Annotated in this window: 107 protein-coding genes and 10 pseudogenes (1 of these 117 cut by a window edge); 62 read left to right on the forward strand and 55 right to left on the reverse strand. The window is 60.8% G+C overall.

The window, feature by feature from the left end; all coding sequences use genetic code 11:
- Positions 1-403 precede the first annotated feature (403 nt).
- Entirely contained in the window at positions 404-2,644 is a 2,241-nt protein-coding gene (locus NKI68_RS00005; RefSeq protein ID WP_254544621.1) for a CDC48 family AAA ATPase, read from the forward strand.
- 32 nt (positions 2,645-2,676) lie between these two features.
- Positions 2,677-3,849 carry a site-2 protease family protein gene (locus NKI68_RS00010; RefSeq protein WP_254544622.1) on the forward strand — a complete coding sequence of 391 codons (1,173 nt, stop codon included), beginning with the start codon at positions 2,677-2,679 and terminating at the stop codon, positions 3,847-3,849.
- Between the two features lie 410 nt (positions 3,850-4,259).
- Here NKI68_RS00010 and NKI68_RS00015 read toward each other — a convergent pair whose 3' ends face one another.
- The 4 genes and pseudogenes from NKI68_RS00015 to NKI68_RS00030 all read right to left on the reverse strand — a co-directional run bounded on the left by NKI68_RS00015 (position 4,260) and on the right by NKI68_RS00030 (position 6,684).
- Entirely contained in the window at positions 4,260-5,243 is a 984-nt protein-coding gene (locus NKI68_RS00015) for a formate/nitrite transporter family protein (RefSeq protein WP_254544623.1), read from the reverse strand.
- 482 nt (positions 5,244-5,725) lie between these two features.
- Positions 5,726-5,916, reverse strand: a pseudogene (locus NKI68_RS23690) (DUF8129 domain-containing protein); the annotation flags it as partial.
- Between the two features lie 70 nt (positions 5,917-5,986).
- On the reverse strand, positions 5,987-6,262 hold the full coding sequence (locus NKI68_RS00025; RefSeq protein ID WP_254544624.1) for a DUF7389 domain-containing protein: 276 nt from the start codon (positions 6,260-6,262) through the stop codon (positions 5,987-5,989).
- Positions 6,263-6,279: 17 nt separating this feature from the next.
- Positions 6,280-6,684, reverse strand: coding sequence for a DUF6166 domain-containing protein (locus NKI68_RS00030; RefSeq protein WP_254544626.1), 405 nt, complete (start codon positions 6,682-6,684; stop codon positions 6,280-6,282).
- Positions 6,685-6,939: 255 nt separating this feature from the next.
- Between NKI68_RS00030 and NKI68_RS00035 the strand changes: the two genes are divergently transcribed.
- Positions 6,940-7,341: a hypothetical protein gene (locus tag NKI68_RS00035; RefSeq protein WP_254544627.1), complete on the forward strand. Its 402-nt coding sequence runs from the start codon at positions 6,940-6,942 to the stop codon at positions 7,339-7,341.
- Here NKI68_RS00035 and NKI68_RS00040 read toward each other — a convergent pair.
- The 3 genes from NKI68_RS00040 to NKI68_RS00050 form a co-directional block, all read right to left on the reverse strand.
- Positions 7,325-8,149 (reverse strand): CPBP family intramembrane glutamic endopeptidase, encoded by an 825-nt coding sequence (locus NKI68_RS00040; RefSeq protein WP_254544628.1) that lies wholly within the window; start codon positions 8,147-8,149, stop codon positions 7,325-7,327. The genes NKI68_RS00035 and NKI68_RS00040 overlap by 17 nt on opposite strands.
- A gap of 129 nt (positions 8,150-8,278) precedes the next feature.
- Positions 8,279-9,913 (reverse strand): potassium channel family protein, encoded by a 1,635-nt coding sequence (locus NKI68_RS00045; protein WP_254544630.1) that lies wholly within the window; start codon positions 9,911-9,913, stop codon positions 8,279-8,281.
- A gap of 61 nt (positions 9,914-9,974) precedes the next feature.
- Positions 9,975-10,208 carry a hypothetical protein gene (locus NKI68_RS00050; RefSeq protein WP_254544631.1) on the reverse strand — a complete coding sequence of 78 codons (234 nt, stop codon included), beginning with the start codon at positions 10,206-10,208 and terminating at the stop codon, positions 9,975-9,977.
- Positions 10,209-10,667: 459 nt separating this feature from the next.
- Between NKI68_RS00050 and NKI68_RS00055 the strand changes: the two genes are divergently transcribed.
- Positions 10,668-11,168 carry a cation:proton antiporter regulatory subunit gene (locus NKI68_RS00055; RefSeq protein WP_254544632.1) on the forward strand — a complete coding sequence of 167 codons (501 nt, stop codon included), beginning with the start codon at positions 10,668-10,670 and terminating at the stop codon, positions 11,166-11,168.
- A gap of 8 nt (positions 11,169-11,176) precedes the next feature.
- Positions 11,177-12,367, forward strand: a complete 1,191-nt coding sequence (locus tag NKI68_RS00060) for a cation:proton antiporter (RefSeq protein WP_254544633.1) — start codon at positions 11,177-11,179, stop codon at positions 12,365-12,367.
- Between the two features lie 115 nt (positions 12,368-12,482).
- Here NKI68_RS00060 and NKI68_RS00065 read toward each other — a convergent pair whose 3' ends face one another.
- The 3 genes from NKI68_RS00065 to NKI68_RS00075 form a co-directional block, all read right to left on the reverse strand.
- Complete coding sequence (locus NKI68_RS00065; protein WP_254544634.1) at positions 12,483-12,878, reverse strand: DUF7567 family protein; 396 nt, start codon at positions 12,876-12,878, stop codon at positions 12,483-12,485.
- A gap of 77 nt (positions 12,879-12,955) precedes the next feature.
- Positions 12,956-13,321 carry a DUF7568 family protein gene (locus tag NKI68_RS00070; protein ID WP_254544635.1) on the reverse strand — a complete coding sequence of 122 codons (366 nt, stop codon included), beginning with the start codon at positions 13,319-13,321 and terminating at the stop codon, positions 12,956-12,958.
- Positions 13,322-13,324: 3 nt separating this feature from the next.
- Complete coding sequence (locus tag NKI68_RS00075) at positions 13,325-13,816, reverse strand: DUF7995 family protein (protein ID WP_254544637.1); 492 nt, start codon at positions 13,814-13,816, stop codon at positions 13,325-13,327.
- A gap of 143 nt (positions 13,817-13,959) precedes the next feature.
- Here NKI68_RS00075 and NKI68_RS00080 point away from each other — a divergent pair, with 143 nt between their 5' ends.
- Positions 13,960-14,403, forward strand: a complete 444-nt coding sequence (locus NKI68_RS00080; protein ID WP_256562653.1) for an arsenate-mycothiol transferase ArsC — start codon at positions 13,960-13,962, stop codon at positions 14,401-14,403.
- A 56-nt stretch (positions 14,404-14,459) separates the two neighbouring features.
- Here the strand turns inward: NKI68_RS00080 and NKI68_RS00085 are convergent, their stop codons facing one another.
- Together NKI68_RS00085 and chrA are read right to left on the reverse strand one after the other, a co-directional pair.
- Positions 14,460-15,836, reverse strand: coding sequence for an MFS transporter (locus NKI68_RS00085; RefSeq protein ID WP_254544639.1), 1,377 nt, complete (start codon positions 15,834-15,836; stop codon positions 14,460-14,462).
- A 6-nt stretch (positions 15,837-15,842) separates the two neighbouring features.
- A complete protein-coding gene (gene chrA, locus NKI68_RS00090; protein ID WP_254544641.1) occupies positions 15,843-17,234 on the reverse strand; it encodes a chromate efflux transporter in 1,392 nt (463 codons plus the stop codon).
- A 180-nt stretch (positions 17,235-17,414) separates the two neighbouring features.
- Here chrA and NKI68_RS00095 point away from each other — a divergent pair, with 180 nt between their 5' ends.
- Both NKI68_RS00095 and NKI68_RS00100 read left to right on the forward strand, forming a co-directional pair.
- Complete coding sequence (locus NKI68_RS00095; RefSeq protein ID WP_254544642.1) at positions 17,415-18,008, forward strand: DUF8102 family protein; 594 nt, start codon at positions 17,415-17,417, stop codon at positions 18,006-18,008.
- A gap of 93 nt (positions 18,009-18,101) precedes the next feature.
- A complete protein-coding gene (locus tag NKI68_RS00100) occupies positions 18,102-18,587 on the forward strand; it encodes a DUF892 family protein (protein ID WP_254544644.1) in 486 nt (161 codons plus the stop codon).
- Between the two features lie 3 nt (positions 18,588-18,590).
- Here NKI68_RS00100 and NKI68_RS00105 read toward each other — a convergent pair whose 3' ends face one another.
- The 4 genes and pseudogenes from NKI68_RS00105 to NKI68_RS00120 form a co-directional block, all read right to left on the reverse strand.
- Complete coding sequence (locus NKI68_RS00105) at positions 18,591-19,019, reverse strand: DUF8025 family protein (protein WP_254544646.1); 429 nt, start codon at positions 19,017-19,019, stop codon at positions 18,591-18,593.
- 93 nt (positions 19,020-19,112) lie between these two features.
- Complete coding sequence (locus NKI68_RS00110) at positions 19,113-19,493, reverse strand: hypothetical protein (protein WP_254544647.1); 381 nt, start codon at positions 19,491-19,493, stop codon at positions 19,113-19,115.
- A gap of 103 nt (positions 19,494-19,596) precedes the next feature.
- Positions 19,597-19,785 (reverse strand): DUF8012 family protein, encoded by a 189-nt coding sequence (locus tag NKI68_RS23695; protein ID WP_254544648.1) that lies wholly within the window; start codon positions 19,783-19,785, stop codon positions 19,597-19,599.
- A gap of 252 nt (positions 19,786-20,037) precedes the next feature.
- Positions 20,038-20,933, reverse strand: a pseudogene (locus tag NKI68_RS00120) (biosurfactant protein 1).
- A 172-nt stretch (positions 20,934-21,105) separates the two neighbouring features.
- Between NKI68_RS00120 and NKI68_RS00125 the strand changes: the two are divergent.
- Positions 21,106-21,708 (forward strand): hypothetical protein, encoded by a 603-nt coding sequence (locus NKI68_RS00125; protein ID WP_254544650.1) that lies wholly within the window; start codon positions 21,106-21,108, stop codon positions 21,706-21,708.
- Positions 21,701-22,528, forward strand: coding sequence for a nucleotidyl transferase AbiEii/AbiGii toxin family protein (locus NKI68_RS00130; RefSeq protein WP_254544651.1), 828 nt, complete (start codon positions 21,701-21,703; stop codon positions 22,526-22,528). Before NKI68_RS00125 ends, NKI68_RS00130 begins: the two co-directional genes overlap by 8 nt.
- A gap of 295 nt (positions 22,529-22,823) precedes the next feature.
- Here the strand turns inward: NKI68_RS00130 and NKI68_RS00135 are convergent, their stop codons facing one another.
- Positions 22,824-23,723 (reverse strand): DNA-binding protein, encoded by a 900-nt coding sequence (locus NKI68_RS00135; RefSeq protein WP_254544653.1) that lies wholly within the window; start codon positions 23,721-23,723, stop codon positions 22,824-22,826.
- Between the two features lie 831 nt (positions 23,724-24,554).
- Here NKI68_RS00135 and NKI68_RS00140 point away from each other — a divergent pair.
- Complete coding sequence (locus NKI68_RS00140) at positions 24,555-25,478, forward strand: ArsR family transcriptional regulator (RefSeq protein ID WP_254544654.1); 924 nt, start codon at positions 24,555-24,557, stop codon at positions 25,476-25,478.
- A 254-nt stretch (positions 25,479-25,732) separates the two neighbouring features.
- Here NKI68_RS00140 and NKI68_RS00145 read toward each other — a convergent pair whose 3' ends face one another.
- From NKI68_RS00145 to NKI68_RS00155, 4 genes and pseudogenes are all read right to left on the reverse strand, one after another.
- Positions 25,733-26,230, reverse strand: coding sequence for a DUF8154 family protein (locus NKI68_RS00145; RefSeq protein ID WP_254544656.1), 498 nt, complete (start codon positions 26,228-26,230; stop codon positions 25,733-25,735).
- A complete protein-coding gene (locus NKI68_RS00150; protein ID WP_254544657.1) occupies positions 26,220-26,897 on the reverse strand; it encodes a nucleotidyltransferase domain-containing protein in 678 nt (225 codons plus the stop codon). The genes NKI68_RS00145 and NKI68_RS00150 overlap by 11 nt, the downstream gene beginning before the upstream one ends.
- A 31-nt stretch (positions 26,898-26,928) precedes the next feature.
- Positions 26,929-27,030 (reverse strand): annotated as a pseudogene (locus tag NKI68_RS23875) (hypothetical protein); the annotation flags it as partial.
- 88 nt (positions 27,031-27,118) lie between these two features.
- A complete protein-coding gene (locus tag NKI68_RS00155; protein WP_254544659.1) occupies positions 27,119-27,409 on the reverse strand; it encodes a DUF8069 family protein in 291 nt (96 codons plus the stop codon).
- Positions 27,410-28,037: 628 nt separating this feature from the next.
- Here NKI68_RS00155 and NKI68_RS00160 point away from each other — a divergent pair.
- The 7 genes and pseudogenes from NKI68_RS00160 (at position 28,038) to NKI68_RS00190 (ending at position 35,607) form a co-directional block, all read left to right on the forward strand.
- Complete coding sequence (locus tag NKI68_RS00160) at positions 28,038-28,529, forward strand: helix-turn-helix domain-containing protein (protein WP_254544660.1); 492 nt, start codon at positions 28,038-28,040, stop codon at positions 28,527-28,529.
- 165 nt (positions 28,530-28,694) lie between these two features.
- A complete protein-coding gene (locus NKI68_RS00165; RefSeq protein WP_438267789.1) occupies positions 28,695-32,324 on the forward strand; it encodes a glycoside hydrolase family 97 N-terminal domain-containing protein in 3,630 nt (1,209 codons plus the stop codon).
- A 273-nt stretch (positions 32,325-32,597) separates the two neighbouring features.
- The gene (locus NKI68_RS00170) at positions 32,598-32,765 is read left to right on the forward strand and encodes a hypothetical protein (protein ID WP_254544662.1); all 168 of its coding nucleotides are present in this window, start codon (positions 32,598-32,600) and stop codon (positions 32,763-32,765) included.
- Positions 32,766-32,823: 58 nt separating this feature from the next.
- Complete coding sequence (locus NKI68_RS00175; RefSeq protein ID WP_254544664.1) at positions 32,824-32,922, forward strand: TRAM domain-containing protein; 99 nt, start codon at positions 32,824-32,826, stop codon at positions 32,920-32,922.
- A 20-nt stretch (positions 32,923-32,942) separates the two neighbouring features.
- Positions 32,943-33,131, forward strand: a pseudogene (locus NKI68_RS00180) (hypothetical protein); the annotation flags it as partial.
- Positions 33,132-33,778: 647 nt separating this feature from the next.
- On the forward strand, positions 33,779-34,309 hold the full coding sequence (locus tag NKI68_RS00185) for a site-specific integrase (RefSeq protein ID WP_254544665.1): 531 nt from the start codon (positions 33,779-33,781) through the stop codon (positions 34,307-34,309).
- Positions 34,310-35,349: 1,040 nt separating this feature from the next.
- Positions 35,350-35,607, forward strand: a complete 258-nt coding sequence (locus NKI68_RS00190; RefSeq protein WP_254544666.1) for a hypothetical protein — start codon at positions 35,350-35,352, stop codon at positions 35,605-35,607.
- Positions 35,608-35,717: 110 nt separating this feature from the next.
- Here the strand turns inward: NKI68_RS00190 and NKI68_RS00195 are convergent, their stop codons facing one another.
- Positions 35,718-36,374: a hypothetical protein gene (locus tag NKI68_RS00195; protein WP_254544668.1), complete on the reverse strand. Its 657-nt coding sequence runs from the start codon at positions 36,372-36,374 to the stop codon at positions 35,718-35,720.
- Positions 36,375-37,235: 861 nt separating this feature from the next.
- Between NKI68_RS00195 and ddfA the strand changes: the two genes are divergently transcribed.
- Complete coding sequence (ddfA, locus tag NKI68_RS00200) at positions 37,236-37,565, forward strand: DdfA family disk-determining factor (protein ID WP_254544670.1); 330 nt, start codon at positions 37,236-37,238, stop codon at positions 37,563-37,565.
- A 26-nt stretch (positions 37,566-37,591) separates the two neighbouring features.
- Here ddfA and NKI68_RS00205 read toward each other — a convergent pair whose 3' ends face one another.
- Positions 37,592-37,963, reverse strand: a complete 372-nt coding sequence (locus NKI68_RS00205; RefSeq protein ID WP_254544671.1) for a DUF7344 domain-containing protein — start codon at positions 37,961-37,963, stop codon at positions 37,592-37,594.
- Between the two features lie 327 nt (positions 37,964-38,290).
- Between NKI68_RS00205 and NKI68_RS00210 the strand changes: the two genes are divergently transcribed.
- Positions 38,291-38,575 carry a HalOD1 output domain-containing protein gene (locus tag NKI68_RS00210; protein WP_254544672.1) on the forward strand — a complete coding sequence of 95 codons (285 nt, stop codon included), beginning with the start codon at positions 38,291-38,293 and terminating at the stop codon, positions 38,573-38,575.
- Positions 38,576-38,580: 5 nt separating this feature from the next.
- Here the strand turns inward: NKI68_RS00210 and NKI68_RS23880 are convergent, their stop codons facing one another.
- Positions 38,581-38,877, reverse strand: a complete 297-nt coding sequence (locus NKI68_RS23880) for a DUF7344 domain-containing protein (protein ID WP_438267804.1) — start codon at positions 38,875-38,877, stop codon at positions 38,581-38,583.
- On the opposite strand from NKI68_RS23880, the gene NKI68_RS00215 reads away from it, so the two are divergent.
- Positions 38,865-39,878, forward strand: coding sequence for an alcohol dehydrogenase catalytic domain-containing protein (locus tag NKI68_RS00215; RefSeq protein WP_254544673.1), 1,014 nt, complete (start codon positions 38,865-38,867; stop codon positions 39,876-39,878). The genes NKI68_RS23880 and NKI68_RS00215 overlap by 13 nt on opposite strands.
- Before the next feature lie 293 nt (positions 39,879-40,171).
- Here the strand turns inward: NKI68_RS00215 and NKI68_RS00220 are convergent, their stop codons facing one another.
- A complete protein-coding gene (locus NKI68_RS00220) occupies positions 40,172-40,627 on the reverse strand; it encodes a peroxiredoxin (protein WP_254544675.1) in 456 nt (151 codons plus the stop codon).
- Between the two features lie 743 nt (positions 40,628-41,370).
- On the opposite strand from NKI68_RS00220, the gene NKI68_RS00225 reads away from it, so the two are divergent.
- Positions 41,371-42,273: a DMT family transporter gene (locus NKI68_RS00225; protein WP_254544676.1), complete on the forward strand. Its 903-nt coding sequence runs from the start codon at positions 41,371-41,373 to the stop codon at positions 42,271-42,273.
- A 34-nt stretch (positions 42,274-42,307) separates the two neighbouring features.
- Here NKI68_RS00225 and NKI68_RS00230 read toward each other — a convergent pair whose 3' ends face one another.
- Positions 42,308-42,610 carry a hypothetical protein gene (locus tag NKI68_RS00230; protein WP_254544677.1) on the reverse strand — a complete coding sequence of 101 codons (303 nt, stop codon included), beginning with the start codon at positions 42,608-42,610 and terminating at the stop codon, positions 42,308-42,310.
- Positions 42,611-42,762: 152 nt separating this feature from the next.
- Between NKI68_RS00230 and NKI68_RS00235 the strand changes: the two genes are divergently transcribed.
- Positions 42,763-42,969: a homing endonuclease associated repeat-containing protein gene (locus NKI68_RS00235; RefSeq protein WP_254544678.1), complete on the forward strand. Its 207-nt coding sequence runs from the start codon at positions 42,763-42,765 to the stop codon at positions 42,967-42,969.
- Between the two features lie 118 nt (positions 42,970-43,087).
- On the opposite strand, the gene NKI68_RS00240 is transcribed toward NKI68_RS00235, so the two are convergent.
- Both NKI68_RS00240 and NKI68_RS00245 read right to left on the reverse strand, forming a co-directional pair.
- Positions 43,088-43,381, reverse strand: coding sequence for a PadR family transcriptional regulator (locus tag NKI68_RS00240; RefSeq protein ID WP_254544680.1), 294 nt, complete (start codon positions 43,379-43,381; stop codon positions 43,088-43,090).
- Between the two features lie 582 nt (positions 43,382-43,963).
- Complete coding sequence (locus NKI68_RS00245; protein ID WP_254546453.1) at positions 43,964-44,257, reverse strand: PadR family transcriptional regulator; 294 nt, start codon at positions 44,255-44,257, stop codon at positions 43,964-43,966.
- Between the two features lie 1,833 nt (positions 44,258-46,090).
- Here NKI68_RS00245 and NKI68_RS00250 point away from each other — a divergent pair.
- Positions 46,091-47,134: a zinc-dependent alcohol dehydrogenase gene (locus NKI68_RS00250; protein ID WP_368410891.1), complete on the forward strand. Its 1,044-nt coding sequence runs from the start codon at positions 46,091-46,093 to the stop codon at positions 47,132-47,134.
- A 71-nt stretch (positions 47,135-47,205) separates the two neighbouring features.
- On the opposite strand, the pseudogene NKI68_RS00255 reads toward NKI68_RS00250, so the two are convergent.
- Positions 47,206-47,839 (reverse strand): annotated as a pseudogene (locus tag NKI68_RS00255) (IS6 family transposase); the annotation flags it as partial.
- A gap of 139 nt (positions 47,840-47,978) precedes the next feature.
- On the opposite strand from NKI68_RS00255, the gene NKI68_RS00260 reads away from it, so the two are divergent.
- On the forward strand, positions 47,979-48,770 hold the full coding sequence (locus NKI68_RS00260) for an SDR family oxidoreductase (protein ID WP_254544683.1): 792 nt from the start codon (positions 47,979-47,981) through the stop codon (positions 48,768-48,770).
- Positions 48,771-48,859: 89 nt separating this feature from the next.
- Here the strand turns inward: NKI68_RS00260 and NKI68_RS00265 are convergent, their stop codons facing one another.
- Positions 48,860-50,233, reverse strand: coding sequence for an ABC transporter substrate-binding protein (locus tag NKI68_RS00265; protein ID WP_254544684.1), 1,374 nt, complete (start codon positions 50,231-50,233; stop codon positions 48,860-48,862).
- A gap of 3 nt (positions 50,234-50,236) precedes the next feature.
- A pseudogene (locus tag NKI68_RS23885) lies at positions 50,237-50,311 on the reverse strand (twin-arginine translocation signal domain-containing protein); the annotation flags it as partial.
- A 117-nt stretch (positions 50,312-50,428) separates the two neighbouring features.
- Between NKI68_RS23885 and NKI68_RS00270 the strand changes: the two are divergent.
- Complete coding sequence (locus NKI68_RS00270; RefSeq protein ID WP_254544686.1) at positions 50,429-50,845, forward strand: isocitrate lyase/phosphoenolpyruvate mutase family protein; 417 nt, start codon at positions 50,429-50,431, stop codon at positions 50,843-50,845.
- Here NKI68_RS00270 and NKI68_RS00275 read toward each other — a convergent pair.
- Complete coding sequence (locus NKI68_RS00275) at positions 50,809-52,155, reverse strand: NAD(P)H-dependent oxidoreductase (RefSeq protein WP_254544687.1); 1,347 nt, start codon at positions 52,153-52,155, stop codon at positions 50,809-50,811. The two genes, NKI68_RS00270 and NKI68_RS00275, sit on opposite strands and share 37 nt — an antisense overlap.
- Before the next feature lie 67 nt (positions 52,156-52,222).
- On the opposite strand from NKI68_RS00275, the gene NKI68_RS00280 reads away from it, so the two are divergent.
- Entirely contained in the window at positions 52,223-52,669 is a 447-nt protein-coding gene (locus tag NKI68_RS00280; RefSeq protein WP_254544689.1) for a VOC family protein, read from the forward strand.
- 175 nt (positions 52,670-52,844) lie between these two features.
- Positions 52,845-53,747 (forward strand): isocitrate lyase/PEP mutase family protein, encoded by a 903-nt coding sequence (locus NKI68_RS00285; RefSeq protein ID WP_254544691.1) that lies wholly within the window; start codon positions 52,845-52,847, stop codon positions 53,745-53,747.
- Between the two features lie 66 nt (positions 53,748-53,813).
- On the opposite strand, the gene NKI68_RS00290 is transcribed toward NKI68_RS00285, so the two are convergent.
- Together NKI68_RS00290 and NKI68_RS00295 are read right to left on the reverse strand one after the other, a co-directional pair.
- Complete coding sequence (locus NKI68_RS00290) at positions 53,814-54,818, reverse strand: alpha-ketoacid dehydrogenase subunit beta (protein ID WP_254544692.1); 1,005 nt, start codon at positions 54,816-54,818, stop codon at positions 53,814-53,816.
- A 2-nt stretch (positions 54,819-54,820) separates the two neighbouring features.
- Positions 54,821-55,789: a thiamine pyrophosphate-dependent dehydrogenase E1 component subunit alpha gene (locus tag NKI68_RS00295; RefSeq protein ID WP_254544694.1), complete on the reverse strand. Its 969-nt coding sequence runs from the start codon at positions 55,787-55,789 to the stop codon at positions 54,821-54,823.
- A gap of 482 nt (positions 55,790-56,271) precedes the next feature.
- Between NKI68_RS00295 and NKI68_RS00300 the strand changes: the two genes are divergently transcribed.
- The gene (locus NKI68_RS00300) at positions 56,272-57,045 is read left to right on the forward strand and encodes an IclR family transcriptional regulator (RefSeq protein ID WP_254544696.1); all 774 of its coding nucleotides are present in this window, start codon (positions 56,272-56,274) and stop codon (positions 57,043-57,045) included.
- Between the two features lie 1,297 nt (positions 57,046-58,342).
- Complete coding sequence (locus tag NKI68_RS00305) at positions 58,343-59,158, forward strand: IclR family transcriptional regulator (RefSeq protein ID WP_254544698.1); 816 nt, start codon at positions 58,343-58,345, stop codon at positions 59,156-59,158.
- Between the two features lie 33 nt (positions 59,159-59,191).
- On the opposite strand, the gene NKI68_RS00310 is transcribed toward NKI68_RS00305, so the two are convergent.
- From NKI68_RS00310 to NKI68_RS00335, 6 genes and pseudogenes are all read right to left on the reverse strand, one after another.
- Complete coding sequence (locus tag NKI68_RS00310; protein ID WP_254544700.1) at positions 59,192-59,434, reverse strand: hypothetical protein; 243 nt, start codon at positions 59,432-59,434, stop codon at positions 59,192-59,194.
- Positions 59,435-60,065: 631 nt separating this feature from the next.
- Positions 60,066-61,031 carry a VOC family protein gene (locus NKI68_RS00315; protein WP_254544702.1) on the reverse strand — a complete coding sequence of 322 codons (966 nt, stop codon included), beginning with the start codon at positions 61,029-61,031 and terminating at the stop codon, positions 60,066-60,068.
- A gap of 131 nt (positions 61,032-61,162) precedes the next feature.
- Complete coding sequence (locus NKI68_RS00320) at positions 61,163-61,897, reverse strand: CoA-transferase subunit beta (RefSeq protein WP_368410962.1); 735 nt, start codon at positions 61,895-61,897, stop codon at positions 61,163-61,165.
- 112 nt (positions 61,898-62,009) lie between these two features.
- The gene (locus tag NKI68_RS00325) at positions 62,010-62,927 is read right to left on the reverse strand and encodes a CoA transferase subunit A (RefSeq protein ID WP_254544704.1); all 918 of its coding nucleotides are present in this window, start codon (positions 62,925-62,927) and stop codon (positions 62,010-62,012) included.
- A gap of 1 nt (position 62,928) precedes the next feature.
- Positions 62,929-63,351 carry an SDR family oxidoreductase gene (locus NKI68_RS00330; protein ID WP_368410963.1) on the reverse strand — a complete coding sequence of 141 codons (423 nt, stop codon included), beginning with the start codon at positions 63,349-63,351 and terminating at the stop codon, positions 62,929-62,931.
- Positions 63,320-63,667: pseudogene (locus tag NKI68_RS00335) on the reverse strand (SDR family NAD(P)-dependent oxidoreductase); the annotation flags it as partial. The gene NKI68_RS00330 and the pseudogene NKI68_RS00335, both read right to left, overlap by 32 nt.
- Before the next feature lie 276 nt (positions 63,668-63,943).
- Between NKI68_RS00335 and NKI68_RS00340 the strand changes: the two are divergent.
- The 5 genes from NKI68_RS00340 to NKI68_RS00360 all read left to right on the forward strand — a co-directional run bounded on the left by NKI68_RS00340 (position 63,944) and on the right by NKI68_RS00360 (position 68,595).
- Positions 63,944-64,570 (forward strand): FAD-dependent oxidoreductase, encoded by a 627-nt coding sequence (locus NKI68_RS00340; protein WP_254544708.1) that lies wholly within the window; start codon positions 63,944-63,946, stop codon positions 64,568-64,570.
- A gap of 704 nt (positions 64,571-65,274) precedes the next feature.
- A complete protein-coding gene (locus NKI68_RS00345) occupies positions 65,275-66,441 on the forward strand; it encodes an LLM class flavin-dependent oxidoreductase (protein ID WP_254544709.1) in 1,167 nt (388 codons plus the stop codon).
- 174 nt (positions 66,442-66,615) lie between these two features.
- Complete coding sequence (locus NKI68_RS00350; RefSeq protein WP_256562693.1) at positions 66,616-66,978, forward strand: VOC family protein; 363 nt, start codon at positions 66,616-66,618, stop codon at positions 66,976-66,978.
- Positions 66,979-67,025: 47 nt separating this feature from the next.
- The gene (gene lipP1, locus NKI68_RS00355) at positions 67,026-67,967 is read left to right on the forward strand and encodes a LipP1 family hormone-sensitive lipase (protein WP_254544711.1); all 942 of its coding nucleotides are present in this window, start codon (positions 67,026-67,028) and stop codon (positions 67,965-67,967) included.
- A gap of 202 nt (positions 67,968-68,169) precedes the next feature.
- Entirely contained in the window at positions 68,170-68,595 is a 426-nt protein-coding gene (locus NKI68_RS00360; protein ID WP_254544712.1) for a DUF120 domain-containing protein, read from the forward strand.
- 76 nt (positions 68,596-68,671) lie between these two features.
- Here the strand turns inward: NKI68_RS00360 and NKI68_RS00365 are convergent, their stop codons facing one another.
- A complete protein-coding gene (locus tag NKI68_RS00365; RefSeq protein ID WP_254544713.1) occupies positions 68,672-69,193 on the reverse strand; it encodes an HIT family protein in 522 nt (173 codons plus the stop codon).
- A 196-nt stretch (positions 69,194-69,389) separates the two neighbouring features.
- Here NKI68_RS00365 and ribB point away from each other — a divergent pair, with 196 nt between their 5' ends.
- Complete coding sequence (gene ribB / locus NKI68_RS00370; protein WP_254544714.1) at positions 69,390-70,091, forward strand: 3,4-dihydroxy-2-butanone-4-phosphate synthase; 702 nt, start codon at positions 69,390-69,392, stop codon at positions 70,089-70,091.
- A gap of 115 nt (positions 70,092-70,206) precedes the next feature.
- On the forward strand, positions 70,207-71,217 hold the full coding sequence (locus NKI68_RS00375) for a TatD family hydrolase (protein WP_254544715.1): 1,011 nt from the start codon (positions 70,207-70,209) through the stop codon (positions 71,215-71,217).
- Positions 71,218-71,266: 49 nt separating this feature from the next.
- Here NKI68_RS00375 and NKI68_RS00380 read toward each other — a convergent pair whose 3' ends face one another.
- Both NKI68_RS00380 and NKI68_RS00385 read right to left on the reverse strand, forming a co-directional pair.
- A complete protein-coding gene (locus tag NKI68_RS00380; RefSeq protein ID WP_254544716.1) occupies positions 71,267-72,154 on the reverse strand; it encodes a fumarylacetoacetate hydrolase family protein in 888 nt (295 codons plus the stop codon).
- Between the two features lie 242 nt (positions 72,155-72,396).
- On the reverse strand, positions 72,397-72,675 hold the full coding sequence (locus NKI68_RS00385) for a hypothetical protein (RefSeq protein WP_254544717.1): 279 nt from the start codon (positions 72,673-72,675) through the stop codon (positions 72,397-72,399).
- Positions 72,676-72,965: 290 nt separating this feature from the next.
- On the opposite strand from NKI68_RS00385, the gene NKI68_RS00390 reads away from it, so the two are divergent.
- Positions 72,966-73,151, forward strand: coding sequence for a hypothetical protein (locus NKI68_RS00390; protein ID WP_254544718.1), 186 nt, complete (start codon positions 72,966-72,968; stop codon positions 73,149-73,151).
- A gap of 248 nt (positions 73,152-73,399) precedes the next feature.
- On the forward strand, positions 73,400-74,209 hold the full coding sequence (locus NKI68_RS00395) for an alpha/beta fold hydrolase (protein ID WP_254544719.1): 810 nt from the start codon (positions 73,400-73,402) through the stop codon (positions 74,207-74,209).
- A 487-nt stretch (positions 74,210-74,696) separates the two neighbouring features.
- Here the strand turns inward: NKI68_RS00395 and NKI68_RS00400 are convergent, their stop codons facing one another.
- Complete coding sequence (locus NKI68_RS00400) at positions 74,697-75,128, reverse strand: DoxX family protein (RefSeq protein ID WP_254544720.1); 432 nt, start codon at positions 75,126-75,128, stop codon at positions 74,697-74,699.
- A gap of 379 nt (positions 75,129-75,507) precedes the next feature.
- Here NKI68_RS00400 and NKI68_RS00405 point away from each other — a divergent pair, with 379 nt between their 5' ends.
- The 3 genes and pseudogenes from NKI68_RS00405 (at position 75,508) to NKI68_RS00415 (ending at position 77,115) form a co-directional block, all read left to right on the forward strand.
- Complete coding sequence (locus tag NKI68_RS00405; RefSeq protein ID WP_254544721.1) at positions 75,508-75,798, forward strand: hypothetical protein; 291 nt, start codon at positions 75,508-75,510, stop codon at positions 75,796-75,798.
- Complete coding sequence (locus NKI68_RS00410; RefSeq protein ID WP_254544722.1) at positions 75,786-76,094, forward strand: hypothetical protein; 309 nt, start codon at positions 75,786-75,788, stop codon at positions 76,092-76,094. The genes NKI68_RS00405 and NKI68_RS00410 overlap by 13 nt, the downstream gene beginning before the upstream one ends.
- Before the next feature lie 39 nt (positions 76,095-76,133).
- A pseudogene (locus NKI68_RS00415) lies at positions 76,134-77,115 on the forward strand (IS630 family transposase).
- Between the two features lie 98 nt (positions 77,116-77,213).
- Here the strand turns inward: NKI68_RS00415 and NKI68_RS00420 are convergent.
- Positions 77,214-78,581 carry a uracil-xanthine permease family protein gene (locus tag NKI68_RS00420; RefSeq protein ID WP_254544723.1) on the reverse strand — a complete coding sequence of 456 codons (1,368 nt, stop codon included), beginning with the start codon at positions 78,579-78,581 and terminating at the stop codon, positions 77,214-77,216.
- Between the two features lie 292 nt (positions 78,582-78,873).
- Here NKI68_RS00420 and NKI68_RS00425 point away from each other — a divergent pair.
- From NKI68_RS00425 to NKI68_RS00470, 10 genes and pseudogenes are all read left to right on the forward strand, one after another.
- Positions 78,874-79,696, forward strand: a pseudogene (locus tag NKI68_RS00425) (IS5 family transposase).
- A 950-nt stretch (positions 79,697-80,646) separates the two neighbouring features.
- Positions 80,647-81,195: a (2Fe-2S)-binding protein gene (locus NKI68_RS00430; RefSeq protein WP_254544724.1), complete on the forward strand. Its 549-nt coding sequence runs from the start codon at positions 80,647-80,649 to the stop codon at positions 81,193-81,195.
- Positions 81,192-83,633: a xanthine dehydrogenase family protein molybdopterin-binding subunit gene (locus tag NKI68_RS00435; RefSeq protein ID WP_254544725.1), complete on the forward strand. Its 2,442-nt coding sequence runs from the start codon at positions 81,192-81,194 to the stop codon at positions 83,631-83,633. Before NKI68_RS00430 ends, NKI68_RS00435 begins: the two co-directional genes overlap by 4 nt.
- A 524-nt stretch (positions 83,634-84,157) precedes the next feature.
- Positions 84,158-85,464: pseudogene (locus NKI68_RS00440) on the forward strand (solute carrier family 23 protein).
- 315 nt (positions 85,465-85,779) lie between these two features.
- Entirely contained in the window at positions 85,780-87,123 is a 1,344-nt protein-coding gene (locus tag NKI68_RS00445) for a 5'-deoxyadenosine deaminase (RefSeq protein ID WP_254546454.1), read from the forward strand.
- Between the two features lie 281 nt (positions 87,124-87,404).
- Positions 87,405-88,796, forward strand: coding sequence for an NCS2 family permease (locus tag NKI68_RS00450; protein WP_254544727.1), 1,392 nt, complete (start codon positions 87,405-87,407; stop codon positions 88,794-88,796).
- A gap of 333 nt (positions 88,797-89,129) precedes the next feature.
- Positions 89,130-90,794, forward strand: a complete 1,665-nt coding sequence (ade, locus tag NKI68_RS00455) for an adenine deaminase (RefSeq protein WP_254544728.1) — start codon at positions 89,130-89,132, stop codon at positions 90,792-90,794.
- Between the two features lie 75 nt (positions 90,795-90,869).
- Positions 90,870-92,246, forward strand: a complete 1,377-nt coding sequence (locus NKI68_RS00460) for a dihydroorotase (RefSeq protein ID WP_254546455.1) — start codon at positions 90,870-90,872, stop codon at positions 92,244-92,246.
- Positions 92,247-92,504: 258 nt separating this feature from the next.
- On the forward strand, positions 92,505-92,921 hold the full coding sequence (locus NKI68_RS00465) for a DUF3830 family protein (RefSeq protein ID WP_254544729.1): 417 nt from the start codon (positions 92,505-92,507) through the stop codon (positions 92,919-92,921).
- 94 nt (positions 92,922-93,015) lie between these two features.
- Entirely contained in the window at positions 93,016-94,290 is a 1,275-nt protein-coding gene (locus tag NKI68_RS00470; protein WP_254544730.1) for a Zn-dependent hydrolase, read from the forward strand.
- 32 nt (positions 94,291-94,322) lie between these two features.
- Here NKI68_RS00470 and uraH read toward each other — a convergent pair whose 3' ends face one another.
- The 3 genes from uraH to uraD form a co-directional block, all read right to left on the reverse strand.
- A complete protein-coding gene (gene uraH / locus NKI68_RS00475; RefSeq protein WP_254544731.1) occupies positions 94,323-94,670 on the reverse strand; it encodes a hydroxyisourate hydrolase in 348 nt (115 codons plus the stop codon).
- Complete coding sequence (gene pucL, locus NKI68_RS00480) at positions 94,667-95,632, reverse strand: factor-independent urate hydroxylase (RefSeq protein ID WP_254544732.1); 966 nt, start codon at positions 95,630-95,632, stop codon at positions 94,667-94,669. The genes uraH and pucL overlap by 4 nt, the downstream gene beginning before the upstream one ends.
- 313 nt (positions 95,633-95,945) lie before the next feature.
- Positions 95,946-96,461, reverse strand: coding sequence for a 2-oxo-4-hydroxy-4-carboxy-5-ureidoimidazoline decarboxylase (gene uraD, locus NKI68_RS00485; protein ID WP_254544733.1), 516 nt, complete (start codon positions 96,459-96,461; stop codon positions 95,946-95,948).
- A 65-nt stretch (positions 96,462-96,526) separates the two neighbouring features.
- On the opposite strand from uraD, the gene NKI68_RS23495 reads away from it, so the two are divergent.
- The gene (locus NKI68_RS23495) at positions 96,527-96,655 is read left to right on the forward strand and encodes a hypothetical protein (protein WP_256562656.1); all 129 of its coding nucleotides are present in this window, start codon (positions 96,527-96,529) and stop codon (positions 96,653-96,655) included.
- A 60-nt stretch (positions 96,656-96,715) separates the two neighbouring features.
- Here NKI68_RS23495 and NKI68_RS00490 read toward each other — a convergent pair whose 3' ends face one another.
- Positions 96,716-97,525, reverse strand: coding sequence for an IclR family transcriptional regulator (locus tag NKI68_RS00490; RefSeq protein WP_254544734.1), 810 nt, complete (start codon positions 97,523-97,525; stop codon positions 96,716-96,718).
- A 237-nt stretch (positions 97,526-97,762) separates the two neighbouring features.
- On the opposite strand from NKI68_RS00490, the gene NKI68_RS00495 reads away from it, so the two are divergent.
- The 5 genes from NKI68_RS00495 (at position 97,763) to NKI68_RS00520 (ending at position 104,034) form a co-directional block, all read left to right on the forward strand.
- Complete coding sequence (locus tag NKI68_RS00495) at positions 97,763-98,872, forward strand: XdhC family protein (RefSeq protein ID WP_256562694.1); 1,110 nt, start codon at positions 97,763-97,765, stop codon at positions 98,870-98,872.
- Complete coding sequence (locus NKI68_RS00500; protein ID WP_254544736.1) at positions 98,869-99,537, forward strand: nucleotidyltransferase family protein; 669 nt, start codon at positions 98,869-98,871, stop codon at positions 99,535-99,537. Before NKI68_RS00495 ends, NKI68_RS00500 begins: the two co-directional genes overlap by 4 nt.
- Positions 99,538-100,551: 1,014 nt before the next feature.
- Positions 100,552-100,734 carry a hypothetical protein gene (locus tag NKI68_RS23890; protein ID WP_438267790.1) on the forward strand — a complete coding sequence of 61 codons (183 nt, stop codon included), beginning with the start codon at positions 100,552-100,554 and terminating at the stop codon, positions 100,732-100,734.
- Positions 100,735-102,175: 1,441 nt separating this feature from the next.
- Positions 102,176-103,579 carry a dihydropyrimidinase gene (gene hydA / locus NKI68_RS00515; protein WP_254544737.1) on the forward strand — a complete coding sequence of 468 codons (1,404 nt, stop codon included), beginning with the start codon at positions 102,176-102,178 and terminating at the stop codon, positions 103,577-103,579.
- Positions 103,580-103,662: 83 nt separating this feature from the next.
- A complete protein-coding gene (locus NKI68_RS00520) occupies positions 103,663-104,034 on the forward strand; it encodes a cupin domain-containing protein (RefSeq protein WP_254544738.1) in 372 nt (123 codons plus the stop codon).
- Here the strand turns inward: NKI68_RS00520 and NKI68_RS00525 are convergent.
- Positions 104,031-105,275: an MFS transporter gene (locus tag NKI68_RS00525; protein WP_254544739.1), complete on the reverse strand. Its 1,245-nt coding sequence runs from the start codon at positions 105,273-105,275 to the stop codon at positions 104,031-104,033. The two genes, NKI68_RS00520 and NKI68_RS00525, sit on opposite strands and share 4 nt — an antisense overlap.
- A 138-nt stretch (positions 105,276-105,413) precedes the next feature.
- Here NKI68_RS00525 and NKI68_RS00530 point away from each other — a divergent pair, with 138 nt between their 5' ends.
- Entirely contained in the window at positions 105,414-106,169 is a 756-nt protein-coding gene (locus NKI68_RS00530; protein WP_254544740.1) for an aspartate/glutamate racemase family protein, read from the forward strand.
- A 142-nt stretch (positions 106,170-106,311) separates the two neighbouring features.
- Here NKI68_RS00530 and NKI68_RS00535 read toward each other — a convergent pair whose 3' ends face one another.
- The 4 genes from NKI68_RS00535 to NKI68_RS00550 all read right to left on the reverse strand — a co-directional run bounded on the left by NKI68_RS00535 (position 106,312) and on the right by NKI68_RS00550 (position 112,388).
- Positions 106,312-108,144 carry a hydantoinase B/oxoprolinase family protein gene (locus tag NKI68_RS00535; protein WP_254544741.1) on the reverse strand — a complete coding sequence of 611 codons (1,833 nt, stop codon included), beginning with the start codon at positions 108,142-108,144 and terminating at the stop codon, positions 106,312-106,314.
- 18 nt (positions 108,145-108,162) lie between these two features.
- On the reverse strand, positions 108,163-110,247 hold the full coding sequence (locus NKI68_RS00540; RefSeq protein ID WP_254544742.1) for a hydantoinase/oxoprolinase family protein: 2,085 nt from the start codon (positions 110,245-110,247) through the stop codon (positions 108,163-108,165).
- A gap of 154 nt (positions 110,248-110,401) precedes the next feature.
- Positions 110,402-110,950: an LLM class flavin-dependent oxidoreductase gene (locus tag NKI68_RS00545; RefSeq protein WP_254544743.1), complete on the reverse strand. Its 549-nt coding sequence runs from the start codon at positions 110,948-110,950 to the stop codon at positions 110,402-110,404.
- Positions 110,951-111,056: 106 nt separating this feature from the next.
- Entirely contained in the window at positions 111,057-112,388 is a 1,332-nt protein-coding gene (locus NKI68_RS00550; protein ID WP_254544744.1) for an RNA-guided endonuclease InsQ/TnpB family protein, read from the reverse strand.
- Positions 112,389-112,441: 53 nt separating this feature from the next.
- Between NKI68_RS00550 and NKI68_RS23500 the strand changes: the two genes are divergently transcribed.
- Positions 112,442-112,573: a hypothetical protein gene (locus NKI68_RS23500; protein WP_256562657.1), complete on the forward strand. Its 132-nt coding sequence runs from the start codon at positions 112,442-112,444 to the stop codon at positions 112,571-112,573.
- Positions 112,574-112,637: 64 nt separating this feature from the next.
- On the opposite strand, the gene NKI68_RS00555 is transcribed toward NKI68_RS23500, so the two are convergent.
- Positions 112,638-112,973: an LLM class flavin-dependent oxidoreductase gene (locus NKI68_RS00555; protein ID WP_254544745.1), complete on the reverse strand. Its 336-nt coding sequence runs from the start codon at positions 112,971-112,973 to the stop codon at positions 112,638-112,640.
- Between the two features lie 144 nt (positions 112,974-113,117).
- Here NKI68_RS00555 and NKI68_RS00560 point away from each other — a divergent pair, with 144 nt between their 5' ends.
- Positions 113,118-113,318, forward strand: coding sequence for a hypothetical protein (locus NKI68_RS00560; RefSeq protein ID WP_254544746.1), 201 nt, complete (start codon positions 113,118-113,120; stop codon positions 113,316-113,318).
- Between the two features lie 52 nt (positions 113,319-113,370).
- Positions 113,371-114,031, forward strand: partial view of an energy-coupling factor ABC transporter ATP-binding protein gene (locus tag NKI68_RS00565; RefSeq protein WP_254544747.1) — the 5' portion only. It continues 194 nt past the right edge of the window; 661 of the gene's 855 nt are visible here — the first part of the coding sequence; it begins with the start codon at positions 113,371-113,373; its stop codon lies beyond the right edge, outside the window.

Consider the following 114,031-nt stretch of genomic DNA (forward strand, 5'->3'; position numbering starts at 1 on the left):
CTCGCTCTACTTTCATACATTCTTTCGGGCTTATCGTACCATTGACCCAGAATGTCGCCTCAAATCACCGGATCTCACCTCCGAAAGCCGACACTGTCCGGTGATTCACCAGATCCAAAGCAGGGAACTCGAACTCGAGTGACTATCTGTATCCACGAATCGAAGGACCACAAGGGCACTCCCGAAGGTGTATCCTCAGTCAATTTTCCCGACTCCCGACAATCGGGAGGCCATGCCTGTGGCTACTAAATTCCGAGTGTTGAACGTCTCTGTCAACGCTTCGAGGCGTTCACCATCCTCTTGATAGCTGGGTAGCCACAGCAACCTCTACCGCTATCTACACCCGTGTCAAATACTAACATGGGATTCTGGTCGCAGAACTGTACAGACCCCGAAACCGATCATGCCTATCGAACTCCGAGTCCAGGGATTAGCGCCGGAAGATACCGGCCGTGGAATTGCCCGTCTCGGCCAACAGAGCCGTGACGAATTAGGCGTCCAACCGGGTGATGTCGTCCAGATAACGGGTCGTCGTCGCACCGTTGCGACGGTCCGACCAGCCTACGAAACCGATCCCGAGGACGTTCTCCGAATCGACGGGATCACTCGGGCAAACGCGGACGTGGAAATCGACGACTACGTCGAAGTGACAGAGGTAGATTCGGAAGAAGCTACTTCGATCACGGTTGCGCTCCCGGAGCGCATCATTCTGCGTGGGGCAGAGCCGTATCTGAAGCGTCATCTCCTCAACCGACCTGTCGTTCGTGGCGACACAATCCACCTTCGATTGCTCGGCCAACCGTTCGTCTTTATCGTCACGAAGACGACTCCGACGGGTCCCGTTCTGGTGACTGAGCAAACGACCCTAGAAGTTCGCGACCAGCCAATTACCGAGGAGGATCTCGAGGGCGAGCGTTCCGAACTCCCGGATGTCACCTACGAGGACGTGGGTGGACTCAAGCGGGAGCTCGGACTCATCCGGGAGATGATCGAACTACCGATGCGGCATCCGGAACTGTTCCGTCGCCTCGGCATCGCCCCACCCAAGGGTGTATTACTCCATGGGCCACCCGGAACTGGCAAGACGCTGATTGCGAAGGCCGTCGCGAATGAGATCGACGCCAGCTTCTTTTCGTTGTCGGGGCCGGAGATCATGTCGCGGTACTACGGCGAATCCGAAGAGCAGCTCCGCGAGATTTTCGACGAAGCCCAGGAGGACGCGCCCGCGATCGTCTTTATCGACGAACTCGACTCGATTGCGCCGTCGAGGGACGAAGTCACCGGAGAGACGGAGCGACGCGTCGTGGCGCAACTACTCTCGTTAATGGATGGACTCGAAGCCCGCGGTGACGTTATCGTCATCGGCGCCACCAACCGTATCAATGCAATTGACCCCGCACTCAGACGCGGCGGCAGGTTCGATCGCGAGATCGAAATCGGGGCTCCCGATCGGGATGGACGCCTCGAAATCCTCCAGATTCACACGCGGGATATGCCGACTGCGGACGATGTCGACTTAGAGGGGTATGCCGACCGGACGTACGGATTTGTGGGTGCCGATATCGAATCATTCGCAAAGGAAGCCGCGATGCACGCGTTGCGGCGTGTCCAGGAGGAAATCGACATCGAAACCGACCACATTGAACCGGACGTTCTCGAGGAGATTGAGGTCACGAGGGACGACTTCGAGGCGGCCTTACAGAACGTCGAACCGAGCGCGATGCGCGAGGTGTTCGTCGAAGTCCCGGACGTCACCTACGAGGATGTCGGGGGGCTCAAGTCGGTGCAACACGAACTCGTCCGGTCGGTCGAGTGGCCGCTCTCGTACCCGCAGATGTTCGAGAAAATTCGCACCGAGGCACCGAGGGGGATTCTCCTATATGGGCCTCCCGGGACGGGAAAGACACTTCTCGCACGGGCGGTCGCGAACGCGAGTAACGTGAATTTCATCTCGGTCAAGGGGCCTGAACTTCTCAACAAGTATGTCGGCGAGTCGGAACGGGGTGTCAGAGAAGTCTTCCAGCGGGCCCGACAGAACGCCCCGACGATCATCTTCTTCGACGAGGTCGATGCAATCGCTCCCGAGCGCGGCGAGTCGTTCGACTCGCAGGTGACCGAACGCGTCGTCTCACAGCTGCTGACCGAACTTGACGGGATCGAGGAATTACGCGGCGTCTTCGTCCTAGGCGCGACCAACCGACCAGACATTATCGACAGAGCACTCCTTCGGCCCGGTCGGTTGGAGAAAAACGTCTACGTCCCCATTCCCGACATCGAGGCCAGACGCGAGATCTTCGGTGTGCACACTCGGGAGATGCCACTCGGTGACGACGTCGATCTCGATGCTCTCGCGGAGGATACTGAGGGGTACACGGGTGGCGATATCGAAGGAATCGTTCGAGAGGCAAGTATGCTCGCGCTGGATGAGGTGGTGTCGAGGGTCGAACGTGACGGGATCGAGTCGTCCGAGGAACTAGACGAGGCTGCTGACGCCGTCGTAATCGAAGCAGCACACTTCGAAGAAGCAGTTCGGAAAGTCAAACCGTCAGTCACGGAGGAGATGCACGAATTCTACGAGGGGCTGGTGGACGATCTGGGTGGCGAGTCGTCGGACGAACAGGCTTCTCCGGCGGGATTCCAGTAGTTATGCGGAGTAAGTTCAGGATTGGGACGGTGATGGGCATCCCGATTGAGATTCACGTCTCGCTGCTTGTGATCCTTCCATTCCTCGCATGGCAACTCGCCAGTCCCCAGTACATCGCAACGTGGACAGGGATCATTAACGCAATTTCGCCACTGTCGATCACGACGGACACGTTGCTCTCGGGTTCGACGCCTTGGATTATCGGGATTGCCGGAGCGCTGAGCCTGTTCGTCGGCGTGGCGATTCACGAACTCGGCCACTCCTGGGTGGCACTCAGATATGATCTCACGATCCGCTCGATCACGTTGTGGCTGTTCGGTGGTGTCGCTCATATCGAGGACTTGCCGACTGAGTGGCGCAAGGAGTTCTGGATCGCTATTGCTGGTCCAATCACGAGCCTCCTGCTCGGTGTTATTGGATACGTGCTGCTCCAGGTTACGCCACCGTCGGCTCCCGTGGCTGGATTTGTCTTCGGTTGGTTCGGACTAACGAACGTGGGGCTGGCTCTGTTCAATCTGCTCCCTGCGTTCCCGATGGACGGCGGGCGCATTCTGCGGGCCCTGCTCGCTCGCTCGCGGCCGTTCGTCGAGGCGACCCAGCGTGCCGTGCAAGTCGCGACAGTCGTTGCGATCCTCCTCGCCCTCGTCGGTCTTTTCACCTTTGATATTCTACTGTTGCTCATCGCCGGATTCGTCTTCCTCGCCGGCCGCTCCGAGGCGACGATCGTAATGACACAGGAACTGTTGAGTGGTGTCCGAGTACGCGATCTGATGCGTCCGGAACTGCCAACCGTGCGTACCGGGACACCGGTCCAAGCACTGATCGATCGGATGTTACACGAACGCCGAACCGAATACGTGGTCGTCGATCAGTCGAGGACGGTCCAGGGTGTCGTCACCCTCGCGAACGTCCAGACCCTTCCGGAGACGATTGACCCAGATACAACGGTTGATGAAGTGATGACTGAAGACCCGCCGACGATCTCCAGCGACGATGATGCGTTCGAACTCTTCCGGAAGATAGGTGACACCGACGCTCATTGCGTTTTGATCGAGGAACAAGGACGAGTTCTCGGACTCGTCTCCGGAGACGACTTCATGCAGATTCTCGCATTACTACAGAGATCGGCCAAGTTGGATAACGCCCTCCTGCAGCCTCTTCCCAGTGAACAATCACATGAGTTCCGACGAAGTCGGGTTGATTGAGACGATCTCCTTCGCCGTCAAGGGAATGGTTGGCGGGGTATCTTTGCTGTCCTCGGCGTCGTTGCGACTGTCACCGGTACATTTGCCTAGACTGTGTTCATCGTCGCACAACCTCTGAACTTGAATTTTATGCGTGACTTTCTTTCGGCGTCATTCAAGAGAACTTCAGTCACCTACTCACAGCATGGATTCAACAAAGAACGGTTCGTATTCGTCCAATCACTCTGACGTTCAAGCAGTTCCGCGAACTCGTCATCAAGTGCGTTGTTTACAACGTGGAGCGAAGCTTCGCTGGTTCACACGATGAGTGTGAACGTCCGTAATTCTGAGAGGAATGGACTGCTGAATACAGAGGGATATTCAGCACCACCTCACAAAATGGAGAGTTGCAGGTTGTCTACAGTACAACGTCACCTAGTTGTGTCGGATTCCTCCTCGGGTCCACCACCGTTTTCCGGTAACTGGATGCCCGGTCTCGGCGTTTCGAACGGGCGACCGCCTTTCAAACTGAACAGCATCTCCCGGGTCGACAGAACCCGAATCTCCGGATACCGGCGTCTCACGGCTTGCGCGTAGCTCGCGAGCGCGACCAATACGACGCCACCAGTCGTGTTGCCAAGCAAGATCGGAAGCCAGAACTCATAAATCAGGGTGAATACCCCCGGACTCGGCGTCTTGAGAAACACGACGAAGAGTGCTTCAGCGCCCGAACTCACGACGTGGTACAGGCCGAGGACGGGAATCGTGTAGAAGACGAGATAGGTGATTACGACACGCGAGATCGTGTCTCGCGCAGCCGTATGGAGCCACACCACGCCAGCAACAAGCCACCCCGCGAATAAGGCCTTGAAGAATAGGTCCCACCAGCCCAGTTCGAGACCGTGCTGGAGGAATTCGGCTCCGACCTCCATCTCTGCCGGCGTAAGTACGTGCGTGTTTGCGAGGATGAACGCGCCGAACGCGGCACCGATGACATTCGCCAGCAGGACGACGCTCCACATGCGTAACAGCAAGGGGAGACTGGCCAACCGGGTCAGCACCAGCTTGACCGGTGGGAGAGTGGTCTCGGTGTACAGTTCGTACCGTCCGAGAATGATGTACATGAACCCGATCGGATACAGCACTGCGGCGAGGAATCTATTGTTTGGGAACGTCGCGGTCCCGACCGTGTAGCCGATGAACGTCAAGACGATCGCGAAGCCGGCGGTGAAACCGCTGAAAAACAGTTCCGAGAGCGTGCTGGCGATTTCCTCGTCGGCGGACGCGAGCAGCCGTTGATGGATTTCGTTCCACGAGAAGCGATCACCGAGTGCCCAGCCCGCTGCCGGGACGCCGGACGCAGCCCGGTCCTGGGATCGGACGACTGGTGGCGGGTCCTCGGATTCGTCGCTCATGAAGGCCCTCCAGACAGCAACTGCCACGGTTCGACTATATTCGGAGTCGGGTCCGCTCGTCGGACGTGACTAGTCCGAGATTCCGGATTGAGGTGAAATGGTGGTACCATAATGTCTCTCCCCGAATAAGGATGACAATACGTGGCAGTATGAAGTTTATCTGCGGCGGGAGGGAGACGGCCTCTGGCGCTCGGACGTATGGCGTTCCATTATCCCGGGTATGCGGGTCAGGGCAAACTGAGTGGTGACTAATTTCTCTGAAGCTGCCATTCTGCTGACTACATCCTCAGTATTCAGCAGAGTCGTCGAAACCTATTCTCGGCTGAGGGTTTCAACAAGGCCCAAAAAATAGGTATCAAGTGTATGGGAAAGACAGCCGATCTTAGAACTATCGTTAGCCGATCGCCATGAGGGGATGGTGAGTAGTGGCATCGGCTGCAGAATCTGATGAGAACCTTACCAAGAGGGTCGCTGCATTTCTCCTCACTATTACGAATCTCACGCCCTCGGCGGGCAAGCCGCTCAAGGATGAGCGTTCGCTGTTGATTTGCGTTCTCGTAGGCGACACACGCTCGCAGCGTCTCCATATTGTGAATCGTCACGACACAGTGTTGACAACTCGCGAGTTTGGCGGTTCGAGTCGCTGTGCTGGCGACAGCTCGTTTGAATCCATCTCTTGCTTTGGATCGTTCACTGATAATCGTCTCCGCTCTTACAGAGGCGAAATAGACCGTACCACCCCGCTACTCGTCGTCTCCTGGTTGGATCTGGCGAGCGTCCTCGGCGAGGTCGTGGATGTACTCCCGAAGCGTCTCCATGTCCTCGTGGGCCTCTTCGAGCGTTTTCGCCTTCACTTTGGCCGTGAGCTTGTCCTGATCGCGAGTCCCAGTGCCGCGAGTCAGCTTCACGGTGAGTGAGACGCCGACATCGCTTCGCTCGACGTATTCAGTAGGAGTCTGTCGCGCACTGTTCTCGGTCGATTCTGCGTTCGTACGGGACTGCTGGGTGTGTTCTGGCATGGATTGCTCTCTGACTGTTAGTTGACGGACGGTGCGACCGGTTCGTCGACTGTCTCGCGAAGGGCGGCGTCGATCTCGCGCCCGGTGAGTCGCCAGCAGCCGTCTGGTTCTGTACATTCCAGCTGGCTCACGACCTTGGTCTTGAATTCCATGTACTCCTCGAGGGCGACGTCCTCGTCGTCAGTGTAGTCGAGGAGGAGCGCGAGCGCGAGTTGGGCCGGACCACTGCCACAGTATCCAACCTCGAATCCGCTCGGACTGTGGTTCGCCAATTCGAGACTCCGATCGGGTGTCACCTGTTCTTGGCCGGGCTGTTTCTCGACGATGACGCGCCCTCGATGACGGTAGCCGACGTAGACGACGTCGCCGTCATCTGAGGCGCCTCTCTGTACGTGCGAGTGTAAGTCGGTGATTCCACTCATCGTTCTGTTCGTGGGATGCTCGTTCGAGCATCCCCGCACCCCTTTTCGGGGGTGAAAAACCGCTCACAGTTACTAATCCAGATGTTCGATGGAACGACGGTGAACTGTCTATCTCTCATAGCCGGTATCGTCGTTAGTTGGATCGACACGGGCGAACTACAAGCCTAATACGCTCATGGGCAGACTGGGAGCCCGCAACAGCTGGTATAACCCTTGGACTCGTAGTCCGTCTCGCCGAGATACTATCCAATACAGATGGCCTCGTCCCGATCGAGAATCGTCGTAATAGCCACCCTGCTTGAGAGATGTCTCAAGGTTTCTACCCATGTTGGGATGCGAGGAGCTCTCTTTGTTGGAAGCTGGTTTGCCCTCTATATCACTGCTGGTGTCATCGGGACTGTATTGGGCTGGTTTCGTCCTCCATTCGCCTTTCTTTCGCTTGATTCGGATCCCTTCTTCGTTATTGGAAGCGCGCTCATTGGGCTGTTTATCGTCCAAAGTTCGAGCTCATTACTCCTCTATCACTTTCTCGTCGGATTTGAGGATGAGAAGTCACAATTTGCCGTGTTGATGGGCTTTATCAGCCTCGGATTCGGTGGATCGCTCCTCCGGGTGATTCTTCCTACGGTAATTCAGATCTCTACGATTTATCTCTGATTTTACTCTTGATTGCCGGACTGATGCCGAGGCTTCCTGATCGCCACCAGCCATAGAAGACGACAAAGATGGCCGCTGAAAGCTGGAACCCTGTTTGGAGAACTCCTGCTTGCCCGATCAGCCACTCTGGCCCCTGGACGGCCAAGGGAGCGATGGAGACAGATGGGTCTTGATCGAGGGGGAAGACGTATCCTGATACGAAATTGAATCCCGCGTGAATACCGACCGGGAGTGCAAGTTGCCCTGTTATCAGATACGCAAGACCCAGTAATAATCCTGCCCCAAGGTAGTGAAACCCGACGAGGAGTGTCGGTGCCGGGTGCACTACTGCAAACAGGAATGCCGAGATTCCCCATGCTGAAGCAATCGTAACTGGCGAAGAGACCCATCGCAGGTCAAGGCCCTCAATGGCGTTCGTCAGGATATACCCTCGATAGACGAACTCTTCCACAAGTGCGATACAGACAGTGACCACGATCGCTAATCCAATATTAGCTAACGTACTGGCCGTCAAGGTGAACGCAGCCTCGGGAACTGCGAGCCATCCCACAGCAAGCCCTAGGAGTACTGCAGCTGTTGGAATCGCACTCCCAATTAGAGCGCCAGCAACACTATCTGTCAACCAGTACCGATCAATACACAGACCGAAGCGGTAAACTGGTCTCTTATCGACAAACAGAGCCGCTGCAAACAGCAGCCCGACCGTACAGAGTCCCAACAGCAAGCGGAGCCCAGCAGCTCGCAAGAGTCCCGTTCCAGACGGATCGATAAGCGCCGGGATTGAGAGGAAGACGACTGCATAGACCATCCAGAAGAGATAGACTCGAATAAACGCGCGTGGTCGTTGCTCGGTCTCGTTCCATGCGAGGAGTCGAAGCCGGCGAAGATATTCACGTAAATATGGATGCATGATACTCTGATTGTGGCAGTGCCTGAATCAACTCATCAGCTCGTTGAATTTCTGAATACCGGTATCCGTTCCGGCGATAATGAGCTCGTCGTCCGGTTCGATACGGAACTCGGGGCCAACATCCGTAATCACCTCATCATTACGTTCAACGCCAACGACCGTGCACCCTGTCTTTGAGCGGACTAATGCCTCTCCGAGAGTCTGTCCGGTCAGCTTTGGTGCGGGGGTACGGATCACTTCGACTTGCTGGTCCAGCGAAAGTACGTCCTCGTCTTCGAGGATGGTTGAGGCGATCATTCGACCGCTCACAGTCGCTAGTGATAACACGTAGTCTGCGCCGGCACGATACATCTTCTGGGTACTCTGGGCCTCTTCAACGCGAGCGATAACCTCTGTCTGTGGACTGAGGTCACGAATCACGAGGGTGGCGAACTCGGACGTTGTGTCGTCAGGAAGCGTCAAAATCACCGACCGAGCATCACTGATCTCCGCTTTTTCTAGTGTTTCGGGATCAGTTGCATCTCCAATAACGTCAACACCCTCCATCTCCGTCTGGTCAACGACCGTGTACGGGAGATTCGCTTCGGAAAGTGCATCAGTGATCGTCCGGCCGACTTGCCCATACCCCACTACAATCGTCTCACCGTGATCAAATCGTCTGATTTCTGAGAGCGTGAGTTCTTTCAACCGCTCGAGTTGATCCTCACGGCCGGTCACGAGCAGTACGGTCCCGTTCGTAAGCGTCGCCGTCGGCGAAGGTGGACTCTCAAATTCACCTCGGAACCAGGCTCCGATAACGTTGACACCGGCTCGCTCTCGAATGCCACTCTCGGCTAACGTCGTCCCGATTAACCGACTTCCACGATGAATCGGCAGTTCAGCGATTTCGATGTCTCCCCCGATTTCGATTGACCCATCCAAATCGCTGGTCACCGAGGTTGTGACTTTCGAGGCGAGACTCTTGCCAAGAAGTGGGCGTGGTGAAAGAACCTCATCAGCACCGGCAAGCCGGTGATAGGCCGTACGATTCGGCTCTTCGACGACGCTGACAATTGGTATCTCCTCTGCGACCTCCTGGGCCGTCAAGACGATGCTCGCATCGACCTGATCAGAGACGTCAGCGACGAGTGCCCGTGCTTCAGGGAGCCCTGCTTGTTCGAGTCCGTCGACCGACTCTGGATCCTCGTGGATAATCGTGTACTCGTTCTCGTAGAGATCAGTTGCTCGCTCCCGGTCTGGCTCAACGATGACATACTCTACATCCCATGATTCGAGTTCGGCGATGAGGGCATCGGTTCGAGGAGTAAACGAACAGATCACCACGTGGTCAGAGAGTCCGTTCTCGATCGATTTCGGAACAGTCGTTGAGAGCACATCTTCCAGGAGAGGAAACACCAACACGGGGAGGGCCATAAAAATCAAGGCCACGCCTGTGAGGTCCATCACGATGACGAACGCGTTCATTTCCGGACTCTGCCATGGGGCATCCGATCCAAATCCGGTAGTTGTGAACGTCTCAACGACGACCTGTAATGAATGAAGGAATGAGAGACTCTCTCCTTCATAGATACGCATCCCGTGGTGATAGAGGACAGCGTACACGAGAATGAGCCCAGTCAAGAGAACTGAATAATAGACGGTTCGTCGCTGCCACTTATCCATAACTGAGCAGAGTCACTCAACCACACTAAACCATGTGGAGTCGCATACCCTTCAGTGGCTCTTACTCTTCGAGCGAAGTCGTGAGTGTATATCCCGCATCGGAAAGCGCGGCTACGATGTGGGACTCGTGTTCGGGTTCTATCTCACCTTGTAAGCGAATGGTAGCGTTCTGGATATCCTCGAAGGCGAAGTGATACGAGACAATCGCGAACTCACCCTGTTCGTCGGTTCCCATGACCTCGACGACGACCTCATCAGCCCATTCGTATGTTTTTGTATCAGTTACTTCCTCCATCGACGCTCTCTATTAGAGTTCGTGGGTTCGGTATAAGAGAATCTCGGCAGTCCGTCCACTCGCAAGAATAACTTCACAAACGGACTCTGAACTCTCAGATTTGGGTTCAGTGAATCGTGACCACACAATAGAACTGAGGAAACCCTACTCTTCTCAGGGTTAAAGGAGCTGGCGGCCACATTCCTCACAATTCTCTAGCCGGGGGTCCACCTTCGCACCACAGCCAGGACATACGAGATCTACGTTGGAAAAGAGGAGGGTGTTGTTCCTAAAGCGTTGATAGTATTTCTTCCAATCAACCATACCTCTCTCGTTATCTAGGTTCTTATGGGTCTTTTGGGACTCCCACGGAAATCATCGATAACACGCTCTATGACCAAACCTGAGCGAACCTCAACTCACACCCCTTTCTCAAGAAGAATAGCGGGGTTTATAGAATTCACCCGTCTTCGTCCGAGCATGGTCATTTACGAAGCGGATGTTCCGGGCGTCGGAAAACGCTACGAGGTGGAAACTGGTGATACTGAACGATTCGTAGTCATTGTCCACCACGATGGCAAACGAGAGATTTTCCGTCGTGATCACCCAGATGCCGATGCTGAGAAACTCTTCGAGTTCCCGGCTGGTGTGTCGCGAGAGATTGTAACTGCACTTCAGGGTGTAGACTTCCAACCGCTCGATCTCGATGATGTCGATATGCCACTCGGAAACGCAATTATGGAGTGGGTCGAAATCCCTGATGACTCTCCACTCGCCGGTGAGACCATCCAAGCAGCACAGCTCCGCCAGAAGACTGGCGCAACCGTTGCTGCCATCCAACGAGAGGATGACACTCTCGCCAGCCCGAAAGCGGACACCGTTCTCCAGCCCGGTGATATCCTCGTTGTCATCGGAACTCGGCCCGAACAGAAATCGTTCGAATCCCTGATCAAGACTGGATCTACAGAGACATCGAACTAATTTCTCTCATGGCTGGAGCACTACTCTTAGAGGTCGGTATCGCACTCGTTACGCTTGCTCTCGTTGGGGCGCTCGCCCATCGATTCCGGCAGTCAGTTATCCCTGGCTACATCGCCGCTGGGATTCTCGTTGGGCCGTACGTCCCGACAGAGATCGGCGGCATCTCGCTTCGACTGGTCGGGAATAGCGAATTCGTCAGCACTGTTGGCGAACTGGGGATTATTCTCCTCCTGTTCTTCTTGGGATTGGAGTTTAATGTGGGAACATTGGTCGCAAATAAGACCCGGCTCGCAAAGCTCGGAGGGCTCGATCTCGTTCTCAATGGGATCATGGGGGTCCTCATCGGGTACGTGTTCGGCTTTGGAGTGACCGGTATCATCCTTATCACGGGAATTGTCTACATCTCGTCGAGCGCGATTATCACAAAGTCGCTTACAGATGCTGGGTGGCTCGCGAACCCCGAGAGTGACGTTATTCTGAGCACGCTCGTTGTTGAGGACATTGTCATCGCCGTCTATCTCGCGGTTGTTTCTGCACTTGTGCTGGGTGGGGGGACATTCGCTGAAGCAACGATGACGGTCGTCCAGGCGTTCGTCTTCTTGGCCGCGCTTGCCGCTGTTGCCTATCTCGGAACAGACTACATCGAACGGATCTTCGACGTTGGGCCGGACGAATTGTTCGTCCTTCGTATTGTCGGGGTTGCAGTGCTGATTGGTGCAATCGCCCTCTCGATTGGTGTGAGCGAAGCGGTGGCTGCCTTCTTTGTCGGCACTGCCTTCAGTGAAACTGACCTCATCGAACGAATCGAACATCTCGTCACCCCCCTCCGGGATATTTTCGCAGCAGTGTTCTTCTTCTCAATTGGGTTGTCCACCGACCTCCGAGTCGTCGCTGGTGTAGCGCTTCTGTTACTCGTTGCCGTCATTCTGACAACTGGAACGAAACTGATCAGTGGCTATGCGAGCGGGAGAGTGTATGGGCTGAGCACCCTCCGATCAACTCGTGTCGGAATGGGATTAGTTGCTCGCGGCGAGTTCTCACTCATCATCGCGACGCTAGCGAGTACGAGTGCGATTCCCGTGATTAGGAACACAGTTCCTGCATTCGCTGTTGGATACGTCCTTGTGATGAGTCTTCTTGGAACGCTGTTGATTGAGTATGAGGATACCATATCTTCCGTGCTTGGCATCTCTCCGTAAGGATTCTAGATCAAAATCCACGGTCACCTCCTCATGAAACCTCTCCTGCACCAGAAGAACTAGGACGTCCGCTGGGTCTGAGAATTGCTCAGAGGTGGTATCTGATGTAAAATCATTACGCCAAGTGTGAGACCTCCCCGGACTCGTCAACGTCGTCAAATTCACCGCGCTCGACCGGCTCCCAGTCGGTGCCGGGTTCGGGACTCCACCAATCAACTGTGTAGGTACCCGGGGCGCCGAGAATCTTCACCCGAGCCGACCCGTCAGGCAGGTCACGACGATGTTTTTCGTCGACGTGGAGATTCCAGGTCGTGTCGGTATCGAAGCAGGCGAGGACGGCTTCCTCGTAGCCACGATCCTCCTGTGATTCTTGGAGTTCAACCTGCGTGTTGCAATTCTTGCAGAATACCCCCTCGAAGGGGATGTGGTTAAACACCTCGTGCCCGCAGACCGGACACCAGAGGAACTCGAACAGTGCCTTACTGTGGCGGTTGAGTACTTCGAGGCTCATTGTTGGACCGCCCCGGTCAAACCGGGGCACCCTCTCCTGCCCGGACGAAAAACAGCTCCTAACGCGTTCTCGATCAATTAGCGCTCGGCGCCGTATACGATCTCTGAGGGTGCTTCGTACCCACAGTTCCGACACTCGAACCAGCGCTGAACTTTCGCGCGGTCAGCCGTTTTCCCTCCGACTACCACATCGCCGTTCAGACACTCCGGACAACTCAATTCGGGCGCTGGCCTGTCACGGAGCGCGTTCCGAAACGCCGTCGCGTCCTTTGTCTCATACCCTCGCGACCAGACCGGGTAGCCGTCAACGAGGATCGCTCCACGCCATTTGTACCGGTAGGAGTCCGGGGCTCGATGCAGGACAGCTCGGGCACCCGTCTCAGTGTTCCGACACTCGAGAGTAGGCGTGCGATTTCTCCGTCGCCAGTTTGTGATTCGGGACATCGGTTAGAAGTGGACGTCGGCAGGCACAATCCAGAGGTCCTCGCTCTCGTCGAGAATCCGATCGAGCTGGGCGCGATGGCGGATGCCGCTCGCGTGCTCGGTGTACAGGAATACCGATGGACCGTCGTAGGCGCCGACCTGGTGGAAGGCGTGCCGGGCGAGGTCCTCGTCGCGCATAATCTCTTCATCACTGAGGTCGTCGAGGGCCTCCTTCACCCGGTCGAGGTTCCGCTGGAACTCGTCCTCGGTCGCGTCCCAGCCGCGTTCCAGCAGCTCCTCTCCATCGTTGGAATCCACGGGCGCAGCCACCGGCAGGTCGCCCCATCGGGCTGAGCCGGCAACTGATGTCCCATCTTCGTCGAACGTCACATAGTAATCGAAGACAGCGCCAGCGTGGGGGACCGCGCCGACGAGTCGATCGAACACCGTCTTACCAGTGGCGAGAGCGTCGTCTCGCGTCGATGCCTCTACGAGCGTGTAGATGACCATATGCATTGGTTCTCACCTCGGTCTGCCGACGCACCTGACTGTACACTACGTCACTACGGGATGCGCCGGCACCCATCGCCGGCGCTCGATAAACCCTCCTCACCCCGTTGGACGAACCATATACAACGATTGCCACTGTAGCTGCCCACATGAGCCGTACTGAGCCGGGACAGACGGCAGTTGCGTTCGTTTGTGAGGGGAACGCGGGTCGAAGTCAGATGGCCACAGCCTTCGCCGAACGAGAGCGAGCAGAGCGCGGGCTCGATATCGACATCATCACTGGTGGTACTGATCCAGCCGACCACGTTCACGAGTCGGTCATCACTGTGCTCCAGGAGAAGGGCATCGACATCAGCGACCGCACACCGCGACGAATTCAACCGGCGGATATCGAGAACGTCGGTCACGTCGTCACCATGGGCTGTTCGGTCGACGAGTTCCGGCCCGACGGCTGGACAGGGGAGAGCGAGCAATGGGAGCTCGATCATCCGGGTGGTGACGACCTCGATGACGTCCGGGCACAACGCGACGAGATCGAACAGCTCGTCACAGCGTTCTTCGACGACCTTGAGACTACCTTGTCCCACGGATAGCGCCGGCCCAGACACCCCCCCTGTCTAATCACGATACGAAAAACAACGCTCTCCGTTCACCTCGCGTACGCTCCGAACTCTTCGCCGAAGACAGCGAAGTAGCCAACTCCGACGACGCCAACGACCGTTGCGACGGTGAACGCGAGCGTCGGGCCAGCGGTCACGACGACCTCTGGCACGCCTAGGGTACTGATTCGGCTCCCTAGCCTGAGCGTCCAGTCACTGCCGTAGAGCCAGCCACCGAGTGCCGCGCTCGGAATCACGATCGTGTTCCGAATCAGGTAGTACGTCCCGGTCACCCGGCCGCCGGCATTGCGCTCGGCCGGGCCGACGATCAGCGCTTTATGCGCGGGAAGTCCGGCGAACCGGAGGCCGGAGTACGCGAACAGCGCGACCAGCACCCACTGGTTCGCCGGGGCATTGATCAGGAGGATGGGAAACGTCGCGTAGACGAAGAAGCCGAGTCCGACGACCGGCTTCAGCCCCGTGTATTCGGCGAGCTTCGAGACGGGTGCTTTCGTGATGATCGCGACGGCGATCTCGATACCGAGCAGCACCCCGAAGAAGGCCGCTGGCTGCAGGGTCGCCCCGAAGCCCTGGAAGCCCACGTCGAGGAAGTCCGTGACCACGATGACGAAGAAAACGTACACCATCCCGTTCGCGAAGCGGATGAGTGTGTCCGCGACCAGTAGCGGTCGTAAGGTCTCGGGCATCTCGCGGAGGTCGTGCCGAATCTGGTCGAGTCCCTCGAAGGAGTCCCCGATGGTGTCCTCGCTGGCGTCATACAGGAAATGCTGTACGACGGTCGCGACCGCTGCGAACGCGAGTCCCAGCAACAGGATTCGCTGGAAGCCTGTGACGAACGTGGCCGTCGTGGCGAGGATGGCTGCAGCGAGCAGTGGCCCGATGAGGAACCCGAACCGGCGGAAAATCTCCGTTGACGCGAATCCCATCGCCAGTTTGTTCGGTGGGACGCTCTGCTTGACGATGGCGAACGTCGCCCCGAGCCCGAACGATTTCCAGGCCTGCGCCAGAAACAGTCCGAGGAAGATCCACATCCACGCCGGGATTGAGAAGCCAGCTACACCGATAGCTCCCAATTCGGGGGCAAGCCACCACAGCCCGAACCCGAGCGTCGTCACGACGGCGAACCCGGTGAGCGCGATGCGCGAACCGACCCGATCCGAGAGCGCGCCGCCCGGGTAGGGATATACCGCACTGATGAGATTGCTGACGCTCCCGTAGAGGCCGATCACGCCGGCACCCGCTCCGAGCACCCGCATGTATTCGGGGATGTAGCGGCTGGTCATCTGGAAGCTGAGGCTGAACGCCAGCATCGCCACCGAGAGGACGAGGACGTCCCGTTCGAGGGCGAAGAACTGGCGGAACGATGCGAACAGGTCGAAGGAGTCCGTCTCTTGGTCGGTTGCCATAAGTGATTACACGAGGAAGTACACGGCGGCGCCGAGGGCGCCACCACCGATGATCAGGTAGGCTGCATCCGTGCCGCGGGTGAAGAGACCGAACGTGACGGCCGCCAGGCCGACCCGCACTGGGTCAAGGGAGAGGGCCGCGAACATCGCCGGGGTTCCCGTGACGACGGCGAACGCGTCGAACGCGAGCGTGACAGTCGCCCCAACGATGGCTCCAACGACCGCCGCGTTTATCCCGAAGAGAGCCACGCGGACGATATCGTTGTCCCGGACCCGCGCCACGTAGGGGAACGCGAGGGTGATGAACAGGAAGGAGGGCGCGAACGCGCCGACCATTGCGACGAACGCACCCACGACGGCCCAACCGACACTCCCGTAGATGTCGAGCATGAGTTTGTAGCCGACGAACGTAGTCGTCATCACGACCGGGCCCGGCGTCAGTTGGCCAATGGCGATGCCGTCGACGAACTGCGTCGCGGTCAGCCAGCCGAACTCACTGACGACGTACTTCTCGATGAACGGGATGAGCACCAGCCCGCCACCGAAGATGAACGATCCCGTATAGAGCATGAACAGGAACAGTTTCACCCAGACATTCCCCCACAGCGTCGCGACCAATCCGCCGACGGCACCCGGTAGCGCAACTGAGTCGCCGATGGTCGCCCCGATCCGGTCGCGGAACGTATAGAGAGCCGCCAGTAGCACACCACCCGCAGCAGTGATGGAGACGCGCCGTTGGTTCGCCCGCAGCCAGTCCGGACGAAACAGGACGACGGCGACGAGTCCAGCGATGGCAAACTCGATGACGGGATTCGGATTGAGCAGGACCGTCGCGACGAGCGCGCCCACAAGCAAGGCGAGTAGTCGCACGTCGATCACCCAATCATGGTCGCCGAGCGTGAACTCGAGGTCGGCTCGCCCTTCTTTGAGCGAGCTGCGGGCCATTGAGTAGGCCGCCCCGGCGATCAGTCCGATGACGACCGGGTTCACGCCGTAGAAGAACGCCTCAACGGACGGGAGCTGGCCGTACGCGAAGTAGACGTACGAGAGTGCGACGACGATCAGGAACGTGGGGGCCATGAACGTCGCGCCGGCGACGAGTGCGCCAAGGTTGCCCGCTCGAACCCAGCCCATGAAGATACCCAATTGTGTCGAGGCTGGGCCGGGGAGCATGTTGCAGATGGCCAGCCCTTCCATGAACGTGCCCTCGTCGCTCCACTCCTTGCTGTTCTCGCCGACGAGTTCGTCCTCCATCATCGCGATGTGGACGAGTGGACCGCCGAACCCGACCAGCCCGAGTTTGAGGAAGAACCGCGCGACTTCGAGGAGTTTCGATGGACTCGCCGCCCCCTGGTAGCCACGCACGGTCTCTGTGTCGCGTGCAGGTGCGTCACTCATTACTACCGGTCACCTCGATGGTGTTCGAACCAATGAGGGGCGGGGAGTGACGCGGGATGCCCTGCATCTACTATCGCAACTGAGCGGTAAGGGTAAATAGATTTGCTATACCGTATAGTATATCCGATTTACTTCGAACCGGGTATTTATACCGGCAGGAGCCGTCACCACGAGCAGAGCATGGCCAGTCGCAAGAATGCGATGCTAACTACTGAGGATCGCCGCTGGCTGACGGGCGACAAGGAATACGAGGGTGAACACGCCAAACAGCAGCGCTATCAGCGTCGCAAGGATATCCGTGAACGCGTCTGGAACTCTGTTCTCGACTTCACGATCCTCTTCGAGCATCTCGACGATGACCAGTGCGAAGCGATCTTCGAACTGTTGGCCGCCGAGGGGACTTCGAAGACTGGCGAGCGCGAGTCCTTCGCGAACGGGGTTCGAGACGCGCTCGCGTTCTTCCTCTACAACGTCGGTGTCACTGGACTCATGCGTGATGCGACGTCACCAGCCAAGGGTGGGGCAGCTGCCGAGCAGTTCGTCACCGACGCGCTTACTCGAGCGGGACGGAAAGACGACTTACTCGTCAACCAGGTCCATCTCGATATCGAAGCGACGCCCGCGTCACTGTCCGACATTCTCGCCGACCTCGAGGCCGGGGAGGAACTCTCTGCCGGTGAACTCCAGTACCTCATCGAGAGCGGGACTGTCGACGTCACTGAACTCCAAGGCTGTATTCGTGACCAGCTCTTCGCGGAGGACACTGATGAGTAGGTCCAGAGTCGCCGTCGAGTCTCTCGACCGAGCAGCGCCTGAACGATACGTATTGACCACGGATTCGACGGTTGACCGGAGTTACACGGAAAGATGACTATCAGAACGCAACGCGACATGTTCGAGCGGGAACTGCAGAAACTGTATCATGCCGAGGTGGAGATCCTCGATCTGCACGGCGATCTCTCGGAGGCGGCGGCCAGCGAGGAGATCAGCGACCTCTTTCGGGGGCACAAAGAGGACACGGTCGCCCAGATCCACCGTATCGAATCGATCTTCGAGTTGATCGGCGAAGAGCCCACCGAGCGGGGGAGTCCGATCATGGAGGGGTTGCTCGCCGAGAAAGACGAGTTCGTCGCCGAGGTCGCGGACGACGACCTCCGCGACCTCGACGCAATTAGTATTGGTATGATCAACGAACGGCTCGAAATCACGCTCCTCGATCGGTTGATCCTCTTGGCTCGGGAACTCGACCTGCCTGAGGAAGTCGTCCAGCAGTTCACTGAGAATCGAGACGAGGCGCAGGCGGCGCTCGACCGGATGCAGACGTTCGTCGCCGAGACTCGTTCGAGTGGCTGACGTCTACTCTTTCTTTTCCGCACCTTCGTCGACGGTGATCGTCAGATCGCCGGTCTCGTAGTCAGCCTCGAACTGAACGTCGAACACCTCCGATTCGTAGGCGGCGTGGTAGGCACGGTGGCGTTCGAGCGAGCCAGTCGCCTTGAAGTGGAAGAACGCAGCAGCGGTGTACGGGTTGCTCTGGGTTTCGATCTGTGTTTCAACTGAGGCTGGGAGCGCGATCTGTGGCGTGTCGGTGTCGATACTCGCTGCGAACGCCTTCGCCTCCTCGACAGTCGCTTGCGGATGCGCTGGTGTCTCGCCAGTCAGCACGTTCACTGGCGTCTCTGTGTCGTCTGTGAACAGGACGTCTTCGAAGGTCTGTGTCCCGAGAACCGCGTCGGGGCCCAACTCGCAGTCGTGGAACGGATCGTCGGATAGTTCTTCAGTCATGGAATCATGAGCCCACGAGGGCTCAGTCCTTCCAGCCCTCGAAAAACAGCAGCTGCCTCGAAGCAGGTTGTCCTACGAGTGGATGAACAACAGCTACCCCTCAATTGGCTCGAGGGACCTGAGGTCAGCGTGGAAGACCTCTCCGTCGCGAACGACGTACCGCTTTGCCAGGACCGGGAAGCGACATTTCGTGAACCCAGCTGTCTGGATGTCGAGTACCTCGTCTAGTTCGAGATAGTCGGCAAGCGTCCGGAGGAACTCGTGGGTCACGATGCCGCCGTCGTAGTCCGGAAGACCGTCCTCCCGGGCTTTGTATACCTCGAAATCATCGTCGCCCCAGATGGTGAGCTCGCCGTCTTCAGTGACCTCCCAGTTGAGCGTCCCGAAGCAGTGGCTCTCGCAGAGCTCGCGGACTGTTTGTGCGTCCGATACGATTGCGCCGGTCGACGTCGTCGCTGCTTGGAGTGTTGCCATAGATTGTATTCGGGGGCGTTCTCCTACCCCGCACCCCCTCTAGGGGGATAACGAACGTATCCTGAGATGAACTGGGAAGAAGTACTGTTCGACGGTCGTGTCGTCAGGAGTCTACGTGGACGCCGGCGTCCTCCGTGGCAGCTGGTCGAGTGAGGAGACTCACCTGCTCCAAGAGCGTCACCGCTGTGTCGATTCGCTCCCAATCAGCGGAATCCAATTGCTCGACATCGATATCGTTGAGATTACTGAGCGCGCGGTGCAGCCGGTACCCCGGTGTATCTCGCGGATCCATTTGGACGCCTCCGCCGCTTTGCGGTGACGAAAAACGTAGGCGGGCAGATAGTAGGATATCTCCGAGACGATCCTAGACTGGTCTTCAGTTAACCAACGATACCAGATCTTCATTTCGGTGGTCTTTCCGGGCTACAACGCGACATCCGCTCCAGATGCGATTATCGGCTGGTCGAAGATACTTCAGCAGGGGTCTTGCTGTCGCATTACCGGTGAAAAGACCAACGACCGTTGGTTAAGCCCGACATCTAGCCTACCGCCCCCCTTCAGGCTCCGGCCCGTATCGAGGAGTTCCACACACCTGACACTCCCACATCGGCTGCCCGGCCCACTCGTCGTCAGGAACAGGTTCGAATTCGTCGAATCGATGTTCGGTCTCTCGATTGCACTTCCGACACTCGAAGTGATCTCTGTTCGGGCTCGCGTATCGGGGGCTCCCGGTACTGGCGTCGGTGACGGATCGTTGGAGTGCAATCGCTGGCACCAGCCAGATATCGTCGTCTGCGTCCTCGAAAAGGGTTGCAAGACGCTCCTCGTCGCGAATCCCACTCCCGCTTTCGTCGTAGAGAAACGTCGCGTGCTCGCCGTCGTGACGCGACTGGGTCGAGTCTCGCCACGTCGTCCGCTCATGAGCCGTCGCGAGCAGCTGTTCGCCGCACTCCGTTGAAACCCGTGTCGCCGAGGGGAGCGCGGGCCACTGGTCGGCAAGCTGCGCTGCTGGCTTCTCGTTGAGGTCGTAGATGAGCTGGCAGTCGTCGACCGCAGAGTTGGACCCCGGTTTCGCGAGGAGAGAGGCCGCAGCAGATCCCTTTGCCACGGCGCCGTAGAACGTCGACGACTTGACGAGGACGTGAATGACGTGGAAGAGATCACACTCCGAATCAGGGGTGTCCGGGTCATCGACGACTGCATCGAGATATGGTTCGATAGGCAGAACCGGCACTTCGTCTGGCCAGCGGGGATCGACGCCCCACAGGAGGCACACTCGGCCGGCGTTACTGCCGTGTCGTCTGGATAGCCTGCGTCGACTGTACCTGTTCGTTGACGTTGGGGTTCCCCGTCGGTACCGCTGGAGAGGGTATTGTCGGGAATCTGCGTCGCTTCGCCGAGCGGCCGGAGCTCTTCGTGATCAGCATCTTGTCTGGACATCTGTGGTCGTGAACTGTGTTGCTCCGGTTTCGCGTTTAAATATTCACTGCACTCCACTGCTCTGGTTGAGTATATAAGCTCGAGAATTACCGGACGTTCCGGCAAGACTAGTATTTATACCCCCTACCGGATTCCGGTTAGATATATAAGTATAGCGAGCTACCTAGGTAGTATGCTCCTTGAGCCGCCCGCGCGTGAACGCGGATTCAAGAAGGAGCGACTGCATCGCGTCCTCTGTACTCACCCCACGGGTGATCTGAGCACGTACGAAGTGGCCAAGCGTGCAGACGTCTCTCAGTCGTGGGGCTACGACTACCTCGGTCAGCTCGAAGCGGCTGGTCTCATCGACAATACGAGGGTAGTCGATCCAACGGCCCTCTACGAGCACTGGCGCAAAACACGGGTCCCGCCAAACGATCTCAGCGTGTCGCTCCAGCAGCCACGCGACCAGCTTCAGGAGACCGGACTCGAGTACGCCCTCACGACGTACGAAGCCGAGAACATCCACCAGGGATTTCTCTTCGTCTCCGAGACGGCCTTATACGTGAAGCCCGACGATATCGAACAGTGGCTTACGTTCATCGAACAGCGAGGATTGATTGGAGGTGGGAACACGGAATTCCGGGTGACCGACGAGTACGTCTTCTACAACACCCAGACGATTGACGGTGTTCGGACGGTATCGATCCCACAAGTGATTGTTGACCTCCTCGACGAGGACGGCCCTGCTGTCGAGGCTGCCCATCGCCTGATCGAGAGGTATCACAATGAGTAGCGGCGACCGAAGCCAGTACGTCGACGCGGTGACCAAGCTATCCGAGCGGGAACTGCAGGATATCGCCGCGCCCGCGAACCCACCAGTGTGTCTGCTTGGCGGGTGGGCCGTCCACCTGCACGTTACAGGAGGATTCCAGGATGTCTATGATCGGCCCTACATCGGGTCGCGCGATATCGACCTCGGCATCCATATCAAGCCGGACTGGACGACCGAGGAGCTACCCATGACGCCGGTCGCAACGACGCTTCAGCAGATCGAAGACGAACTCGGCTATACCCGGGGTCGGTTCGGCTTCTATCAACAGTTTCATCGGGAAACCGGAGAGCGCTTGAGTGACGAGGCAGCGAAAGACCACCCCCCACATAACATCTTTCGCGTCGATATCGACATCATCCCCGACACCACCGCACTGGATGCGTTCCACGATGTCTTTGGCTTCAGGCCGCCCGCAGAACCATTGCTCGAACCCGCATTTACGGCTAGACGGGCGGAGGCACTCAATGACTACGTCTCCTGGGACGCACCTACGGCGGTTCTCATTGCCGCCCCGGAGCTGCTCGCAGCGATGAAAGTCCGTGCTTTTCCCCAGCGGGATAAGAGCCACAAGCGCTTGAAGGACCTCACTGATCTGCACGCGCTCCTCTGGTACGTCACCGAGTACGACGAGATAACGGAGGCCGTCCACACCCATCTGAGCGACGACGATATCACGGCCTTTCGAGACGTGACAACAGATGAGGTATACGACCGCGCAGCGCGGCTCATCGGCGTCGATACATCCCTTCTCAGTCAGTCGATTGAACGCCTCTTTGTGTAGCTAATGGCTGAGTTATCTCACTCGCCGATAGAGTGCTGGTCTGCTCCGTTTGTTCGAGGAGTTCGTCAGGTGTATTTCGGTGGGTTCGCACCGTCACCGGCGACGAGTCCGCGATGTCGGCGATTGTCGACTGGCTGAGTCCCAACCATTTCCCCGGCCGGCTTTATTCATATCTCATGGACACCGTCTCGAGGTTGTGGCTACGTGCGCAGCGAAGCGAGCACGTAGCGGAGGGTGGGGTGGCGGGGCTTGGGCCGGTCCGGCTCATAGCAAAAAAGAAGGCCGCGACGATAGCCTACGCTTCCCACCACCGACCGCGCTCAGGGAAGTACACGGTGCTCCACCCGGTCAGGGCCACGGAGACACGCCCATTGTACCAGTTCTTCGCCGCTCCGTGAATCCGCACGCGCTCGCCCTCTTCGATCCACGGAGCATCCGACGCCTTCCAGCTCGTCAGTTTTGTACGACCGCTCTCGTCCTCGATGAGCCCAACTTGAGCGATGCTCGGACTGGAAGGTTCCCACAGCTGGGTCACAGTCCCTTCGATGCTCACCTCTTTGCGATCGACGTCCTCGAGCGTCCCGATGGGAACCACCTGTCCCGGCGCCGTCTCTAGTTCTTCGAACACCCCGACGACCGCACTCATCAGGTCTTTCCCACCGACGACGGCTTCACCCAGTCGCCGACCAATCGCCGCTCGCGACCAGCCATCCAGCTTCTCGGCCAACCGCATCGATTGCTTGTTCACCGCCGCCAGCTGTTCTTGCGCGAGTTCTGCACGAGGATCGTCTCGCTCTGGGTCCGCCATCGGATTCACGCTTGCCGCCCGCTGCTGGAACTCAGCACGCCGCTCAGCGCTCCGCTTCGCCGCGATATCTCGCGTCCGCCTCTCCCGACCGTCTTGCGCCCCCAGCTCTGCCTGGGCACTGATGCGCTCCAGTTCAGCCTCCCGCGCCCGAATGCGCTCTTCCTGTTCGAGGGTCGCACCGTAGATCCGCTCGTCACTCGTGTCGACCATCCCGTCCGGGTGGTTGGCATCGACCTTCGCCTGCACCTCCATCTGCACCGTCGCCTGAAACTCTGGGGTCTCGTCGACGACCTCGAAGCCGTCTTCGTCGACCGCCGCTTCGTCCGCTGTTTCGAATACCTGTTCATCAACCGAAACCTCATTACTGAAGACGTTCTTACTCGACATTGGTACTCACTTGATCCTGGGTACCGCGAAGGCGCTCACTCGGCGTCTTCTTCCGACACCACGACTCTCCAGCCGTGGCTGTCCACAACGACCAACTCAACCATCTGCGCGCTCTCGCTCGCGCCTTCGCGAGCGCCCCTGGGGCGCGAGCGAGAGCGCGCCATAGGGAGGCCACCCAACCAGCACCGCGCGCCGACCCGCCCGGAGCGAGCGGCCAGCGGGATATGCCCGCTCGTGTCCGGCCCGATGCGCGGGTCCGTGTCCAGGGCGACAGTCGCCCTGGAACGCGAAAGCCCGCAAGGGGCGCAACCGACGGGGATACCCGCTGGCGTCGAGGGCACATTCATTTTAGCCCGGAACGGGCGCGGGCGGTGCGGAGAGCGCCCGCAGGCCCGGAATGGTCGGTCGCGAGCGAAGCGAGGCGCTCGCGCCTCGAAAGCGAACGGCGACTGGAAGGAGCCGTGAGCAAGCGGAGGGCGGAAGCGGCGAGCGGGGCGGGCCGTAGAGAAACACCGTTCAACCACTCTCGACGCTCAGTAACACAGTCGATATCCTGGTGGACTCAGAAAGGGCGAGGCCGCCTCGGTCGTCCCCCGACCCCGCCAAGCACCGAGTGAAACGAGGCGCGCAGCGTGGTCTTCGTGAGCGCAGCGAACGAAGGCAGGGAAGTCGCAGCCCGCCCAACGGAGTGAGCAGGACCGTCTTCCCGTGGTCGCGGGATGCCGAGCGGCCGAGGGCTTTCATCCGTTATATCCACGTCCTCGACTGAGCTAGTCGAGTGTTGCAAAATACCGAAGTTATTTATATATTAGTTCGCTAGTATGCAACAGTATGCTCACAGAAGGCGAGGTTCGCGCCCTCACTGCCCTCCACGGTGAGCAGACGGTCTCTGACCTCGCAACGAATCTCGATCGGAGTCTCAGCTACACCTCAGAACTCGTTGACCGGCTCGAAACGGCTGGCCTCGTCGAGACACGTCGACAGGGCAAAACAAAGCAGCTTCGACTGTCGGACGCAAAGGCACTCGAGTTACTCACGGACCTCATGCAGCAGTATTCACACATCGACTGGCCGGAGCTGTTGTCAGGGGCAGCCCTCCGTGTGTGCTACTACCTCGATACCCCACGGACCGCGACTGATCTCGCACGCCGCGCCGACGTCCACCGAAGTACCGTCCACCGGGCGCTTGCCCCGCTTCAACATCGCGGAATCATCTACCAAATCGACACCGGTGCGTACGCACTGAATGACGGCTTCGAACAGCTGAGTGCATTCGCTCGTGAGCTTGCCCATCACGCCCACCGCCAGACTATCGAAGAGCAGGCCGACACGTACACGATCCTCTGGGAATCTCTCGAGGAGTTCCTTGTGCAGACGACGACTGAGATCACCGACGACCACTTCATTCCGACAGGGCCAGACCAATTCCAACAATACGGCCTACTACTCTTGGCACGTGACCGTCGGTACTACCTCTATTCGGAGACGTTGGATGACCTCTCCCCGGAGACACTGTGCTGCCACATGCTCGTGATCGATTCGGGCGCACGAGCCCAGTCATACTGTCTGCTCTTGCTCAGTCACGTCGACATCGACCGCGACGAGCTACGAACACAAGCCGTGAAGTACGGCGTCGATGATGTCGTCGACGAACTCTGTACGTATCTCGACACCAGCGGTGACCAGCGAACGTCTCGACTTCCGGAATGGGAGGACTTCCAGGAATTGGCCGACGAGTACGGGGTGACAGTATGAGAGGATGGCTTCCTCTCCGTACTGATCGACGATCTCGGCCATGGCCTCGTCGAAATGCGCATCCTGATGGTCCTTGGGGGTTCTGCGCTCGCTTGCCCACGAGTTCGCATCCTTTCATCGACCGACGCAAGAGCCGGGATCTCCGTCTGCTCTCGGATGGCATTGAGTGTATCAGAGTTCGGCATTCGGTCTGCATGTCTTTGGCAGTCCGACGGTGTTATCGGTTTTTCTGGTGCGAGTAGTAGTCACACGATTCAGCGGGAGCAGGCGCATTCATGCCGCAATGAGGCGAAATTCAGAATATATCGGTGGACGGCTTCGGCAAGCGATAGCATCGCGTCGGCTTGCTCGGCACTGGCGACCGTCTCACGATAGTACACCTCGGCTCGGTTCCGCTTCCAGAGTTGGGTCAGGCGATCGGCAAACGCCTCGCTAAATAGATTCACCGCCCCGCCTTGCTGGTACACCGCTGTATGTTCATAGCGTAAATCCTCCCCAGAGGCGTGTCCGCGATGGAGGAGATAGAACTGAATACTGCGCTCGACAGCGACGAACGATGCCTCGATCACCACTGTGTAGTAGCCGTTCTGCTCACGGAGCGTCCGCGCTGCTTTGAGGAGTCGACAGGCCTTCCGTAGCTGGACGAGGGCGGCGTCAGAGACATCTAAATCGGATTCGCCTGTTTGCCCGCGGGTCTCCTGAAAGGCTGCCTCGGCGTCGATGAGTGCATCGTCGACGTAGCTATTGTCCATTCGTGAGCACCTCCTCTTTGAGCTGCGTGAGCGTTTCGGAGGTTTTGAGCGTCAGGCCCGTAGCGAAGATCTCGCGCAGTCGATTCCCGTAGCGGTGTGCGCTCTCGACGGATTCGACGAGGACGTGGAATTTGTAGCGGTCACCATCGAAGGCTTCCTCGTTCAGCTCCGATGTAATTTCGTGGGCGGTTTGCTGGGCTGTCGCCTGGGTGCCGTCCACGAGCACGAAGCAATCGATATCGCTTCGCCGGTCGGCGTCCCCTCGGGCAACACTGCCAAAGAGGACGATTCCGTGGATCTCCTCTATCTGGTCAGTTAACCTTCTCACGAGCTCTCGGACGGGGACGTGAAATTCGTCCTGTGGGATCTGAATGATCGGATCGTCGGGTTTGCTAAGTCGGCTACGATTGATACGAACGAGTTTTTTCCGCCCGGCGTGCTCAACTTCGACGAAGTCAATTGCTTCGAGATCGTCGATGGCTGACGAAATACTTCGATGGGGGTGATTCGTCGCTCTGCTCAAATCCCGAATTCCGAACGCAGTATAGGGATTGTCGACGAGTACTGCAAGAATTTCCCCCGTAGACTTGTGTCTAAAGAGGGTGGTAGGAGGGACGGGGATCGGCAGCTCGAGTGATGTGCCCTTCTGGATACTTTGACTGCCCATGGGCATTTTTACTCCCCAGTAGTTAAATAGGCTACGGCAACGATGAGTCTGCACCCGTCGCAGGCAGGGTGAGCAAGCTTTCAGGATCTAGTCCGGCTTGGATCACACAGTCAACACAGGCTGGATGCGAAACCCGCTTGTCCTCATCCCAGGTAACGTCTTCTGCACGCTCTGACCCGGGAACGCATCAGAGAACCCATATCCTGAAAGCGTCTGCTGCATCATTCGTCTACTCTGCCAGCATCGCAGGCAGTCGACCAGCCGCGATGAAAGACAGCGAGCTGTCGAATCGAGTCGAACGCCTCGCCACTCGGTTCGTGAACGAGGACTCGCTGCTCGGCGACCGCCGTCACGACACCGTCGTCGACGAGGTCACTCACGAGTTGTCGTGCGGTCGTCTCGTCGACGTCCGCCGTCGACACTCGGGCTGCATCCCGATCCTGTGCGAGGAGTTCGGTTTCATGCCGCTCGTGATCGGCTGCCGTGTCGTCGAGTATGTCTGGATCGGTCATATGAATTCACGCTCCGGCACGCTCGCAGGCGCGCCTCGCGCCTTTCGGCGCCGACAAACCCTCCTGTCGCTAGCCCGTGGGAAACTGGTACACTCCACAGACGAGGACGACCCCCCCGCGCGAGAGGACGCCATCGCCTATCTCATAAAGCCGGGCAACAAGTGTGTCGACGCGCGAGCGCACATCGAGCAGTTGCCCCTGAAGGGCTATCTCTACGATGCCGATGGACGTTCACCACTCATCGGCGCTCCCCCACCAAGCCCGGGTCTGTTGGCGCTCCCCACCTGAATCTATCTTCGTGTGCTGACCGCTGGCCGCGACCAGCAACGGGGCGTCGATGAGACGTATCGTCGAACATGTTTGCAGTCGACCGCTCGCAGAGCGGCCCATCCATTCGTGCCGCCCGAGAGACGTTACCGAGCGGCGCTACCAGTTGTTCAAGAATCTGATAGACAGGCTGGCGTCGCGGCTTCCGTATCGGAGAGCGAAATATAGCTCCTGGGTGGGTATTCTCTGTCGGAAATTTTTGGACAGGCTGTATTAGAGCTATAGTCACTAAGGCTGTAATCTTATTAGTGCTGCATAGGATCGCTATATTGGATCTGATAAATTGGACACCGGCTCGCCCGTGTTCGAGCAAATCGATGCCGAGATCTCCGAGGACCAGGCGAAACTCCTCGCAACGATCCACGCTGCTGAGGAAGGCATACCGACTGGCCGATTGCGAGAGGCGGTCTCGATCCCCTCCGGAAGCATGCACTACCACCTCACCCGTCTCGAAGACTGGGATCTCGTCGATGTCGTCGGTCGTCAAGAGGAGGGCGGCGGCTCGCCCTCGAAGGTATGGGAGACGACTGAGCGGGGCGCCATCTACCTCGAACGGCCCGGTCGCACCGCTCCGACGACGTTCCAGGATCTGCTCACGCACATCGACGATCTCGAACGCGACCTCGACCGTGGCGATGATACAGATAGAACGTCTCGAAGGAGGGCGAGATATAAACCGGCACTTTGTCTACGACGCCAGGATCGATGCGCCACCGGATCGACACTCGCCCCCTGCCTCGGTCTGCTGGTCCAACTATCCTTAAACAGCGAGAGAATCCCATCATCGTCATGATCGTCTGGCGGGTTGACGTCCGCGCGCTCGCGGGTATAACGTAAATTCGATTCGTCTGAATCTGCGATCCCAGCTCTGTGAAATATAATAGACATTTTAGCATATGTTTTTAAATATATTTATGTTGCGATAATACTCATATACCGTCGACTAAATATCGTGTGCATGTCCGGCACTCCGAACGGAAACGAGGATCGTCGTAGAGAATCGACCTCCACCACCTGGCTCGACCGGCGGAACGTCCTGAGCGGGTTCGCTGGATTGCTCGCTGCCGCTGCATACACCGTAGAGGTCCCTGAATCGGTATCTGCGACGATCTCGAACGAGACCGATACCGATATACAGACTGTCGCTTCTCCCGACGGGAGCATTCGAGTAACGCTCGATGTCTCTACTGGCGTACCCGCGTACACTGTCTCGTTCGACGGGACCGAGTACGTCAAATCCTCGGCGCTGGGCTTCGATTTCCGGAATCAACCACCGTTCGGCGCTACAGCGGACGGTGCCAGCGGTACGAGGATTACGGTCACGGGAAGCGAGACCGGTGTCGCAACCGAGACGTGGGAGCCGGTGTGGGGTCAGTATGCCACCGTTTCGGAGGACTACGCGTTTCTCCGCGTCGGGTTGGCTGAGACGAGTGCGCCGGGGCGGACAGCGAACGTGGAGTTTCGCGTGTTCGACGACGGAGTGGGGTTCCGATTCGTCCTCGGCGACGATTTCGCCAGTAACAGCGGACGCACCGTCATCGCCTCGGAGAATACCCAGTTCAACTTCGCCGACGACTACACGGCCTGGTGGATCGACAACGAGTTCGTCAATCCCCGGTTCGAGCAGGAGTACAGGGAGACGAAGCTCAGCGACGTCGAGTCCGGAACCCGAACCGCCCGTCCGAACGGTAACACCATTCGAAACGGTGCGCACACCCCGTTCACCGTCAAAGCCGGCGAGGACGCGTATCTGAGCGTCCACGAGGCGGACCTTACGGATTACGCCACGATGTCGCTCGCCCCCCGATCCGACGACGGTGGGACGGACTTCGCGGCGGAACTCGCACCGCTTCCCGACGGGACGAAGGTGTCGACCGAACCGCCGACAGTGACCCCCTGGCGGACGATACAGCTTACGGACAGCCCAGGCGAACTCGTAGAATCGTCACTGATTCCGCTTCTCAACGACGAACTGAACGAGTCGGTGCTCCCGACCGTCGACGGCGAACCCGACACGGGCTGGATTACGCCCCGCAAGTACGTCGGCATCTGGTGGACGATGATCGCGGGGAACGCCAACTGGGAGTACAAGTCCGACACAGAGATCGAGGCGAACGGGAACGATCCGGCAGGGTACATCCACGGTGCCCGCACCGAACGGATGAAGCGGTACATGCGGTTCGCCAGCGAGAACTGCATCGAGAGCGTGCTCGTCGAAGGATGGAATCAGGGCTGGAACAGCTTCCCCGGGTCGGGGGTGACGATGGACTTCGACCGGTCGTATCCCGACTTCGATCTGACCGAGGTCACCGACTACGGGCAGTCACTCGCTCCGACTGTCGAGATGACCGCCCACAACGAGACAGCCGGGAACCTCGTCACCTACGAGGAGCAGATCCTGAACGACGATATCTTTCAGTACTACGAGGACAACGGTATCCGCAGTATCAAGAACGGATACGTCAACGACGACGGACTGGGTCACACGGGGGACGGCGGAACGGCGACCACCAGCCAACACAGCCAGATCGCGGTCAACCACCACGAACTGGTCGCCCGAAAGGCGGCGGCGAATCGCCAGTTGCTCGAGCGCCACGAGGCCGACAAGCCGACCGGGAAGCGCCGTACGTATCCGAACCTGACGTCCACCGAGACGGTCAAGGCACAGGAATACGACGGCTTCGGTGCGCTCGCCTCCGACGTCAGCCCGGCCCACCACGTCACCCTGCCGTTCACCCGGATGCTGGCCGGTCCGGCGAGCTACCAGCCGGGTATCTTCGACATCACCTTCAACGACGATACCGGCGGGCGGATCCAGACGACGCGGGCCAAACAGCTCGCGATGTACCCGAACTACAACGCCGGGCTGCAGATGGTCGCCGATCGCATCGAGGCCTACGTAAACCCGGAACTGGAGATCGGTGAACTCCTGCAGGCGGCCGCCGGAGACCTGGACGGGTTCGTCACCGCCGACGAGTGGCGCAACGCGTTCGGGACGAACTACGTCGCAGTCGACCCGAACCGAGTGCCGTCCGGATCGTCGGTCTCGTGGACGGTCACGGACGTCCCGTCGGATGGGGCGTACGACCTGCACCTGCGCTACGCCAGTGCGCCCGAAGAGAACGCGACTCGAGTCGTCGAAGCTGGCGAGCCACGGGCCACGCTCCGGGTGAACGACTCGACCGAGACGATCACGCCGCCGTTCACGCGGTACTGGGACGACTGGCGAGTGTTCACGACGCGGGTCGAACTCACCGAAGGTGAGAACAGCATCGCCGTCGAACTGCACTACGACGACTCCGGGGAGACGTTCACCGGCGACGTCGGCGGGTTCAATCTCAACACGATAGCGGTCACCGAGAGCGGGGCGGAGTCGCCGGTGCCAGCCGAGTACGAGGGATACACCCCGGAGAACGAGAACTTCGAGACGGAGCCTGAATTCGATTTTCTACGGAAGGTTCCCGCGGGCGGCTGGGAGGACACGGTCGTCGTCGAGGCCGAAATCGGCGAGCACATCGTTACCGCCCGGCGAAAGGGCGAGGAGTGGTACGTCGGCGCGATGACCGACGGCGACGGTCGCGCCGTCGATGTGCCGCTCGAGTTCCTCAATCCGGGAAAGAACGGTACGCGGGCACGGGGCCCGAAGTACGTCGCCGAGATCTACTCGGACGGGAGCGACACCCGTTTCGACGAGAACCCGACCGACGTGCGGATGGACGAGCTGATCGTCGATCCGAGTACGACGATCCTCGCCTCGATGGCCGCCAGCGGCGGCCAGGCGATTCGGCTACGACCCGTGAGCGGTACAGATATGCGGGTGTTACCGACCTACGAGCCGCCCGAGCAGGAGTACGTCTCCTTCGAGGCACCGGAGGTCGCGGTCGCCGGGGAGCCGATCACCGTCACGATCACGGGGGTGAACTCCGGGTCGGTCGTCGGCGGAGATACCCTGCGCGTCTTCGTCGATGGCGAGGACGTCGGTGCCGCGTTCGTCCGGTTGGCCCCCGGCGAGAGCGAGAGCACCGTCCAGTTCGAACTCCCCGTCCTCTCGTCCGGCGAGCACGAAATACGAATCGGACGGTCGCTGGACGAAGCGCTCCCCGCGCAGACGATACGGGTGCTTCCGGTGCTGTCACTCTCGCCGACCTGGTCGTTCCACAGAGGCGACGACGCGGCCTGGGCGGCACCCGACTACGACGACAGCGACTGGGAACGGGTCGAACTCCCCGCGAGCTGGGAGGACCACTCGGAGTACACGGAGGATCAGGTCTTCGGCTGGTATCGAAAAACGATCACCGTTCCGAATTCCTGGGAGGACTACGAGGAGGACCTACTCCTGCCGGTGGGCAAGATCGACGACGTCGACCGGACGTTCGTCAACGGGGAGGCGGTCGGCCAATCGGGGAGTTTCCCCGACGACGGCTTCAGCACCGCCTGGCAGGTACCGAGAGAGTACTCGGTGCCGGCCGAGATCGTCAACTACGGGGGTGAAAACGTCATCGCGATCAGGGTCTACGACGAGTTCGGCGGCGGCGGCCTCTACGCGGGACCGATCGGTCCCGTCCGGCCGGATTACGACACCGCCTGAGCTGGATCGCTCGATACGTCCCCAGGCAACCGATGGACGCTATACTGGCGTCTGTCCGATCGAGATTCGCGGTGTGACTCGGTAATCCCACGCACGCTCCCCTGTTTGGTAAGGGTAACGCGGCCAGGGGACATCGGAGCGGGTTCTAACGGAAACGCGGTGTCGATTCCCGGAGAGCGGGGTCGTGCATCGTTGCGTCGGCCGCTGCGTCTCCACTGGAGGACTCGGTCGAAATTCTAGCCCGTTTTGGCGTTGCAGTATATCAGTCCGATAATGGCTGAGATTCCCGATTCGCTGCAGTCGTTGTTCGAAACCACGCTCGAAGCGCACGACGATCGCTACGTCATCCCGATCCCTGCGGACCTCGTCGAGAACGGCTCGCTCTCCGTCGACGACTCGTACCGCGTTGCACTCCTTCCAGCCGCGGCCACCGCTATCTAAACGGGATCAACGACCGCGACAGAATGGGATGTGACCGAGACTACCTCATCCTCGTCGCATGGGCACCCAGCCGGGCGACCAGGTGAGGGTGGAGATCACGGACGTGAAGGAGACGGTGGCGTTCGCCGAGCCAGTGGGTGATGCCACTGTTCGCTAACGGGGACAGATCGAAAGTGATTTCATACGCTCAAAATGCGAGTCGACCGCTTCCACACTTCGTGTATGGGCAGTCGGTCGAGCGTCCGCGAGTGGTTCAGACAATTCACGCAATACTATGACTTTCAACGACCGTATCACTCGCTCAACGGACGATCCCGGTCAAGGAGGTCGTTAACTACCCAGTACCGTATAGCTTCAACTGTCTAAACCTTTACAGCGCCTATCCCGGCGACGTAGCCACCCATTATTACGGAAAGTCAAGGAGAAAGCCCCATGCTTCAGCGCGGGGATGAATCCGACAACGCCGCCACAACCGCCGGTATTAAGCCCCCAGACAGCGTATCCGTGGGCAAGCACAACGGGCAAACACTGGCGGTTGGATTGGGGTCCGCCCGGACGACGAAGGCCACCACACCGTTCCCGCAAGGGCGTCACCGAGGCCGTGGCGACACGGCAGGCAAAAAGCGCCCCTCGCTCGATTGTGCCTGCCCACCGTGGCACGAAGGGCAGGCAGGCCGATGGCACGGCCCGTGCCCGGACGCGGGGAACCCTGCGACCGGGGGCATCCCGTCCGTCTCGGAGAGACGGACGGGATGCCCGGTGCAAGCGGGTACCGCGTCTGAATGGACGCCGAATACGCCACACCCCTCGCGGGGCCGACGTATCGCGCACACACCCGGTATCGCCTCGCCGGACCCCGTTCGGCAGGCGAGACGTTGCCGACGGGGACGCACGACCGGCGTGCTGTCCCACGGAGGAATCCTCGCCCTTCAGGGCCGGGAGGATGTCAAAAACCCGCATACCGTAGCGCGGTTCAGAGCGTGTAAGGCCAAACGAACAAATCAGAGGGAGCTATGACACTCCTCAGAGACCTCCCGATCATCCCAGATCCCTCTAAGAAGTGGCTCAATGCCCGCCAGCGCGTAGACTACAGGGAGCACCGGGAGGACCTCCTTGAGTGGCTCTGCGTGTTCGGGAAGGATCCAGAACACGCGGAGGGCTACTCCCATGCCACGGTCAAGAACACTGCCTACCGGACCGATCAGTTCTATCGGTGGGTCTGGGAGCGGGAGGGATACACAACGGACCTCATCCGGAACCACGCGGACCGCTATCTCCGGGAGTTGGCGGGGCAGGACACTAGTACATCCCACAAAGCCAAATGCGTCAAGGCCCTAAAGCGCCTGTTCAAATGGCGCGTCCACGAGAAGGGAGGAGAACCATGGAAGCCACAACTCACCTTCTCCGATGCAGGGAACGCCACTCAACCGCGGGACTTCCTCACTAAAGCAGAGCGCTCACGGATCAGGGAGGCGGCCCTGAAGTACGGCTCCATCCCCTCATACAACAGCCTCACCACCGATGTACACCATCTAGTGATGTAACATGTTTCTTGAGTAGCACTCATGCCGATGGGTCTTGTTCTCATGATGTGAATACCGAAGAAAACGTAGCCATGGGGGTCTGCCAGAGATGCGGCAAAGCGCGGGCAGTACGGATCCGAACTGATGGGACGATAGCCTCCATGCGCCCGAATCGTAGGTGCCCGTGTGGGAGTAAGGAGTTCAGAGTCGTCTCCGAGGACACGCCTCGGTAGAGCCGTAGTGGAAAGGAGAGAGGGGAAGCCAGTTCCATCGTGGGGATGGAGCGTGGCGGAGACATGTTCGGAAGACACTCGGCGGGAGGGGATGAGCAGTCACCCTCTACCAACAGACTAGGTAATGGGTAGACAGATCTATTGCATGTGAGGTAGTAGCAGAGATGGAGGCCTATCAACAGTGGACCGTGCATGAAGTGGCCTCCTCTTTGTTGAGCATCCTCAGAGCCCCGCGATTGCGTCCTCCCGCGTTCCGTGTCTCCCGAGGGGTATCTCCCCTCCAATAGGCGCTGGGTGTGTGAGATCTGATCGTAGACCTATTTGCTTGATGCCCCCTTCATCTGATAGCAATAGCCTCTCCCGCTTCGACACCTTTGCACTGATTGTAATGCCAATCTGACGATGTGTTTATATCTGGGTGATACCTCCAGGACTGCGTGGTCCCTGAGAGTCGGAGAGAAATAGCAGTATGTACTGACTGCGGACGTTCCCGAGTTGTATTGACGCAGGATGACGGAAAGCATCATCCCCTCACAGAGAACGGAGTCTGTGAGTGCGGCTCAGACGAGTTTGAGTTGGTAGGGTGGGAAGATGTGGATGCCCCTGCCGAGGAAGAGTAACGGTCTACTACCTTTGGACCTGCTCCCATTGGAGCCCGCTGAGACGCTCCAGTTTGCCTCCTGGACAATTTCGTCCCTTTCTAGGAGAAATCTTCCCTCGGATGGCGCTCCGATGCAGTACGGGGCATTCTGAAGAGCCAGTTAGCTCAGGAAGGAGATACTCGTCCTGAGAGGAACAGTCAAGGTACTCCCCACCAGGGATACCACCATGGACCCCAGGATGCTCGGCATCCTCCTCGGCATCCTCACGCTGATAGCGGTGAACATCGGCGGGTGGCTCCTGAGTGTCAACGGAGCCGTCGTTACGATCCTGGCGCTGTTCAGTGCCGTCCGCCAGCGTGAGAGAGAACGTGATGCGGAAGGGGAACTCCCCGCCCCGTCGGGGACAAGGGTGCGGCATCGGACGCAACGCTCCAACTCGGGGTATGGCTCACTCATCGGCCCACCTCCCGGAGTCCGAGAGTGATGCCCGTCGTCCCACCAGACCACGGAGAGCCGCTCTGAGCGCGTCCACCACATCCTCCGTCCCCTTCACGGGAGTAGAGGAGGGAGACCGGAGGGCGGGCCAGGTGAGGGTCATTGCTCCCCCCCGGGGAAGCTCTCCAGCGGCCACATGAACTCCTTCGTCTTGAGGATCAACTCTTTACGTCCTCGGGGACCCGTGGCAAGCACTCCAAGCCCAAGCGCGGCCAGTTGCTCCAGCCGGGTAATGGCGGTCGGGGTGCTCACCCCCGTGAGGTCCTTCACGTCCTCGGCGTAGAAGACAAGCGGGTGGTCCCTGGCCGGGGCGGGGTCCAACAGGGCCTCGACCAGCGGACGGCGGTCCAGGGGGACCGTAGTGGGGACTACCAGCCCCAGTAGCTCCACGTCCTCCATCGTCACCCGCTCCCGACCGTAGAGCAGGGCGTGCCCTCGGGCCAGGTCCCGGAGCATCTCATGGGCCCGGTTAAAGCCTCCTCTGGAAGCGTGCCACGCATCTCCTTCCTTCCGGAGGGGAGCCCGGGCATGGCGGACGAGTTGAGTGAGGCGGTATAGCGCCCGGGCGGCCTCCTCATCCATCCCCTCCTCCCAGGCCACTCTTTGCGCCCCACCGTGGTACTCCCAGAGGTCTCTAAGGTACGCCCGAGTGGCCTCTTGAGCCGCCGCTACCTTCTCTCCGTACTCCAATCCTCCGCCCTGCATGAGGGCCGCTACGGCGGCCTCCTCATCTACCTCCCCACCCTGCATCGTCACCGTGACGGATCGGTGACCCACGTGACTCATAGCACTCCGAGAGGCCCCGGAGAGGGGCGTGTTCTCAGAGGAGAGAGGGCTATCTGAGGAGGAAGGGCGCGTGGGGGTGGCCGCAATTTTAATGTCCTGCAATCCTACCGATTGGATAGGCAAAGAAGGGGTGAGGGCAGGGGCACTTGAAAGTTGAGATAGTTGATATGAAGGGTCAGAGGTCTCTCGTGTGCTTCCTCATCTATCTCGGGAAGGAGGTCAGAGACGTTCTCGTGACCTCAACCACAGATGGGGGTTGGCTGATACCACTGGGGAAGTTGTCGTGGGCCCATAGGGCACTCCGTAGAGAGAGGGGAGCGCCGAGGGAGAAAGGGATGAGTGGCATGATAGCTATTGGCCTTGTCCGAACCACGGGTAGTTGTAGCTTCTCTCAGAGAGGGGAAGTCACAGGCGGGGGTGCTGGCTTCATGCTAAGAGGACGCTCTCTTCCCCACAAAGCGCCTCACTGATGAAGTAGCGGCTGGGACGGTCTGGCCTACGGGATAGAGCCGTGACAGTACACAGTGTCCGCCTGAAGACACGTACTTGAACTACTTGAGAGGGGGTGCCGTTCTGTGACCCCCGAGGCCCTTCTTCAAGAGTGGGAAGCAGGCATGCGTCCCGCGCGGGTGCTTGTCCTCCGCCAGGACCTCATGGCCGTTACGAGGATGTGGCTTCCAGACCGCCATACCTAACTGGAGGCGTACATGGCCCATATGAGGGGCCAGGTGACCCGGAAACTCCGGGACCCCGCCAAGGAGTAGGCCGCGTAGCTCTCGTTCAAGGGTAACCCAAGATAGATCCACCATACACAGTCATGGAACAATCATCATGCTCGGTTACTTACGCATCTGTGCCTTTGAGGAATGCACGATCATGCCTGAGCCGTCTCTCACCTGCCAGCACACTATAGAGTCCGAGTCATCACTGAGTACCGCCGTTATAGAAGCGGTATCTGAGGCTTCAGATACAGCCTCTCGGGATCTCCCACCGCTTCATGAGGTGGTTGATCCTGACGCTCTAAACGATTTGTTCAAACCCCAGCTGGATGGAGAGTCACGAACAGATGGAGAAGTGAGCTTCGTCTACGACGGGTATGAGGTAGTCGTGGAACAAGAGACCGTAGAGGTCTGGGACGCCGAAGCCAACACTTCGGGGTAGTATCCGAGAGATAGTGAGGGTACCACTCACTGACAAGGACAGTCACACATCTCCTTCGGGAAGTCATCCACCGGCTGGATGAGGTCCAGTAGTGGCTGAAGGTCGTCTACTTTGTCCGCCAGCACGACATCTCCATGTCGTTTGTCGTACTCAATGACATTCACGGCGGCCAACTTGGGTAAGTGGCAGTGGGACAACTGTATACAGATCTGCTGATGTACCTCCTCTGATGGCCCTCCTGCTGCCGACTCTTGCCACGTGCCGATCTGCGCGGCAAGCTTATCTTGTGTCAGTGACTCGTCAGCCTCTATAAGACAGTAGAGGATGGCACGCCGGTATGGATGAGAGAGCAAGTTCAATGCATTCTCAAGGTCCATTGTTGGGTTCCAGTCACTCATTGTCCCACCTTGAGTAGAAGTGTACGGAAGGAAGTCACAAAGGGTCCTTGGTTGCACATTGCACCCGTTCATTACCGGGAGGATATAAGTGTCAATCAGGAAGTAATCGGTATCACCAGCCGCCAGAGGAGGCACATGGAGACACTCATTCTACGCTGAACTTCCACAGGGACTCACTCTGATTGTGTGGTGGGCCTCCCGGTGGCTCTCGGGTGGGTAGAGATAGATGTTCAACCAATAGGCCACATCCGTTAAGGGACCAGTACCAGAGTACGTTATTGATATGGGATAGCAAGGGAGATGAACCGGGGAGTACTACTACTTCAAATGCCCTCCAAGGACCACGATACGTTCATTCTCCGCTATGACGTGGAGCCCGGGATGCGCATAAGTACCGCCGTTGTTGAGGCTCTGACATTGGTTGATGACTCTCCCATAGTTGATCTCCCCCCATTGACCGACGCTGTAGATCCAGATGCACTGAACACGCTCAGTGAGTCTTCGGGCTTCGGGCGCTTCTCATTCATCTATAACGGATACGAGGTAACGATAGAAGGTGGAGAGACGGTGATCATTACCCGAGGAGCCTCAGACGCCGATACCACAGAGTAGACAGTCTATCGGCTGACCAACCTATTGGCAGAAGTCCTCAATGGCCTCATGAGTGGCCTCAGCGTCTCCTCAGCGGCCCCCACGGCCGTCTTGAGGGCTTCACCGTCGTCCGAGAGCACTACTTCCCCTGTCTCCCGGTTGTGATCCACGATCCCATGCTGGCCCAGCTTCGGGAGGTGACAGTGATACAACGAGATGTGCATGTCCTGGATGCGCCCCGTCTGATCACGCGCTCTCCACGAGTCCCGCGACCCGAAGGTATACTCCGTGAGAGACCATCGTCGTTCCCATGCGCGTCGCAGCCTTCACCGGATTTACCGGACCCGACGACGTCACCGTATTGGACCGAGAGGATCCCACGCCGAGTGCCGGCGAGGCCGTGATCGACGTCGAGGCGTGCTCGATCAACCGCCACGACCTGTGGATCCTCGAAGGCGACTCCGCGATGGTCGGCACCGACGAACTGCCGTTCGTCTCCGGACTCGACGTCGCCGGCACCGTCAGCGCGGTCGGCGGGGACGACGCGCCGGTCGCAGCCGGTGATCGGGTCGTGCTCTGTCCGAACCAGACGTGTGGCGTCTGCCGTTACTGCCGCGAGGGGCCGGAGAACCTGTGTGAACGCTACAGCCTCTTTCACGGTGGCCTCGCGGAACGCGCACTCGTCGACGTAGATCGCTTAGTTCCCCTCCCCGACGCGGTGGACGCGACGATCGCGGCGGCGATCCCCACGGCGTACATGACGGCCTACCACATGCTCCGACGCGCCGAGACCGCACCGGGCGACCTCGTGTTCGTCCCGGGAGCGACCGGCGGCGTCGGCGTCGCCGCCGTCCAACTGATCGATACGCTCGGCGCGCGTTCCGTGGGGACGACGACCTCGTCGGCAAAGGCGGCGCGATTGCGGGATCTCGGCGCAGGTCACGTGATCGAAGCGGGCGATCCTGAGGAGATCGCGATGGCCCTGGGGGAGCTCAGCGCGCCTGACGCCGTGCTCAACCATCTCGGCGGGGAATTCACCGAACTAGGGCTCGACGTGCTGCGTCGTGGCGGGCGAATGGTGATCTGTGGACGAACTGCGGGCGATCGATCGGCCTTCGACGTCCCACAGCTGTTTCTCTCTCACCAGCGGATCATCGGGAGTACGATGGGCACCCAGGACGACCTCGAACGCCTGGTTCGGCTGATCGCGGCGGGGGCGTTCGAGCCGCCGGTGGACGCGACCTATCCGCTCGAGGAAACGGGCACGGCGTTCGCGGACATGCAACGGCGCGACGCCTTCGGGAAGCTGGTTATCCAACCCTGACTGACGGCCCTCGGGCGTGTCGCATCGCACGATCCCCTCGGCGCGTGTAGTGACCCGATTCATCCAAGATACGTAGAGAACGAACACCGAGCGAATCAAGCCGGATTCTTCGGCGCGCTCTCGCCACCACCTCCCGAAACTCGTCGCAACGATGACCGAGAACGGCGTTCTTGGCGCCTCGGTCTTTCACCACTTGTCTTCTCGGTGGGGACGCACCGTAGGTTGTCCCCTGCCAGCTCGGTCGAGGAGACAGCCGTTGAGCGACCCGGGCCCGTCGATCGCCGAGTCTGTGCTCACTCGAGGTCGACCATTCCATCGTCGAGCAGGTCACCGAGGACCTCGCGAGCGTGGCCCTTCGGCGTAACGTCCGTGTAGACAGCATAGACCTCTCCGTCAACGACGACGAACGTCGTCCGCTCGGTCTCGCCACTCGCTCGCCGTTCGACATCGAACGCCGCCGCGATTTCGCCATCTGGGTCTGCGAGTAGGTCGAAGCCAATGTCGTGGCGCTCGACGAACGCAGCGTGCGAATCGACATCGTCGGCCGACACTCCGTAGACCGAGACTCCTGCATCGCGATACGTCCCCTGTTCCTTCGTAAACTCCGTCGCCTCCGTCGTACATCCCGGCGTGTCGTCCGCGGGATAGAAGTAGACGACCGTCGGCTCGTCGAACGCCACGGTGAGTTGCGTGCCGTGCTGATTGGGTGCCGAGACCTGCGGCGCGGGATCGCCTGGCTCGAGTGGCATAGCTCCCAGTACACGTGGCGTATGGAAAACCGTTCGTCCGGGCGAGTACCACCGACGATCCCGACGGAGTGAGGCGGTCGGTCGATTGATGTCGCTTCACCAGTGGGGGATTCTGCGTCCGGCGGCAGGGAGTGTCTATCTGAGTATCCGACAAAATTGGCACGAATCGACCCGCAGCCTATCCGCTCCGCGGTTAGTGGGTGTGAGTATCCACCGATGGTAGCAGGGTGTATCAACAGTAAAAGGAACGTTGAGTCAGAGCTAATATAGCCATCGAGTGACCGATCAGCCTCACCGAACAGTGAAGTCGGGTTCGTGGATCTCTTCGGTATACGTAACGAGGAGGTTCACGAGCTCCTGTTTCGTATGAGAGACCATGAAATGGGTTCGGATCTCTCCAGACACCTCGTCTTTGCAGACGGGACATTCGAGTTGCAGTCGGGTGGCTTTCATGGCGAATCGATCGACAATACGTGCACGATCGGCAAAACGAGAGCGGCAGCAGGAGCAAGTCACGTGTATACCTCTACCCCGTTGATCACTATCCTGCGATTCGAGCGTACACTCGCCTGCCACCTGCCGTAAATACTCGGAGTCACTCGATAGCTTGTGCTCACTGTGCAGCATCTAGCGGCAGTACGTGGCCATTCTCTCGGACGAGTCAGTGGTCGGGAGATCTCCCACGGCGATGCTTGGACACGACACCACGGTTGTTATCGGAGCGGCGATCGTAGCCTGGGGATGTGACCACGCGCGCTCGCCAGCTCGGATTATTCGTTCTCGCTGGGATCCTCTTCGGAGGCACGTTCGTCGCCGTTCGCGCAGGCCTCGCCTACTTCCCACCGCTCACATTTGTGGCCCTCCGCTTCGATATCGCGGGCGCACTCCTCCTCGCGTACGTCATCCTCGCTCGTGATGACTGGCGCCCGCGGACTCGCCGTGACATCACAGCAATCCTCATCACCGGGATTCCCGCCCTCGGCCTGAGCAACGCACTGTTGTTCGTCGGGCAGCAGTACACCACGAGTGCAGTGGCGGCGATCGTCTTCAGTCTCGCCCCTGTCCTGACACCCCTCTTCGCCGTCGCATTGCTGAGCGACGAATCGCTCTCGCTCCGTGGCGCTGGCGGCCTTCTTGTAGGCCTCTGCGGCGTCGGCCTCGTCGTCCAGCCCCAGCCAACCCGCCTACTCGCTGGCGGCGCGACTGGCCAGCTCATCTTGCTCTGTGGAGCGGTGAGCGTCGCCCTCGGTTCGGTCCTCATCCGGCGTGCCGACGCCACCCTCCCGAGCGTCGTGGTCACCGCCTGGGCCCTCCCGCTCGGCGGCGTCACGTTGCATCTCGCGAGTCTCGCTGCCGGGGAATCGCTCGGGGCTGTCCAGTGGACGCCTGGCGCCATCGTCGCCCTTGGCTACGTGAGCGTATTTGCTGGCGCGATTGCCTACACCGCGTACTTCGAGTTACTCGCTGAGGCGGGAGCGATCCAGACGAATCTCATCAACTACTTCATTCCCGTGGTAACGACGGTCCTTGGCTGGGCGCTGCTCGACGAGACGATCACCCTCGCGACCATCGCTGGCTTCCTCGTCATCTTCGCCGGATTCGCACTGCTGAAGGCTCGAACGCTCACACAGCATTTGCATCACTGAGCGGTCCGTGACTGCGCGTGAGCCGTCTGGGCGCTTAGTTGCGCTCGCTGAGCGCCAACCAGCATAAGACGATCCCCACACAACCCATCGCTCCACCCCCGGCAGTGAAGCCGAGTTGCGTGAGCGGTGAAACGAGCGCGGGCGCACAGTCGAGCGTTCGCGTCCCGCCCACGATACACGCCTGCAGTGGAGCGAGCAGGCCGAGCGAGGTGCTCACCACGCCGACCAGCAGGAGGCCGATCCCGAGGGCGAGGCGGTCGGCCTGTCGGCGCTGATGCTCGAGTGTCTGCCAGCGCTGGCAGATGGCGCGTTCCTCGTACTCCGTCCCGCGCTCCATAGCTCCCCTTCTTCACGTGTCATGATAACTTTTCGCACTATCGCGCCTCGAGATCGAGAGTGCCTCTCGGCGGATTTATTTCTCCGACTGATCTATTCATTCCATGTAGCCACTATGCATTTCTATTGTCCATCCACTACGGAACATACGCGATGGCTCTGACGACGCTCGACCTGTTCATCGATCTCAAGCGCCTCGAAGACGACCTCGGCCGGCTCCCCCGCGCCAACGACGTGATTCGCGACGGTGCCCACAGCGTCAACACCTACTACAAGCGCTTCGATGGCAATTGGCGCTACGTCGAAACCGCCTATCGAGAGTGGTGCGAGACGGGCCGGTTGCCCGCTGACGCACAGTAAGCTCTCGAGTGCCGTCGCCACCGCTGACCAACTGACGGTGCGCCTGCCGGATGCTGGCTATACGGGCGTCAGGGAGAGCCACCGCCGTTCGTCGGCAAGGTGCTGTCGCTACCGGAGTTCAGACGGAGTGTAACGCACCGTCATCGACGTACTGGGCGATCCAGTCGGCACGATCCGCGAGTTCGCGCCGGCCCCGCCGGGTCACCGAATATTCGTTGGTGCGGCGGTCTTTTTCGGACTTCTCGACGAGGCCTTTCTCGACGAGCACGTCGAGGTTGGGATACAATCGCCCGTGATGGATTTCGGTTTCGTAGTAGTCTTCGAGGTCGGCTTTGATGGCGAGACCGTGTGGCTCGCCGAGGCCGGTGATGACGTACAACAGATCGCGTTGAAAGCCGGTCAGGTCGTACATTGCGTTGGATGTGACTCTCCTCTCCTACCTAAACATACACGCTTTGGCCAGGCAGCCCACGAGGAGTACGACCTGCGACAGCCAAGCCATCGAGCGCCGCTGAGCGGCGCTCAGATGGAGCAGCGAGCTGTGAGAAGGCTAACCCGCTCGTAGCTGGCCTTCTCGTCAACCCCCGGTTGGTCGCTCGCTGCGGCCGTGTCGTACGCAAACCGCGGACTCACTGCTGTGGGTCTTCGTCCGAGACACAGGTGGGGAGGAGGGTGCGTTACAGCGCATCGTGGGGATGCTCGGGAAATATCGCCCCCTCTGGATCCGAATTGCAGCAGCCCCGTTCGCATATCCGCCTGCTCGTAGTTAGGTGGTTCTAATTAAATCGTGAATATATCTTCTGTAATAAAGATTGGTGGCCATGATGGTCACGTCACAGACGATGGCTCTGGACGGCTCATCAGCCAGTTGAGAGGCTGAGCCGGGCACTCCCCATCACTCAGTGCCGAGAGCGATAGCGCCACTGCTCTGACTCCCTGTCGAGCCGCGAGCGAGTTCCTTCGGACCTTCTCTTGGCCAGAGCTGGGCGGCTGGTTATGTCGGGGTGGCCGTTTCAAACGGGAGATAGGAGTCTTCCCACTCGTGGCGTGCAGCAAGGGCTTCCCGGCCTTTTTCAGAGAGCGCATACCAGTTGGTGCGCCGATCGAGCTGGCCTTTCTCGACGTAGCCCTGATTGACGAGCGTATCGAGATTGGGGTACAAGCGGCCGTGGGTGATCTCGCGGTCGATCTGCGCTTCCAGCTCGGTTTTGATCTCCTGGCCAGAGGGCTGGTCGAAGCCCGCAATCACGTACAGCAAGTCACGCTGGAACCCAGTGAGGTCAAACAGTGTCATGTGCGTTCACATGCACCTAGTATTGAGACGAGGATATTGTTACGCAGGGGATACGGGTCCTCCCAGATCGTTGCCCCGCACAACGATGGCAAGCGTCTCGCTTACACACCAAACATGAACGAAGAGATTCTATGACCGGTGTATGACGGGCGCTAACCGGAGTTTCCTCTGGCTCGAATGATCACTCAACGAGGACTCATTGGTGGTACGACGATATTTCACGGTACCTGCGCCGTATCACACGTCGACGCAGGAGCGGAGGGCACGTCGGCAGCCCCATCGGGGAGCCGCGATCGGGGGTGAGTCAATGACCGGGCGCGGGAATCACCATGGCACGGCGGACTCCGAGAGAGTCAGGGGACCAGTCGTCAACTCCCTCGGGGCATGCTGAGGGATCGTGACGGCTCGTATCGGTGTCCGTCCGATCCCTGACTGCCGACGCCTGCCGTTTCGCCCTGCCTGGCATCTGCTTTGTGGTCAGTGAAAGACGCGTTGCATATATCACGTCGTGTTCCTGTCGGTAGATTCGGCTCACGACAGTGATCAACCGCGAATATCGTTGGAACTAATTACTCGAAAAACAGTCGCCGCGTCGGCGAAGGCGGTACCTGATACCAGTAGCGGACACCACGCAAGCCACGGAGTAGCGTCTTCCACACAATTACGAGTTGAGCGGTATCCAATACGCCGTGCGACACTGGAACCGCGACCCCTAGGTGATCGTAGCGGTCTACCTGTCGATACGGCCGTTTCGGGGGCCTGTGTGAAGGGAACGGACGTGAGTAGATGGATCTATCCCCCGCACGCTACTGAACCCCAGGACGCTCTCATTTCGTAACATACGCGCAGTGAGTGCTATCCGTTCGGGCAGTCGGATATCACGGATTGACGCCAACGAGCGGGCGGTCCGTACCCGAAATGGATCGACGGCCAGTCCGATCAGCGACTAACTCCGTACGTATATGAGGGAGATACCACTTGAGCGGACGACGTTACGATGACCGTGCGACATCCACCGTCCAGCGTTTATTACCTAAGCGATCTCGAGTCCTCCGTTGTCCGGTAGCCGAACAGTAGGCGCAGGACGAAACAGCGTTTAGACGCCGGATTTCTCGGGAGACGCGCAGCAGCCGTTCCCGCAACGAATCCAGCGTCACGTGCCACGTCTGTAGCGTTGACACTGACCTGTCGATGTACGCCCCCAGAAACGTCGCCCCTCCAAGTAATCGAGCAATTAATATTAATACTATCTTGCAAGGAGTGTCCGACTGACCAGTATACATCGCCGCTCACTCCACCGTCTCTTGGAGCGTGTGAACGCGACCGACCGGGCGATAATCCCAGGCCGAGAAGTCACAGCGGTATCACCGCACGGTGTCCATTTTTGGGGGAGAAAAGTCACGTGCAGGAAGTCGCGCTGACCGAATTGTTTTTCGCTCGTTTTTTCCGGGAGTTACAAGTTGCTCAGGAATTCGCCATAAAGGATGGTCCGTGAGAGCGCCATACGGTTGCGAATATCTATCAAATAATGGTGGGTACGTCTATTACCTTCGCTCTTGCGTAGAACATTGTTGGTAAAGAGCCGTCCGTCGGTTTTCCTGTAGATGGACTCGATGAGAAGGCTCTCCAGAACAGGAGCGCGGTCGGTCGAACGGGAGGATCTACCAACCCGATTCACAGGATGGGATCGTCACTAATGATCTACTTCACGAGAGCGCTCGCCGAAACATGGTTGCAAACATTTGCAGTTTGCTGGAACCAGCTAATCTGAACAGTGCCCCCGTAGACGTCCCATAGAGTTATTAACAACCATATCGATTCCATCTCATGAGGGGATTAGTCAAGGCTAGTCGCAGCCGGGGCGCTATGGAACTTGTCAAGCGTGAACGACCGGAACCTGCGGCCGACGAAGCGCTCGTCGAGGTCGACTACGCTGGACTCTGTGGCAGTGATGCGGGTATCTACGAGTTCGAGTCCGCGTTCGAGCGGATGGACCTCCCGACCGTCATCGGCCACGAGTACGCGGGCCGCGTCGTCGAAGTGGGCTCGAACGTACAGAACTACGCAGTGGGCGACCGCGTCGTCGAACGACCGATCCGTGGCTGTGGCGCCTGCTACCAGTGTCGAGTCGGCGAGTCGAACGTCTGCCAGAACGCCGTCATCACGGGTGTCGACCACGATGGCGCATACGAACAGTTCCTCACGGTCCCGGCGGACGCCCTCCACCCCGTCCCCGACGACGTCCCTCAGAAACACGCCGCCATGGTGGAACCTACGAGCATCGCGGCACGCGCCGTCATCCAGAACTCGCGAGTCGAGCCAGGCGACCGAGTCCTGGTCGAAGGCCCCGGTCCGATCGGGCTTCTAACTGCCCAGATCGCTCGCGTGCAGGGCGGAACCGTCGCCGTATCCGGCGTCGGCCAGGACACGAAGTGCCGCCTCCCGCTCGCCCGCGAACTCGGTTTCGAGACCATCAACGTCGCCGATGACGACATGGAGGCACGGCGGAGGGACTTGACCGATAGCGTGGGCTACGACGCCGTGTTCGACACTACCGGTCACCCCTCGGGGCTCACGACCGCCGTGGACGAGGTTCGGAAGGGCGGCCAGATCGTGCTCGTCGGACAGACCGGCGAGACCACGATGCCGTACTCGCCGCTCGTTCGCGCGGAGATCGACCTACAGTGCTCGTACGCGTCGATGTACGAGGATTTCGAGCGGTCCCTCCGCTTGATTCGGTCCGGCGACGTCGACGCACGGACGTTCATCGACGACCGGTTCTCGCTGCTCGACCCCGACGAAGCGTTCGAGGCGTTCATCGCCGGGGAGACGGTGAAGCCAGTCTTCGACGTCTCCGAACTTCACGAGTAACACGGCGAGCCACGCACGCCGCATCCTGTGACCAACGGAGGCTTTTCGATAGTCGGCACTGTCGAGTGCTGCACCTCCTCGATCGGCGTCTTTCCATCGAGAGTTCGGTGGGGTCGCTGACGGTTGTAGTAGTGCAGAAACTGTTCAAGCCACTTACGGACGCCCCCCGACTGCCAACCCATGAATTACGGAAGCGATCGACGCGAATTTTGAGCGTGTGAAACCGCTTTTCGATCAGGTTTCGCTCGGTATAGCTGACCCGACCGCTCAGACCTAACCGAGAGAGGGCAGTCCGATAACCGAATTGGTCGACGAGAAACTCAGCCTCAGAGAGTTCATATGTCTCCTTAAGTCGATGGAGAAACGCAGCCGCTGGATCGGCACCGCACCGACCAAACAACACGACATCGAGAATCAGCTTCGTCTCGGTGTCTATTGCAGCGTACAACCACGACCACTCGCCATTGACCTTGACAGTGGTTTCGTCAACAGCGATCCGCTTCGGCTGCGCCTCGGGTGGGTCGCATCCGCTGTCAGTCAGCCGACGCACCTCATTCCAAACCGCTCCACGCGAGCGTTCAACGCCTAATTCAGCTACGGTCGCTATTGTCTCCCGAAGCGAACACTCGATCTGATGGAGCCGGACGGCGAACGCCCTGACGCAATCGCCGTCCGATCGTTCTCCCACGATTCTCCAGAATCCACGCCTCAGCTCTCGCTGAGCAGGTCCGCGAGCGACATGACCACTCACTCAACGATCTGCTCACTTCTTAAACTGGCTCAACTAGACAGTGCCGAAGAAACTATTATACTGCTCGGCGCAGACGTTTCGTAACGAGGTAGCATGAGCGACTTGTTAGCTGGCGATGTCGCAGTCGTCACCGGCGGTTCGAGCGGTAACGGACGACAAATCTCGTTGACGTTGGCCGAACACGGCGCCGACGTCGTCGTCGCGGACCTCCGCGAGGACCCGCGGGAGGGCGGGACACCGACTCACGAACGCATCGGGGACGAGGGCGGAAACGCTCGGTTCGTCGAGTGCGACGTCACCGACGTCGAGAACCTCCGGGGCGCGGTCGACGTCGCCGACGAGTTCGGCGGCGTCACCGTCATGGTGAACAACGCGGGCATCACCCACAGCAGCGACTTCCTGGAGACGAAGGAGGCCGAGTACGAACAGTTGATGGACGTCAACTCGAAGGGCGTCTTCTTCGGCGCGCAGGCCGCCGCGCGCAAGATGGTCGACCACGGCCGCGGCGGATCCATCGTCAACATCTCGAGCATCTCAGGGCTCACCGGCCGCGGCGACGGCGTCCGGTACTGCACCTCCAAGGGTGCCGTTCGGCTGATGACCTACGCGCTGGCCGACGCCCTCGGGCGGTACGACATCCGCGTGAACGCCGTCCACCCGGGACTCGTCGAGACGAGCATGAGCGCCGACGATCTCGGGGTCATCGGGAGCGACTCCGCCGCCGCCTACGAGCGGACGACGCCGCTGGGTCGAATCGGTCAGCCCCAGGACGTCGCAGACGCGACACTCTTTCTCGCCGGGCCGCGGTCGAGTTTCGTCAACGGCGAGTCGCTCGTCGTCGACGGCGGCGTGACCAACACCTGGGGCGGCGGCTGGGAGGAGTGAACGAACGGTCGGTCCCGCGGATTCGGCGGCGACCGTAAAGAACGGACGTCGGAGCCGAGACGTAACGTCGGCCCGTGGCGCGTCCCGTCCTACTTGGACAGGGTCTTCGTGATCCGGTTCTTGATGGCCTCCACCGTCCCCGAGGGCGAGTGCTGGCCGGCGATTCCCTCGCTGATGGTCTGGTTGAGGTCGGTCCACCGGATCTGACTGGTCTCCCTGAGGTCCCAGTTCGCCCCCGCGCTGTTGTACTGCGAACCGTACTGCTTGGGCAGGTCGTACATCACCTTCTGAATCTGCGGCATCGAGTCGCCGTACTGCGAGAGCAGTTTCTGGTTCAGCGGCTTGTAGGCCGCCAGCGCCGGGTAGTCCTCGGCGAGGAGCGTGAGGTTGTGGTCGGCGCTGGTGTTCAGATACGTCATCAGTTTGAACGCCTGCTCCGGCTTGTTGTGGTCCTGTCCGAACGCCTGCTTCATCATCTGGATCGCCCACAGGTGCCCGCCGTGGGCACCTTCCTTGCCCGCGAGTTCGTCGATGCCGAACTCCTGGCCGTAATTGGCGTCGAGCTTCGGAATCGGCCCCTGCCAGATGTCGCCGTCCCAGCCGAACGTGACGTCTTGCTCGACGGACCGGTACCGGACCGGGTTGCCGAGGCCGTACGTGAACGAGGCGGCCTGGTCGGTCAGGAGGAGCGGCGGCACCTGCTCGTCGCTCCGGGTTGCGGCCTTCTCGCTCGAGTACGCGTTCGCCATATCGATGATGTTCTTTATCATCCCGTCAGTCCGGCCGGCCTGCCCGACCTTCAGCGAGTCCGTCGGGTTCTCCCAGGCCTTCGAGTCGAACCACGGGTCCTCGCCGCCGGAGTAGGCCGTTCGGGCCTCACCCCAGTACGACTCCAGGTCGTTCGGCGCACCCGTCGCCTCGTAGGCGTAGACCTGGGGGTGCTTCTGCGTCATTTTCTCGAGCGCGCGGCGGTAGCCCGTCCACGTCTCCAGTTGGGCTGGATCGTCGACGCCGACATCCTTGAACAGTTTCGGGCGAACCGCGAGCATCGAGACGAGGTGCCGGTTGCCGCCGCCGCTCCAGTACTCGCCCTGGTAGGTCATCGAGTCGCGGTTGGCCTGTGTGAAGCCGTCCAGGAAGTCGCCGCCCTCGACGTACGACCCGTGGTCGGCTAGCGTGCCGTCGAGGAAGAACTCGAGGCCGGCGATGCCGCCCTCAGCGAGGTCCGGGGCGTTGCCGGCCGACACCGCCGACGGGAGTTTATTCCGCATCTGCCCGCCCGAGATGGCCTGCATGTTGACGCCGATATTCGGGTTCATCGACTCGAAGTTCTTCAGGGACTGCTCGAAGTGCTCCCCCGCCTTGGCGTTCTCCGCAGCCAGGAACGACCAGAAGTTGACGGTGACCTTCTCACTGCCGCCGCCGTCGCTCGTCGTCGGTTGATCGCTCGCACATCCCGCCAACGACCCAAGTGCACCTGCGGCGATGGCCGACGAGGCGCCTCTGAGAAATCCTCGGCGTGACGGATCACTCTCGCTCATAGTACCAGTTGACAGATCCGGCCCGGGGTGTAAATAGATAACGGTTGTCACGGCCGTCTCGACAGATCGGGGATGCCACGCCAGCGTTTATGCGCCACCCCGCTCTCTACCTGCTCGATGTCACGACGACAGTTCGGTGAACTCGTCGAAGACGATAGCGTCCTCGTCTGTCCGGGGGTCCACGACCCCCTGACGGCGCGCGCCGCGGCGACCGCCGACCCCGAGGCGATATACGTGACGGGGTACGGGACGTCGCTGTCGGTCACCGGCTACCCCGACGTTGGATTGACGACGATGTCGGGGACAGTCACCAACGCGAATAACGTCTGCGAGAGCGTCGACGATTCTGTCATCTACGAGGCCGGCGACGGCTTCATCGTCAAGGCACTTGCAGGGAGCGACGGCAAGGTAGGCGACTTCTTCGCCGGCCTCAAGGAGATGCTCGGCGATCCACGTTCCGACAAACACGGTGCCGCCGATGATTACCGTCGTCGCGGCTACAGCGTGCTGTCCTGTACCTGCCGGAGGTGGTAGATGAACGAGTCTCCGTCGAGCTCAACGTCATCGTAGGTGACGATCTCGTCGGAGCCCACCTCGCTCGTAACCGTGGCACCGTCGAGTATCTCGAAGGGGACGTACCTCTCGGCGTCGGCGTCGTCGGCGTCGACGAGCACCCCATAGACCGTGTACCCGCCGCCGCCGTCGAGTTCGTCGCCCGGTTCGAGGGGGCGCTTGGCCGCGCCGACGACCTCGCCCACCCGCTCTCTGGGGGTGCCGGTGGGTTCGTTCCGGAGCGCCGCGTTCGCGACGCTGACGGGCGTCTCGAGCCCCGGCAGGTGAAACGGACGGTAGAACACCTGGTACTTGCCGTCGCTGGCGGTGTAGAGGCCGGTGCCGGCGTACTGGTCGAGATACTCCCGGACGCGCGGCTCCGGCGTCGTCGTCACGACGAACACGCCGAAGCTCACGTCCTCGTCGACTTCCGACCCGTCGGGATAGAGCGAACTGACCGTGTCGACGACGCCGCTCGACTCGAGAATGCCGCCGTCCGTCTTCGGGCGGAGTTTCTCCGGAATCTCCGGGATTTCCGCCGTCGGGAGGTGCATCCGCGGCACGTCCGGCTTCAGCCCCGTTGCGTTGGCGACGGCGCACATCTCGACGGCAACCTTGGTACCGTCGAAGAAGGAGTTGTACATTCGGGGGTTGAGGTTCTGCCGCTCGACGAACTCCTCCTCGAAGCCGATACGGTCGAAGATGTCGTCCGGCGTCGCGTGGTGGTTCTCCTCGAGGTAGGGGTTGCCCTTGCCCGCGGCGACGACGTCCAGACCGACGGTTTCCGCCCAGTCGCAGAGTTCGACGATGAGTGACGGCTGGTCACCGTAGGCCATCGAGTAGGTCGTGTCGTTGCGCTCGGCTATCCGCGAGAGTATCGGGCCGACGACGGTGTCCGCCTCGACGGTCACCATGACGACGTGCGTCCCGGAGGTGAGGCCGACGAACGCATGTCTGGCACCCACCTCGGGGACGCCCGTCGCCTCGACGACCACGTCCACGTCGGCCCGGGCGAGATCGACCCCGTCGCCTATGACGACCCGATCGCCGTCGGCCATCGCCTCGTCGGCCTCGTCGGTCCCGTCGACCAGTCGTACGGCGTCGCCGGCGACGCCGTTGCGCTCGAACGTCTCTATGGCCTTCTCGCGGTCGATGTCGGCGATGGCGGCCGTGGTCATGCCGGTTACCCGCTCGACCTGATCTATCAGGTTCGACCCGAAGAGTCCCGCGCCGATGACGCCGACGCGGATCGGGTCGTCGAGGGCTGTCAGTTGTGAGGGTAGGTTCAACATGGGTTTTGTGACACGTTCGCACCGTCATATCGGACTACTATAAAGCTATGCCAGCGAGCGGATTTATGTGGACTCGGTCGGAAGACCCTCCCGCATGACGTACGAGCCACACCACTACGGCGTGACAGTCTCGGACATCGACGCCGCCGAGGAGTTTTACGGCGAGCGACTGGGGTTGCCGGTCGCCGACCGCCTGTCGTTCGACGACGAGGCGTTCGGTCGGTTCGTGGGCGTCCCGGACGCCGATGTCGACATCGTCTTCTTCGACGCAGGCGGCTTCCAGATAGAGGTCCTCGAGTACGCGAACTCGTCGAGGAACGCCAACGAGGGCGTCTCGAACGACGATGTGGGTGCTGCCCACGTCTGCCTGACGGTCGACGACCTCGACGCCGAGTACCGGCGCCTCTCTGACGACGTCGACTTCGTCAGCCCTCCGCAGACTCTGGAGAACGGGGCGACGGTCGCCTACGCTCTCGACCCCGACGGCAACGTGGTCGAACTGCTGGAGACCTGATACTGTCGGGCGTAGACCGGGCGAGAATTTCGCCGCTCTCGGGTAGTGACTCCCTTCACGACGGACGACCTTCCGGCGGCAGGGACGACGCGCGTCGAGCCTCTCGGTCGATCGGTTGCGTCAGAGCGCCACATTCACCCCGTACTTTATGCGCGACGCGGCACATCGTCACGTGATGTCCGCCGGAGCAACCTTCAGACAGCTATTGGCGAGCGAGGAGTTGCTCGTGTGCCCGGATGCACACGACCCGCTGACCGCTCGCATCGTCGACATGGCCGACTTCGACGCCATCCACATGACCGGGTTCGGGACGTCCCTGGCCCGGTCGGGCTACGCCGACGTCGGTCTCACGACCCTGACCGAGGTACTCGACAACGCGCGGAAGTTCGCCACTCAGGTCGACGTGCCGGTCTTCTGTGACGCCGACGACGGCTATGGAGACGTCAGGAACGTGATTCGAACCGTCGAGGAGTTCGTCCACACCGGTGTCGCCGGGATTCACCTCGAGGACCAGGCGACGCCCAAGCGCGGAATCATCTCGGGGCACGAGGTCGTCTCGGAGGACCGATTCCTCTCGAAGGTCGAAGCGGCGTGTGACGTCCGAGACGAACACGACGAGGACTTCGTCGTCGTAGCCCGGAGCGACGCACCCGGCGCCGAGAACGCCACCCTCGACGACGCAATAGCACGACTGAACGGAGCCGTCGATCTCGGCGCGGACGCGGCGTTCGTCATCGGCCAGTCCACCGAGGAGGAAGTCATCCGCGTCGGCGAGGAAATCGATGCCCCGCTGGTGTACGACTGGAACGGCTACCACCCCCGCCTGAACCCCGAGACGCTCACCGAGTACGGCTACGACGTCGCCATCGTCTCGATGCTCGCGACCCGCGCGACCATGATCGGCGTGTACAGGCGGGCGAAGCAACTCGAGGAGGGACTCGACGTGACCTTCGAGATGATGGACGAGATCGAGGACCTCGACCGCTCGTGGGTGGAGTTCGCCGGCTTCTCGAAGGTGCTCGAGTGGGAGGAGGCATACGGTCAGATCGACGTGACCGACGTCGAGATGGACGGCTAAGTCGACGGTTCGCGTACGGCAGCGCTGTCGCTGTTCACCCACCCCGTCCGCTACGAGCTCACCCCCTCACTCGACCAGCCCTTCGGCCTCGCCGACGATGTCGTCGACGTTCGGGACGACCACTTCCTTCAGGGACGGGGAATACGGGATCGGAACGTCCGGGGGCGTGAGGCGCGCCACCGCCTCCAGCGCCTCCGGTTCCGACTCGGTGACGCGGGCGACGAGTTCGCCCGACAGTCCGAACGACCGGTAGTCCTCGTCGACGACGAGCAGGCGACCCGTCTTCTGGACCGACTCGATGACGGCCTCGTCGTCCAGCGGCACCAGCGTCCGCAGGTCGAGCACCTCGGCGTCGACGCCGGCCTCGCCGAGTCGCGCCGCGGCCTCGAGTGCGCGGTGGACGTGGAGTCCGAGAGTGGCTATCGTGACGTCGGTCCCCTCGCGCTTGACGTCGGCCTCGCCGATGGGGACCTCGTACGGCTCGTCGGGGACGTCCGTCCCGATCTCCTCGGCGAAGTCGAACATCCCGAGCATCAACTGCTTGTGGAACATGTAGACGACCGGGTTGTCGTCGCGGACCGAACTGTGCATCAACCCCTTGGCGTCGTACGGCGAACTCGGGACGACCACCTTCATGCCCGGCAGGTGGGAGAACGTGCCGTACAGCGTCTGGGTGTGCGTCGGGTCCTGGTACGGCGTCATCCCGACGGAGGTCATCAGCACCATCGGGACGGGGTGGGACCCGTCGCTCATGTAGTGGGTCTTCGCCATCTCGTTGTAGATCTGGTCCATCGCCACCCCGGCGAAGTCCACGTACATCAGTTCGACGACCGGTCGGAGACCGGCCATCGCGGCCCCGAGGCCGGCCCCGATGAAGCACGTCTCGCTGATGGGCGTGTCCATCACGCGGTCACCGCCGAACTCCTCGTAGAGGCCCTCGGTGCTGTCGAATATCCCGCCGAACTCGCCGACGTCCTCTCCCATGACGAACACGTCGTCGTCCATCGCCATCTCGTCACGGAGTCCCGACACGACGGCCGGGCTCATCCTCGTGCGTCGTTCACGTGCCATGGTTACGTCCTCCGAGTCTCCGCGAACGTCCCCCTCGTCGCGACCGCGGCGTCCGGTGTCGGCTGGTCGACGGCGTACCGTATCGCCTCGTCGACCTCGGCCTCGACCGCGGACTCGACGTCGGCGACCTCAGCCGCGGTGACGCCCGCCTCGCGGACGGCGTTCAGGATCTTCGGCATGCAGTCGTCCGCCTCCATCTCCTCTCGTTCCCCCGGCGTCCGGTAGTCCTCCGGGTCCTCAAAGAAGTGGCCCATGAGGCGGTACGTCTCTATCTCGAGGAGCGTCGGCCCCCCGCCGCTCCGAGCGCGCTCGATGGCCTCTGCGGCCTCCTCGCGGACGGTCAGCACGTCGTTGTCCTCGATACGCCTGCCGGGCATGTTCTGTCCCACCGCCCGCTTGGAGTTGTCCTCGACGGCGGTCACGTGGTCCTTGGGCGTGCTTATCCCCCACCTGTTGTCCTCGATAACGAACACGACGGGGAGGTCGTGGACGCTCGCGAAGTTCAGACACTCGTAGAACGCGCCCTGGTTGGCAGCGCCGTCGCCGACGAACCCGACGACCACGTTGTCGTTCCCCCGTTTCTTGTTGGCGAGGGCGATGCCCGTCGCGGCCGGGAGGTGCTGGGCGACGATCGCACCCGAGACGAAGTTCGCCTCCCGGTCGAGGATGTGCTGCTCGCCGGCCTTCCCGTTGCAGATACCGCCCTGCTTGCCGAGTTGCTCGGCCACCAGGCCCTTCACGTCGCTCCCCTTCGCGATCGCGACGTGCGGACTGCGATGGGAGGCGAGCGCCCAGTCGTCGTCGCCCAGCAGATGGCAGACGCCGACCGCGGGCGCCTCCTGCCCCATGCTGCCGTGGATTCCGGACGGGATGCCCTCACCGTCGTCGTACGCCTCCCGCAACCGTCGGTTGTAGTAACGGATGGTGTACATCTCTCGATACAACTCTCGTAGCGTATCGGCTGCTAACATTGCGCATTGAACAGGTACCGCAGAGGCGTATTAAACGTTCTGCTCGGCGTTCGCTACGACCGCTCCATCCGGCGCTCTAGCCGCGTACGACCTGTTGCGCGCTCGTCGTCGACGGGGCCGAGCGCGTCGGATCGTCGCCTTCCTCCACGATGACGAAAGTCTCGCGCTGGCCCTAGAACGCGACTCCGTCTATCAGTGGACGCTCTCTTCCGCCCACGTCTGCGATTGTAGACCGACGAAAACGGCGGACCGAGCGCGTGAGGTTCGAACGCCGACGGTAGAGCCCCCGATTCACGATGAACGAAGGTACCGTCGACGGGAGACACCGTTTCGTTGGGCGTTTTCGCCCAAGCCCTTCACCGGACATTACCTCCAGAACGGCGGAATCCGGGCGGACGGACCCCGTTCGACGGATCGCCCCCGAAAAAACATCAATCTTCACACATAGTAAAGTTAAGTCGGTGGTCTTGCTACGCGTACACATGGACGAACGCGACGCCCACGGACAAACGGTGCAGGCTACGGAGACCTCCTTCACGGTCGTTGAGTACCTGAAGGAGCAGGACGGCGCCCGGCTGTACGAGGTCGCCGACGACCTGGGACTGGCGAACAGCACTGCCCACAAACACCTCGCGACGCTCGTCGACCTGGGGTACGTGGTTCGCGAGGGTAACGAGTACCACCTCGGACTGGAGTTCCTCCACATCGGCGGGCTGATACGCGACCGGAAGAAGGTCAACCGTCTCTCGATGCCGGTAGTGCGAAGTCTGGCCGATCGGACCGGAGAGCAGGTGCAGTTCATCGTCGAGGAGAACGGCCGCGGCTACCACGTCTACACGTCGCCCGGCGACCAGGCCGTCCGCGTCGACACCCGGATTGGCAAGCGGATATACCTCCACGCCAACGCGTCGGGCAAGGCGATGATGGCCTACTGGGACCCCGAGCGCGTCGACGCGGTCGTCGATCAGTGGGGGCTCCCCGCCGTCACCCAGCATACGATCACCGACCGGGACGAACTGTTCGAGGAACTCGAGGCCGTCCGCGAGCGAGGGTACGCCTACAACCTCGAGGAGCACATCGTCGGGTACCGCGGCGTCGCCGCACCGGTCTGCTCTCACGACGGCGAGGTGCTCGGGGCGCTCGGCGTCGGCGGACCGACCCGTCGGCTGAAGGACGACTGGCTCCGCGAGGACCTCCCCGAGATGACGCTCGAGGCCGTGAACGAGTTCGAGCTGAAGGTCGAGTTCGCCGTATGACGCCCGGCATGACGACACCGTGGCAGTAACGGACGTCGGCTCTACCGTCCGCGTCGGACCAGTTCGGGCGTCCGCCCTCGCAGGCGCTCTGAGAGCCGTCTCGGTGAGGGCGTGGCCGCCGATAAAAGCCAGGTGACGCGCCGAGCGGCGGCTACGTGGACCCCTACGAAGGGTTCCAACGACTGAGGGATTCGAGTTCGGCGTGATGGCATCGACGACGAGTAACCCGTATGGGCTCCCCGATGAGGAACTCCCCGGAGTGTTCCGACGACGGGGGTTCGCGATTCATAACCACCAGCAGTTCAAGAGGACGCAGGTACGGGCGGCAGAATCAGCATAGTAGACAGTGTTCTGAATACACGTAATTTCTTTTGGGATTGACTCTACCTGAGGGGTTCGCATGGTTGCGTTAACTTGCAATAGTATTGTTGTCGGTACCTAGGCGTATCGAAGTCTCGAGTACGGTTGTACAGTAGTCCCCCTCTGATAAGGAGTAACATCAGTATAGATGTTATCCTGGTCCGTTTTCCAGTCTACTCTATCTAGGAAGAGAAATAGGAGGAGTTCGGCATCAATGAATGACGCTGGGTCTGCGACGCCGCGTTTCGCGGGGGGCCAACAGGAGCGCCGTCATGAGGTCGGACAATCGCTGGACTTTCTAGGTCCGCTCCAATTGAGCGATTACTAGTCGTTCGTCCGCTGTCGAGACCACCGCTCTCGCTATCTGGACTCCGGATCAGATATCCTATGTAGTGACGATTCGCCAGCGATGCCGAGTTAGTAACGAGGCGTGCCCACGCGCCGATAGCCAATTGACAACGGTCATATTCGGCGGCCTCAGTTTCACCAATCGTGCTGACGGTATGATATGATGTACGTCTTCAATCATAGCGGGAGTTAAGTGATAGACCGGAGTATACAGTCAGAACAATATTACTAATGGGATAAATTCCTAGTAGGTGGCCCAGATATTTTTCTATTTTGAGTCTAGAGTTCACGTATGAGTAACTTTTACAACTAGATCCATCGATATACGGGTATCTTACTGGATTTGGGTGAATCAACCGGTGGAATTGATAGTATATTCAGCTATTTCTAATCATATACATGTTTGTCGCTCTGATTGCTGGCTCTCCCGCCTTACGCGGTGTACATGAATCTTAGGAGGTGAGAGAAATTGATTTATATCCAGCTGACACCGTCGGTACCGTCTACCGAGATTGCTTCTTGGAGTCTACTTCCGGGATTCGTTCAACGATTGGTAAACTATATCACTGGAGAGTCTATAACACGTGTCATGGCTGAATCCGACAATCGACGGGGAAAGACAAAGAGCGCAAACGGTGTGAAGGCTGTCGAGACATCGTTTACGATCGTCGAAACTCTGAAAAAGATAAACGGCGGTAAAGTGACCGAGATCGTCGACCAAACTGGTTACTCCAAAGGGGCAGTATACAAGCACCTGACCACATTGATGGACCACGACTTCGTGGTGAAGCGGGGAGAGGAGTACACCCTCGGGTTTCGATTCCTAGATTATGGAGGGTTCATACGATCAAGATACATCGGATCGGAACTCATCAAACCCCAAATCCAGGAGTTAGCAGAGATAACCAACGAAGTCGCTCTGTTCGGCATCCCCGAGAAGGATCGAGTAATAACGCTATTTAGAGAAAACGGGAACAGAGGAGTGTTTACGCGGACGCGCTTAGGCCGACGGCTATACTTGAACCAAACAGCAGGAGGGAAAGCGATTCTTTCAGAGTTTTCGAAATCCGAAGTGGAGGGGGTTATCGATCGAGTCGGACTCCCGAAGGCGACGGAACACACGATAACGGACGAAGACGAGCTATTCGATGAGCTAGAAACGATCCGCGACCGGGGGTACGCCCTTAACCGAGAGGAAAGTACGGAGGGGCTGGTTGCCGTCTCTGTCCCGCTCGTCCCCGACGGAACTCTCATCGGCACGTGTAGCATCACGGGCCCGCGACACCGAATGACTGAAGACCAACTGACCGGTGAGTTTCCAGAACTGCTCCTGAGCGTAGTAAATGAACTGGAACTGAACATTACTCACTCCTCGGGGCCCGTCCAGATGTTCTGTCCAGAGTAGCCGTCGCCCCGCCTTCTCGGTACGTCGTGTCCGTTATGACTGAGCGAGTATCTTCACCGCTTCACTCTCCTCGTCGAGCAGCCACACGAACCCTCCCTCGGCGACGTACTCGACCAGGTCCGTCGCGATAAGGTCTATCACCTCGTCGGCACCATACTCCTCGGCGAGGCCGCGTCGATACGGATCCGGTTTGGAAACGTATACCGGGTCCGCGCCTTTCATGGCCGCCGCCTGCAGCACCATCAGGCAGATGGAGCCGCTGTCGAACCCAGCCACGCTGTCCCCCCAGTTCGACCCTCCGAGCGCCGTACCGGATGGACGCCCACGGTGAACGGTTCTACTAGCGCCGCAATCTCGACCGGTACCTCGTCGGGGAGCAGAACGACCTGGTCGGCGGAGACGACGAGGTGCTCGGAGAACTCGCCGCCACCGCCCGGGAAATCGACGAACCCACTGGCCGAACAGAGGTGGTAACTCTCCTTGGCCAGTACCGACAGTCGCCACACCAGACGATGGGGTTGACGGCGACATCGGTTTCCACGTCAATGGAGACGCCTTGCCCGTCTCCGAGGCCGGGCCGCTGATCTCGTGGTCGATGATGGGGATCGACTCGCCCGTCCAGGGGTGGCGAGTCTAGAATCATGATCTACCCGGCGGCGTACGCATGGAGGTCGGAGTCACAGATGCCATACGTAGCCACCTCGATGAGCACCTCGTTCGGCCCGAGCGACTACGGTTCGACGTCCTCAACGCGTACGTCTCGCACTCCGTAGTACCGTGCCGTTCGCATGCTAACTGAGACCGAGTAGCGAGTAATAGACCTTGGTGTCAGCCTAGTGAAGGCGGTCGAGCCGTCAGGAAAAGACAGTGATGGCAGGGGGACGGTACGCCGAAAGAAGGCAGGGGGTTACCGGTTTCGCCTGGTCTCAAGCGTCGGCAGCATCTCCTCGATGCGCTCGATGTCGACGTCTAGCCAGTCTGGGACCTTCAGTTCCTCGCCGTACTCTGAGGGGTCTTGGTCGATCTCGAAGCCGGGACCCATCGTGGCGTACTCGAAGATGGCTCCGCCAGGTTCGGTGATGTACCGCGAGTGGAAGTAGTCGCGGTCCTTCCGCGAGGTGGTTATATAGCCGTTCTCGCGGAGTTCACCGCTGATCTGGTCCTGCTCCCAATCGTTTTCCACCCGGAACGCGACGTGGAGGTACGTTCCGATGCCCATCACGCCGGTCGGCGCGTTCGGGCGGATGAGGATGTCGACCTTGTTAGCACACGGCGCGTCGCCGGGCGCCCGGTAACGTATGCGGTCGCCGGCCTGGGGGTGCGTGGCCTCGCCGATGCGGTCCCAGCCCATAACTTCCAGCACGTCCATCGTACCGGCGGGGTCAGAGGAGTGGACTGTCGTGTTGTACATGCCACGGATGCCGTGTTTGGCGGGGACGTCGTTGGTCTCCGTCCACGGTTCGATATCGGACTTACCGGTCACCAGTTCGTACGGGAGGCCGTCCGGGTCGGTGAAGGAGATGGCCGTCTCGTCGAAGCGCTCCTCGACGTCGTACTCCATGTCGTACTCCTCGAATCGGTTCGTCCAGTAGTCGACCGATCCCTCCGGTATCGTCAGGCCGACCGAACTCATCATCCCCTTCCCAACCATGCCCTCCTCCATCGGCATGTTCGTCATCGGAAAGTAGGTAACGACGGTCCCAGGCGTCCCCTCCTCGTCCCCGTAGTAGAGGTGGTAGATTTTCTCGGGGACATCGAATCGCACGGTTCGCTTGACGAAGCGGAGTCCGAGGACCTCCGTGAAGAAGTCGTAGTTCTCCTGTGGGTCGTCACAAAACGCCGTTACGTGGTGTATCCCATCGATTTCTGGCATGGTATGATACAACCCCACAGTAACGTCGCCCCCGTCATAACATTTTCTGTATATTACCCCCCGGAACGTATTCCTAACGACGTAGGAGGAGTCGCCGATGACCGAGTCCTCCGTCGACCGATTCTGGCCGGTCAGGGGCCGGTGTAGATGCCCTCCGGGTCCAGTTCGTTCCGGATGAGATCGATCTCGCGGTCGGTCGGCGGTTCCGTCGTCGTCAGGTCCGCGGCGAACTGGAGGTCCCAGTCGGTCTCGCTCCAGACGGTCTCCCGGTCCACGCCGGGGTGGAGCGACTCGACGTACATCTCGCCCGCATCGTCGAATCGCATCACCGCCATGTCCGTTATGACCGCCTCGGGGCCGCCCCGGAGACCGAGTTGCCCGCGGTTCTCGCGCCCCTCGACGTAGCCCGGACTCGTCACGAAGTCGACCTCCTCGGGGAACCGGCGCTCGCTGTGTGGCGTGATGACGATGGTCCGGTGAGTGTTACTCGCTATTTCGCAGGCGCCGCCGCTCCCCGGGAGTCGGACGATCGGGTCGTCGTACTCGCCGATGACCGTCGAGTTGATGTTGCCGTGCCGGTCGATCTGTGCGCCGCCAAGGAAGCCGACGTCGATGCGACCGGACTGAAGGTAGTAGCCGAATCCCTGCACCATCGGGACGATGCTACGGGCGTTCGTCGCCAGTACCGGGTCGCCGATGGACAGCGGCAATTTCGACGGGTCGGAGCCGACGGTCCCCGACTCGTACACCATCTCCAGGTCCGGGGCATGGGTTCGCTTCGCGAGGTTGCACGCGAGGTTCGGGACGCCGACGCCAACGAGCGTTGTATCGCCGTCTACCAGTTCCTTCGCCGCACGGGTCACCATCAGTTCGGTGTCGGTGTAGTCGGCGTCGGTGGCGTCGGAATCGATGCGGTCAACGTCGGTGTGACCAGAGTCAGTGCGTCCAGAGTCAGCGCGGTTGGTGTCGTCGCTCATCTCAGTACTCTCCCATGTCGACGGGCGTCGCGTAGTTCGACCGGGGCTGGAGGTCGAGGAACCGTTCGGTGTCCAGTTTCTCCAGGTACTCCGCCCGGTTCTCGACGCCGTACACCCACTCGTCGAGCCACTCGACCGTCGACTCGTGTGACGCGGACTGGCGGTCCCAGTCGAGGTACGCCTCGTTGTCGCGGTCGTAGTACCCCTGCGCGTACGACGGGTGTGACCCGTACGGCTCTTCGACCACGTAATCGACGATGGACCCCGGAATCAGGGTCCGGTTCGGGTCGCTGCGAATGACTCGCGAATCGACGAATTCCTCGACGCTCAGGACGACCGTGTCGGCGGCGAACGCCGCCTCCACCATCTCACCGACGATGCCCCAGAGCTGTCCGTTCCCGTCCGCGTCGGCACGTTGTGCTCTGACGACGGCCACGTCTGGGTTCAGCGGGGGGACGACCGGTATTTCGTCGACGCCCTCGTCGTAGGGGTTCTCGACGGTCCGAATGGCGTCGGTATGCTCGGGGTAGCTGGACCCGATATACGTCCGGAGCGGGAGGAACGGGAGGTCCTGTGCCCCCGCCGCAAGACGGGTGACGAGGCCGAAGTGTGAGTACTCCTCGATGGACAGTTCGTTCGGCACGCCGTCCTCGACTGCCCGACGGAACGCCCGAAGGCTCCCCACGCCGGGGTTCCCCGCCCACGAGAACGTCATCTCGCTCGCACAGCCGGCGGCGACCAGCTGGTCGTAGACGAGATCCGGCGTCGCCCTGACGAGGTGCAGGTCGCGTCGTCCCTGCCGGATTATCTCGTGGCCGGCCGCGAACGGGATGAGGTGCGTGAACCCACCGAGGTAGAGGCTCTGGCCGTCGGCGACCGCCGCCTCAATGGCGCGGTCCATCTCGACTACTTCGGGCACGTTACGACCCCCTCTCGAACGATGACTCTACTCGGCACGCTGCGCGGCACGCTGGGTCTTCCATGAGGCGTGTATCCGGGGGTTCGTCATAAGTGTCCGGTCCGCACTGCGGGCCCTCGTCGACTCCTGGCCCACGGATGGTGACCCAGCCACCGTCGACGAGGATGGTCTCAGCGGTGACGTACGAGGACTGGTCGCTCGCGAAGAACACGGCGACGTTCCCCACGTCGTCGGGCATACCGAGTCGGTCCATCACCGCCTCCTCGGCCCAAGTCGCCGCGGCCTCCGGGTCGTGGTTCTCCGCCAGGCCGTCTGGTCGGTGACCCCCGGCTGGATGGCGTTGACGCGGACTTCCTGTCCGAGGCGGTCGGCGATCGAGAGGGTCATCGACCTCACGCCTCCTTCGCGGCGGCGTAGAAGACAGACCCTGGTTCGACGAACCCCTGGTCGGCCGCGGAACTCAGGACGTTAACTATGGAGCCGCCATCCTCCAGCATCTGTTCACCGGCGGCCTGAAAGCCGTAGTACGCGCCCTTCAGGTCCACCTCGATGCGCGTCTCGAAGTCCTCGTCGGTGGTATCGAAGAACTCCACCAGGTGGAGGCTGCCTGCGTTATTGACCACAACGTCTACGCGGCCGAGAAGTTCGGCTGCGTCAACCACCCCGACCAGGTCGTCGTAGTCCGTCACGTCACACTCCACGACCTCGCCGTGGGAGTCGGTTACGTCCTCGACGGCCTTCCAGCGTGGGCGTCGTCTCCGTCGTCTTTGGTTTGTGGTGCAGGTTAGCGATGACGACGTTGACGCCCGCTCTGGCTAGTTTCAGGGGTGATTCCCCGTCCGGTGTCGCTCGCGTCGCCTGTGATTATCGCGTTCATTCCGCTCAACTGACTCGGCATAAGCCTATAGTAACAGGAAACGATATCGAAGCTCCGGTCAGGGGCCTGCAGGAAGCCCGGGAATTGGGGTGCCGACGGCGTGGATACCTTTATTACCGACTCGCCAGGTGTCGTTGACATGCCCAAGTCGAGTATTACGAGACTGGAGGAAGTCGGCGAAGCGACATTGGCCGTCGAGATCGAGACACCACAGGGATTTGAGGCGTTTCCCGGACAGTTCGTCCTAATTCGAGCGACCGTCGACGGTAATGAGGAGTCGGGGTACTACACAATCTCCTCGCCGACGGTGGACGAGACGTTCGAGGTGACGGTCGCCGTCGACCCGGACGGGACGCTCGGCCCGTGGTTCGCCGGTCGGACGCTCACCGATTCCGTCACCGTCGAGGGACCGTACGGGGAGGTCCAGTACACGGACGACGGAGACGTCCTCGTGCTGGCGAGCGGTCCTGGCATCGGTCCGGCGGTCGGTATCGCCGAACGGGCACTTGACACGGGTCACGAGGCGACGGTCGTCTACGGCGGTAGCAACCCACCTCACGGTGACCGCCTCACGAGACTGGAGAAAGAGGGCGCGACCATCATCATCTCGGACAACCTCGGGACGGCGGTCGGGTCGCTCGACTTTGACGGGGTCCAGACGTACGTGTTCGGATTCCAGGGGTTCGTCGAGGAGGCAAGGACCACGCTGACCGACGCGAGTGTGGATCTTGACGACGTGGAAATAGAGGGGTTCGGTCCCGAGTGAGTGGACGGTAGCCAAGCAGTACGGAGACGTCTCAGAGCACTTGAAAGCCGCCGTAGTGGACGTTGAGGTCGCGGACGGAGAGCATCTACGCCTCCATCCCCGACGTACGCCTCCGCGACGTATGGGAAGACCCGCAGCTGCGCCGGCGTCGTTCGGGTTGAGGTCGAGAAACAATCGCAGGATACGTCTGCCACGAATATCGAACACGTCACGCCAACGCCCACCGGCGGGCGTCCCGTCGAGTCGCCACTTGATGCCGTCGGCGGTCTCGCCAGTGCTAGTCCTCTCGACGACGACCACGTAGATGTCGATGACGTAATTAAACATCTCGTAGTCATGAGCCATCGCGTTCACGGTCTCGCCCGACGCCGTTGAACAGTTCGTCGATCTCGTCGTGACCGGTCGCGACGCCCCTCTTCAGGTAGAACACCCAGCGTCCTCGGCGAACAGGTCAAGGAAGTCGTCGCCACGGTGCAGTCGCCGGAAGTACTCAAGGACGGTGCTCTTCCACTCGACATCGTCTGAGGTATCTTCTCGCATTTACCGCCATATTCACACGTAAGAATCCCCCATTGCGTCTTGATGGGCGACGCTCGAGGCGGGACGAACGCGATTCACGTCTCGGGAGTGACGAACTATCGTTGTTCGACCGACGGCCCGCAGGATTACATACAATTAAGTGGTGCCGTGCGAACTGTGACCACATGGAAACCTTTGCGTTTCACCTGATGCCGTATCAGGACATAGAGGAGATTGACGAAGAGCACGCGGCGTGGCCGTGGGCCGAGTACGAGTATGACCCCGAGAAGGGTGCCCAGTACTACGACGACTACCTCGGTCAACTGGAGTACGCCGCGGACCTCGGGTTCGACGGTGTCGCAGTCAACGAACACCACTACAACGCGTACGGTCTCCAGCCGAGTCCGAACATCACTGCGTCAAACCTCGCGGGCCGGACAGAGGACACGACCATCGCCTTTTTCGGGAACCTCCCGGCGCTACGGGAGAATCCAATTCGATTGGCCGAGGAACTCGCAATGCTTGACAACATCACCGAGGGTCGCATCATCAGCGGGTTCCCGCGTGGCATTCCGAGCGAGTACCTCGCGTACGGCATCCCGATGGAGGAGTCCCGGAGTCGCTTCGAGGAGGCGTGGGACCTCATCGTGAAGGCGTGGACCGCCGACGAACCGTTTGACTGGGACGGCAAGCATTTCCAGTACGAGCAAGTCAACATCTGGCCACGCCCCTACCAAGACCCCCACCCGCAGCTCTGGATGCCAGCTGAGAGCGAAGAGTCACTGCGGTTTGCCGCCGAACGACAGATCCCAACGGGTCTCGTGTTCCAGCCCATCGAGACCATCGCCGAGAAGTTCGACGAGTATCGGCAGTACGCCGACGAGTACGACTGGACGCCAGGCGACGAACACTTCTCGACGATGCGCGCTATCTACGTCGCCGAGTCGATGGAGAAGGCCCGCGAGGAGGCCGAGCAACACCTTCGGAAGTTCTACAAGACGCTCACCGCTGGCGTTCACATCGGCGTAACCGCGGGCATGATGGGCGACCAGCCGTGGGCCCCTGACAAGTGGGACACCTATGTCGACGAACTTCATCCGCACGGCGAACTCGCGTACAACTACGACTTCGAGAAGTTCCAGGACTACGGCGAGACCATCGTCGGCACCCCTGAGTACGTCGTTGAGGAACTGAAACGCCAGTACGACGTCGTCGACGGGTTCGGCCGTATCGTCGGGCAGTTTCACTTCGGCGACCTGCCGGACTGGAAGATGCGCAAGAGCCTCAAACTCTATGCTGAGGAGGTCAAGCCCGAAGTCGACGAGATCGGCGACGTGAATCCGAACGAGTAACCACAGTGCGAACGCCGAATTTCTACGTTTCACGCCGGACAACAGTAGCCGTCGACCGCCCTCCAGGCACAAATACCTCGTAGCGAACCGCTCGCGTCGGTCCGATTCGGCGAAAGCTCTTACTCGGACGCGGTCGCAGAGGACGATTACATAGCACCCTCGCTGCACCAGTCGCTGCTGATGGTCACCGACCTCGAGGAGTCGACAGCGTTCTACCGGGACATCGTGGGACTGAATGTGGACCGCGAAGCTGACGGGAACGTGGAGTTCGACACCGGACAGGCGACGCTCGTGCTTGAATCTGACTTCGAGGAGGACGTACTCGACGCGTTCGGCCTAGACGCTCCTGGCGACGAGCGGGGTCGGGGGGTCGTTGTCGCCATCGAGGTCGACGGGCCGGGAACCGTCGACGACATTTGCGAGTTGGTCCCCACTGAGAGGATGCGCCTCGAACCGACGGATGTCGACTGGGGCCGCCGAATGGCTATTCTCTCGGACCCGGACGACTACGCCGTCGAGATCTCGGCACCGCTGTAAGCGAGCTACCTGAACATATTTAACGAACGATGACCCTCGTTGGTGTGATGCGTGCGAAAGAGCCACATCCAGAGATTCAGGCATTCATCGACGAGGCGGCGGACGCGCCGGCGTTCAACGAGATGAGCATCGAGGAGGTACGGGGGATGACCGTCGAGGTGTTCTCCGTCGAGGACCCCGACCCGGTCGGCGAGGTCGTCGACCGGACGATTCTCGGGGAGGGAGGAGACCTGCCAATTCGCACCTACGTCCCGGAGGGCGAGGGGCCGTTCCCGGTGACGATGTTCTTCCACGGTGGCGGGTTCGTCTCGGGGAGCCTGGAGAGCCACGACCAACTGTGCAGGGCGCTGGCGAACGCGACCGGCGCGGCGGTCGTCGCCGTCGACTATCGCCTCGCGCCGGAGCATCCGTTCCCTGCGGCCGTCGAGGACGCGTACACCGCGACGCAGTGGGTTGCGGAGAACGCCGACGAGTTCGAGGGGGACGCGAGTCGACTCGCCGTCGCGGGCGACTCTGCAGGCGGGAACCTCGCGGCCGTCGTCGCCCAAATGACTCGCGACCGTGACGGCCCCGACCTCCAGTACCAGTTGCTCCTCTACCCGACGGTGTCATCCCACATGGACTGGCCGTCGGTCGAGGAGAACGGCCAGGGATATTTCATCACGGCCGAGGACCTTGAGTGGTTCGACGACCAGTACTTCGAGAACGACATCGACGCGATGAACGTCTACGCCTCGCCGCTGCTGGCAGCCGAATTGGAGGACCTCCCGCCCGCGACGGTCGTGACCGCCGGGTTCGACCCGTTGCGCGACCAGGGCGTCGCGTACGCGGAAAGGCTGGAAGAGGCCGGCGTCGAGGTGACCCATCGCCACTACGACGACGTCATCCACGCGTTCGTCCAGATGGCGACCAAGCCATTCAGCTTCGAGCGCTCCGCCGAGGCGTTCGACGACGCTGGAGCCGACCTCCGCGACGCACTGGTAGAATGAGTAACCACGGCCACTCGCGGCGCGCCATCGATCGCTCCGTCGCCGGCCAGAGCGTCGCCGCCCGCATCGCTGCTACTTGCGTCGCGATTGCCGCCCATCGTCACCGGAGAAAGAGTATTGTACGCTGTCAACGACCGGCCCGTAGTCCCACTATGTTGACACTGACGCCGACCAGCGGTCGACGGGACAGGTGTATCGACTGATGTCGTTCGAGATCAAGGGAGCCGTGACGAGTGGGTTCGGTCGGGGCGAGGAGTTCGTCTCACTACAGGGGTACGCACGTCAGTTCGAGGAGAAGCTGGGCTACGAGCCGTACCCTGGCACGCTGAACCTCAACCTCCCACGCCCCGTGACGGACGAACTCGACGGCCTCCAACCAGTCTACATCGAGGAGTGGAGCAACGCCGGCCGGTCGTTCGGCGGTGTCGACTGCTATCCCACTGAGATGGTCAACAGCGACGCTTTCGTCCGGGTGCACACCATCGTTCCGCGGCGAACCGACCACGACGCGTCGACGATAGAACTCATCTCTCCCGTCGGACTGCGGGCTCGCTACGACCTGAGCGACGATGACTGTGTGTCGATTCGCGTATCATCGAGCGACGGCGGTGCGTCGAACGGGACGTAAGCGTCGTTGGGTGAGCGGCCGCGCGGACAGCGACTACTCATCGAGGAAGCGTCAGTCAATGGTCGCTCGGCGACGGCTACTCGCCGGCTAGTAGCACGGAGTCGCGTTCTGGGTGAGGCCGGGCCAGTTCGCGGTCGAGTAGGGCCGCCGACACCCGGTCGTACGTCTCGGCGACCGCCTCTTCGACGACCGCCGTGTTCGCCGTGAGCGGGAGGAAACTCGTGTCGCTCTCCCACCGCGGGATGACGTGCATGTGGAGGTGGTCGGCGATGGAGGCACCGCCGGCGTTGCCGACGTTGAACCCGACGTTGTACCCGCCTGGCGATAGCGCGTCGTTAAGTGCCGCAATGGCGGTCTGGGCCGTCCGTATGCAGTCGACGACCGTCGCCTCGTCGAGCACATGGAACTTGCCGCCGTGGTCGTATGGAATCACCATCAGGTGCCCTGGGTTGTACGGCATGTTGTTCAACAAGACGTAGACGTGTTCGCTCCGGGCGACGACGTTGGTCCCTCGGTCGTCGCCTCGCTTCGGGAGCGCGCAGAACGTACACGATGAGTCGTCGGCCTCCTCGTCACGGTCCCGGTTCACCCATTGCATCCGCCACGGGGCGAATAGTGAATCTATCTACAGATAGTGCAGTCGGGCCGTGTTAAACCGTTCGGTGAACTGATCGTGCGGAACACTGATCGTACCATGCTCAACGACCGACACGGTCCGGACAATACTTATGAGGCATGCCAACCAGTGTCTCACATGGTTTCGATCGTACCGATGCGAATCGAGGTGGTCAGCGATGTGGAGTGACACCCTGCTCCCGGACAGTTACAGCTATCCACAGAAAGAGGTCAAGGACGGACTGGACGACGCTGTCGAGGCGTTCGGTCACGGAGAACCGGTCCTCGTCCACGACGACGATGATCGCAAGAACGAGATCGACCTAGTGTACCCCGCTCACGCCGTCACCCCCTCTGACGTCGCGCGACTGCGCAACGACGCGGGCGGCCTCATCTGCGTCGCCCTCGCGCACGATGTCGCGGAGGTGTTCGACCTGCCGTTCCTTCACGACGCCGTCGACCATCCCGCCGGGAGGTCGCCAGCAATCGCGTACGACGACCGCTCGTCGTTCTCGCTGACGGTGAACCACCGCGACACGTTCACCGGTGTCGTGGACAACGACCGGGCGCGCACCATCGCCGAACTCGGCGAGGCGGCACGCGACCCCGACGCCGTCGACTTCGCGACCGAGTTCGACACGCCCGGCCACGTCCAGCTGCTGAAGGCAGCGCCGGAACTCCTCGACGACCGGCAGGGACACACGGAACTCGGCATCGCGCTGGCCGACCTCGCCGGTGTGCCCCCGGCGGTCGTGGTCTGTGAGATGCTCGACGACCAGACGGGCGGGGCACTCTCCCGCTCCGGCGCCGAGTCGTACGCCCGGGACAACGACGCGGTGTTCCTGAACGGCGGGACGATAGTCGACAAACTAGACGGCTGACTCTGCTCCATCGAGCCCGCTTCTCACGCTTCGAACCCCCGTCCGGTCGACGGTAGCGGCGTTCGGTGCTGGCCCCAGAACCAAGCTTCAAGATACCAGCGGTCGATGGGCCGGTATGTCACAGCAGCCAGCGGAATACCCGACTCACCGACCGACAGACGAGGCGTACCTCGACGCCGACCAGTTCGACCCGCCGACCTCGCTGCTCAACCTCCCCTGGGTCGACTGTCACAATCACGCCCACACGCTGTCGTGGGAGGACCGCGAGCGCTACTCGCTGTCGGGATGCGAAGCGATGGTCATGGTGGCGTCGGGCTACCACTGGACGCCGTACAAACCCGTCGCGGCCGAGGACGTGCAGTTCCTCTGGGACGATGTCATCAACCGGAAGCGCGCCATCGAGCGCAACCATCTCTTCGACGCGAACCTCGCGCTCGGCGTCCACACTGGCGTCCGCATCGAGAACCCCGAAACGCTACTGGAGCGGATGGCGGCGTACAGCCAGCTCGATGACGTCGTCGCCATCGGCGAGACGGGTATCACGCCCACTCAGCACGCCGAGTCGTGGGACTTGGACGAACAGCGAGCGGTCATTGGATCGCAGATGGAACTCGCCGACGAGGAGGACCTGCCAGTCATCCTCCACACGCCGAACGTCGGAACCGACTCGGGGCCGGAGTACCGCCCAGAGTTCGGCCTGCCGGGCTACGAGAGCAATACGTCGGTCGTGCAGGACCCGGTGCTTACGGGCGAGAACCCGGCGCTGGAGTCGGTGAAGATAGACATCGACGTCGCCGCAGAGGTCGGCCTGCCCGAAGAGAGTATCGTGGCGTCCCACGCTGACACGAACAACGTCGAGTACCTGCTGGAGGAGACCGACTGTTACGTCAGTTTCACGGTCGGCTACCCGTGGCTGACCGGCATCGACGCGACTGACGTCGCGAACACCATCGAGGAGTATGGCCCGGACCGCGTCATGATGGACACCGACTGCGCGAACATCCTCAAGACCGACGTATTCTCGGTCAAGCGCAGCATCCTCGAACTGTACCGGCAGGGTATTGACGAGGACGACGTCCGGCAGGTCGTGCTCGACAATCCGCGGGACGTGTTCGGCCTTGGCTGAGAGAAAACGAAAGCGGGACGGCGAGCCAACGAGCAGTGCCGACAGCCGGTCAGCGATGCCGACAGCCGTTCGTTAGCTCCCCCAGTCCCTCTACGCCGACCGTCACGGTGTCGCCGTCGTCCAGCAGCACCTGCGGATCGCGGTAGACGCCGACGCCTGGGGGCGTGCCCGTGAAGATCAGATCGCCCGGCTTCAGCGTGAACGCGCGACTGCAGAACGAAACGAGTTCGTCGATGCCGAAGATGAGGTTCGCCGTCGTCGAGTCCTGGACACGGTCGCCGTTGACCTCCGTCCAGATATCGAGGGCGTGGGGGTCGTCAACCTCCGAGAGCGTCACGAGGTCCGGGCCGGTCGGCGCGAACGTGTCGAGGCTCTTCCCGCGGACCCACTGGCCGTCGCCGTGCTGGAGATCACGCGCCGAGACGTCGTTGCCGACCGTGACGCCGGCGACGTAGTCGAACGCATCCTCCTCGGAGACTTCGCGGGCCTCGCGGCCGACGACGACGACGAGTTCCGCCTCGTAGTCCACCTGCTCAGTGTACGATGGATTCCAGACGACATCATCACCGGGCGCGGTGAGCGTCGTCGGGAACTTCGAGAACAGCACCGGTTCGTCGGGGATGGGGTTATCTCCCTCCTCGGCGTGGTCGCGGTAGTTCAGGCCGACACAGACAATCTTCTCTGGACTCGACACCGGTTCGTGACGCTCCAGCGAGTCCAGATCGTGCCGTGCGATGCCCGCTTCCTTGGCGTACTCGACCGCGAGCGACGCCTTCTCCTCCCAGTTCCACTGCTTCAGGAGCGCCGTCGTCCGCCGGGGTATCTCGATGCCTGCTTCCTCGCCCGCGGCGTGGAGGTCAATTACGGTATTCTCGTCAAGTAGCGCGCCGCACCACGGCCAGTCCGTAGTCGACGTGCTGAATTGCCCAATACGCATCGGAGTAGGCTACTATCCGCAGATATTTAATTGTCGGTCTAGACGAAGCGCGCGAGCCACTGCATGACGCGAACCACTGTGAATCATTTTCATGTCGGGCCTGGAGGTACAGATGGACTCGAGGTTTTCCCTGGGGCGTATCGACCGGGGAACGTTCGACTCTACAGGGCACTCGTCGACACTAGCGTGAGCACGTCGGTATTGGCGGGCGTCGTCAACGACCCCGACGCCGTCACGGCCCGCTAGCGGGAGAACCGCGGTTCATCTCGGTCATCACGCAACCGCTTGACGAGTACGAGACGTACTTCGACCTCCACGAGATGGGATCGCGCGACGCCCTCCGGGCCGAGGGCGCCAGTCTCGGCGACGTGGACGTCGGTGACCTGAACGGCGTTACCACCGCATGAAGCCGTATTCCGACATCGAACCAGCCTTCGAACGCCCGCGAACACGGGATACGGTCCGTCTGTCGTCTCGTCCATCACGTCCAGATCAGCGTACACGTTGCACTCCGAATCCATCACGTCACCCGATTACTGACGGTCACGACGCGGCGCGAGAGAAGACCGAACGACAGGTCGCTGCTGAACCGAAGAAGCGCCACACCCTCAGTAGTCCCAGCGCTCAATGGTGGTCGCACGGGCGGCACAGAAACTCAAGGACGGCGACGACTACCGTGTCGCCGTCCACGTCCCGAACCTGGCCTACAACCTCGAGAAACGGGCCCACGCACTGAACTTGCAGATAGTATACGAGTTTGGCACCGTCGATTCGACTCCGCCGAAGTTGCCGTTGGTTTATCGGCGATCCTATGCTCGCTACGGACGCAAAGAGCGTCGTGTCGATGGTACATGGGTTCTTTTATTACCCGCAAGTTGATCGTATCGGCGCGGGCTTCTTGGGGAGGGTGCAGATTGACCGGTTTAGGAACATCGACTTGACGGTCATCGGCGACGTTGACCTCATCGCCCGCCTCTCCGGCTGCGGTGACAGGTAGGGAGGCTGACCGAAGGGCCGATGATGGACTAGCGGCATAGGTCGTTGGTTCGAGGGACCTTCAAGCGTTCAACACCTGAGAGGCGTTTGCCCCTCTCGATCCGGGGTGCGTCGCTGACGGCACTGGGGGGAACCCATGACCGAGGGATCAGCAGAACTCGCCGGTCGAACACCGACCCTCTCTGGCGAGGAGTCGTCCGGGGGAACACTAACCTTCCTCGAATCGCAACGGTGACTATGCGTTCCCATATGGTCTCGCGTACAGGTCGCCCAGATCTCCACGTCGTCGAAACGGGATTGCAGGACGCTCAGTCTATCCTCCTCGTCCACGGGTACTCTCAGAACCATCTCTCGTGGCGTAAGCAATTGTTCTCTCCGCTAGCCGACGCGTTTCATCTGGTAGCGATGGATCTACGCGGTCACGGGGACTCGGAGAAGCCACGCGACGGATACGACGATAGTGAGGCCTGGGCGAGCGATGTACGCGCAGTCGTCGAAGCACTCGACTTAGAACCGTTCGTACTCGTCGGGTGGTCCTACGGATCGCTTGTCGTGCTCGACTATCTAGCGAGTTATAGCGCTATCGGCGTTGACGGCGTGAACCTGGTCGGCATCGTCGCCGGAGTCGGGACCGAACAAACGAACGAATGGCTCCAGCAGGGGTACCTCGAGCTATTCCCGGACCTTGTCTCATCCGACGCCGAGACGAGCGCGTCGGCGCTCGATCGATTCGTCGCACAGTGTTTCAATGCGGAGTTATCACCTGAGGAACGGTACCTCCTGCTCGGGATGAACACAATCGTCCCGCCGTACGTCCGCGATGGGATGCGCGACCGAACCGTGGCACACGTCGAGTTTTTAGATGACATCTCCGTGCCCACACTGCTCACGCATGGCGCTCACGACGGTGTCGTCGCCATCGACGCAGCGCGCGAGGCCGCCCGTCGAATACCCGATTCTACGCTGTCGGAGTACCCCGAAGACGGACATACGCCGTTCTGGGAGTCTCCCGAACGGTTCAATCGAGAACTCGCGGAATTCGTTACAGAGGTATCCTAACTGACGACTAGAGAGCATAACTGGACTCGCGAAGGAACCCACGTATGTCGGCAGACGTTGGTCAGTTCGCCGGCGCCCTTGGCGCCGACAGTAACGGTGACACTATCGTCAAGCAAAACCTATGGTCGCGGTACACTCCGCTTCCAGATGGGATACCAGAAAGTGTACATCTCCGGAGCAAGGATAAGGCGTAGCTATAGAAGGCAATTAGTTCGTCGATACTGAAGATGAGGTTCGCCGTGGTCATATCCTGAACTCGTTTGCCGTTGATTTCCGTTTAGACCCTGAGATCGTGGGGATAGTAGCTCTCTGTCAACGCTACCAGTTCTGGGCCAATCAGTGCTAACGTATCCCAACTCTTCCCGTGCACTCACTGCACGTCATCGTGTAACAAAGTCTATAACAGAATGATAAAATATCATCATGTGTTCGGGTTTTCGTTTTGTTTCAAATACGACTATCAATGTGACGACCAGGGATAACCGGATTATCGTTGCTTGATCCCTTGATAGAGGAACTCGATGATCGCGCCGAGGATGACGACATTCTTCACGAACTGATACATCTCTACTTGTCGCTGTTGTTCGTCGTCCTCGTTCCAGAAATCGTGCATAATCGGGGTCACTCCGAGAAGGAAAGAGGCGATAGCCCCAGTGGCAACGATCGGAACACGCCAGAGAATGACCCCGAGACTCCCAATTGCAAGCAGTCCACTGGAGAACGGAACCAACATCTCTGCATATGGTACCCCTTTCGATTCCGCATACGCTATCTGGCCATCCAACTGCCTAAAATTCTTAAGCGCAGTGTACCCGAGGGCCCCTCCGATGAGGATCCGACTCAGGAGTGAAGGGGGATCACGGGTTGATTTCGCGAGGGTTCTATTCTGATCGGACTCAAGAGACTGTTCAGGCTCCATGTTCTCACCATCGTTTGGAAGGATACTAATCTAGCGGTAAATTCCAAAGATGCTATTATTAATCCATCTCTTAACACACACGGTTAGTTATGATTATGCGGTGCGAAGTGTGAAGTCCGATCTTAAGGAGTGAGTGAGCAGATCGAGAGAATATTATATCTGATATGTAGGGCAGTCAATCTGCTAGTTGAATGGAGCACCGGCAATCACAAGTTGAGAGTGATATCCTCAATGCATAGGAACCGTAGCGTAGACTAACCGCTCCAGTGATTCCTGCACGAAGAAGGAAGCGACCGAGAGGATGCGATCGCCCGACTGTCTAGTCTCGAGGCAATGGAAGTGAACACTGTCTTGCTAGTATGACAGTCAGTATCGGCACATGCCCTCGACGCCTGCCTCACGACGCGCGGTCTTCCGGCCGATCACGACGACCTCGTATCATGACTGGCCGGCGTACGACACGATAGCGCTGTACGATCGTCGCTCGCTTGGCGCGCTCAAGGGAGATATCCGGACGGTTGCGACGGTCTGGTTCGAGCACGACGTCTACGACTCGCTTGCTGACTTCGTCTGCCACCTTCCGCTAGCGTATGTTGAGTTCCAATCCCACGATCGCTATCCCGGCGTTACGCAGTACGAGATGCCCCCCTCGTTCGCGTGTTCGTGCTAAAACAACTCTACGGAAGGGACCACGAGACCGCGCTGGTTGAGTACCTCGATCGTCGCCCTGCTCTCTGCGAGCACCTGGACTTCGAATCGGTCCCCGACCAGTTAACGCTGTGGGGGAGCTGGCCCACCCGCTTTTCCGCAGCCCTCCGCGAGACCATCGAGCCGGCCGCTCGAACGATCCTCATTACCCCCCAGAATGCGGGGGTTACGGGCCGGCGCGACCCAGAACGGAACAGCCACCACCGGGCAGAGGATACAGACGAATCGACGCCTGACGATCTGACCGTCCTACAATAACTGTTAGAACTTTTTGCTCAGCTATTGTGACCGTAGCTAGTGAACCATCTCGACGAACTCTCCGTCGAGGAATCGCAAGACGCCCTCGACAACGTGGACGGAACGAAGCTGACGTAACGGCTCTTAGCGGCAATCGCGTACAACATCGGTGTGACGCAAGCTGAGTTGGCCGACTGGGACGACGTTCAGCGGCGGACGATCTACAGTTGGTCCACGCGACTCAACACCGACGAGTCGCGGGAGCCAACTGTGTCTGATGATAAATGAACTAGAAGGAAACGAAAATTGCCATATTTATAGAAGAATTTGGAGCAACTATTCACGAATCACCTGAAGAGATTGGCATCAACGCGCCGGCGCTCGCCCAAGAATACCTTGAAGAAACGTACGGCGTCGAGTAATTAATCCCGAGTTGTCGGCAGTCGCTGAAAGAAGCAGGATTGAGCTATCAGAAACCGCCCCGAAGAGTTGCTGAAGCTGGCGAAACCGAGCAAGAGAAGTTCACCGATAAGCTCAAAAAAGCGACGGGAGATGGACGCCACCGTAGTCTTTATCGATCAAACCAAGAAATCCATGCAAGTCGAGCCGCGCGCCGCGTGGTTTCCGCGCGGTAGGGGGCCCTCCGTCGAACTCTCCGGCCAACGCGACTGGAAGTGTCTATTGGGCGAGGTTACCGAGGACGGTGATCGCTTTTTCTCCCGATTTAAGGGGTATGTCACGGCCATCCACACAAAATATCTAATTTTGATTTATACAAATAATTCGGTATAAGTTGATCGTGGTGCTTGATGGAGCGCCGTATCGTCAGGCGTCGACCGTCACGGACCTAGCGGCCCGTGACGACCTCGCCTTCGTGACGTTACCATCGTATTCGCCAGAACTGAACCCTGTCGAGGAATGCCGGAGACAGCTGCAAGCTGCTCTCAGCAACCGCTTCTTTGACTCGCTCGACGAGCTTACAACAGCGATCGACACCGCTCTCGACCAACTCTCTGCCCCTAATGTGAGCAATTATTTCTAGTTCCTACTATAGGATACGTTTTCGCCACCGCAACAAGCTATCAGGTCGTCGCCAGATATCCGATAATAACGGGATTGTGCTGAACGATTGGACGGCTTTCAATCGTCGAAATCGGCACTAGCTGGGGTAGGAGCCTCCGTCTCGTGATCAACATCAACGTCGCTCGTGTCCTTGGGAACGACGTTGTCAAGGATGAGTGAGACAAGGGCAGTGACGACGACGGCTTCTCCGAGGAACATCTGGACCTGTTCGGGGAGTTGCTGAAGGACCTCGGGCCGGGTAGCGACACCAAGGCCCAAGCCGATTGACGCAGCGATAATGACCATGTTGCGCTGATTTAGCACGACGTTGTCCTTGAGAATTTTGAATCCACTGGAGAGGACCATGCCGAACATGACGAGCGTCACCCCCCCGAGAACTGGGTTCGGCATGGTTGCGAACAGCGCGCCAACCTTCGGCACGAATCCGAGCAACAGGAGAATCACACCGCCGACGACGACAATGAATCGACTCATAATGCCAGTAAAGGTGACGACGCCGACGTTCTGTGCGAACGAAGTGTTCGGGAATGCACCGAAGACGCCTGCGAGACCGCTCATCACGCCGTCAGCTATGACGCCACCTTTGAGTTCAGACTCTTTCGGTTCGCGGTCCTCCACTGCTGTAATTGCTGAGATGTGGCCGATCGTTTCCATTGTCGTCGTGACGTAGATCACCGAGAGGATGAGGATAGGAACGGGTTCAAATGCGATTCCGAACTTCAGGGGAACAGGGAACGCGAACCAGGCTGCTTGAGTGACCGGTGAAAAATCAACCATCCCGAGCGCGGCGGCAACGATGTAGCCGACCGCGATGCTGACCAGAAGGCTGAGGATTCGAAGATAACCCGAAAACAGCTGATTCAATCCAATCGCGACGACAAACACGAGACCGCCGAGCGCGAGATTAACTGGCGCCCCGTAGTTGGGCATTCCGACTCCGCCGGCGAGATAATCCATCCCAACGGGAATGAGATAGAGACCGATTATCACGACGATCAATCCGTTTACGAGCGGGGTAAAGTACGACTCAAACCACTCGAATTTCCACCCGATGAACACCTCAACGAGTGCGGCAACGATACAAGCACCGAAGGCCGCAGCGAGGCTGTACTGCGTTGCCACGGAGATAATCGCGCCGACAAAGGCGAAGCTCGTCCCCATGACGATCGGTAACCGCGCGCCAACCGGACCGATTGGCGAGGCTTGTACGATCGTCGCGAGACCGGCGAAGACCAACGCCATCTGAACAAGGAAGGTCACCTGTCCCGTCGCAAGGCCGACCGCACCGGCGATGATGAGCGGCGGAGCAAGGTTCGGTAAAATCATCGCCAGAATATGTTGTAGGCCTAGCGGAACTGATTCGCGTAACGGTGGCTTCGCGTCGATACCATACACTATCTCGATATCAGAGGTGTTATCGGACATCGTATAGAGGAATGACAATAGTTAACTTATAACTTTGGCATGTCCATCATCGTCGCGTAGCGGTTATAGGATTATGTTTAGATAGATCATTATAACTAATAGCCTATCCCAGATTAGATTCGCAATTTAAGTCCCTTGCGCTGCAACCCGTTTTACCACGGTGGGACCATATGACTAGTGTCGCTCGATCATAGGCAGGATATCGGGATTCACAATGTTCTGCTCTGTAGGATCGCTAGACTCCGGCGTGACGACTCCGTTATCTCGGTGGAAACCGAAGGGGCAGATTGGTTTGAGTTTAGAATTCCGCCACTTCACACTTATTACGGTCGCCACTGCTAAAACAGTTCTCGAGAAACCAGGCGAACCCGCCAACCCCGTTGGCGGAAGCGGGTTCGCCGACTGGGCGATGCTCACACTACATGTCCTCCGGATTGAACTCAGTAAGTCCTAACCGTCAGACAATTGACTTGCTGAGCGAAATACCGAGCGTCTTGGAAGAGATTGGCCTCACGCGGTTGCCTCACTACATGGTCCCCGATAACTGGTTCGAGAAGATTCCGACGACGACTTAGCGTGCGTTTCTCCGCGCGTCAGCGGAGAAACGCACTGGCCACGCCGCTATCGATTCGACTGGCTTCGACCGCGACCAGCCTTCGCAGTAGTACGCTCAACGAGCACACTACCACGTCCGGTCGCTAAAAGTCACTGCTCTCGTGGATGTCGAAACGCTGGACGTCACCGACGTCCACTGCACGACGACGAAGAAACACGACGCGAAGATTGGCCTGCAGGTCGCCCGCGTTTCGGCGGGCAAGCTACTCTCGTTGCCCGCTGATTGAGCGTACGACGGCAAACCATTCCGCGATGAACTCCGAAGTTACGGAGTTCGTCCGCTCATTAAGCATCGGATCCACAATTCGCTTGATTTCGTACACAACGCACGGCTGAGTTCAACGCACGACAACCGCCCCTGGATGGTCGAAACCGTCTTCTCAAGCCTCAGGCGCACACTCGGCGCAGCCGTGCGTGTGCGAAGCTGGCATCAGGAGCTCCGCGAGATGATCCTCAAATGTACCGTCTACAAGCTCCGTCGGAGCGTGAGATATCCGTGAAATCCAGTGCCGTATACCGATCCTACAGAGTAAACTATTTGAGAAATGAAAACGGACAGTTTGACCCCAATATGTCAATATTATATACTTTCTGTCGTGTTGGTCCAGACCAGAACCTTTGTCCCTAGTTGCCTAATGCGATATTCAAGCTGTTCTATCAACAGGGCGTAACGAACAGACAACTGTGGATTAAAGTATCTCAACGCCGTGGAGGCACATGAAAAAAGTAGCTCTCATGAATAGTCTCCGTGGTTAGTAACAACGATAGGATTGTTATTTTCGCCCTGTTTGCCCTCTAGTCCGAATCAGATTGTGGGTATTTGTGTTTGAAATATACGAATGCATTTTCGGGTACGCTCTTATGAAGTAGATTGTTGGTGACGACCCCATACTGTGAGTCGGGTCAGTAGATCCTCCCGCTGGACCGGCCGCGCTCCTGTTCTGGAGAGCCCTCTCACCAAGTCCATCCACAGCAACATCGCCGGACGGTTCTATACCAACAATGGTCTACACCAGAGCGTTGGGGGATAAGTTGAATTCTGCACAGTCAATTTCCAAACGACACACCTTCGATCAACGGTTCAATTTTCCTTCTCCGACAATCAAGTCCCAGATAATGTCGAAGGCACTGAAGCCAGCACGATTGCAGAGAATCATTAGCAAACTCGTCGTCGAGTGAGATCTGATAGACTAACACATTCACGGTATGGTTGGAGATTGCGTTCCGATGACTTGTCCAGAGGACGATCTCGGTAATAAGGCAACCAGGGGAGAAGTTTTAAATGACCAACGACCACCTATACTGTGCAGGAAACTAGCATGCCCGGGGTCAGGAAGGTCATACGGTTAGCCCGTCTCGTTCGGTCCTCAAGTCGCGAGGGTTCAGAAACACGGCCTCTCGTCCAGCAGGTGAGCACCGCTCTCGTGATTATCAACCGACCACAATAGCCATGGAAATCGATCTCACACTGAACGAAAACGACGTAACGTTCGAGGCCGCTCGCTCAGACACGCTGCTCGACGTCCTCCGGGACAACGGGTACACCGGTGCGAAACGCGGATGTGACACCGGCGACTGCGGGTTTTGCACCGTGATCGTCGACGGCGAACCGGTCAAGTCCTGTATCCGACCGATCCGTCGAGTCGAAGGGGGCGATATTGAGACCATCGAGAACCTGGGTACGCAAGACGACCTCAGCCCGGTGCAGGCGGCGTTCGTCGACAACGCCGCGCTCCAGTGTGGCTTCTGTATCCCGGGTATGATCATGCGCTCGAAGGTGCTGCTGGAAGAGAACCCGGATCCAGACGAGGCCGAGATTCGCGACGCGCTCTCGGGGAACCTCTGTCGGTGCACGGGCTACGAGAAGATCATCGACGCCGTGCAGGACGCCTCGACCCGGTTGGATGGCGAAGGGGACGTAGCGGCTGACGGAGGTTCCCCGCTCACCGGCGGTGCTTCTCAGGGTCGTGGCTGCCACGAGGGAGGGTTCGACGAATGAGCAAGAGCGACGAGCTGACTCCAGAGGAAGAGACTGCCGATACTTCGGAGGCCGAAGAAGGTACCCTAGTCGAGTGGGACGAGGCCCCGAACAACCGAAAGGCTCCGGGCGAGCGGCGGACGGTATCGCACCGTGAGGAGAAAGACGACGCCAGGAAAATCGTCACCGGAGAGGCGAAGTACACGGCCGACTACGCCCGGGAGTTCCCGGACCTCGCCGAGGCGGAGATCGTCCGCTCGGATATCGCACACGGCGTCGTCAAGGATATCGACACGAGTGCGGCCGAGACGATGGACGGCGTCTACGCCGTCCTCACGCCGGATTCTCCCGAAGTACCGGACAAGCTCTACACCTCCGCCGGTCAGTCGTATCCCGAGCCCTCCCCGTGGGATATCCGGGTCCTCCGCCGGAAGGTGCGCTTCGTCGGCGACCCCATCGCTGCCATCGCCGCCGAGGACAAGGACACCGCGAGTAAGGCTGCGCGCAAACTCGACGTCACCTACGAGGAGTACGACGCCGTCTTCGATACCGCCGAGGCGATGGCACCCGATGCACCGCAGATTCACGACGAAGACGACGTGGAGAACATCCAACCCGGCGCGGACTACGAGCGAAACATCGAGGCACAGGCGACCGGAGAGATCGGAGACGTGGACACGGCCTTCGCAGAGGCAGCGGACCGCGCGGACCTGACGGTGACCGAAACTGAGTGGGAAACGCCCTATCAGTCCCACTGCGTTCCCGAACCTCACACGACCATCGCCCACCGTGACGAGGACAACCGCTATCACCTCATCTCCAGCACGCAAGTGCCCTACCACACGCGTCGACAGCTTGCACATCTCTTCGACGTGCCGATACGTGACGTCCGGGTGTCGAAACCGCGAATCGGTGCCGGGTTCGGGTCGAAGCAGGGGATGATCATCGAACCGATCGCGGTGGCCCTCTCCGAGGCTGCCGACCGGCCGGTGATGGTCGAGACGACGCGCCGCGAGCAGTTCCACGCAGTTCGCAATCGCCGGCCTGCCCGTGTCAAACTCCGGAGCGTCGTGACCGACGACGGCGACCTCAGAGCGCTTGACATGGAGGCCATCACGAACTCGGGTGCGTACGGCCCCCACGGGATGACTGTCGCTATCTCCATCGGCAAGAAACCGTTGCCGCTCTACACGCATACGCCGAACATCCGCTTTAGAACGACTGCCGTTCACACTAACCTGCCGATCGCGGGTGCCATGCGTGGCTACGGCGCCCCACAGGGCCACCTCGCCGTCGAGGGACATATGGACGAGGTCGCCCGTGATCTCGATATCGATCCTATCGAACTCCGCGCGCAGAACGTGGTATCCGAGGGCGATTTCGAGGTCGCCTCCGGCATCTTGAAGGACAAGGAGTACGGCCGGCGCATCCGGTCGTGTGGTCTCGACGAGTGCATCGCCGAAGGCCGAGCGGCGATCGGCTGGGGCGACATCGAACAGCCCGACGAGGATCACCTCCACCGGGCCTGCGGCATGGCGCTCACGGTTCAGGGGAGCGGCGTCCCCGGCGACGAACTCGGCGCGGCTCACATCAAGATGAACGAGGACGGGTCCTTCATTCTCCAGACCGGCGCCGTCGATATCGGTCCCGGAGCCGACACGGTGATGGCCCAGATCGCGGCCGAAGTGCTCGGCGTGCCTCCGGAGGACGTGCTGGTCCAGCCCTCGGATACCGATATCTCCCCGTTCGACCACGGTGCGTACGCATCCTCGACGACGTACATCACTGGACAAGCGGTCAAGAAGGCCGCCGAGGACGCTCGCGAGATGCTGTTCGAGTTCGCGTCGCGGATGCTCGACGAGCCCGAATCGGCGTTCACCGTCGACGCGGGATCGATCGTCTCAGAGGTTTCGGGCGAGTCAGTCTCGCTCGAAGAGATCGGCTACGAGTCCGTATACGGTGACGAGGTTCGGGCCCACGTGATGGGGGAGGCGAGTTACTGCACGGAAGAATCGCCGCCACCCTTCGGCGCGCAGTTCGTCGACGTGACTGTGAACGAGGAGACCGGCGAGATCGAGGTCAACGACATGGTGTATGCCGTCGACTGTGGCACCGCGCTCAACCCCGACCTCGTGGAGGGACAGATCGAGGGCGCGGTACACATGAGTTACGAGCTGGCGACCGGTGATGGCATCACTTTCGACGCGGACGGACGGCCGGAAGTGATGGGCTTTCGCAACTACGACATGCCCACCACGGCCGACCAGCCTCCGATAGACTCCATCATCGTCGAAACACACGAACCGACTGGGCCCTTCGGCGCGAAGTCGGTCGCCGAAATCCCCGTCAATGGGGTTCCGCCGGCACTGAGCAACGCTATCCGCCGGGCCGTCGGTGTCCGAATCGGTGACATGCCGATCACCCCGGAGAAGATCAAGACCGCGCTCGACGAAACCTGATCGCGTCGACTCCTCGTCAGGGAACAGGGATTCGCCATCGACACTGGAAGTCACGATCGACACTGAAAGTCACGATCGCCGGGGTGTCTGCTATCGTAACCGCCACGACGGTCGCTGCCCGAACGAGACTCCTGACGCACCCACGCCACGAACGAGACCGGAACGAACGGTCTGTCCAGCAGGTGCTACCCGTCGATGGGATGAAACACGATCGGAGATCGCTCGCAGTGATCGTCCACGGGTGTTCGTTATCTCCAACCACGTCGTTGGATTGGGTAGCTGCGTCTTTATCGATGCTTCCCTACAGCGCCGTTTACCCCGAGTCGGGTCGGCGGCAATCGCCGAACGCAGCCACAGTTCGGTCGAATAGCCGCCCGCGACATGTTATATCAATTTTTAATTCCTGTATTAAACTAGGGAACAATAGTCTCTAATTATTTTTAGTAATATTCCTTGTGCGGGCCATGTCTGATAACACAGAGAACGGTATCGACCTCGCGTAGGGCCTAGAGGAGAAGCCGCCGCTGTCGAAATCGCTCCTACTTGCGTTACAACACGTATCGGTTATGATCCTCCCCTCGACCGCTGTCGCATTCATCGTCACAGGGGGTGAGGATTGGGTACCGCGGACACGACGTTCCTCGTGTAGATGATGATTCTCTTCGCGGGCGTGGCGACCGTCGTCTATGCCTACACCGTTGGGCCGGTCGGCGCGAAGCTCCCGATCGTGATAGGGACGAGTTTCGCTTTCGTCGGCGCGATGTCGTCGATCGGCGCGAATTCGGGCCCCGACGTGGTGTTCGGGTCGATCGTAGTCGCAGCGACCATCGTCCCGTTCCTGCCGGGCTGGCAGTTCAAACGGCTCGGGGCGTTCTTTCCGCCGCTCGTCACGGGGCTCATCGTCATCATAATTGGACGGTACCTCATCCCGGCCGGCATCGAGTACGCCGCGGGCGGCGTCGGCGCAGAGAACTTTGGCTCGGTACAGAACCTCGGGCTCGCGGGGCTGGTCCTACTGATCACCGTCCTCTTCAACCTGCTCCTGCGTGGGGTCTGGCGGATGTTGAGTATCATCATCGGCATCGGCGTCGGCTACATCGCCGCGATCGCGATGGGCATCGTCGACGTCAGTGCCTTCTACAGCGCGGCGTGGATTGCGGTTCCCACGCCCGGTCGTTTCGGGTTCAGCCTCGAGTTGATCCCGCTTTTAACGTTCGCGTTCCTGTTTCTGGTTTCAGGGATGGAGACGATCGGCAATATGTCAGGGATCACCGCCGCCGAGGGCCGCAACTCGACCGAGGACGAGTTCCGCGGCGGGATCTTCGCTGACGGATTCATCAGCGCTCTCGGGGCGGTCTTCGGGTCGTTCCCGCAGACGTCGTTCTCACAAAACGTCGGTATCATCAATTTCACGGGCGTGATGAGCCGCCACATCGTCGGGATCGGCGGTGGGATCCTGATCGTACTCGGGTTGGTCCCGAAAATCGGGGCGATTGTGACGACGATTCCCTCTGCCGTCTTTGGTGGCGCCGTACTCATCATGGTCGGGATGGTGGCCGCCAGCGGAATGCGACTGCTGTTTCTGAACATCGAGATGAACCGCCGGAACATGGTCATCATCGCCACGGCGCTTAGCCTCGGACTCGGGGTTGCGACGGTGCCCGAGGCGCTCTCGGGCTTGCCGAGCGGCGCACAGACGTTCTTCGGCGAACCGGTCATCGTCACTGGGCTCGTGGCGCTCACGTTGAACACGTTCGTCCCCGGCGAATCGAGCCCCCTGTTCGATAGAACCGACGCCGCAGCACCGCTCTCCGAACCGGTCGACGACTGAGTCTCGACCGACCTCGATCGACGATCGGGGACGACGGAGGATCTGCCGGAGGGGACTTCCTTCCGGTACTCAATTACCAGTCGTAGAGATCCCAGAAGCAATCCAGTGGCATGAACGGGTACAGTGACGGTACGCACGCACACGTACACTAACCACGGCGAAAAGGCCGTGAATGGCGAGCACTTCTCGACGGTTCACTCGATGCTGACCCGTCATCCGCCGGACCGGCCCTGGTTGGTCCATCGCACCTACTGCCCTCGCATGGGAGTCCCGGCAGAGAAATACTTTTGCTCCGGTGTCGTATACGATCGACGTATGTTGCTAACCGGTTCCGTCGTCGTAGACCCTCGTACGGTACTCCGCGACGGAGCGGTCGTCACCGAAGGATCACGTATCGAGAGAGTGGGCGAGCGATCCGAGATCGCACCACAGTATACCGACCACGAACACCAGTCGTACGACGTCTTGTTGCCGGGGCTCATCGGCGGGCACGTCCACTCCGTCCAGAGCCTCGGTCGCGGGATCGCCGACAACACCGAGCTGCTGGACTGGCTGTTCGACTATATTCTCCCGATGGAAGCATCGCTCTCGGCCAAGGAGATGGAGGTCGCGGCGAAACTGGGGTATCTGGAGATGATCGAGAGTGGAACGACGACGTGCATCGATCACCTTTCCGTCGCCCACGCCGACGAGGCCTTCGAGGCTGCGGGCGAAATCGGCATCCGCGGTGTCCTCGGCAAGGTCATGATGGACCAGCGCTCGCCCGATGGTCTCCTCGAAGATACCCAGGAAGCCCTCGACACGTCCGAGCGTCTCATCCAGAAGTACCACGGATCGTTCGACGACCGTATCCGATACGCCGTGACGCCGCGTTTCGCCGTCTCATGTACCGAGGACTGTCTCCGCGGCGCTCGTGAGCTGGCCGACGCATACGACGGCGTCCGCATCCACACCCACGCCAACGAGAACCGGAGCGAGATCGAGACCGTCAAGGATGACACCGGAATGCGCAACGTCCACTGGCTCAACGAAGTCGGTCTCACGGGCGAGGACGTGGTGCTGGCACACTGTGTGTGGACCGACGAAAGTGAGCGGGAGGTCCTCGCAGAGACGGGCACGCACGTCACGCACTGCCCGTCCTCGAACATGAAGCTCGCGAGCGGGATCGCCCCGATCTGGGACTACCTCGACCGGGGAATCAACGTCGCACTCGGTAACGACGGCCCGCCGTGTAACAACACGCTCGATGCGTTTACCGAGATGCGCCAGGCCAGCCTCCTCCAGAAGGTCGATCGACTAGACCCGACGACGACACCGCCTGCTAGAATTTTCGAGATGGCGACGCTCAATGGAGCGAAAGCCGCCGGCTTCGACGAACTCGGTGCGATTCAGGAGGGCTGGCGCGCCGACATCGTGGGGCTCAGTACGGACTGCACGCGTGCGACCCCACTCCACGACATACTCTCCCACATCGTGTTCGCCGCGCACGGCGACGACGTGCGGTTCACGATGGTAGACGGCACCGTCTTGCAGGAGGAGGGGAAGATGACTGCCATCGACGCCGGAGCGGTCCGGCAGCGTGCGTCGGAGATAGGTCTCGACATGGACCTGGAGGACGAACGGCGGTCCGCACAGCAGCAGAAACCTGGAGGGAACTAGGTTCTCCCGATTCGGACACAGTTCGTCGACAGTCTATCGAGTACCACAGGTATGTCACTCGAGCGTCGCTCCGTCGGTCGGTACGAGAGCGGCCATTGTACACCCGGAATGAAACGTTTCGACCACGTACCGTCGAGTCGACCCACCACGCTGGCAACTCCGTCCACAGGGGAGTGTGCTCTCCGTCGAACCCTGCAGTCGTGGATAATCGCTGGGACCTCCGACCAGAAACAGTGGTCGCAGTGAAAACTTATTTGTGTCTAGTAGGGTAGTGAACAACTATGGCAAGCGATAGCAAGGTACGGTCACGCATAGCGACGTTTTTCGGATTCGAACGTCACGGGACGGACGTCAAGACCGAAGTCGTTGCGGGCATCACGACGTTCCTCACCATGTCGTATATCATCGTGGTAAACCCGGCGATCCTGTCGGAGGCGATCTCTATACAGGGATATTCCGACGGGCAGACGTTCCAGATGCTCGCCATCGCGACTATCTTGGCCGCCGCTATCGGTTCGATCGTGATGGCGTTGTACGCGAACCGGCCGTTCGGTCTCGCTCCCGGAATGGGATTGAACGCGTACTTCGCGTTCACTGTGGTGATCTCGCTGGGGATTCCGTGGGAGACCGCGCTCGCGGCGGTGTTCGTCGAGGGCGTCATCTTCATGGCGATGTCCAGCGTCGGCGCGAGACGGTACATCATCGAATTCTTCCCGGAACCCGTGAAGTTCGCCGTCGGGGCCGGCATCGGTCTGTTCCTCCTGTTGCTCGGCCTCATCGAGATCAACGTCGCTGTCGCGGACGAGGCGACGCTGGTTTCGCTCGGTAACGTCGCGTCGGACCCGGTTGCACTGCTGGCGCTTGCCGGACTCGCCTTCATGATCGTCCTCTACGCCAAGGGAGTCACTGGCTCGATCATTGCTGGCATCATCGCAACTGCTGCCGCCGGGTGGGGACTGACGTTCGCTGGGGTTGTGGACGGCGGCGTCCTCACACCCGAAAGCCTCCCACCGGTTCAGTACGACATCACGCCGCTGTTTGGGGCGTTTATCGACGGCTTCGGAAACATCGAACCGATTCCGTTCATTATTGTAGTGATTACTTTCTTGTTCGTCGATTTTTTCGACACCGCCGGAACGCTCATCGGCGTCTCGCAGTTCGGAAACTTCCTCGATGAGGACGGCAACCTCCCAGAGATGGAGAAACCGCTGATGGCCGACGCCGTCGCTACCACCTGCGGGGCGATTGTCGGGACGACCACCGTGACCACCTACGTCGAGAGTTCGACCGGGGTCGAAGAGGGTGGCCGCACCGGATTGACAGCACTTGTCGTCGCCGTACTGTTCCTGGCTTCGCTCGTCGCTGTCCCGGTAGTGGCAGCGATACCGACGTACGCTTCCTATCTCGGGCTCATCCTCGTCGGTCTCATCATGCTCCAGGGCGTCACAGACATCAAGTGGCAGCGCTCCGACTGGCTCATTCCTGGAGGGCTCACCATCGTCATGATGCCCCTGACGGCCTCGATAGCCAACGGCATCGCCGCGGGTATCATCAGTTATCCCCTCGTCAAAGCGGCACAGGGCGAACACGATGACGTCCACGCCCTCCAGTGGCTCCTGGCAGTGTCGTTTGCTCTCTACTTCTACGTCACCGCTGGTGGCGTGATGGGTTGACACCACCGGCACGACCGAACCGTCTTCACGTCCCTCTCGCGGGATCGCCGACTGAACCCGCGCTGTCCTCACACTCCCACTGCCGGGGAGTTGTCCACGCTGTCCGTGCGGCTGCCGCGGGGAAGTGGGGCAGAATGTATCGGTTCCTCGAGAGGGTCGCGTTCGACGACAGTGAGTGGTTTCGGCGGCCACCGAGCCAAACGACTATCTATCTACGGTAACTACCATCTCGCATGTGGTATACTAACCCACACCTCGGGTCGGCTGATACTACGTGCATTCGACCGCGGGTGAGCCGTGAAAGCAACATCGCTGCCGGCACGGTCGACAGCGATGACTGATTCGGTCGACACGCTCGTTCACGGAACACTGGTAAACGTTCACACCGGGACGCTCGAAGACGGTACGGTCGCTATCGACGACGGCAGGATAGTCGCTCTGGAAGACCGTCCGGCCGATCACGTCCTCGACACGGGGTACGTCACGCCCGGACTCATCGACGCCCACGTGCACGTCGAGTCAAGCATGGTGACGCTCCCGGAGTACGGAAACGCGGTCCTGCCAGGTGGCGTGACTAGCATCGTTCACGACCCACACGAGATTGCGAACGTCTTGGGGGAGGCTGGCATTCGTGCCGTCATCGAGGACGCGACGAACACGCCGCTGAAGGCACGGTTTACTGTTCCGTCCAGCGTTCCGGCCTCCGGGCTACAGGACACCGGTGCGACGCTGGACGCGGCGGCCGTGGCGACGCTGGTTGACCTCGACCCTGTCGTCGCGCTCGGCGAGGTGATGGACATCCCGGGACTGATCGCCGGCGACAGCGAGGTCCACGCGAAGATAACAGCCGCCCGCGAGCGCGGTCTCACCGTCGACGGACACATGGCAGGCGTCGACGGGACGTCCCTCCACGAGGCGGCTCGGTATCTCGACACCGATCACGAGAGTATTACGCTCGCTGAAGCGCGACAGCGGGCGAGACTCGGTATCCGGGTCTATCTGCGCGAGGGGTCATCGAGTGAGAACCTCGCCGACCTCCTGCCGCTCGTCGACGCTGTCGACACCCGTCTGCTCTCTCTCTGTACCGACGACACGGAGGTGACCGATCTCGTCGACCGCGGCGGCGTCGACTTCGCAGTTCGCAAGGCCATCGACGAGGGTGTCGATCCCGTCGAAGTCGTCCAGATGGCGACACTCAATACGGCCGAGAGCTACGATCTGCCCTTCGGGCGGCTCAAACCCGGGACACCGGCCGACTTGGTGTTGCTCGACGACCTGAACTCGTGGGACGTCGCCCACGTGATAGTTGACGGCGAGATGGATCCCACAGCGAAGAATCGGACCGGGACTACGAACCTGGCGGACGACACCGTCAAGTTCGACCCGGTTTCGGGCAGGGACCTCGTGATCACGGCGGCGGACGATGACGGCGAGACGATCCCCGTTCGGGTTATCGATGCCGTCGGCGGTCTGCAGACCGATCCCATGCGAGCAACCGTCTCGGTCGAAGCGGGCGCGCTGGTCCCGCCGGTCGACGAGGACATCCTCTCGCTGACCGTCATCGAGCGACACGGCCGGGATGGGGGGATCGGACGGGGATTCGTCCACGGTCTCGGCCTGCACCGCGGAGCCATCGGTTCCACCATCGCCCACGACGCACACAACTGTGTGGTCGCCGGTGCGGACCGCGACTCCATGGCCCGTGTGGCCAATCACCTCCGTGACATCGGCGGCGGTATCGCCGCTTTCGACCCGGAGGCCGCCGAAATGGTGTCGCTCCCGCTTCCGGTGGCGGGACTGATGTCCGACGAGCCGATCGAGGTGGTGGCCGAGCAGTACGAGAACGTCGAGGCGTTCGTGACCGATCTCGGTCTGGTCGACAACGGACTGATGGAGCTGTCGTTCCTCGCCCTCGAGGTCATTCCGACGTATCGCCTGACGAACAAGGGGCTGGTCGATGTCGAGGCGGCAGAACACATCGACGTGGTCCGTCCCTGATCGCCGGCCAGTTCTCATCCGACAGCGCGGGTCCCACGTGCACTTTTATGTTCCTCGTCGGTAGAGATGCATCCGATGGTCGTAGATACTGTTATCGAAGGAGGAAGGATCCTCTCCGGTACACGGTCGTTCGAAGGTGCGATCGCGATCGACGACGGAACGATCGTGGGACTCGGTGATCCACAGCACCTCCCGGAAGCCGACCGGACGCTTGATGCGACGGGAAGGGTCGTCATGCCGGGAATCGTCGACCCGCACGTCCACATCGACGATCACGTCTCTATCGATAGTTACGAGACGGCGACGAAGGCGGCGGCGCTCGGGGGTGTGACGACGGTGATCGATTTCGCCTGGCAGGGTTACGCGGCCGAGGGAAGTCCGTGGGACGAGAGGGGGACGCTCATGGAGGGAATCGAACGAAAGCGAGAGCGAGCCTCCGACGCGTTGATCGACTACGGGCTACACGGAGGCATTCTCAGGGAGGGCGCTGATCTCTTCGACGAACTGGAGGAGGTCATCGACGCCGGGGTCACCTCGTTCAAGATGTATACGGCCTACGAGTTCGGCCTCTCGAACGGATACATCAACCGCGTACTCGGGCGACTCGCGGAACTCGACGCCGTCGGGGTCGGCCACACCGAAGACGACTCCGTCTGTGAGGCAGTGACCGAGAGACTACGAGCGGAGGGACGCGGGGCGAGTAGCTATCCCGAGTCGCGGCCAGACTACGCGGAGGCCATGGCGGCCGACGACCTCGCACGAATGGCTCGCCAGCTCGGGGCGAAGTATTACGGGATTCACACCTCCTGTCGGAAGTCTGCTGATGCACTGGCGCGTCACCAGGAGGACGGCAGCCTGATCCGCGGCGAGACGTGTACACACTACACGACGCTGACCGGAGACCTCCACGAGGAGATGGGGAACCTCCCGCGGATCGCACCACCACTTCGACGCAGCGACGACACCGACGCTCTCTTTGACTATCTCAAACGGGACGTACTGAGCGTCGTCTCGACCGATCACGTCGCACAGAAGCGCGACGCGAAGGAGGAAAGCGAGTGGTGGGAAGGGCCGTTCGGGGCGAACGGCCTGCAGACGAGTCTGCCAGTGTTCCACGACGAAGCCGTGAACGAACGGGGACTGTCGTACGAGTTTCTCACACGCCTCATGAGCCGAAATCCGGCGGTCACGTTCGGTCTCTCGGAGAAGGGGACGCTCGACCCGGGCACCGACGCGGACATCGTGATCTTCGACCCGGATGTCGAGTATACGATATCGGCGGAGGACAACGCCTCGAAAGCGGACTACTCGCTCTACGAGGATCGGACAGTACGAGGCGCAGTCGAGACGACACTCGTCCGTGGTGTCATCGTCGCGGACGACGGCGAAATCGTCGGTGCCCCCGGTCACGGCGAGTACGTCGAGCGCGAGCGCCCGGACTGGACGCCGTAGCACCGTGCCAGCCGACACAACTGTACCAACGAACCGGGACGGTCGACAGTCGCCGGTGTCAGTGGACTACCACTCCGTGAAGGCGGTGAGGGAGCCGCGGGGACCCGAAGGGACTGTGGCCGGCCGCGGTACCGGTGCCGACCGACACGGAATCCCAGGTACCGACGGCGGCGTGCCGCAGGGTGGACGACGGAGAAACGGGAACGGGAGCGTCGTCGCGACAGTACCTTTATTTTCCAGTGACCTATTGGTCGTGACGTGAGCCAACTAGAGTTCGACATCGAGGGAGAGGTGTACGTAGCTGACCTACTCAAGGACGAAGCGCCGCGATCAGTCGAGGCACTTCGCGACTTCCTGCCGCTCGAATCGGAGTTGATGCACGTCCGCTGGAGTGGTCACGCGACGTGGGTCAACATCGACGAGATCGACCTTCCAGAGATTCCACGCGAGAACCACACTGTGTATCCCTCGCGCGGCGATATCCTGCTCTATCCGGGGTACCGGAACGAACAGGAGATCCTCGTTCCCTGTGGACCGACGTGCTTCAAGAGTCCGGCGGGTGAACTCGCCGGCAACCACGTGGCGACGCTGGACGCGTCACGTGAAGAACTCGCCGAACTGGAGGAGGAGACGCTGCAGACCGGTGCGAAACGGATCGTCATCAGAGAACGTTAATACCGCTCCACGAGCGTCGAGAGAGCCACCGCTCCGATCCGGACCTGGCAGTACGTCGGTATCTTCAAATCCGGGGGGCTGTAACTCGTAGATCATGAGTACCACGGAGCATGCCCACCGATCCGTGAGTGAGGAGCGTCTCCGCGACGACATCACGACGAACGCGGAGTACGGTGCCATTCCGACCAGTCGTGGTCACGGTCGGACGGTGCTGACCGGCACGAACGCGAACCGGCAGGCACGGCAGTATCTGCTCGACCGACTCGAGGTGGCCGGTCTCGACGTGCGAATCGATGCGGTCGGTAACGTCGTCGGCCGCTGGGTGTCCAGTAGCGCCGACCCCACGGCGTCGGCCGTCGCGTGTGGCAGCCACCTCGACTCCGTCCCCGAGGGCGGCATCTTCGACGGCGTGCTGGGAGTCTACAGCGCGCTGGAAGCCGTCAGGGCGCTACAGGACACCGGCAGTGACCTCGCACGGCCGATAGAAGTCGTCTGCTTCACCGAGGAGGAAGGTGGGCGGTTCTCCAACGGCCTCCTCGGCTCGTCGGTGGCCAGTGGGAACCGGTCGATCAAGGAGGCACTCGCTCTCGAAGATGACGACGGCGTGACGCTCGAGACGGCGCTGACTGACATCGGGTTTCGTGGGACCGGCCGAGTGGACGCGAGCGCGTGGGACGCGTGGCTCGAGCTCCACGTCGAACAGGGCGAGCGACTCCAGGAAACGAACGCCGCCGTCGGAATCGTCTCCGCGATCACGGGGACGATCCGCTGTGAGATCGAAATTGTGGGGGAGGCTGACCACTCGGGATCGACGACGATGGAGGCGCGGACAGACGCGTTGACCGCTGCGAGCGAACTCGTCCTCGAGGTAGAGGCGACGGCGAACGACGTCCTCGCCGAGCACGGCGACACCGTCGTCGGGACGGTCGGGAAACTCGATGTCTCGCCGAACGCGATCAACGTCGTGCCAGGACGGGCGGAACTCGGCGTCGACATCCGCGACGTTCGGTATGCATCGATGGAGCGCATCGTCGAACGGGTCCGCGACTGCCTCGCGGGGCTCGAAACCGAGCGGGGGGTGGAAGTCACGTTCGAGCGACCGTACGATATCGCGCCAAGCCAGATGAGCGACCGGTGTATAGCTGCCCTCGAACACGCGGTTTCGACCGTCGACGCATCGTCGCTGTCGCTGCACTCCGGCGCCGGCCATGACACGATGCACATCACGGACGTCACCGACACCGGGATGCTGTTCGCGCCATCCAAAGGCGGGTTCTCGCACAGCCCCCGCGAGTGGACGGACTGGAGCAGTTGCGCGACGGCGACGCGGGTCCTGACGGCAGGCCTCCAGCGTCTCGCAGAGGCGTGATCGGAGGAGTCGGCGAGGGGTACGGCCGCAGTTCAGCTCCCGCGGTAGGTCGTGTACCCACCCGGAGAGAGAAGCAGGGGAACGTGGTAGTGCTCGGTCGGGTCGTCGATCAGGAACCGCACCGGCACCTCGTCGAGGAACGATGACTCGGCGGGACCCTCGCGGTAGTAGGCACCCACGTCGAAGACGAGTTCGAAGGTCCCGGTCTCGATCTCGTCGGCGTCGAGCAACGGCTCATCGACACGTCCGTCGTGGTTCGTCGTCGCCGCAGTGACCTGCTCGCGGTGGTCGTCCTCAAGGCGATAGAGCGTTACTTCGACGCCCTCCGCCGGTCCCTCGCGGCTCGTGTCGAGGACGTGTGTGGTCAGGCCGGCAGTCATCGTTCACCTGCCTCCTCGAGGTCGCTGCGGTCCATCGAGAACTGCTGAAAGCCGGTCGGCCGTGGCGGTTCCCGCAGCACCTTTGCGTCGCCGTCCATGTCGTCGCGTACTTTCAGCCACGTACGGTTGTTAGCCTCGAAGCTCACCTGGGACAGTTGCGGGAACCGCTCGAGCACCCGAAGCCCGACCTGGTAGATGAGGTCTTGGATCGAGTTGACGTTCTTCTCGTGGAAGACCACCTGGGCGATGTCCCGTACCTGCTCCGCCGGCACGTACGCCGCAGGATCCTCGCCCAGCGCCGTCTCGGGCTCGTCGTACGTCCAGAAGATGTCGAGGCTGATGTACAGCGTCCGGTTCTCCCGTTCCGGTAGGGTGGTGTACTCGTCTTGAACGTAGCCGACGAATGAGTTGTCCTTCACCTTCACGAGTTCGAAGCCGGTGACGCCGCTTCGTTGCTCCTCGATGACGACGTCGCCGTTCTCTCGGGTGAGGTAGAACTCGCCGAAAGCGGACTCGTTGTCGGTAACGCGGAAGACGAGGTCACTCGGCTCGAAGTCACCGTCCCCGTCGGGCACGGGACGTTCGTTGAACGCGAGTTCGTCGGCCGACATACGGACCGACTCCATCTGGTCGTAGGTTCGGAGGAACTCCGATCCGACGTAATGAAGAAAGCCCTCGACGGTCGCGCCGTCGTAATCGCCGGCGTGATGAAGGATGAAGTTCTTCATCGAGTCCGTCGCCACGACCTTCGTGTTGTCCCCGTCCCGGAAGGAGGGAAGGAACTCCTCGCCCTCGATCTGGGCGCGCACCTCCATTCCGAAGAGCGTGTTCGGCTTGCCGTCGAATCCCGACTCGGGTATCTCGCGAACGCCCTCCAGTGGGGTCGCGTACGTCCGGTAGACGTTGACGTGCTCTTTGCCGTAGTTCATCGTCCGCTCGCCCGCGGAGTGGTTCTCGGTCATACTATCGATCCCCCTCCGAGCGGTCGGTGTGTTCTGGGGCGTTTCCAGGCACATCGGCTCACGCTCCGCATGCTATGTGGTCTCATCGTCCAGCTAAGGATTCCATTCCCGATACAAAATAGTTTGCCTCCTGGCGACTCGTGTGATCACCAGACGACGATCACTCCAGCCGTGCCGGGGTAGCACTCACGCGAGACGGCCTCTGGCGGGCGAGCGACCCGCAGCACCGCGATGCGATCGCTACTGTATTGGGGGCTTACTGAAAGTCGACCGGTGTACACCGGTATTGGTACGCCCTATCGGTAGACCGGTACTACGAATCGCCCGCCTCGCGAAACCGATCGTCGAGCCGGAGGCGCGCGATTTCGTTGACCTGCTCCAGTGCGGTCCGGAACTCGGTGGTCTCGTCGTTATCGACGCGCGCCTCCATCGCCGCTTGGATTTCGTCGGGTGAGGCTCCTTTGACGGCCATGATGAACGGGAACTCGAATCGACTCTGGTACTGCTCGTTCAGCCGCTGGAACGTCTCGTACTGTTCGGGGCTTAGCTCGTCCAGCCCCGCCGACGACTGTTCCGCTTCCGAGGCGTCAGTCATCTCCGTCTGCTCGCCGAGATCCGGGTGTGCTCGCAGGAGCTCGAGTTGTTTCGCCTCGGCGGCCTCCCGGACGATCCGTGCCATTTCCGCATGGAGGTCAGAGACGGTCTCGAACGGCCGCGCCGACACGGCACGCTCAGCCACCCACGGCGAGTGTTCGTACACGTCACTTAACTCGTCTACGAAGGCATCGTTGTCGAGATCGTTGAGGTCCGTGATAGTACGTACGCTCATACCATCGCAGTGTCGGCCACAAGTAACTTAATAGCACTCATCACCACTCCACCGGCGTCAGTCCGGTGTGCAACGCGTTCTGCGAGGCCGTAACGTCGACTGCCCTCGCCAGCGAGGGCGCGGAGTCGGTCACCGACATCCAGCAGATGGAACACACCTACGGCGTTGATTTGTCGACTTCCTCCCACGGCTGAAGGCCGTGGGCTTCCGCCTCGAAATTATCGTGAATACTGGGCATCGAGGGTCAGCCCTCATCAACTCCTCTCGGGTGAGTCGCCATGCGTGGCCATGTTGACGTTCACTTCGATCAGGTTCGCAGCGCTCAGAACGGTCTCGGGAAGTTCGTCTTCAAACCGCTCGCCTTTCAGACGGCTCGTCGGACCGGCGACGCTCAGCGATCCGAGGACGTTCTTCTTGCGGTCGATGACAGCAGCACCGACAGCACGGAGCCCCTCGACTTCCTCCTCGTCGTTGTACGCAAATCCCTGGTCACGAACGATCTCGAGTTCATCTTTGAGTTCAGCACGATCGGTGATCGTGTTGACAGTTTGGGAGGGGAGGCCATGCTGATCAATGATTTCGTCGACACGTTCCTCGGGGAGGAGGGCCAGGATGGCTTTGCCCGTCGCGGTGCAGTGGAGGTGGTCCGGGCGCTGGAGTTTCTCGGTCTGATACCCACTTCCGACGGCGTCACTTCCCCGAACCTTGTATAGGTTGATTCCCATGCCGTGCTGTTCGGTGAAGAGGTTCGCGTACTCGCCGGTCGACTCGGCGAGCGCCTCGACTTCCTCCTTGCCGTACTTGTACAATTGATTCCGGTTCCGGACGTACTCCCCCGACAGGAGAAACTTCAGGCTGAGCCTGTACTGGTTGTCCTCCTTGACGACTAGATGTTGTTGTCGAAGTGTGGCCAGATATTGATACGTAGTGCTTTTTGAGATATCCAAATGAGAGGCAACCTCGGTCACGCCAGCACCGTCCAGCGTTTCGAGGACGCCGAGAATTTGAGCGCTTCGTTCGACGGTTTTCAACGTCCGTGGCGATTCGCCCTTTTTGGATGCCATATGATGGCATTCCTCCCTGTCGGTTTAGCTGTTCGGTATACATGTTCCTTCTTGATTCGGACGAGTACTATGAGCGACACCGTCGTGCTGAACCAGGCGGAAAATCCGCCTCAGCCGTTCCCCACCCTGTGATCGGTCCAAGAGTAACACAGATATGCCTCCAGTCACTGGTCATCAGTGATGGAATCAAGTGCGTGGAGTGCCCCGGTCCACGAGGTTCACTCTACCATCGCGGCGATGACCGACAGTGATCGCCGGGCGGCACTGGCGACCGTCGTCGCCGTGGAGGGCAGCGCCTACCGGCGCCCGGGTGCGAAGGCGGTAATCGAGGAAGGAGGCGACGGGACCGGCACCATCACCCCCGGCTGTCTTGAGGATGAGGTTGCGGAGTTGGCGAGCGAGGTGATCGAAAGCGGGAAACCAACCGTCGTCACCTACGACCTGATGGACGACGACGACGTCTGGGGGCTGGGCGTCGGGTGTAACGGGATCATCGACATCCTCCTCGAACCGCTGGACGCCTCGTTCGAACCCGTCGCTTCCGCCTACGCGGACGACGAGCCCGTTGCAGTCGTGACCGCCGTGGAGTCGGCCCGTGACGACATCGTCGTGGGGAATCGGACGGTCGTGCGCCCCGACGGATCGACCGACGAGGGAGGTGGGCTGCCGAGATCCGTCGTCGATGCCGTCGCGGACGCCGCAGCGGACTTCGCGGTGAGCGGAAAGTCGAGATCGATCGCCGTCTCCGGCGAACCGGTCACGGTCTTCGTCGACGGCGTCGCACCGTTGCCAAAGCTCGCGATTCTCGGCTCCGGGTACGACGTGGGCCCACTGGTCAAGTGCGGGAAGCGAAACGGGTTCAGGGTCCGGATTATCGGGTTCCGGGGCGGGATCGATCTCGCGGCGAGGTTCCCCGAGGCCGACGAGACGGGGACTGCGAGGGTGACCGATCTCCGGGCGGACTACACGTTCGACGAGCGGACCTACGCCGTCGTGATGTCGCACAACTTCGTCGACGACCGCTTTGCCGTCGCGGAACTCCTCAAGACGGATGTCCCATATCTGGGTCTGATGGGACCCCGTGAGCGGTTCGAGGAGATGCTCGAGTCGTACGACGAGGAACAGCGACGGACCGTCGAGGCGAACCTCGATCGGGTGTACACGCCGGTCGGCCTCGACCTCGGCGCCGGCTCGCCCCACCAGATCGCCACGAGCGTCGTCGCCGAAGCGCTGGCCATCCACAACGACCGGACGCCAGACCACCTGAGGGCCCGCAAAGGACCGATCCACGATCGCGTCGAACTCGGACAACGAGCCGAGGCCCCCGGGGTGGATCGCGGATCGTGACGGACAGAATCGGTGACAGCGGACGACTGCCGGTCGTGGACCCAGCGGAGGTCAACGGTCGTGAACCTGTCCAGCAGGGATCCATCGCGGGAGTGGTGCTCGCGGCCGGAATCGGGAGCCGCTTCGGCCCGGAGAACAAACTCCTAGCGCCCCTCGACGGGACGCCGGTGGTGGAACGGACTGTCCGGACAGTCGACCGGGGCAACCTCTCGCCGCTCGTGGTCGTGCTCGGCCACGAGGCCGATCGGGTCGAGGCCGCGCTCGGCGATGTCAAGGCTGAGACCGTTCACAACGCGGACTACGAGGCGGGGCAGGCGACGTCCGTCGCGACTGGGATCGAGGCCGTCCGCGATCGGGCGGACGCGGCGCTTATCGCGCTGGGAGACATGCCGTTGGTGGCCGTCGAGTCGATCCGCACCCTCGTCCGTGCCTATCGCGTCGGAGTCGGTAACGTCCTCGCGGCTGCCCACGGGGGACGACGAGGTAATCCGGTGGTGTTCGACAAACGGTACTTCTCGGCCTTGACCGCCATCCGTGGAGACGTGGGGGGACGACGGCTTCTCATCGAGAGCGATGGATCGGTACTCGTGGAGACGGGTGATCCGTACGTCCGCCAGGACGTGGACACGCCCGCCGATCTCGAGTCCATCGCTACCAGCCGGTAACGATCTCGACTGCGTCGAACGAGGCGGTGTCGCTGCCGGTGGCTGGAGCGCTGGGGGTAGACCAGCGGTGTGGACGAGGCATCACCCGTTCAGATCGGAGGAGCCCGGAGACCGTCGCCTCGATCCCAATTGCATCGCCGACCACATCCGTAGTCCGAGTTTGCTGGACCGGGGGGAGGGCTGTGAGATCCACGAGCACGTGTTCTGGGATCTCCAGACGTATCTCGGTCTGCGAGAGAAGCTGACTGCAAATGAAGGGGCGCAGAGTGTATCTACGACTCACATCGCGAGCGGACGCTGCTTGGTCATGTTCATCGGGCGCACATCTTAAGAGCTCACTGTCGCCCGCATTTGAGCAATGTATCGGCAGACGGTTCGCCGACTCATCGATCGAGTGGCCGAAACGGACGCGTCCTTCGGGCGGGAATCGTCGCGATCGACACGACGGAAGATGAGCCATTCACTGGCGACCGGACAGGTCACGAAGTCGAGGACATTGGCACGAAAAAAGCCAGACGACTACACCTACCAGTGGGCAACCGTCCAGTTGGTCTGGAACGCGGTCCCCTAGTGTTCACTTTCAGATTAACACGTGAGCGTGACAGTCACAATGAGATCGTCAAGGATCTGTTAACCACGGTCCAAGACCTCGTATACGTCGATAAGGTGGTAATAGATCGTGAGTTCGACGGTCCGCACGTCCTCAAGGCAATCGCTGACCGAGGACTAACATGCGGCGTTCTTAAACGGATGCAGACGAGCGAGAGGGCGCAGGCCAAACGCCTTCTCTAACACAATGAGGACTTCTACGTCACCGACCGGGACCTCCATCTGGGCAATGACGAGTGGTACCCGACGACGCTAGTCTACACACGAACGGAGAACACTGATCGAACCGATTACCGCCAGTACGTGGTGTTCATGACCAATGCCCAACCGGGAACAGTTCACCGATACAGTTCTCGCTGGGAGATTGAGAGTGGCTACAAATCAATCAAGCGAGTTATGGCTGCGATGACCTCCAAAAGTTACGTACTGCGGTTCTTCTACTTCGCGTTCGCGTGTCTCCTCTACTCGATCTGGCGGGCGGTCGATTCACTCCTCCAGGTCGAATTGACGGGTAAGTATGAGCACTCGCCAATTGTGACGGCGAACAACACACTCACGCTACTGAAGAAGGAGACCGGTATCGGATAAGGAGTCTCTCAGACCGAGAGAACGCCAGGGAGTCGAAGGAGCAACAAGATTTCGACCAAGCGGACACGAAACGTGTAGACAGGACGAGACAGGTTATACCAGTTACCTGATGCGTGTTCAGTTAAAAGTGATTACTCAGATAAAGAACCACTACATCAAGTAATAGGCGTGCTTAATACCGATGTACATTCGTGTTCGGTTAACACTGCCAGTAATGTTTCCCGAGCAGTGGCGACCATACTTGTTCGCTAAACATACTCGATCTGGCTGTCTGAACGTGGCCAGCCTGACCCAGTACGCGGACGATCTTGCGCTCACAGCCTTAACCGACCATGGATATACCGGGAGGGAGCGTTATGCTGATATCGTAACGGTGTTGCGCGTGTAGGTGAACGCGAAGCGGCAGTGAGGCCACCAGATGCGAAAACTGTCGTCCCCCGCGTCTAGAGGGCTATTTCATCGCGGCCGGGACGGAGAGTCGGTTCCCAGGCGCCCTTTCAGCGCCACTCGACGATGGTGTCGAACGGCGCGGGCCTGACACTATTGCCCCTCGCTCGATACCGTCCGTAGCACGCCCCGGAAAACTGTATCCACACGAAGTAGCATACGGTGAGGTACTGGAATTCTCACGTCATTGTTTCATTAGATTCGACAAGAGCCTCGATTCAAAAATATGACGAGACACATCGAGAGCCCGTCTCGACAACTTTGTGGGTGTGTGAGAGACCGCCTCCCTCCAAATCCCTCAAACGTGAACGTTCAAGCGATGGCGTTTCCAGGCTCAGTATGGCACGCGAGTGCCGGGGGTATCGATCGTGAGTGCTCTCAGCATCGGGTGAACCGTTTACTGATCACAAGCCGTTGTGGATCTTCCGGGATCGTGCGTCCACTGTAACGTTCGGTAGCGTGACCCTGACGCTGTGATTCTGCAGGACTCTCGATTACCGTCGAGAATGCGTCGCTGGAATCAACGGGACTCGTCGGCGAATTACCCTGATTGAGCCCATGGACGTACATGTGTCCGATTTCTACTTCAATCCCATTGCCCGATATCGTCAGTGTAGTACAGCGTTCGCTCTCTGCTGTCTCACACCCCGAGGGACGGAAGCGACGATCACGAACATTAAACGAGTAAAAAGTATCGACGTCTCTCTTGATCATAACCGTCGATATTACGCCTGAGGGAGGTTGCCGATCACCAACGGGGACCGATCTATCGACGACTCGCCAGCACGGTGGAGATGTGGCAGTGATCCGCGTTCCGTACTGACGCGGAGCCCGTCCAGGCGATTTCGACACGGTTGACGTCATCCCGTTCCCCCTCACTGACCGCGTCTCAATTCCTCCTACGTCCTTCGTCCTGCTCGACAGAAGAGAACTCTGACACGTACGAACGCTTATCCCATCACACGGTCTGAAGACGCCGTGGCGTGTTTAGACCATGCACGATACAGTGATTCGTAACGGGACGGTCGTCACTCCCGAATACACCTTCGAAGGTGACGTAGGTATCGACGATGGAACGATCACCTCGATCGGGAGACCCCACGAGTTAGCCGGGGAGGCGGTACAAGACGCGACCGGACAGTTGGTCTTTCCGGGGTTCGTCGATTCACACGTTCACGTGAACCTCGCACTTGGCGAGTTCACGACGAACGATTCGTTCGCGGCCGCGACGGCGGCCGCCGCCCGTGGAGGGACGACGACTATCGTTCCCTTCGCGATACCAGACGCGGACGAGTCGCTCCTCGATGCGTTCGAGCGACGGCAAGCAGAGGCCGCCGGAAACGCCTACGTCGACTACGGGCTACACGGCTGCGTGACGCGCGCTAGTGAGAGGGCGCTCTCTGAATTACCCCATCTCATCGATCGCGGCGCAGCGAGCATCAAGCTCTTCACGGTGTACCGAGATCGGTTGATGCTCACGCACGGCGAGATACGTGATGTCTTCGAGGTGGTCGCTGCCCACGGTGGGCTGTGTCTGGTTCACGCCGAAGACGAAGCGATCATCGCACACCTCATCGATCGGCAAAAACGTCACGGCGTACTCGACTATTCGGTGCATGGGACGACCCATCCAGACGTATCAGAGTCGACAGCGATGTGGACGATCGCCGATCTCGTCGGAGAGACGTGTTGTCCGACCTTCTTCGTCCACGTTAGTACGGGTAGGGCACGACAGGTTCTCGAATCCGCCCAGAGGCGAAACCTCCCTCTGCTCGCGGAGACGTGTCCACACTACCTCACGCTCACGGAGGATGTCTACGATCGAAGGGATGGGGAGCGATTCGTCTGCAGTCCACCAGTTCGCGACGTGACCAGCCGCGACGCCCTCTGGTCGATGCTCGACGACGGCCTCCTCCAGACCGTAAACAGCGATCACTGCGGCTACGATACGGAACAGAAACGCCGACACCGCGGTGACGTTACGCGGATGCCCAACGGGTTGCCCGGGGTCGAGACGCGAAATACCGTCCTCTACTCGGAGGGTGTCACGACGGGGCGATTGTCCCTCAGCGAATTCGTTCGGTTGACGTCGACGAACATCGCCAGGATGCTGGGACTGTACCCACGAAAGGGGTCCGTCGCCATCGGGAGCGACGCGGACCTCGTGGTGTTCGACCCGGACGCCGAGTGGACGGTCGATGGGTCGACGCTGCAGCAGGCATCCGACTACTCGCCGTTCGACGGATTCGAGGTGCGCGGGAGACCGCGAGTGACGCTCGTCCGAGGGGAGCCGATCGTGGAGGAAGGTACTCTCGTCGGGGCCCCCGATCACGGTGCGTTCCTCCCGACCTCCGGCGTGGACGCGCTCGACCTGTTCTCGAGATGGCCCCGTCCCTGAACGCGCCCTCGAGAAATGTCGTCACGTTCCGTCACCTGCCCGGTACGCACAGTTAACCGCTGCCGGAGCCAAGTGGGATTCCCATGGGCGAGGAGATTCGATCCAGTAGCGGATTCGTCGCGCGGCCCCTCGACGACGGAGAGCGGACGACGTTTCCGAACGGCACGGTCGAGGCGGTCATGATCGGCGACCTCACGGTGAGGCGGGCGACGATGCAACCGGACTGGGAGTGGGAACGGGACGAGAAGCGACTCGTCGGGACGAACAGCTGTCAGAACTCGCACGTGCTATACGTCGTGGCCGGTCGACTCGGACTCAGACTCGAGGACGGCACCGAGCACGAACTCAGTCCGGGCGACGTGGCCACCGTTCCTCCCGGTCACGTCGGCTGGACGATCGGAGACGAGGAGCTCGTCTACCTCGACTTCGACGCCGGCGACGATCCGACGGACTAGCCGGCGTCCCTCGGTTCGGGGGCGATCCAGGCGAACGCCAGGCCGACGACTGCGAGCAACGCGGCGTAGCCGAAGACCGCGTCGAACGCACCGGTATCCTCGATGAGCGTCCCTGCGACGATCGGAGCCGTGAACGAACCGAGGATGCCGACCGTACTGACGAACGCGACGGTCGTGCCGCCGACGGCGTCTGGGACGAGGTCGCGGGCGTAGCTGAAGAACACGCCGATGCCGAACTGGACGAAGAAGCCGACGAGCACGAGCAAGATGACGATGAGCACCGCGTCGTTCACGGCGAGGAGTGCGGCGGTGGCCGGCGCGACGACGAGGAACGAGGCGCGAGCGATCGGGCGACGACGGCGTTCCATGAGGCGATCGGAGACGAGGCCGCCGCCCGAGCGGGAGAGGACCCCGAGCGCCGGAACCAGTGCGACGAGGAGGCCGCCCTCTTCGAGCGAAAGGTCGGAGGTCGTCGCCAGGTAGGACGGCATCCACCCGCTGAAGAGCAGGAGGAGCGAGTACGCGACGAACGCCATGGCGGCGACCGACCACACGCGCCGATTCCCGAGCACGTCCGCGAGTGCCCCGACCGTCGGTCCGGAGCGGGCGTCGTTCGACGGGGGGTCGGCGGTTCCGCCGACGAGCGCGAACGCGACGAACGAGAGCGTGAGGAGGCATCCCTGAACAGGAAACGTCGCGAGCCAACCGACTCTGGACGCGACGACCGGAGCGAGCGCGAGGCCGAGCGCGAGACCGACCGGGCCGCTCGTCGTGTAGAACCCGAGCGCGGTCGCCTCGTTCCGCGGGTCCACCGATCGGCCGACGAGATCGATGCTCGCGATCCAGAGGGCCGCGAACGCCATCCCGCCGAGGAAGCGCGACGCGAGGAAGGACGCGTAATCGCCCTCGCCGCCGGCGAACCAGCCCCAGACGATCGCGACGAGGAGCCCCACCACGGCGGCCGTCACGACGCGGCCGGCGTCGAACCGGTCGAGGACGCGCCCCGCCGGTAGTCCAACGACGGCCTCGGCGGCATAGGGAACGCTCACGATCCAGCTCGCGGCGGCCGCACCGATCGCGAGTTCCGCGGTCAGCACTGGGAGGATGCCCGCCGGTGCGATCAGGTAGGCGGAGCCGCAGACCGCGAGTAGCCACGCCCCGAGCAGGAGTCCCCGCGGGGATTCTCGTCCCTTCTCCATGGGTGACGATCGGTCGATCCGCGTCTGATCGAATTCAACCAAGTACCGGAGAGTCGACCGACGGAGTACATATACGTTTCGTACACCTCGACCCCCTCCCCCCGCGTACTATCCCGCGACTGAACGCGAACGGCCGACGCATAGCTTTATCAAGCAATGCGGGTATGGTTAACGTGAGCCATGCGAATAAAGGCCATCAATCCGAACACCACCCTCGAGATGACGGAGAACATCGGGAAGGTGGCGGACAGGTACACGAGCGACGAGGTCGAGGTCGTGGCCGTCTCCCCGGAGCGCGGTCCGATCAGCATCGAGTCCTACTACGACGATTACCTCGCGATCCCCGGGCTGTTGGAGGAGATACGGAAGGACGAGGGGGACTTCGACGCGTTCATCAACGCCTGCTGGGGCGATCCGGGGATCGACGCCTGCCGCGAGGTGACCGAGAAGCCGGTCGTCGGGATCGCCGAGGGGTCGATGTACGTCGCCAACATGCTCGGCGCGAGGTTTTCGGTCGCGACTATCCTCCCGCGGGCGAAGGACCTCATCGAGGAGACGGTCCTGACGACGGGGCTCGCCTCGAAGTGTGCGTCCGTCAGGTGCACGGACCTGACCGTCGTCGAGACGGAGACGGCCCGCGACGCCGCGGTCGAGGCACTCCTCGAGGCGAGCACGCTCGCGGTCGAGGAGGACGGGGCGGAGGCGATCTGCCTCGGCTGCGCGGGCATGGGCGGTCTCGACGAGGAACTCGAGAAGGCGCTCCCGGTGCCGGTCATCGACAGCGTCGGCGCGGCGGCCGTCCTCGCGGAGGGACTGGTCAGGCTCGGCAAGTCGACGAGCAAGGTCATGACGTACAAGCCGCCGGAGCCGAAGGAGATCAAGGGGTACCCCGACGTCTTCCAGTTCACGGAACACGCCCCGTCCGCCGACGACTGAGCGCTCGAGTAGACTCGACGGTTTCGACGTTCCCTTTCTCTCTCGCGACACGAACCCGACCACCGGCGTCGCGGACCGAACTGCACTAAATCGCGACCGGATCGACGGAAGGGCGCTACGTCGCCGCGACTTTCCGTCTCCGTCAGCCGCGCAACCGGCGGGTCTCCGCCTCGTCGACCTCGATATCGTCGGTGAGCGCGACGCCGTAGGCCTCGCGTGCGCGTTCAACGCTGACGAAGCCGTCGAGGACGTCGGCGCGAACCTTCTCCGGGTCGCGCTCCGTCGGATCGCCCCACCCGCCGCCGCAGGGGCCCACCAGGCGGAGCCGCTGGCCGACGTCCATCGCCTGGTTCTCCAGCTTCGAGGTGAGCCGCTGCTCGTCGTCGGTGTCGGGATCGAGGATGATCTGCCCCGTCGTGCCGTCGCGGCCGCCGTCGAAGCCCCACGGCGGGTACTTGTTGCCGTCGCCCTCGATGGACACGCGCGCCGGGGTGACGAACTCCATCTCGCGGATCGTGCCGATGCCGCCGCGGTTGCGCCCCGCCCCCTCGCTGTCCTCGCGGAGCTCGTACCTGCTCACCCGGAGCGGGTAGTGGCTCTCGATGTCCTCGATCGGGTTGTTCCGCGTGTTGGCGTAGAGCGTGTCGACCGCGTCGAGGCCGTCCTTCGCCGGTCGGCCGCCGTAGCTGCCCGAGGAGATGTCCATGTACACCCAGTACTCGTCGTCCTCCGTGACGCCGCTGAACGTGCTCACCTTGAGGTTCCCGATGCCCGCGCAGGTCTTCTCCGGGACGACCTCCGCCAGCGCCTTCAGCGTGAGGTCCGCGATCCGGTTGCCCGGGCAGAACCGCGCGATCGTCGGCGCGGGGAACCGCGGGTTGACGATGGTCCCCTTCGGTGCGTGGACGGAGACGGGCCGGGTGATGCCGTTGTTCTGTGGGACGAGCTCGTGCTCCTCGGTGTCGAGGAGGGTCGACCGGACGACGAGCAACACCGCCGGGATGACGGTCCCCTTGAACGGCATGTTGATCGGTCGATTGTCGATCTGGTCGTCGCACCGCGAGAGATCGACGCGGATCTCCGAACCGTCGACCTCCAGGTCGACCGCGAGGAACACGTCCTTCTCGTTCGGATCCGGCGAGTCGAGGAACCCGTCGATGTAACCCTCCGCGGAGTAGGTGCCGTCGGGGAGCCGCTCGATCTCCCGGCGCAGGCGCTCCTCGGAGTAGTTCATCATCGCCTGGCCCGCGAGCTTGACCGTGTCGTGGCCGTACTCCTCGAACAGCTCGTGCATCCGGTCGACGCCGACGCGGGCGGCGGAGATCTGCGCCTCGATGTCGCCCATGACCATGTCGGGCACCCGGATGTTGTCGGCGATGAGCTGCCAGGCGGCCTCGTTGCGCACCCCGTCGTCGACGATCTTCAGGGCGTCGAGCCGGATCGACTCGCTGTAGGCGTCGATGGTGTCGATGATGCACGTCCCGGGCTTGTCCGCGCCGACGTCGAGATGGTGGGCCGTCGTCACCGAGAACCCCGTCAGCTCGCCGCCGTGGAAGATCGGGACGACGATCCCGAAGTCCGGGGCGTGACTCGCGCCGTAGTAGGGATCGTTGTGCAGGACGACGTCGCCGGGCCGGAAGGAATCGCCCCGCTCGTCGAAGACCTCGATCACGCCCTCCACGTAGGCCGGGATGGGACCCATCTGGAGCGGCGTGCTGTCGGTCTCACAGAGCTGTCGGCCCTGCTCGTCGAGGAGCGCGCAGCCGAAGTCCTCCGACTCCCGGATGATGCTCGAGTAGCTCATCCGGGTCAGCTTGTGACCCATCTCGTCGCAGATGTTGACGAGGCTGCCCGAGATGACCTGCCGGGTGATCGGATCGACCCGTCGTTCGGGGTCGTCGACCTCGAGTCGCGGCGCGGTCTGCTGTCTAATGTCGGTGCCGGCGGGGTTCTGTGTTTCGTGTACTTCTGCCATGATGTCTCGTCTCCGTTCTCACTCCCTCGGGGCCAGTTCGATGTCGCCGTACTCTAGGACGCGCGCCGAGAAGTCCGGCGGGACGATGGTCGTCGAGTCCTTCTCCCCGATGATGACGGGGCCGTCGATCTCGTGGCCCGCACCGAGCGTCGCCCGTTCGACGAACGGCGTCTCGAACGAACGCGCCTCGCCGTCGACGCTGAAGTAGACGTCCTCCGTGAACAGCGCGAGGTCGGCCACCTCGCCTTCCGCCTCGGGGATCGGGACGAGCTTCGAGGAGGGGAGACGACCGTACGCCGTCACCCGCTCGTTGACCAGCTCGACCGGGTTCTCCGGGAAGTTGTGGCCGAACTCGCTCCGGTGGATCTCGTCGAACGTCTCGCGGACCCGCTCGACGGGCGACACGCGCTCGCCGTCGCCGACGACGACGTTCAGCTCGTAGCCCTGTCCCTGGTAGCGGCAGTCGGCGGTCAGTTCGAGTTCGATGTCGTCGTCGCTCACGCCGTCGGCGCGGAGGCGGGTTCGAACCCGCTCGACCAGGTCGTCGTAGTCGGTCTGGAGCGTCTCGCGGTCGAGGTCGGCCAGCATCGAGAACTCGGTGGCGATCTGGTCGTACTGGAGGTCGGTCGTCGAGAGCCCGATCGCCGACAGCACGCCGGGGCTAGCCGGGATCAGCGTGCGTGGGATGTCGAGTTCGCGCGCGATGTCGGCGGCGTGCATCGGCCCTGCCCCGCCGAACGAGACGAGCGCGAACTTCTTCGGATCGCGCCCCTTCTGGATCGTCTTCGACCGGATCGCGTTCGCCATGCTGTTGTTGACGATCTGGAGGACGCCGAGCGCGGCCTCCATGGTATCCATCCCGAGGGGCTCCGCGAGACGCTCGCGGACGACCTCGCGCGGCTCGTCGGTCGAGAGGTCCATCTCGCCGCCGAGGAAGAACTCCGGGCGGATGCGCCCGAGGGTGACGTGTGCGTCGGTGACCGTCGGGTCGGTCCCGCCGCGCTTGTAGGCCACGGGGCCGGGGACCGCGCCGGCGGACTTCGGCCCGACGCGGAACGCGCCCACCTCATCGAGGTAGGCGATGGAGCCGCCGCCCGCGCCGATCGTCTCGATGTCGATCATCGGGATCATCACGGGGTAGCCGCCGATCTGCGTCTCGCGGACGTTCGCCTCGACGATCTCGCCGCCGGAGACGATGCCGATGTCGGCGCTCGTCCCGCCCATGTCGAGCGTGATGACGTTCGTCCCGGAGTCGTCGACGGGGTTGGCGTCGCCGCGCCACTTCCCTCCCAGGATGCCCGCCGCGGGGCCGGACAGTAGGAGCGTCACCGCAGTCTGCTTGACCATGTCCTCGGTGGCGATGCCGCCGTTCGACTGCATGACGTGAAGGTCGGCGTTCACGCCGAAGGCCTCGAGTTCGCGCTTGAAGCGACTGATATATTCGACCACCTTGGGGCCGATGAACGCGTTCATCGCGGTGGTGGTGAACCGCTCGAACTCGCGGAACTGTGGGTAGACCTCACTCGACGTCGTCACGTACGCGTCCGGGTGAACCTCCTCCACGATCTCCTTCGTTCGTCGCTCGTGCTCGTCGTTCAGGTAGGAGAAGAGGAACGAGACGGCGACGGACTCGACGCCCTCCTCCCGTAGCTCGGCCGCGCGCTCGGCGACCGCGTCCTCGTCGAGCGCGAGCGCGACCTGACCGTCGGCGGTCACCCGTTCGGGGACCCCCTTCCGGTGCCGTCGCCTGACTAACGGATTCTTCTGCCACGGGATGTCCTGCTGGATGGAGTAGTTCTGCGGACGCTGGTGGCGTCCGATGTGGACTACGTCGCGGTAGTTCTCGGTCGTGATCATCCCCGTCACGACGCCGTCGTGTTCCAGCACGGCGTTGGTCGCGATCGTCGTGCCGTGGAGCACGTAATCGACCTCGACTGGCTCCGTCCCGGTCATCTCGCAGATCTCGCGTATCCCAGTCAGAGCACCCTCTGAGGGATCCTCAGGGGTCGTGCTCACTTTGTGTATCGTCTGTTCACCCGTTTCGTTGTCTATCAGGTAGATATCGGTAAAGGTCCCGCCGATATCTACGCCCAGGATTTTCATCGGCGTGTACGACGATAGACGCGACCGCTAAAAAAGATTTGCCCCTTGTTTGCACGTCACGAGGTATGGTGCTGCCCGGAACGAGCCTCGCCGGATCGGCCGGCGTTCTGTGTGCCGTCACGTCGACGGCCCTTGGCAATCAGGCGCTCGACGATCAGTCGGCGGCCAGGTCGAAACCGTCGGCGATCGCGTCGATACCGTAGCCGACGTTTCCGCCCATGACGCTCGGGACGACGAAGTCGAGGCCGTAGTCGAAGAACTCGGCGAGTCGCGCGACGCACTCGTCTGCGGTGCCGGCGGCGGCGAGTTCCCCGACCACCCAGTCCGGAACGTGCTCGGCGGCACTCGCGCTCCCCTCGGCCTCGGTGGCCTCACGCACGGGTCCCATGACCTCCTCCCGGACGTCGTCGCGGTCGAAGAACGGGTCGCCGACCGCTCGCCTCGCTCGCTCCAGTCCGGGGAGATTGCAGACGTACTCCGCGACCATCGGTTTCACCGCCGCCTTAGCCCTCTCGCCGTCAGCGTCAATGGAGAACGCGGGTACCATCCCCACATCGGGGCGCTCACGTCCGGCCTCGCGTGCCCCCTCGTCGATGAGGTCGAGGGCGTTCTTCACGTAGCCCTCGCTGACGAAGACGTTCAGCACGACACCGTCAGCTATCGCTCCTGCGAGTTTTAGCATCTTCGGACCGGTCACGCCCATATGACATCCTCCCCGGCGTAAACGCCGGGAGACGCACGGCGTCTCCCGAGCCTCGCTTCACGTCGTTCAGCGAGACGCCGGGGTTTCCTCGCGCTGGGGGTATCGGCTACCGACCCACGGAGGCAACTTGCGGGTTTGTATGCTCCTCGTTGGGACACGAGCGTGGTGACTCTGACCATCGGTGGTCGTCCCACTTGAGGCATACAGGCCGTGCCATCGGCCGTGCTACGTTGGTCTGCTGTTGACGAGACACGCAGTGTCTCGTTCGCCAATCAGAAATCTGCGATTTCTGATGACGTCTCAGGAACGTCTCGGACGCTGTAAGGTCCGCGTGCCCCTCGAAGCCGCACGGACACGTCAGCGTGTCGCCGTGGCGCGTCGTCCGCTCGGTCGACCCGCACTGCGGACACTCTTGAGAGGTCCACGCTTCCGACCGGGCCTCCACACTGATACCGTACTCCTCGGCGGTACACACGAGGCGCTTGACGAACGCCCGGAACGCCCAGAAGTTGTGCGTCTTCGCGTTCGCCTCCACCGACCAATGCGTGTCGAGTACGTCCGTTAACGCCCCGACGTACACCGTAGAGACGCCTTCGGCGTGCAACCGTTCTACGAGGTCGCGGGCGAGCGCGTCTTGGGCGTGGTCGCGTCGGCGCGTTCGGCGTCGGTACAGCGAGCGTATTCGGTTCGAAGAGTACCTTCCTTCGCGGAGCTTCGACTGCAACCGGGAAATTTCTCGCGTCGCCTTGCGGAATCGCTCGAAGAGGTCGCCCCCCTCGTACAGGAGTTGCGTACCGGTCGTGGTCGTACAGGCGACGAGATTGTTCGCACCAATATCCAGAGCGGCCGTTTCGTCGGCCAGTGGTGATGCCAGTCGAGAAGTGCCGATTGTGACTGGCTGAAAGGCCCTGAATCGGTCCGAATACTCGTCGTAGTACAGTTCCAACCGACCCTGCTTGTCGTACTCGTTCCAGCTGGGGTCGCCCCGGACTTCGAGTCGGAGACGTTCCTGTCGGTCAAGTCCGTACTCGTCTTTCAGGTCTTGGCCGACGAGAATCTCGAGTCGGGAGTACGTGCCCCACTCGACGGAGTACGACGTGTTGCGGATGTACGTGCGGAGTTCGCGGCCGTCCTCTCGGTTGCCCCAGTATCCGGGCGTGCCGTTGGCTTCGCCCTTCTGTTGGAGCGCGAAGAACGACCGCCACGCTTCACGGTTCTTGCGTTCGATTTGCTGAACGGTCGACGCGCCGAGAACACCACCGTAGCGCCCGCGATACTCGCTGATGTCCCACACGTCTCCGTCTGGCTCGGCGTAGCGTTCACGGCGCTCGAAGTTGATTTCGTTCCAGAGAGCGGCAGAAGCGTCCAACAGGCGGCGAAGCAACTCCTCGTCCTCCTCGGACTGGGGAACCACCTCGAACGTGTTTGTCCGCCTCATCACCTATTCCTTGTACCCGAAAGCTAATGTATGTTTGGGTTTTGTGCGTTTGTATGGTGAAGAACATCCACCTCGTCGTGGACGACGACGTGCATGAGCGGCTAAAGCGAATCAAGGACGACCACGGTCTGACGTGGGAAGGGATGTTGCTCCACGCGGCGAAGGACTTGGATATCCCGGACTGAGCGGTGTCGGCGGTGTTTCGCCGTTGTCGGATTCACGCCCGTCATCAGAATCGCTTCGCGGTTCTTATGGGCTGTCCCAAGAATGACTTCGTCGTTCTTGTGGGCATGGAAGACGTGACGCGTCTTCCATACTGCACAAGACGTTTTGCGTCTTGTGAACGCCGTGAACGGTGGGACTCTCTCCTTGAGTCAGGTAGGGGTTGACCATGGCCGTGCCGAGCCGTATCCGTTCGGTGCGCGACGCCCACGCGGCGAGCGGCGCGACGCCGTCGCGCATGAGCCGGGATTCGAGCGCCCACGCCGACTCGAATCCGCGGTCTTCCGCGAGGCGCACGTACGTCCCCTGGCGGGGTTCCACCGGCTGATCGACGAAGGCGATGCCAAATCTCTTGGCAGACATTATCTCGCTTCAGGGACCGGGGTCGCATAACTGTTTGCCGTAGAGAGCGTCGATCGACTGGAGCGCTCGACAGCGACGGTCGTGTTCTAACTACGATAGAAAACTATTAATCGTCCTGCACCGAACAACCCTCCGGGCATTGTCATGGCAAACCAAGGCATACTTCCCCTCGTGGGGATCGTAGTAGTCGCAGTCCTGTTGTTGGGGCTGGTGTACGCCAACGTCACCGGGATGCTGTCGCTGTCCGGGGCGGAGGTAGTGGACAGGAACACGGCGACGATCGTCGTCGCTGCGCTGTTTCTGCTCATGGTACCGTGGGTGTACCGACGCATGAAGACGTCGTAGAGACGATACGACGACCACAGACTCGAACGAAGATGGAGGACCCGATCCAATAATGGCGGCTATCGAACTGAACGACCTATCGTTCCGGTACCGGAATCAGCGCGGCGAACCGGCGCTTCGCGACGTCTCGCTCACGGTCGAGGAGGGCGAATTCCTCGGCGTCGTCGGCGAGACCGGGGCCGGAAAGACGACGCTCCTCTCGGCGATGTGCGGGGTCATCCCGTTTCACACGTCGGGCGATCGAACGGGGACGGTGCGGGTGAAGGGCAGGGCAGTCGAGGAGTACGACTCGTTGAGTGCCCTGTCGTCCGAGATCTCCATGGTGCTCGACAGCCCGGAGAACCAGCTGTTCAACCTGCACGTGTTCGACGAGGTGATCTGGGGACCGGAGAACATGGGCTTCGACCGCGAGGAGATCATCGAACGCGGCGAACGCGCCCTTCGGTTGTTCGGCCTGGAAGGGTTCGAAGATCGGATCACCTACACCCTGTCGGGCGGCGAGAAGCAGAAGGTCGCGATCGCCTCCATCTACGCGCTCAGTCCGGAGATCATCCTCCTCGACGAGCCGACCAGCCAACTGGACCCTATCGGCACCGAGATGGTGTTCGAAGCCATCGATCAGTTGATCGCTGAGGGCGTCACCATCGTGATGGCCGAGCATAAGATCGAGGAACTGGCCAAGTACGCCGACCGGATCGCGGTTCTCCGTAGCG

Origin of the sequence: Halomarina pelagica (genome assembly GCF_024228315.1) — an archaeon.
Lineage (GTDB): Archaea > Halobacteriota > Halobacteria > Halobacteriales > Haloarculaceae > Halomarina > Halomarina pelagica.

Excerpts from the sequence above, each read along its gene's own strand:
- NKI68_RS00005 (WP_254544621.1), top strand. The coding sequence starts at position 404 with ATGCCTATCGAACTCCGAGTCCAGGGATTAGCGCCGGAAGATACCGGC.
- NKI68_RS00010 (WP_254544622.1), top strand. The coding sequence starts at position 2,677 with ATGGGCATCCCGATTGAGATTCACGTCTCGCTGCTTGTGATCCTTCCA.
- NKI68_RS00015 (WP_254544623.1), bottom strand. The coding sequence starts at position 5,243 with ATGAGCGACGAATCCGAGGACCCGCCACCAGTCGTCCGATCCCAGGAC.
- NKI68_RS00025 (WP_254544624.1), bottom strand. The coding sequence starts at position 6,262 with ATGCCAGAACACACCCAGCAGTCCCGTACGAACGCAGAATCGACCGAG.
- NKI68_RS00030 (WP_254544626.1), bottom strand. The coding sequence starts at position 6,684 with ATGAGTGGAATCACCGACTTACACTCGCACGTACAGAGAGGCGCCTCA.
- NKI68_RS00035 (WP_254544627.1), top strand. The coding sequence starts at position 6,940 with ATGGCCTCGTCCCGATCGAGAATCGTCGTAATAGCCACCCTGCTTGAG.
- NKI68_RS00040 (WP_254544628.1), bottom strand. The coding sequence starts at position 8,149 with ATGGTCTATGCAGTCGTCTTCCTCTCAATCCCGGCGCTTATCGATCCG.
- NKI68_RS00045 (WP_254544630.1), bottom strand. The coding sequence starts at position 9,913 with ATGGATAAGTGGCAGCGACGAACCGTCTATTATTCAGTTCTCTTGACT.
- NKI68_RS00050 (WP_254544631.1), bottom strand. The coding sequence starts at position 10,208 with ATGGAGGAAGTAACTGATACAAAAACATACGAATGGGCTGATGAGGTC.
- NKI68_RS00055 (WP_254544632.1), top strand. The coding sequence starts at position 10,668 with ATGGTCATTTACGAAGCGGATGTTCCGGGCGTCGGAAAACGCTACGAG.
- NKI68_RS00060 (WP_254544633.1), top strand. The coding sequence starts at position 11,177 with ATGGCTGGAGCACTACTCTTAGAGGTCGGTATCGCACTCGTTACGCTT.
- NKI68_RS00065 (WP_254544634.1), bottom strand. The coding sequence starts at position 12,878 with ATGAGCCTCGAAGTACTCAACCGCCACAGTAAGGCACTGTTCGAGTTC.
- NKI68_RS00070 (WP_254544635.1), bottom strand. The coding sequence starts at position 13,321 with ATGTCCCGAATCACAAACTGGCGACGGAGAAATCGCACGCCTACTCTC.
- NKI68_RS00075 (WP_254544637.1), bottom strand. The coding sequence starts at position 13,816 with ATGCATATGGTCATCTACACGCTCGTAGAGGCATCGACGCGAGACGAC.
- NKI68_RS00080 (WP_256562653.1), top strand. The coding sequence starts at position 13,960 with ATGAGCCGTACTGAGCCGGGACAGACGGCAGTTGCGTTCGTTTGTGAG.
- NKI68_RS00085 (WP_254544639.1), bottom strand. The coding sequence starts at position 15,836 with ATGGCAACCGACCAAGAGACGGACTCCTTCGACCTGTTCGCATCGTTC.
- chrA (WP_254544641.1), bottom strand. The coding sequence starts at position 17,234 with ATGAGTGACGCACCTGCACGCGACACAGAGACCGTGCGTGGCTACCAG.
- NKI68_RS00095 (WP_254544642.1), top strand. The coding sequence starts at position 17,415 with ATGGCCAGTCGCAAGAATGCGATGCTAACTACTGAGGATCGCCGCTGG.
- NKI68_RS00100 (WP_254544644.1), top strand. The coding sequence starts at position 18,102 with ATGACTATCAGAACGCAACGCGACATGTTCGAGCGGGAACTGCAGAAA.
- NKI68_RS00105 (WP_254544646.1), bottom strand. The coding sequence starts at position 19,019 with ATGACTGAAGAACTATCCGACGATCCGTTCCACGACTGCGAGTTGGGC.
- NKI68_RS00110 (WP_254544647.1), bottom strand. The coding sequence starts at position 19,493 with ATGGCAACACTCCAAGCAGCGACGACGTCGACCGGCGCAATCGTATCG.
- NKI68_RS23695 (WP_254544648.1), bottom strand. The coding sequence starts at position 19,785 with ATGGATCCGCGAGATACACCGGGGTACCGGCTGCACCGCGCGCTCAGT.
- NKI68_RS00125 (WP_254544650.1), top strand. The coding sequence starts at position 21,106 with ATGCTCCTTGAGCCGCCCGCGCGTGAACGCGGATTCAAGAAGGAGCGA.
- NKI68_RS00130 (WP_254544651.1), top strand. The coding sequence starts at position 21,701 with ATGAGTAGCGGCGACCGAAGCCAGTACGTCGACGCGGTGACCAAGCTA.
- NKI68_RS00135 (WP_254544653.1), bottom strand. The coding sequence starts at position 23,723 with ATGTCGAGTAAGAACGTCTTCAGTAATGAGGTTTCGGTTGATGAACAG.
- NKI68_RS00140 (WP_254544654.1), top strand. The coding sequence starts at position 24,555 with ATGCTCACAGAAGGCGAGGTTCGCGCCCTCACTGCCCTCCACGGTGAG.
- NKI68_RS00145 (WP_254544656.1), bottom strand. The coding sequence starts at position 26,230 with ATGGACAATAGCTACGTCGACGATGCACTCATCGACGCCGAGGCAGCC.
- NKI68_RS00150 (WP_254544657.1), bottom strand. The coding sequence starts at position 26,897 with ATGGGCAGTCAAAGTATCCAGAAGGGCACATCACTCGAGCTGCCGATC.
- NKI68_RS00155 (WP_254544659.1), bottom strand. The coding sequence starts at position 27,409 with ATGACCGATCCAGACATACTCGACGACACGGCAGCCGATCACGAGCGG.
- NKI68_RS00165 (WP_438267789.1), top strand. The coding sequence starts at position 28,695 with ATGTCCGGCACTCCGAACGGAAACGAGGATCGTCGTAGAGAATCGACC.
- NKI68_RS00170 (WP_254544662.1), top strand. The coding sequence starts at position 32,598 with ATGGCTGAGATTCCCGATTCGCTGCAGTCGTTGTTCGAAACCACGCTC.
- NKI68_RS00175 (WP_254544664.1), top strand. The coding sequence starts at position 32,824 with ATGGGCACCCAGCCGGGCGACCAGGTGAGGGTGGAGATCACGGACGTG.
- NKI68_RS00185 (WP_254544665.1), top strand. The coding sequence starts at position 33,779 with ATGACACTCCTCAGAGACCTCCCGATCATCCCAGATCCCTCTAAGAAG.
- NKI68_RS00190 (WP_254544666.1), top strand. The coding sequence starts at position 35,350 with ATGGACCCCAGGATGCTCGGCATCCTCCTCGGCATCCTCACGCTGATA.
- ddfA (WP_254544670.1), top strand. The coding sequence starts at position 37,236 with ATGCTCGGTTACTTACGCATCTGTGCCTTTGAGGAATGCACGATCATG.
- NKI68_RS00205 (WP_254544671.1), bottom strand. The coding sequence starts at position 37,963 with ATGAGTGACTGGAACCCAACAATGGACCTTGAGAATGCATTGAACTTG.
- NKI68_RS00210 (WP_254544672.1), top strand. The coding sequence starts at position 38,291 with ATGCCCTCCAAGGACCACGATACGTTCATTCTCCGCTATGACGTGGAG.
- NKI68_RS00215 (WP_254544673.1), top strand. The coding sequence starts at position 38,865 with ATGCGCGTCGCAGCCTTCACCGGATTTACCGGACCCGACGACGTCACC.
- NKI68_RS00220 (WP_254544675.1), bottom strand. The coding sequence starts at position 40,627 with ATGCCACTCGAGCCAGGCGATCCCGCGCCGCAGGTCTCGGCACCCAAT.
- NKI68_RS00230 (WP_254544677.1), bottom strand. The coding sequence starts at position 42,610 with ATGGAGCGCGGGACGGAGTACGAGGAACGCGCCATCTGCCAGCGCTGG.
- NKI68_RS00235 (WP_254544678.1), top strand. The coding sequence starts at position 42,763 with ATGGCTCTGACGACGCTCGACCTGTTCATCGATCTCAAGCGCCTCGAA.
- NKI68_RS00240 (WP_254544680.1), bottom strand. The coding sequence starts at position 43,381 with ATGTACGACCTGACCGGCTTTCAACGCGATCTGTTGTACGTCATCACC.
- NKI68_RS00250 (WP_368410891.1), top strand. The coding sequence starts at position 46,091 with ATGAGGGGATTAGTCAAGGCTAGTCGCAGCCGGGGCGCTATGGAACTT.
- NKI68_RS00260 (WP_254544683.1), top strand. The coding sequence starts at position 47,979 with ATGAGCGACTTGTTAGCTGGCGATGTCGCAGTCGTCACCGGCGGTTCG.
- NKI68_RS00270 (WP_254544686.1), top strand. The coding sequence starts at position 50,429 with ATGTCACGACGACAGTTCGGTGAACTCGTCGAAGACGATAGCGTCCTC.
- NKI68_RS00275 (WP_254544687.1), bottom strand. The coding sequence starts at position 52,155 with ATGTTGAACCTACCCTCACAACTGACAGCCCTCGACGACCCGATCCGC.
- NKI68_RS00285 (WP_254544691.1), top strand. The coding sequence starts at position 52,845 with ATGTCCGCCGGAGCAACCTTCAGACAGCTATTGGCGAGCGAGGAGTTG.
- NKI68_RS00290 (WP_254544692.1), bottom strand. The coding sequence starts at position 54,818 with ATGGCACGTGAACGACGCACGAGGATGAGCCCGGCCGTCGTGTCGGGA.
- NKI68_RS00295 (WP_254544694.1), bottom strand. The coding sequence starts at position 55,789 with ATGTTAGCAGCCGATACGCTACGAGAGTTGTATCGAGAGATGTACACC.
- NKI68_RS00300 (WP_254544696.1), top strand. The coding sequence starts at position 56,272 with ATGGACGAACGCGACGCCCACGGACAAACGGTGCAGGCTACGGAGACC.
- NKI68_RS00305 (WP_254544698.1), top strand. The coding sequence starts at position 58,343 with ATGGCTGAATCCGACAATCGACGGGGAAAGACAAAGAGCGCAAACGGT.
- NKI68_RS00315 (WP_254544702.1), bottom strand. The coding sequence starts at position 61,031 with ATGCCAGAAATCGATGGGATACACCACGTAACGGCGTTTTGTGACGAC.
- NKI68_RS00320 (WP_368410962.1), bottom strand. The coding sequence starts at position 61,897 with ATGGTGACCCGTGCGGCGAAGGAACTGGTAGACGGCGATACAACGCTC.
- NKI68_RS00340 (WP_254544708.1), top strand. The coding sequence starts at position 63,944 with ATGCCCAAGTCGAGTATTACGAGACTGGAGGAAGTCGGCGAAGCGACA.
- NKI68_RS00345 (WP_254544709.1), top strand. The coding sequence starts at position 65,275 with ATGGAAACCTTTGCGTTTCACCTGATGCCGTATCAGGACATAGAGGAG.
- lipP1 (WP_254544711.1), top strand. The coding sequence starts at position 67,026 with ATGCGTGCGAAAGAGCCACATCCAGAGATTCAGGCATTCATCGACGAG.
- NKI68_RS00360 (WP_254544712.1), top strand. The coding sequence starts at position 68,170 with ATGTCGTTCGAGATCAAGGGAGCCGTGACGAGTGGGTTCGGTCGGGGC.
- NKI68_RS00365 (WP_254544713.1), bottom strand. The coding sequence starts at position 69,193 with ATGCAATGGGTGAACCGGGACCGTGACGAGGAGGCCGACGACTCATCG.
- ribB (WP_254544714.1), top strand. The coding sequence starts at position 69,390 with ATGTGGAGTGACACCCTGCTCCCGGACAGTTACAGCTATCCACAGAAA.
- NKI68_RS00375 (WP_254544715.1), top strand. The coding sequence starts at position 70,207 with ATGTCACAGCAGCCAGCGGAATACCCGACTCACCGACCGACAGACGAG.
- NKI68_RS00380 (WP_254544716.1), bottom strand. The coding sequence starts at position 72,154 with ATGCGTATTGGGCAATTCAGCACGTCGACTACGGACTGGCCGTGGTGC.
- NKI68_RS00385 (WP_254544717.1), bottom strand. The coding sequence starts at position 72,675 with ATGGATTCGGAGTGCAACGTGTACGCTGATCTGGACGTGATGGACGAG.
- NKI68_RS00390 (WP_254544718.1), top strand. The coding sequence starts at position 72,966 with ATGCTCGCTACGGACGCAAAGAGCGTCGTGTCGATGGTACATGGGTTC.
- NKI68_RS00395 (WP_254544719.1), top strand. The coding sequence starts at position 73,400 with ATGGTCTCGCGTACAGGTCGCCCAGATCTCCACGTCGTCGAAACGGGA.
- NKI68_RS00400 (WP_254544720.1), bottom strand. The coding sequence starts at position 75,128 with ATGGAGCCTGAACAGTCTCTTGAGTCCGATCAGAATAGAACCCTCGCG.
- NKI68_RS00405 (WP_254544721.1), top strand. The coding sequence starts at position 75,508 with ATGCCCTCGACGCCTGCCTCACGACGCGCGGTCTTCCGGCCGATCACG.
- NKI68_RS00420 (WP_254544723.1), bottom strand. The coding sequence starts at position 78,581 with ATGTCCGATAACACCTCTGATATCGAGATAGTGTATGGTATCGACGCG.
- NKI68_RS00430 (WP_254544724.1), top strand. The coding sequence starts at position 80,647 with ATGGAAATCGATCTCACACTGAACGAAAACGACGTAACGTTCGAGGCC.
- NKI68_RS00435 (WP_254544725.1), top strand. The coding sequence starts at position 81,192 with ATGAGCAAGAGCGACGAGCTGACTCCAGAGGAAGAGACTGCCGATACT.
- NKI68_RS00445 (WP_254546454.1), top strand. The coding sequence starts at position 85,780 with ATGTTGCTAACCGGTTCCGTCGTCGTAGACCCTCGTACGGTACTCCGC.
- NKI68_RS00450 (WP_254544727.1), top strand. The coding sequence starts at position 87,405 with ATGGCAAGCGATAGCAAGGTACGGTCACGCATAGCGACGTTTTTCGGA.
- ade (WP_254544728.1), top strand. The coding sequence starts at position 89,130 with ATGACTGATTCGGTCGACACGCTCGTTCACGGAACACTGGTAAACGTT.
- NKI68_RS00460 (WP_254546455.1), top strand. The coding sequence starts at position 90,870 with ATGGTCGTAGATACTGTTATCGAAGGAGGAAGGATCCTCTCCGGTACA.
- NKI68_RS00470 (WP_254544730.1), top strand. The coding sequence starts at position 93,016 with ATGAGTACCACGGAGCATGCCCACCGATCCGTGAGTGAGGAGCGTCTC.
- uraH (WP_254544731.1), bottom strand. The coding sequence starts at position 94,670 with ATGACTGCCGGCCTGACCACACACGTCCTCGACACGAGCCGCGAGGGA.
- pucL (WP_254544732.1), bottom strand. The coding sequence starts at position 95,632 with ATGACCGAGAACCACTCCGCGGGCGAGCGGACGATGAACTACGGCAAA.
- uraD (WP_254544733.1), bottom strand. The coding sequence starts at position 96,461 with ATGAGCGTACGTACTATCACGGACCTCAACGATCTCGACAACGATGCC.
- NKI68_RS00490 (WP_254544734.1), bottom strand. The coding sequence starts at position 97,525 with ATGGCATCCAAAAAGGGCGAATCGCCACGGACGTTGAAAACCGTCGAA.
- NKI68_RS00495 (WP_256562694.1), top strand. The coding sequence starts at position 97,763 with ATGACCGACAGTGATCGCCGGGCGGCACTGGCGACCGTCGTCGCCGTG.
- NKI68_RS23890 (WP_438267790.1), top strand. The coding sequence starts at position 100,552 with ATGACCTCCAAAAGTTACGTACTGCGGTTCTTCTACTTCGCGTTCGCG.
- hydA (WP_254544737.1), top strand. The coding sequence starts at position 102,176 with ATGCACGATACAGTGATTCGTAACGGGACGGTCGTCACTCCCGAATAC.
- NKI68_RS00520 (WP_254544738.1), top strand. The coding sequence starts at position 103,663 with ATGGGCGAGGAGATTCGATCCAGTAGCGGATTCGTCGCGCGGCCCCTC.
- NKI68_RS00530 (WP_254544740.1), top strand. The coding sequence starts at position 105,414 with ATGCGAATAAAGGCCATCAATCCGAACACCACCCTCGAGATGACGGAG.
- NKI68_RS00535 (WP_254544741.1), bottom strand. The coding sequence starts at position 108,144 with ATGGCAGAAGTACACGAAACACAGAACCCCGCCGGCACCGACATTAGA.
- NKI68_RS00540 (WP_254544742.1), bottom strand. The coding sequence starts at position 110,247 with ATGAAAATCCTGGGCGTAGATATCGGCGGGACCTTTACCGATATCTAC.
- NKI68_RS00545 (WP_254544743.1), bottom strand. The coding sequence starts at position 110,950 with ATGGGCGTGACCGGTCCGAAGATGCTAAAACTCGCAGGAGCGATAGCT.
- NKI68_RS00550 (WP_254544744.1), bottom strand. The coding sequence starts at position 112,388 with ATGAGGCGGACAAACACGTTCGAGGTGGTTCCCCAGTCCGAGGAGGAC.
- NKI68_RS23500 (WP_256562657.1), top strand. The coding sequence starts at position 112,442 with ATGGTGAAGAACATCCACCTCGTCGTGGACGACGACGTGCATGAGCGG.
- NKI68_RS00555 (WP_254544745.1), bottom strand. The coding sequence starts at position 112,973 with ATGTCTGCCAAGAGATTTGGCATCGCCTTCGTCGATCAGCCGGTGGAA.
- NKI68_RS00560 (WP_254544746.1), top strand. The coding sequence starts at position 113,118 with ATGGCAAACCAAGGCATACTTCCCCTCGTGGGGATCGTAGTAGTCGCA.